Source organism: Providencia sp. CIM-Carb-044 (assembly GCF_033901115.1).
Classification (GTDB): Bacteria; Pseudomonadota; Gammaproteobacteria; order Enterobacterales; family Enterobacteriaceae; genus Providencia; species Providencia hangzhouensis.
In genome coordinates, this window is record NZ_JAXADV010000001.1 from 57,672 (window position 1) to 161,301 (window position 103,630).

Consider the following 103,630-nt stretch of genomic DNA (forward strand, 5'->3'; position numbering starts at 1 on the left):
CAGCATATGGGGTAAATCACAGCTTTTGTCTGCAATTTCATCTTGATGAAAGAACTGAGCGTTAGGAATATGTTCTTCTAAATATTGTTGGCGGCAATCATAAGGTGCGGTCGGTGGCGGAGAAGATGCATCGAGTACAATGATGTTATCATTAAATAGATGTAAATTTAACCATTGTGGGGTTACGAAATAATCGTTGTACATAAGCTATCTCCATCCTGGGCTGATAAATTATTTTAAAATTACTGAATTTGATTGGGTGCTGGCAGTGCTGAAGGGGATTGCGGTTGCCCTTGCTCAAGCGGTGTGGTTGAACGTGTATAAATGTTCATACCCGCTAAAACAATACCGCCTACAGAACCAAAAGCGCATAATGCGCAAAGTGCGATAACAACCTTTTTCATTTTCTATAGCCTGCCTAGTGATAAAAATCCAAATGATATAAGAACTCAAAGTATAACCGGATGAGTGTTGCAAACAAGTTAAAAGCTATTTTTTCTGTTGCAGAATGGGCGTTTTGCAAAAAGCTTCCCAATTTTTATGTATAATGGGTATTAATACAGTAGTTTTGCGAAGCGGTTGGCAAAAGCGTTTTTTACATATTCCGTATTGTTGTCAGTTTCGTTATCTTTCATTTTAACTTTGGTCACCTGCATAATTTATGTCCCTGTCGAATAAAACTAAAGAACAAATAACTCAGTGGTATAAAGGGTTGTCCGTACAAATTGACGGGTTTGTTTCCCGATCACCGCAGCGGCAGATGATCGCGCAAGTCGCAAAAAATTTAGCAGATGATGACGGCCGCCATTTGGTTATAGAAGCGCCTACTGGGGTGGGTAAAACGCTATCTTATTTAATACCAGGGATAGCGGTTGGTAGGGAAGAAGGTAAAACCTTAGTGGTCAGTACGGCGAATGTGGCATTACAAGACCAAATTTATAGTAAAGATTTACCCTTATTAAGCAAAATTATTCCTGATTTAAAATATACAGGGGCGTTTGGGCGTGCTCGTTATGTTTGCCCTCGTAATTTAGAAGCTATTTGTGCCGCGGAAGGCGAACAAATTGATTTAATGTTATTGGTGGAAGATAAAACAGAAATTGCGAATAGTGAAGAGCGGGCTATTTGTCAGCAACTGCGGCATGACTTTCAGAGTTTTGCATGGGATGGGCTAAGGGATCACCACAAACGTGCATTTAGTGATAGCTTATGGCGCAAAGTCAGCACAGATAAAATGAATTGTTTAGGTCGTAATTGTCAATTTTATCAGCGTTGCCCATTTTTTATTGCTAGGCGGGAAATCGAAGATGCCGATGTGGTGGTTGCTAATCATGCGTTAGTTATGGCTGCAATGGAAAGTGAATCGGTATTACCTGACCCGAAAAATTTATTATTAGTGCTTGATGAAGGCCATCATGTTCCGGATGTTGCAAGGGATGCCCTTGAAGTTGAAGGCGAAATTACGTTAGTTCAACTAGCGGCACAGCTTGATAGCTTTATTCAGCATGTTGGGCAGTACATGGGGCAATTTCGTCCGGCGAAGCCACCAAAGTTAGCTAACCCCGAACGGTTACAGCAACATGCAGAAAAATTACGTGAAACATTTCGTGATTTCTCATTATTAGCGAATGCATTATTACCAGAAACATCAAAAGAAACTGAATATTTATTTCCGCTTGGTGTATTGCCTGAAGCTATGCAACTGAGCTGTCAGGCCTTGTTTAAGCAAACTGATGCATTGCAGGGGCTGGCGGAAGCCATCTTAAATGATTTGACGGAACAAACTGCGAAGCAAGATATTGTCCGCTTACATCGCTCCATTATTGTGACTAGTAGGGCTATGGGGTACTTTGAAAATATGTCGAAGCTTTGGCGGTTGGCGGCATTAGAACAAAGTTCAGGTGCCCCTGTATCAAAATGGTTAAGTCGGCGTTATGAGAAAAACCAATCTCGCTTCTTTATGCATTGTGCAGGGATCCGAGTCAGCGAACAATTACAACATTTGTTATGGCGAAATGTTCCTCATATTGTGATTACCTCGGCAACACTGAGGTCATTGAACAGTTATTCACGTTTTATGGAACTTACTGGGTTATCCGAAAAAAGTGATGACCGCTTCGTGACATTGTCTTCTCCTTTTAACCATGTTGAGCAGGGAAAAATTATTATTCCTAAAATGGAATATGAGCCAACGATAAACACTGAAGCTGAACACTTAGCGGAAATGGCAGTATTTTTCCGTGAACAATTCACTAAAAATACTCACCGTGGAGTACTGGTTTTATTTAGTAGCCAAAGAGCGATGGAAGGTTTTCTTGAGCACGTAAAGGATTTGCGTTTGCAGCTTTTAGTTCAAGGAGATCAACCACGTTACCGGTTAGTCGAAACTCATTGCGAAAGAATTAACCAAGGGCAATCTAGTGCCTTAATTGGCTTACAATCGTTTGCTGAGGGGTTAGACCTAAAAGGGGAATATTTAACTCAGGTCCATATTCATAAAATTGCATTTCCACCAGTAACAAACCCTGTGATTATCACCGAAGGGGATTGGTTGAAATCATTGAAGCGATACCCATTTGAAGTACAAAGTTTACCTAGCGCCTCATTTAACTTGATACAGCAAGCAGGTAGGTTGATTCGTAGTCATGAGTGCTATGGTGAAATTATTATTTATGATAAACGTTTGCTAACTAAAAATTATGGTAAAAGGCTATTAAATGCATTACCTGTATTTCCTATAGAACAACCTGAGATACCTAAAAACAGTAAATAACTAAGTTAACTTATTTTATTTTTAGGTATTTGAATAACAGTTTGATTATAGTTAATGACTCGCAAATAAAATGGCCACTCTACAGTGGCCATTGGTCAATTTTAATTGACTCTATTTACGACATTACTCAATATTTGCTTCTAAGAACCAGAGGAATTTATCCATATCGCGGGAAGCTGCGGTAAACATATCCGCAGTGTCTTCGTCTTCCACCTCATCAATGGCTTTACGGATATCATTCGCGACAATAGCATAGCGGTCGGCTAACGCTTTTAAGTGGTCTTGTACACTATGGATATTAATTGGGTAAGCTTCTAACGAGGTGAAGCGGTTAACTTCTTGCGTTGTACCAATAGCAACACCTCCCAATTGAACCGCGCGCTCTGCGAATTCATCTAAATGTTCAACTAACGTGGTTCTAAAGCCATCTAGCATTTCATGGATAGCAATAAAATTACGGCCACGCATATTCCAGTGGGCTTGTTTAGTCATTAGAGAGAGATCGGTAAAATGGACCACCATAACATTAAGAATTCCAATGGTTTCCAATTTTACGCTGTCTTCCATATCATTACGTGTATATAAAAGTTCATTTGAAGATGCTTTAAATAATTTAGCTGTGCTCATGATTCATCCTCTCTTAAATATGAATTTGTTTAGTAACCTCATCTGTCAATAAATATAAAATAACCAAACTAATTTGTCATAATGTAATAAACGATTAATTTAATAGGTCTATTCGATATACTTTATTAACCGTTAATTAATTGTGGATCTTCGGTACTAATCGTTTTTGACAATAAGTGCGATAGAGATGATAAATTTTTATTTAAAGCATAAACTAGAAATAAAAATAGATTATTTCAAATTGATGAATAAAACTTTACACGAAAAAAGGTTAATAAATATCTATATATCGAATTTATTAACCTTGATTGTCTTTGTTTGCTTATAGTTTTTAGTGACTAGGACACTTTTTCGATTTTTGACTTTGGTACCGCTGTTGAGGTGGAACCAATAGAAGCACAGACAATACATAATAATGCCAACCATTGAGTCATCGTTAAGTGCTCATTTAGGAAAACAATTCCTAAAAATGCGCCCATACAAGGTTCAAGGCTCATCAATGTACCAAAAGTTCGGGCTGGTAAACGCGTTAGTGCGATCATTTCTAATGTATAAGGAAATGCGGTTGATAAAATCGCGACTGCTAGTGCAATAGGTAAAATTGAGGGGTCGAACATCACCTCGACACCTGTTTGCATTAAGCCGATAGGGAAGAAGATCATGGCAGAAATAAATGAACCTATTGCAACGGTTGCTGCACCGTAACCCGCTCCTGCACGTTGCCCGAATATAATATACAACCCCCAACAGACACCGGCTCCGAGAGCATAGAGAGCACCGAGTGTATCAATGGAATCAATATTATCGCCGATTGGAAGTAAGAATAATAACCCAACAATAACAAGGGCTATCCATAAAAAATCAATCGGACGGCGAGAAGAAAACATCGCAACGGCTAAAGGGCCAGTAAATTCTAAAGCAACAGCTATCCCTAATGGAATTCGTTCAAGAGATAGGTAAAACAAATAATTCATCGTACCTAGGGATAACCCATAAGCAAGCAATGGAACTAGCGAATTTTTTCTGAATTTTAAACGCCAAGGCTTAAAAATAACGAACAAAATAATAGTAGCAAGCAATAAACGTAAACCAGTAACACCGGGAGCGCCGATAACAGGAAATAAAGTTTTAGCTAAAGAAGCTCCGCTTTGAATAGAGGTCATTGCAAGCAGTAATAACCCTATAGGTAATAGCGGAAATGCGCTCTTTTTAGTGTCGGCAGACATAAATAAGTAAACCTCGGAAAACGTAACTTAATTGATAATAAATATTTAGAAAATAAGTATTCAGTGATGAAAAATAATTTCTTAAAGATTATCTCATAAAACAGCACGGCTTTATATTTGTTTATGGTTTAGCTATAGAGAATAAGGGGGGTAAATGTGCTTTATTGGTTGTCAACATGTTGGTTTAGTTGAATAGCAGTGCTATAAACATGAGTTAGTCTCATTTTATTATGGCGAAGAGTGAAGCTTGAGCTTCTGTATTAGGCTCGTATAATTCAGTGCTTTAACTAAAAAGTCACAATAAAAATGGAAAATGAGGAACAAATGGGAAAAATTAAAAGTATTGCAGTGTATTGTGGTTCCAGTATGGGAAAAAATGAGGTCTATCAACAAAAAGCCATTGAGTTTGCTAAAGAAATGGTTAAACGTGATATCACGTTAGTCTATGGTGGAGCGAGCGTGGGAATTATGGGGACAGTTGCTGATACCGTATTGTCATTAGGGGGAAAAGCGATTGGGGTGATCCCATCATTGCTAGAAGAACGTGAAATTTCTCATAAGAATTTAACTGAGTTGTATAAAGTTGAAACGATGCATCAGCGTAAAAGTAAAATGATTGAGCTTGCGGATGCCTTTGTCGCTTTGCCTGGCGGTTATGGCACACTTGAAGAGTACGCAGAAGTATTTACTTGGAGCCAAATTGGTTTACATGCTAAGCCATGCGCTTTATTTAATATTAATAATTATTGGCAACCATTGATTGATATGACAAATAAGATGGCAGATGAAGGTTTCCTCCATGAAAAATACCGTCATATGGCGATTGTGAATGATTCTCCCGCTGAGTTATTAGAAAGTTTTGAATCTTATGTCGCCCCACCAATTAAGACCTACGACTAGCGTTAATATTAAAATCTCAGAGAGGAATGCATGATAAGGGAAGCTATTAAAAGTGATGTAGAATCCATTTTATCGCTTTACCAAATTTTGTTTTCGGAAATGGCATTATTCGACCCTGAACGTTTACAACCAGCAGAGCAGGTTAGGGAATTTATTGAAAATGCGATTATTGACGATAAATTTTGTTTATTAGTTGCTGAATTTAACGGTGAGATTAAAGGGTTTTGTATTGCACAACAACAAGCAGCTGACCCTTATAACTGTGTTGTTCCTCGAAATTTTGGTTATATCTTTGACCTAGTTGTTGCTCCTAATTTCCGTGGTGAAAAAGCAGGGCAAAAATTACTAAATGCGATGAAAGCCTGGGCGAAAAGTCGACAACTAAGCCACTTGGAGTTGTCAGTGTTAGCGCAAAACCATAAAGCGATTAAATTTTATGAGCGAGAAGGGCTAACTGAAATCAGCCGTACTATGGGGATCACTCTTTAGTTTGGCATTTAGTCAGCCTTTCCTTTCGTGTTAATCAATTTGCTGAAAACAGCACAAGATCTAAGCGGTGTAATATGGCATAATGCGCCGCTATTTATACCTGCCATACTCTAATGACCATACATGGAGTGTATTTTGCTGCTCAAATCACTATTTTGGGTTGTTTTGCACGCTGTAGTCATAGACCCCTAATCATCGCAGGCTATTTTACACCGTTTAATTTAAGGCATAGCAGTGTTAACAACGAACAATATCACTATGCAGTTTGGCAGTAAGCCACTGTTTGAAAACATTTCAGTTAAATTTGGCACAGGCAACCGTTATGGTTTGATCGGCGCAAATGGCGCGGGTAAATCCACGTTTATGAAGATTTTAGGGGGAGATTTAACCCCTACAGCTGGAAATGTGAGCACGACTGATCCAAATGAGCGTATTGGTAAACTTCGCCAAGATCAGTTCGCATTTGAAGAATTTACCGTACTTGATACCGTGATCATGGGCCATAGCGAGCTGTGGGACGTCAAACAAGAGCGCGATAGAATCTATGCTTTACCTGAAATGAGCGAAGAAGACGGCTACCGTGTGGCTGACCTAGAAGTCGCTTATGGTGAAATGGACGGTTATAGTGCGGAAGCGCGCGCAGGTGAATTATTACTGGGTGTGGGTATTCCTGTTGAACAACACTATGGGCCGATGAGTGAAGTCGCACCAGGCTGGAAGCTGCGAGTGCTGTTGGCTCAAGCCCTATTTTCTGACCCTGATATCTTATTACTCGATGAGCCGACGAATAACTTGGATATCGATACGATTCGTTGGTTAGAGCAAGTGCTGAACGATCGTAACTGTACTATGATCATTATTTCCCATGATAGGCACTTTTTAAATACCGTATGTACCCATATGGCTGATCTAGATTACGGTGAATTGCGTTTATTCACTGGTAACTATGATGAATATATGATCGCGGCAACTCAAGCACGTGAGCGTTTACTGGCAGATAACGCGAAGAAAAAAGCACAAATTGCAGAACTGCAATCTTTTGTTAGCCGCTTTAGCGCTAACGCATCTAAATCGAAACAAGCGACTTCACGCGCACGTCAAATTGATAAAATTCAATTGGATGAAGTGAAAGCGTCTAGCCGACAAAATCCATTTATTCGTTTTGAACAAGAGAAAAAATTGTTCCGAAATGCGCTTGAATTAGAAGCTGTAACGAACGGTTATGACCAAGGGCCATTATTCAAAAACGTCAATTTATTACTGGAAGTTGGCGAAAAAATGGCTGTCATTGGTGCTAATGGTATCGGTAAAACTACATTCTTAAAAACGCTGGTGGGTGAACAGCCTGCAACAAGCGGGATGGTTAAATGGTCAGAAAACAGCAGCATTGGATACTATGCCCAAGACCACGCAGAAGATTTTGAAACGGATTTAACCGTGTTTGACTGGATGAGTCAGTGGAAAAGTGAAGGGGATGACGAGCAAGCGGTGCGCAGTATTTTAGGCCGTTTACTGTTTTCTCAAGATGACATTAAAAAGAAAGTTAAAGTGTTATCCGGTGGTGAACAAGGGCGTATGTTATTTGGTAAGTTAATGATGCAACAGCCAAATATTTTGATTATGGATGAGCCAACCAATCACTTGGATATGGAATCTATCGAGTCATTAAACTTAGCCCTCGAATTATACAAAGGTACGTTAATTTTCGTTTCTCATGACCGTGAGTTTGTTAGCTCGTTAGCGAGCCGTATTTTAGAAATCAAAGAAGATAAAGTCATTGATTTCAAAGGTACTTATGATGAATACCTGACAAGCCAAGGTGTGGTTATCTAAATAGAGTTTTTAGATTAGAAACAAAAAGCCCTCAAATTTTGAGGGCTTTTGAATGGGTGAAGTAAACTTAGTTTTTCTTCACAAACTCAGATTTCAATTTCATTTGACCGAAACCATCAATTTTACAATCGATATTGTGGTCGCCTTCGACCAAACGGATACCTTTAACGCGGGTACCAATTTTTAGCATAGAAGAGCTGCCTTTGACTTTGAGATCTTTAATAACCGTGATGGTATCACCATCAGCTAACAGGTTGCCATTGGCATCTTTTACAATCAATTCATCAATATCAGCTACAGGTTCGGCATCATTCCATTCATGCGCGCACTCAGGGCAGGTATACATATCGTTATCAGTATAGGTGTATTCAGACTGGCATTTCGGGCAAGGAGGGAATTGCATATTCATACTCTCAGTAACTTTATCAAAAGAATAAACAGTGGTGATATTTAAACCATCAAGCACCACAAAAGAGAGATAGTATAAGGTGAAAGGGCAATTAAATTATTTTTTCGGATTATTCTTAATTTTGATGTAATGAAAATAGGAAAAAGGCGAGAAAAGCCTCGCCTGAATGATGAGAAAAGCCAACTTGCCCGAAAATTTAGCAGTTAGCCTTTAGCACAGACTTCACAATGCGGGTCTTTGCTAAGTTTAAATTGGCGAAAATCCATGGTCATTGCATCAAATAGCAATACTTTTCCTGAATTAACTTTCCCATAATTAGCTAATAATTTAATGGTTTCCATCGCTTCTAGCGTACCAATGGTACCGACTAAAGGGGACATAACCCCTGCTTCCACACAAGTTAAGTTATTTTCGCCAAATAAACGGCTTAAACAGTGATAGCAAGGGGTGTTTTCTTCATAAGTGAAAACAGATAATTGCCCTTCCATGCGAATAGCAGCACCTGAAACCAGTGGTTTTTTCTGTGGTAAACACAAGCGGTTGAGCTGTTCACGAATGGCAACGTTATCTGTGCAGTCTAAGATCACATCATGATGCATAATTAATTCATCAAGTTGTGCATCATCAAGTTGTGCATTGACGGTGTCAATTTGAATATATGGGTTAATGGCAGCAAGTTGCGCTTTAGCTGAATCAACTTTCGGTGTACCAATGGTGACGTCACGGTGCAAAATTTGCCGTTGCAAGTTAGACAATGACACGGTATCGAAATCCACCAATGTCAGATGACCGACACCAGCAGCAGCAAGGTATTGAGTTGCGGCACAGCCTAAACCGCCAAGGCCAATAACCAGTACTTTGCCAGCTTTAAGTTTTTCCTGCCCATCGAAATCAAACCCACGGAGGATAATTTGGCGGTTGTACCGCAACATTTCCGGATCGCTAAGCTCTTGCACTGTTATTATTCACTTTTTAATAAATAGTTAAACATTTCGACTTCAACCATTTCACCTGCTTCAACGCGCCCACGTTCTCTTTCAAGGACAATAAAACAGTTGGCTAAACTAAATGAACTAAACACATGTGAGCCTTGGTGACCCGTCGTGGCGACTTGCAACTGCCCTTGCTCATTGGTGCTTAGAATTCCTCGTTGAAAATCTAAACGGCCCGGGCTTTTCTTCAACATGGTGGTCACTGGAACCTTGAAGCGTAGCGGAGCACGCCATTGGCTGTGCCCTGAAAGGCGGGCAATCAGCGGTTGAACCAATTGATAGAAGGTGAGTGCAGCGGAAACAGGGTTCCCCGGCAGCCCACAAAACCAAGCGTCGCTCAGCTTACCAAAAGCAAAAGGTTTTCCTGGTTTAATGGCTAACTTCCAAAAACCAATGGTGCCTAATTCATCCAAAATTTGTTTGGTATAGTCGGCTTCACCTACGGAAACACCGCCACTACTGATCACTAAATCAGCGTGTTGGTTAGCTTCGATAAAGGTTTGCTTGAGTTTTTCGGGCGAGTCCGGTATTACCCCTAAATCAAGCACTTCACAATTAAGTTTTTCCAGCATCAGACGAACGGTAAAACGGTTAGTATCATAAATTTGCCCATCTGCTAAAGGAAGGCCGACGGCTTGTAGCTCATCCCCCGTTGAAAAAACGGCAACTTTAAGGCGGCGATATACGGTGACATCAGCAATACCCAGTGAAGCAATTAAAGGTAGCTGAGCGGTCGTTAGTAAGGTGCCCGCAGGGAATACGGCACTGCCTTGGGTAATATCTTCCCCTGCTTTGCGGATATTACTACCTTGTTTAATTGGTTGGGTGAATACAATACCTTGGTCCGTTTGTTGTGTAGATTCTTGCATCACAACGGTATCCACTCCTTGTGGAATTGGTGCGCCTGTCATAATACGTACGCAGCAACCTGCTTTTAGTTCACCTTCCATCGGGTTACCCGCAAAAGATTTACCTGCTACAGGCATTGGCGTTTTACCATCCCAATCGGCGAAACGTAAGCCATAACCATCCATAGCAGAATTATCAAATGGTGGAACATTGATAGGGGAAATCAGGTCTGTCGCAATGATGCGTTGTGCAGAGGAGGTCAGTGGAATGATTTCTGTATCTGTGACGGTTTTCGTTTGAGATAGTAATTTTTCCAATGCAACATCTAGAGAAATCAAATCGTTAGTATGACACTGATCCATAAATAATGACCCTCATTATTGTTATCTGCCTTGAGGCTTTAAAATGTGTTCGTGATGCATATTATGGCAGAAATCCATTAGTGGGTGAATGAATAGAAATTGATTACAGATAGCTTTTGGTTAGATTTAACGAATAGGGAGGCATTACCACAGACAAAATTACGCATGAAATGACCTATTTTTAGATTATTTATTGCGTTAATCATTTCAAGTTTATTCGTTTATCGCCATTCAAGGTTAAAACATTGATAAAAAATGTGCTACTAATCACCTTATATAAGGTGTAAAACCTTTTAATGTATGTATTCATTTGGTGAATAAATTGCAGGGTAAAATGCAAATATTTCACAGCGATTAACGATGTTGTACTGGATTATCTCTACCTGCTGTTTTAGAGTACCGCACACCTGCATTTTATAAAAATAGTTATACCATTTGTGGAGGATCACATGTCATCTCTGAGTAAAGAGGCCGAATTAGTTCATGCCGCGCTGGAGGCTAGAGGCCTAGAAACGCCTTTACGTATCCAGCCAAAATCAGGCGACGAACGTAAGAAACTGATTGAAGGGCACATGACAGAGATCATGACGCTACTGAATTTGGATTTAACCGATGACAGTTTAGCTGATACCCCTCGTCGCATCGCAAAAATGTATGTTGATGAAATTTTTTCAGGGCTTGATTACGCAAACTTTCCAAAAATCACTTTAATTGAAAATAAAATGAAAGTGGATGAAATGGTCACTGTGCGTGATATTACGTTAACAAGTACCTGTGAGCACCATTTTGTTACGATTGATGGAAAGGCTACGGTTGCCTATATTCCAAAAGATAAAGTCATTGGTTTATCGAAAATTAATCGAATTGTGCAATTTTTCTCACAGCGTCCACAAGTGCAAGAGCGCTTAACACAGCAAATTTTGGTTGCTTTGCAAACATTATTGGGAACAACAAATGTAGCTGTTTGTATCGATGCAGTGCATTATTGCGTGAAAGCACGTGGTATTCGTGACGCGACAAGTGCAACAACAACAACGTCATTAGGCGGGTTATTTAAATCAAGCCAAAATACACGGCAAGAATTTTTACGTGCAGTGCGTCACTTATAATTTATGACAGTAACGACGCCGTCAAGTCGCATTGGCCAACTTGACGCTGTTCGTGGTATGGCGATTTTAGGTATTCTTTTAATGAATATCTTTGCTTTTGCTTTACCACAAGCGGCGTATTTAAACCCTTATTACACCAATAAAACACCCGACTCAGAGGCTTACCTCTGGGGGATTTTCAATGTCCTTTTTCAAGGCAAAGTTCTCGCTATTTTTTCAATCCTATTTGGGGCAACCCTTGCTTTATTACAACCCCGTTCTCTTCGTTGGAACCGGTGCCGTCTATTGGTTTTAGCCCTGTTTGGGGTGATTCATGGGGTTGGTTTTTGGGATGGTGATATTCTTTTGGCTTATGCATTGACGGGCTTGTTGGTAACCTATCTGCTTAATCAATATGAAGATGGTTTTTTATTGAAAATAGCACTATCAATCTATTTGATTGGGTTAGTTATCTTGCTCGTGTTGGGTAGTAGTGTAGACCCCTCCGGTTTTTGGCAAACCTCTGATGAGCAACTGGCATTTGAATATGCGATACATACCTCAGGGGGAATGGATGGCGTGCTTTATCGAGCGTCAGAGATGCTCAAAATGGTTGAAATGTTGGTTATCCAATATGGCTGGCAATTAGCGGCATTGATGGTTATTGGTGCACTGCTAATGAAAAATGGTTGGTTACGAGGGCAATTTAGCACTCAACACTACCGCAAAATAGCCTACATATTTATCTTGCCATCTATATTGGTCCAAATAGTTTCGCTATACATGCAAAGCCAATTCAATTGGAGTTATTTTTCAACATCAATCATTGGTTATATTATTAATGAGCTAGTTATTCCATTTCAATCTTTAGGATACATAGCTCTGGTATATGGCTTTTGGACGACAGTGGCAAACAGCAAAGTCGCTCTTGGCTTGCAATATGTGGGGCGGATGGCGCTGAGTAATTATATTTTGCAAACACTAATTTGTACCGTGTTGTTTTATCAATTCGGCTATTTTGGTCAATTTACGCGGGTTGAATTACTTGTCTTGGTTCCCATTATTTGGGGAGCAAATTTATTGTTTTCTTATTATTGGTTGATGTTTTTCAGGCAAGGCCCACTTGAATGGTGTTGGCGCAAATTAACGAGAAAGCTGATAGGTAGATGAGTATTCATCTACCTATCAGACTGCTGACAAACATATTATGTTTGGCGGCAAGTCGAATAGGTTATTGAAAATAAACTAGGAAAATCAATTTATTGATTTTCGGCTGATAACACAAAGCGGGAAAAACCACGCTTTTATCCCGCTTTGTCAACAACCTCATAGGTAGATGAGTATTCATCTACCTATATCTACTTCAATTTATTGACTTCATCCGGTGAAACCGCCGGATAGCCTTTAATTCCTGCTGGCATCTTAATGGGGGCTGGGATGGATTCTTGTTCACCTAAAAATTTAGGTTCCCGTTTTAAGATATATAAATCCGCCAGAGCGCCTAGCCGTGCAAACACTTCACGCACTCTCACTCTATACATCCCAGAAGGTGTCGGAACTGCTAAACATTGTGCATCAATACCTTTATGTTTGGCGATAAAGACCGCGCGTTCACAATGAAAACGCTGGGTAATAATCGTAAAATTATCGGTATCAAACACTTTTTTAGTGCGTACTACGGAGTCTAATGTCCTAAAACCTGCGAAATCGAGCACGATTTTAGAGGCTGGAACCCCTTCTTTAATTAAATCTTTACGCATGTTGATTGGCTCATTGTAATTATGAGCGCCATTATCACCACTGAGGAGCAAATATTTAACTTTTCCACTGTGGTATGCCTCTGCTGCGCCTTTAATGCGATAGGTATAATAGAGGTTATTAACTCCAGAGGCATAATATTTGGATGTGCCAAGTACCATCCCAACATCGCGTGCAGGCAATTTTTCTACATCTTCATAGATATAGGGGGCGGTATCCCAGCTTATCCAGCGATCAAGCAACATTATGGTCGTAAATGCGATCCCTGCAATAATAATAAGACCAAAAAACAGACGTTTCCTCATGTCCTAGCCTTGATAATAAAAAGTCATAATCCGAAATTGTCAGCCCCAATAGGCCTGTGTCTTTAGGCTACTTGACTTAAATTAGTGACGCAAGTCGCGTAACGTAAAGTCATGTCAATGTCTGAATACCAATCGAAGTTGACTAATATTAAGCCTAATAATTGAATTAAAATTAATCAGACATTGGATGAAAAAGATAAATCACATTCTCATTAAAGAGTGAGCGGCTTCACATCATGATAGTTTTTATAGAATGAAGCTATATATTATGAAATTTTAATTCTATATTTTATGTGTTCTGTGAAATATTGTTTCTTTGGCGGTTTTTTGTGAATAACAGTTCTCTAATCCGATAGGTGAGGAAAGTATGAAATTAACGACATTACTAGCCGCGAGCGCTGTGCTTGTTACAGCAAGTGTGGCGGCAAAAGAGTACCAAATCAATCATACCGATCAGTTAAAATCACTCAATGATGCGACTAAAAGTACTGAAGTCTGGGAAAAAGCAGAAGTATTAACCGATTTTACTTACCCATGGGAAAAGGAAGTGGCTCCCAAAACAGATTTTCGCGCTTTATGGAGTGATGACGCACTATATTTCCGTTTTATTGCAGATGATAAAGATATTCAGTTAGGTGATAACCCAGATAAAGACCAAGCGGTGTTAGATTCTGACCGAGTCGAACTCTTTTTCGCGACTAGCCCTGAATTAAAACCTTATTACACGGCTGAAATGGACCCGAAAGGGCGTACTTTCGATGCAAAAGCTAATTATTACCGTGAAGTTGACCCAAGTTGGAACTGGGAAACATTACAAACCGTGGGTGAAATAACGCCAAATGGTTATGTATTAACGGGAAAAATTGATTTAGATGAATTCACTAAACTCGATTTATGGCAAGACGCAGACAAACAGACACTAATGTGTGCCATTTTGCGTGGAGAGTTCAGCGCGGGTGAACCTAAGCAAGTGCGTAAATGGATTAGCTGGATCAAACCTGATTCCGTTAAACCTGATTTTCACATCCCATCAGCCTTCGGAACCTGTAAGTTCGTAAAATAGCATTATCGCCGGTGGCTTTTGTCACCGGTATTTTTCAATACAAACCTATTATTGTGAGAAAGATCATAACCCGCAATTAAGTGGTACGAAATTGCTGTGATTTGAATTGAAATTAAAATTCATTTAATGTATTTTTTAATGAAATTAAATTTCATGAGGGCATTTGAATGTCTCTAGCCGAAAATACTCTGAGTAACTGTCTACACAATGAATTCAATCAGGAAACGCAGCAGTTTTCACGTTTGGATACGCTATCGATGGTGAACGTCATTAACCAAGCTGATAGCACGGTTGCAGGTGCCATTCAGGCTGTGCTACCTGCGATTGCTCAAGTGGTTGACGCTGTTGCTGAGTGCTTAAAGCAAGGTGGACGTTTGTTTTACATTGGTGCGGGTACTAGCGGTAGGTTAGCCGTATTAGATAGTGCAGAATGTCCACCCACATTTGGTACTTCACCTGAAATGGTGCAATCGATTATTGCGGGTGGCCAAGATGCAATGCTAAAAGCGGTTGAAAATATTGAGGATTCAGCAGAATCAGCGATTGCTGAGCTAAAAAAACGCCAACTTTGTGCCAAAGATGTCGTGGTGGGCATTGCCGCGAGTGGACGTACACCATTTACCTTAGCGGGTATTGAATACGCTAATGAAATCGGTGCGTTAACGGTGGCTATCACCACGCGAGGAAGAGGGTTATTAAGTGACGTAGCAAAATTGGCAATTGCCCCCGATGTTGGCCCTGAAGTGTTATCGGGTTCGACTCGTATGAAAAGTGGTACTGCGCAAAAAATGATTTTAGGCATGCTAAGTACTTGTGTGATGGGGAGACTAGGCCGTATTCATACTAATTTAATGGTTGATGTTGTTGCCAGTAATATCAAATTACTGCGCCGCGCAGAACGGATTGTGAGTGAAGTCTGCGGTATTGATGAACACACCGCGGCAGGGTTATTAGCGCAAGTGGATTATCATCCACGACGCGCAATTTTAATGCATGAGCTACAAATTAATGCACAGCAAGCGACGGATATCGTTCAACAACATCCAAATACCACCTTGGATAGCATGTTAGCAATTACCGTTAAGTAATGGGATAGCATGTTGAAGAGCGGGTTTATTGGCTCAGTCAACATCAGGGGGATCATATGGCTAATAAGATAGAACATCTGGAAGTACTCGCCAGAGAAATAGAAAAATATGCGGGCGGCTTTGAGAACGTGGCAACATTAACTCATTGTATGACGCGTATCCGTTTAGTTTTAAAAGATAACAGTAAATTTGATGCTGAGTCCTTGAAACAAATTGAGGGCGTAAAAGGTGTTATTTTTAATGGTGAACAGCAACAAGTGATTGTTGGGATGGGAACCGCAGCGAAAGTTTTTTCGGTGATGAACAAACGTATGCAAGGTAGCACCTCTACGACATCAGAAAATGCAGCACCGGCGGAGAAAAAAGCGTTTTCCATTCGCCGTACGTTGAATACGTTAGCCGCTATATTTGTTCCTACTATTCCAGCGTTGATTGGTTGTGGTCTAATTATGGGGCTAATCAATATCGTCCGCTTGGTTGCTCCGGGGGTTGTCGACCAATTCCCTGAGTTATTTAAGTTATTAAAATTGATTGGTAGCGCAGTCTTTGTTTATCTTTCAATTATGATTGGGGTGAATACCGCGAAAGAGCTTGGTGCATCTACCTCAATTGGTGCGGTCATGGCTGGGTTACTTTCGATGCCGGGGTTAGCGGATATCACCTTATTTGGTTCGAAATTAGTCCCGGGTAGCGGGGGTATTTTTGCAGTGCTCATGGTGGTCGTTTTCTCTTCTAAATTTGAAGTGTGGTTTAGGAGCATTATTAAAGAAAGCTTAGACCTTATCGTGACGCCATTTGTGACCATTTTAGTCTCTGCGATGGTCGCAATTGTGGTGTTCCAACCCGCAGGACATTACTTAAACCAAATTTTGGCTCAAGGTGTTTCTGTCGCTTTATTAAATAGTGGCGGTGGTGCCGTGGCGACTGGCGGTATCTTGGGGGGAAGCTTCTTATTCTTATTACTAACGGGTTTACATCAAGGTTTGATCCCAATTCACGCTGAAATTTTACAAACTTTTGGTCTGAATTACTTGTTCCCAATTTTAGCGATGGGGGGAATGGGGCAAGTGGGTTCGTGTTTCTGGGTTTATTTAAAAACCAAAAACCAACGCTTGAAGAAAACCTTAGTCGGTGCGTTACCTGTGGGTATTTTTGGTGTCGGTGAACCGCTTTTATTTGGTGTGTCATTACCATTAGGTAAACCATTCATTGCAGGTTGCATTGGCGGAGCTGCGGGCGGGGCATTAATGGCGTTCTTCCATGTCGGGATCATCATTCCTTTTGGAACAGCAGGGTTATCATTAATTCCATTAGTGGGTGATGGCCAAATATTGGATTTCTTAATTGCTGTTGCAGGTGCATGGATTGTCGGGTTCATTGCCAGTATGATAATAGGCTTCACTGATCCAGAAAAATAATTAGAAGGAAAAGCCATGTCGACACTGACGGTAAAACTGGAAAGCTTGCAGACACGCGGTAAAGGCACAGAACAACGTATTGCCACATTTTTGCTGGATAACCGCGAAAGTCTTATCGCGATGAATGCAGCGGAATTGGCACAGGCGGCTGGGGTCAGTAGTGCATCTGTTATCCGCTTTTCACGCCAAATGGGGTACCGTGGCTATCCTGAATTTAAAGTTGATTATTTGTCTGATGAGAAGCAACACAAAGCAGAAAGTTTATACGGTAATCTGAGTCGTCACGATGATACCTCTCAGATTATCGCCAAAACAGGGCAAATGTTTATTTCGGCTATTGAAAAATCACTGGATTTACTTGAGCCCTCTGTCGTAGATACCATCGCGCAAAAAATGTTTCAGGCCAAACGTATCGTGCTGTTTGGTGTCGGGTCTTCAGCCATTGTTGCCAGTGATATTTTCCATAAATTAATTCGCATTAATAAACACGCACTGTTTAGTTATGATTTGCATGTTCAGCTAAGTTACTCGGCAAATTTGGGGCCGGAAGACCTAGCTATTGCAGTAACGGCGCGTGGAAATACTCAAGAAATCAATAGTATGCTTCGTGCTGCAAAAGAAACAGGTTGCCCGACAGTCGCACTGACACGTTTTGGTCAAGATGAAGCGATAAAGTTAGCGGACTTCTCCTTGCCTTATTTTTATGATGAGCAACATTCCCAATTAGGCATCATCACCCCCCAAGTGTTACAGATGATTACTTTCGATACATTATTTTTTAAATACCTCACGTTAGCAGATAGTGATGCAAATGAAGCATTACAAAAAGGGCGACGAGCACTGATACAAGGCAAGAGTTAATGATTGTAACGGAGTTAGCGATAGGCGCACTTATTGGGCTGATTATCAGCACAACGGGTGTCGGTGGTGGTGTGATTGTCTTACCGATACTGACCTATTTTTTTGGGCTAAATGCTCTAGCGGCAGTAGCCACTGCCAATTTCCTTTCGATGCTAATGAAGGTTTCTTCTTCTTATATGCATTTTCGATTAGGCAATATCCCCTTTAAAGGCGCTATGATTGTATTAGCGATTATGTTGCCGAGCACATTTCTCTCAAGTCTGTTTGTTACATGGTTGGGGGGATTACCGGGGTATGAAAAACAAGTCGAGTGGGGTATTAACCTGTTAGTGGCTGCTGCCATTATTTTTTCGCTATATTTATTTGTTCAGCGAATGTTTTTTGTTTCGATCATCAAGCAAGAAGCGGCAAAAGGGGATCAGCTAAAATCCATGGCTGTGCCGGCTATCCTAGCGGGTGTTGTACTTGGTGCAACTGGAGTTGGTGGTGGGGTGGTTGTTCTCCCTATGTTGCTGCGCTATATGCAACTGAATATTAAGCAAGCAATTGGTACATCGATTTTTGTAACAACCGTGTTGTCTGGTTCCTCTGCTTTAGCTTATGCGCAAGATGGCTATACGGATTTAAAACTGGCGCTGATATTGTGTGCAGGGGCATTGATTGTGATGCCATTAGCTAAATATTTACTGGTCCGTTTATCTGAACGTACTTTCCAATACATTACATTGTTATTAATTATCTGTAGTGCAGTAATGATGACAATGAATTTATTCACTTTCTAGATTTACGCGTCCTATTATTGACGGTATCAATAATAGGACTAATCTCTTACGAAAAAACGGTATTTTTATCGCTGATTAAGTTCTTTTGCCATTTCTTGGTAAATAAACTGGCGCTCATAGTTCAGGTCTTCGTCTTGTAGGGAAGAAAACTGGCTTAGTGTTATGGCCAGTAAGGCGGCAGCTATAAGTACAATGACACCGCTAGAGAGTAGTTTTGTCCGGACGGTTGCTTGGGGCGCAAGTACAAAAGCGCCACTAATAACAGCGCCGAGTACTGCTCCACCAATATGAGCAGCGTTATCAATACCTGACTGCAAACCATTGATGAGAGTTAGCGCAATCATTCCAATAATATTATATAGCGGGCGTTTTAATTGGTTGCGCTCTTCAAGAGAGAGGTTTGGGTTATTTATCCCTTTTAATAAATAAATTACGGAAGCGGCAGCTAACCCCATAATGGCTCCAGATGCGCCAATACCAACGGTAATATATACCGTGTTATCAGGTAAATATAAACTATTCCATGCATTCATTGACGCGCGGTTTGCTGCGGCGTTAATGGCTTCACTGTATTGCCAATAAGCGCTAAAAAATGCCGCGCCAATACCTGAAAATAGGTATATTGCGAGCATCCTAAATTTTCCATAGGTGCGTTCGCATTCAATCCCAATAACAAACAAGGCCAATGTATTTAAAGCAAGGTGCATACCACCTGAGTGCAATACCATACTGACTGGATAACGCCACCAATCCCCCGTTAATGAAAGTTGGTAAACATTGGCACCAAATAACAATAAGTTATTTTCTTGGGAATCGAGAGGGGCGGCATAATTGAGCTGGTAAAAATAAACAACAATATTCAGCACCGCAATAAAAAGCGTTAGGGCTATTGCCCATAGGGAAAACTTAGGTTTCTGTGGAATAGCAGCATTGAGGTCGCCAGTCATGTCAATATCCTATTAATCAGTCATGGGCGTTATCTTAAATAAGTGATTTGTTTAGCGCAATTTATCATTATCTGAGAAAACAGACATTCGTTTTTTCGGATCTATAAAAAACAAAAAAGGAGCTCTAAAGAGCCCCTTTCAATCAATACCGTTATGACAAATTAAAACGAAGTCCGTTTATAGGTACGGTACTCTGGTTTCCAGAAATTACGATCAATGGCTTCATCCAATGCGCTATCAGAGGTGACCGTTGCCACACCTTGGATCTGTGCTTCTTTTGCCACTTGTTTAGCAATAATGCGAGATACATCTTGAATATCAGACAGTAGAGGTAATAGCGCACCTTCACCATTTTTGGCTAGTGGCGAACAGCTGGCGAGAGCACGGCTGGCAGCCATTAACATGCCATCAGTGACACGTTTAGCACCAGAGGCAATCACACCAAGACCAATACCCGGGAAGATATAGGAGTTGTTACATTGTGCAATTGGGAACACTTGGTCTTTGTAAGACACTGGGCTAAATGGACTTCCTGTTGCGACTAAGGCCTTGCCATCAGTCCAATTGATAATGTCTTCAGGGCGAGCTTCGACGCGTGATGTTGGGTTAGATAACGGCATCACGATAGGACGTTCACAGTGCTTATGCATCTCTTTAATGATTTCTTCTGTGAATAACCCAGCTTGGCCAGATACACCAATCAATATGGTTGGTTTGGCATTGCGTACCACATCTAACAGTGAAATTGAGTCACTGTTAACATCCCAGTCGGTTAAATTCCCACTGTTTTGGGTTAATTTGGCTTGGAAATCGAGTAAGTTAGGTAGTTTATCGGTTAATAAACCAAAGCGGTCAACCATATAAATACGTGAACGCGCTTCTTCGTCACTCAAGCCTTCGGATTTCATCTGGGCGATGATTTGTTCTGCAATACCGCAGCCTGCTGAGCCTGCACCCAAGAAAGTCACGCGTTGGTCGCTTAGCTTACTGCCTGCGGCATGGCTGGCGGCAATTAAGCTACCTAATGCAACCGATGCGGTGCCTTGAATATCATCATTGAAACAGCATAGCTCATCACGGTAACGGGTTAATAAAGGCATCGCATTTTTCTGAGCGAAATCTTCAAATTGTAATAATACATTTGGCCAGCGGCGTTTAACTGCCTGAACAAATTCATCAAGGAACTCGTTGTATTCATCACCCGTAATACGTGGGTGACGCCATCCCATATACAGAGGGTCATTCAGACGCTGTGGGTTGTTGGTTCCTACGTCAATAACAATAGGTAAGGTATAAGCAGGGCTGATACCCCCGCACGCGGTATAGAGAGAGAGTTTCCCAATTGGGATGCCCATACCACCGATACCTTGGTCACCAAGGCCTAAAATACGTTCGCCATCAGTAACAACAATCACTTTCACATTTTGTTTGGTGGCGTTTTGTAGCATGTCGTCGATGTATTCACGATTTGGATAAGAAATAAATAAACCACGTGCACGACGATAAATGTCAGAGAAATGCTCACAAGCTTCACCCACGGTTGGGGTATAGATAATAGGCATTACTTCAGTGAGGTGAGCATCTATAAGGCGATAAAATAAGGTTTCGTTGGTGTCTTGAATATTTCGCAGATAAATGTGTTTATCAATATCTGATTTAAAATCAATTAATTGGCGGTAGGCACGTTCAACTTGTTCTTCGATGGTTTCAACTTGTTCAGGAAGTAAACCATGCAAGTTAAAATTTGCACGCTCTTCTTCGGTGAAGGCGCTTCCTTTATTCAGCAAAGGGAATTCAAGCAAAATTGGGCCAGCGTAGGGTATATAGAGAGGGCGTTTTGTTTCGTACTCATGTTCCATGAAATATCACTCTTCGGACGATTAATCAACAAAGTCAGGGTAGATCCTAAGCTAAACAGCAAATATGTACAGTAAATAATGATAAAAAAGCGTTAAAAAATTTACTGAAAAATATTGTGCATATGATAAGGAGTTTATGCGCGGAAGGGAATGAAAGCCGATAACGGCATACGCATTACGGTAGGTAGATCACGCTTAGGCAAATAATGAATGTCTCATCGTTATTTTTACGTTTTCAAACGTTAGTTTAGCTTTTCTGCGGGTTCAATTTTTTCATGTTTTTTCTTATTTTTAGTCAGTTACAGAGAGAAAAAACGGATTCAATGAAAGTTAAATTATATTTTTAAATATCATATATTGCTGCAAGTTTTAAATTTATATAAGTTAAATTTTATTTTATATTTCATTTTTCACTAAGGAGTTTTATGAATTTAATTAATGGGGTGTTAAGAAATAAGCGTATTTATATATTAATTATTATGGCATTTCTAGGAGGAATGAATCATTCAAGAGCAGACTATAACCCAATCGAAACACTAAGGAATATTGACAGCTATTTCTATGAAAACAAATATGGTTCATCAATTTTTGGTCGAGTTATAACAGATTATTTTTATTTGGTGATGAAAGAAAAAAACAAAAAAATTAATAAAGCATTGATAGACAAAATAAATTATGACCATGCATTAGAAATGCTTCAAGTATTGAAGCGAAAAGCGAAGAAACAGAGTACAGGTGAAAAAGTCTCTCATGATATGACTTATAAAGAAGCAGATGAAATACACTATCTGGTCATGTTACGTAATAAAATACCCGAAGAAGCTTGGGTTTTAGGTGTGGTATTTTCTGTATTAGATGAAAAAGAAAAAGAATTTTATTGGCAAAAAATTATGGCAGCTTCTGGAGACCGTGGCCATGAATTATCGGTAATATACAGCTTGATGAAAGTGATGTTAGAAAAGGAAAAGAAGGCCACTAAAAAACAGAAAATCATTATTAATAAATGGTATGAACGTATGAGTAAAACATTAGCTTCTGCTAAATCATAGTTTTCATTTAAATAAGTTTGAAAACTAAATGTTATATAAGTATTAAGGTGTCAATTATTATGAAATTATATTTTTGTTTAATTCTACCGTTATTATTATTTTCCTGCATTGTAAATGGCGAGAACCGCCCCGGTTTTGTCTGTGGGCAGTTTAATAAGAATATTATAGAAGTTCCTGGCGAGTATGTTTTTCCATTTGCTGAATATGAAGGGTATAGCTATTTTGACCCAAGGTTTATTGAAAATAAAAAAGGGTGTGAGGCTAATTTTAGTGTGCTGCCAATGCGAATGTCTTGGTCTGATTTGAAACCATCTAATGAGGTAAGTAATGATGTTAAAATTATAGAAGTTTATGCTGAACCATTAAAAGGAAACCCTGAAAAATATTTGAGTTATAGAAAACACGTGTATTTAGATATGGGGTACCTCAAAAGAAAGGGGGAGTTATATTATGATGAAGAGTTGGATCTTTATTTTACTGAAGTGACTGTAACAATACGAAGAAGTATTGGTCATAAAGATGATATGTATTTTAATAAAAAAGGATATTATTGGAAGGAAATTAATAATGAAGTAATTTTTTTAATTGAGTGTGAATGGTTACCAATTGATGAGAAGTATCATAAGTGTTTTCAATATTTTTTGATTCCAGAAATAGGAACTAAGGTTAAATTTTATTTTGATGCTAAAGAATTATCTAATAGCAATATAATGAGGGAAAAAATACGCATTTTTTTACTCGACCATGTTAAAAATTAGGAGATAATATGAGAACTCAAGAAATTAGAAAGGGTGATTTAAAGTTAACTCGTAGTGATGTTTCTAATGCAATTAAAATTTTATACGTAACCAAAGAACCAAAGTTGATGTATGAATATTTGGAAAGTAAAGGAGACCGATATGCTAAATTAGCTAATAGTGTGGTTAAAGGTGATTCTCTTTCAGGTGCTTTTGCGCTTAATTATTTAGATGAAGCTATTTTAGAGCATATTGGAGTGCAAGATGAGTTTATAATTGAGCGTATTCGCTATGATATGGCAATAGCTTATGTTCAAACCCTAAAAAATAGATTTGAAGATGGAAAGGATGTAATCTATGGTGATATAAATCACATAGAGGCTAAATTATTTCATAGTAGTGTATTTTCTTATTATAATCTTCCTTCTGATGCATGGACTTTAGAACCTGTATTTTTTGTGTTACCTAGAGAACAAAGAGAGAGTTATTGGCAGAGAGCTTTAAATTCTGTAGGTGATATAGAAAGTGAAATATTATTAAGTATAAATACTAAAGATATAATGTTTAGAGCATTATATGAAGCTCCAGCGCATATGCAGCCTAAAATACATAGTTGGACTAAACGAGTTCTGGATATTGATAATGTAGTAGATGGCGTGGTGGTTACAGCCAAGAAATCTTATCAAAATATTATATCTCATATAGAAGAAGATAATATGGATAGAATAAATACAATTATTTATAATACAGGAAACCCTTTAATTGATAGAGGAACAGAGCGTTTTTCATTTTGGAATTTTCCATCTGGCGATGGTAGTCGATTTTCTGTACAAACAGATTGGCGTGGGCAAACGGAATTTACACATAAAAATTTATTATCTGAATATTATCTAGAAAGACCTGATTATATATTACCAGAAACAGGCTTATTTGATTCACCATCAGTTAATTATCAACCAGATGTTGCTCATTATGACCGTATGACCGTATGACCGTATGATTGATGATTTAAGGGGAAATATGCCATCAATAAACAACAAGTCAACACCTCCAATTAAGTATCCACACAATATGGTAGATAAATCGATATTGGAAAGCACTTATCCAAAATCCGAACCGAATAGACAATTAGCACCTCGTACAACAAACCTACTTGATAGGTTTAAGGATAATGAAACACCAACAAATTATTATCTAGAACGCCCGAGTGTTGTTCTTCCGGGAACGCCAGGATTTAAAGACTTCCCTACAGATACCATAAGAAATAACCATCATTTTGAAAATATGATTGGCCAGTTAAGAGACAATATGTCATCAATGAACAATTCAATGGACTCATTTGAAGATAAATACTCAATACCCTCAATGCCAAGTATACCTGAATTTAGTTATAGTGGTTATTCTTCTGGAGGATCTTTTAGTTTTAATTAATATTTAAAAAGTCTACTTATAATAAAATAAATTATTTTAGTTATTAGTAAACGAATGGTGATTACTGATGTTTCTTTTTATGTGGGCAATGTGTTTTTTACATAATTTATTTTTAAGATTATTGGTTTCTAACTTTATGAATCACAAGGATGTATATGAATTATAAATTAATAGTTGTGCTTTCAGTTTTTCTTCTCGGTGCTTGCCAAAATCCTCAAGGAAATAATGTAAAATATAATAAAAAAAATACAACTAATTTTTGTGAAAAAAAAGGTGTTAAAACGCCACGTCTTTTCTTTATGCTACAGATGTTATACTTTTCTGAATCTAAGGATTTAATATTTGATAGAAAAAAATTAGTTATTTTCAAGGGGGGAAAAGATAATAACCCAATGTTAGAATTTTTAAAGTATCCAAAAGAAGCATTTATTAAAAAATTAAGCCATGAACAGGCAATGGATTTTTATCGTGAGAATTTAAATGAAATGGGAATGTCTTATCATGCTTGGATTTTAGCAGATGTTTTAGATATTATTAATGAGAGAAACCGAGAGGCACTATGGCAACAGTTCGTTTTTGTGATGAATAACAACGATCCTGCGAAGGAAGCTAAATTATTCATGATGCTTTGGTATGCAATGGTAAGGGAGGCTTCCAAACTACCATCAGACAAGCAAATTAAAAGCAAAAGATGGCTGGAGAAGATGAGGCGGATTTCTTTAGTCAATAAGCTAGAGAGAAAGTTAGATTTTATGTTTGAAGAAATGATTGATGATTCAAAGTTTTATAATAAAAATCGAAGGGGTTCTAATGATATCATTTAAATACAAATCTATTATTACATTAATTTTTATTTGTATAATTTTATCATGTTTAAGTCTTTTAAATAAAGGTTATGCTTTTACTGATAAAGACAATATTCAAAAGGTTAATAATTCGGATGATAAATATTTTAGTATTTTTATTTATCTAGAAAAAGAATTTTTAAATAATCAGATGAAGGCACGGGGTGAGTCATTTACCAGTGAAAAACGGAGTCGGTATCAAAAAGAAGTAAAATTAGCATATGGACGAATTATGAAAAATCGGAAAGAAAGTGATAACATTCCAATTGGTGATATTACACATCAAGAATTTATTAAAATAAAAAAAGAAGCGATGTTAAATACAGGAATTCCTTATGAAGGTTGGTTATTTAAAGATGTATTTGAAGTATTATCTATAGATAAACAGAATAAAATTATAGGGAAACTATTAAATAGCTTTTCTAATAAATCACTTAATGGTGAATCAGCGTTATTTGCTAGCATTTGGCTAGACATGAAAGAAGAAGCCGCGCAATCTGCATCGATAAAACAGCAACAAAGCCAAGCTTGGCTAGAAAAAATGCGAAAGATCCCTTTAGTTATTACACTAGAAGAGACGATAAATGAAACAGAAAAATTGTTTAATGAATTCACTTACTAGGGCATATATTAATCAAAACTAGTGAGTTCTATTATGGATGGCCACTTTGCAGGTAAATGGTTTTGTGAACAAGATTAAAGTTCTAATAGCAACTATACGGTTATTGCTGTTTATTCAAGCTCCCAGCAATAACCGTTATATTTAAATAAATATAAAATTAATCCAAATAAGCTAATTCAATATTTTGGCAACCCAATGCCTGTAATGTATTTTCGGTAACATACCAATGTTTGATAATTGCATCTTGTTTTTCAACAAACTTAGCTTGGTCGATGGCGTGAATATCTTTACCTGCAAGGTTAATCATAATTAAAGCGGCTTGTAGTGGCGGTAAACTTGGGTTGAATGCGGCATTTTCTGCGTAGCGTCCGGTAAACAGTGAGCCATCTTTTAATTGTAACGCAATTCCTGAATGGGATTGGCTATAAGGTGCATGGGATTGGTTTGCAGCCTCAATTGCTGCACTTAATAACCGGTCACGGCTTTGGTTTTTATAGCCATGGTCAACAGGGTCTAGCAGTAAAGTGGTAATATTGAGGTCAGACGGCCCAAATGAGTCGGGTAAATAGTGGTGTAGTACCGCAGGTGTGCGACCTGGTAAATTCACCATAATTTTACCACCTTCACGTAATTCATTCATAAATTGGCGGCAGTGGCCACAAGGTGTGTAATTTACAGTAATTGAGGTAATCTGCGTTTCACCTTTCATCCAAGAGTGTGTCACTGCACACTGTTCTGCATGGATCACTTGGCCCATTGATACATGGCTAAATTCCATATTGGCACCAAAATACAAGTTACCACTTGCTCCACGTGCGATTGCACCCACGTTAAAATGGGAAATAGGAGTGAGGGCATAGGCAGCAGCAAAAGGCAATAATGCAAAGGCTAACTCAGCGTCGTCTACACTTGTTTCAGCTTTAATCTGTTCAACTTGTTCCGCCGTTAACATGCCTTGAAAATCAGATTTATCAATGATAGGTCTAAGTACTGACTGTAACTTTTCTGGAAGCTCGGCCCAAGCGGCCTTAAATCTTGAATGCATGAGTTACTCTCCCTATTTTAATTGTTTTTATTCTATTCAATAATACGTAGAATTATGTGTGATAATTATCACTATTTTGGATGTAATACATGAAACATATTCTTTTGTTGTGAGATATATCTCATATTTTATCAGTGTGCGTATGAGCAAGAGGCTAATGGACTCCTCTTACTCATATGCTTTGTTTTTGGCTCAGTGAATTAAGCTTAGCTAAAAAGATGTAAAATGACAGGGAATATAAATGGGGCAATAAGTGAGGTGATAACCCCACAGGTCATTAATGCAAGGGAACTATAAGCACCTTCAATGTAATTCACTTCGGCACAGCGGGCAGTGCCTAGGGCGTGGGAAGCGGTTCCCATCGCGAGCCCTCTTGAAGCGTGGGTTCGTACACGCAGTACATCAGATAAGCTATGGCCAAACATGGCGCCTAAGATCCCAACAAACAACACGCAAGCGGCACTAATCGCAGGGATCCCACCAACAGAATCAGCGACAGCCATCGCAATAGGAGTAGTTACTGATTTAGGTAAAATAGAACCCGCGATATCTGGGGTTGCCCCCAACCATAGTGCGATGGCAGCACCGCTGAACATGGCCACTAAACTACCTGCAAAACAAATGCTTAATAAAGATTTCCACTGGGCACGAATTTGGTGCATTTGTTCGTAAAGTGGAAAAGCGAGCGCAACGACTGCGGGTTGTAGTAAATCATTGAGTATTTTGCTACCTGCAAAATAGTGCTCATAAGAGGTATTCGTGATTACTAGTAGTGCAATCAATACCGCAATAGTAATTAATAGTGGGTTTAAAATCGGTAACTTAAATGTGGTCGACAACTTACGCGCTAAATAAAACACCACAATGGTCAGCGGTAATGACCACCAAATATGTTCTAACATTATTCATTCCCCTTAGTTTTATCATTATTAATGACCGAAGAAATTGGGTCTTCGGGGGGTAAAGGAACGTCATCAGGTTGAGCCCCAACGACAGGGCGTTCCTTATGAATATAGTTGGAACTGATGGCGACAACCACCATAACGATTAAGGTACTAACTACACAGGAAACGATGATAGGAATCATTTGTTGGCTGAGTAATTCATAGTAATTCATTATGCCAACACCAATAGGAACAAACAGGATGGTCATATTTTTCAACAAAATGCTGCAACCGGGTTGTGCCCACTTCGCGGGGATAATTTGTAACGCAAGCAATATGAATAAAATTAACATGCCGACAATGCTGCCAGGGATGGAGAATGGAAGTAGTGTTGAGATAAGGTTTCCAATAATCAGGCAAAGGTAGAGTATTGCGAAAGCTCGCAAATATTGCCATCCCGTTATCAGTACCTGTTTAAATGACATGAGACTGGTCCTGTAATGTAATATCTATTCATCATACAATTAACTTTATTATTGTGCTACCGATCACAATAAAAAGCCAATAAAAAAGTGGGAAGTATTTAGCTTCCCACTTTTGATGAATAACAGACTAGAGCAAGTATGGGTTATTTAACTTGCATACCGGGTTGTGCACCACTGTCTGGGCTGAGTAAGAAGATATCTTTACCGCCAGGACCTGCTGCCATTACCATGCCTTCAGAAACACCGAAACGCATTTTACGTGGCGCGAGGTTGGCAACCATCACCGTTAAACGGCCTTCTAAAGCTTTAGGGTCTGGATAAGCGGAGCGAATACCAGAAAATACTTGGCGCGTTTCACCACCGATATCCAATTGCAATTTCAGTAGCTTGTCTGAGCCTTCAACAAAATCAGCTTGCTTGATTAATGCAATTCGCAGGTCAATTTTCGCAAAATCATCAAAAGTGATGGTTTCTTGAATTGGGTCATCGGCAAGTGGCCCCGTAAGTTGCTGTACGGGTTTGATGCTCTCTTTTGAGGCTTCAACCATCGCATCCACTTTTGCCATTTCAATGCGGTTAAACAACGCTTTAAATGGCGCAACGCTGTGGTTCAGTAATGGGGCGTTAATCGCATCCCATGATAATTCACTATTTAAGAAAGCTTCAGCACGCTTAGTAAGACCCGGCAAAACAGGTTTCAGGTACGTCATCAGAACGCGGAATAAGTTGATGCCCATCGAGCAAATATCTTGCAGTTCTTGATCTTTACCTTCTTGTTTGGCGACAACCCAAGGTGCTTTTTCATCAACATAGCGGTTTGCGATATCGGCTAATGCCATGATTTCACGGATCGCTTTGTTATATTCACGGTTGTTATAATCCTCACCGATAACTTTAGCTGCATCGATAAATTGTTGGTATAACTCTGGCTCAGCAAGGTTTGCTGATAATTTGCCATCAAAGCGTTTAGCAATAAAGCCCGCATTACGTGATGCCAAGTTAACCACTTTATTGACGATGTCGCTGTTGACGCGCTGGACGAAATCTTCCAAATTAAAATCGATGTCATCAATACGCGAAGACAGTTTTGCTGCATAGTAATAGCGCAAGCAGTCAGCATCTAAATGATCTAAATACGAACGCGCAGTAATAAATGTTCCGCGCGATTTAGACATTTTTGCCCCGTTAACCGTGACATAGCCATGAACAAACAGGTTTGTTGGTTTACGATACTGGCTACCTTCTAACATAGCAGGCCAAAACAGGCTGTGGAAATAGACGATATCTTTACCAATGAAGTGGTAAAGATCGGTTTTCGAATTTTTATTCCAAAACTCATCAAAATCAAGATCGCCGCGTTTGTCACACAGGTTTTTAAAGGAGCCCATGTAACCGATAGGCGCATCTAACCAAACATAGAAATATTTACCCGGCGCATCAGGAATTTCAAAACCGAAATAAGGCGCATCACGGGTAATATCCCATTGTTGTAGGCCTGATTCGAACCACTCTTGCATTTTGTTGGCGACTTGTTCTTGTAATGCGCCTGAGCGAGTCCACGCTTGAAGCATGTCGCTAAATGCAGGAAGATCAAAGAAAAAGTGTTCTGAATCACGCATTACAGGTGTAGCGCCAGAAATCACTGAACGTGGGTTAATCAGTTCTGTTGGGCTATAGGTTGCGCTACAGACTTCACAGTTATCACCATATTGGTCTTCGGCTTTACATTTTGGACAAGTGCCTTTAACGAAGCGATCCGGTAAGAACATGCCTTTTTCTGGGTCGAAAAGCTGTGAAATAGTACGGTTCTTAATAAAACCGTTATTTTTTAGTTTCCCGTAAATCAGCTCTGATAAAACTTTGTTTTCTTCACTGTGTGTGGAGTGGTAGTTATCATAACTAATGGCGAAACCAGCAAAATCGTTCTGATGCTCTTGGTTCACTGCCGCAATCATCTCTTCTGGCGTTACGCCAAGTTGTTGAGCTTTAAGCATGATTGGAGTTCCGTGCGCGTCATCGGCACAGATAAAGTGAACCTCTTTGCCGCGCATTCGCTGATAACGGACCCAAATATCAGCCTGAATGTGTTCCAGGATATGACCAAGATGGATTGAACCGTTAGCATAGGGTAACGCACAGGTTACCAGTAATTTATTCGCGACTTGAGACATAGTAACTTTCTTACTTCCATTATTTGAAAAGGGTCTTTGATGTTAACCGATCAAAACCATCGCTGCTAGGGGTATAAAATATTAATTGGAAATTTGTTTGAAAAAGAATTTTTACCTCTTCGTGGCTTTTCCTATCTCGATATAATAACTTTCTTCCTGTTCTCTGTTATGATTAATCTCAGTCAAAGTATATCCGCCCAATTTTCTGTAACTTATTCTAGGATATACATAGTTCAAAAATATAAATAAAGGAGCCGGGATGAACGATAAATCCCCCGAGCAGAACAAACCAGAACTGCTGACTGAACAAGTCTCCAAAGTTTTGGCTTCATTTACACACCCAACACTGCAACGTAATTTGATTTCTATCAAAGCGTTACATCATTGTGCAATGTTGGACAATGTGCTGCATGTCGAATTAGTTATGCCATTCGTTTGGAAAGGGCCGTTTCAAACTTTAATTAGCGAAAAAACTGCTGAATTAAAGCAACAAACAGGGGCTCATGCTGTTGAATGGAAACTGCGCCATGACATCACCACATTAAAACGTGCAAATGATTTGCCGGGTATTAATGGTGTTCGTAATATCTTAGCCGTCAGTTCGGGTAAAGGTGGTGTTGGTAAATCCAGTACTTCTGTGAACTTAGCGCTCGCACTGGCGCAAGAAGGGGCGAAAGTGGGGATCCTTGATGCGGATATTTACGGCCCATCAATTCCAAATATGTTAGGCACAACTTTAGAGCGCCCAACCTCCCCAGATGGTCAGCACATGGCGCCAATTATGGCGTATGGCTTGGCGACAAACTCAATCGGTTACTTAGTGACTGATGATAACGCGATGGTCTGGCGTGGCCCAATGGCAAGCAAAGCGTTGATGCAAATGTTGCAAGATACGTTATGGCCTGATTTGGATTACTTAGTTATCGATATGCCACCGGGAACAGGTGATATCCAGCTAACACTTTCTCAAAATATCCCAGTAACCGGTGCTGTTGTGGTGACGACTCCACAAGATATCGCCTTGGTCGATGCCATGAAAGGTATTGTGATGTTTAAGAAAGTCAATGTCCCAGTGCTGGGTGTTGTTGAAAATATGAGCGCACATATTTGCAGTAATTGTGGCCATGTTGAGCCAATTTTCGGTACCGGTGGTGCTGAGAAATTAGCCGAAAAATACCATACTAAATTATTGGGGCAGGTTCCTCTGCATATTTCTTTACGTGAAGACCTTGACCGTGGCCAGCCTACTGTTATGCGTGATCCTGAAGGTGAATTTGCAGATATCTACCGTGAAATTGCTTCGGGTATTTCAGCTTTGATGTATTGGGAAGGGGATAAAATCCCAACAGAGATTTCTTTCCGCGCCGTTTAATCGGTTATAGAGAAAAAAGGCTATTTAGTTTATCACTAGATAGCCTTATTTATTGTTGATACTTTTCTTTACTAAACGTGTTTTTTTAACCTTCTATTTTTCTGAATTGTTCGCGGAACATTTCTTTATTGAGTCATGTTCGCGTAGAATAGCCACATCTTTTATTTAATCAGTTTTCTTTCTACGGGCAACCCGAAAAGGTGACTATGAAATTTTTAATTTTTATTGTTGTCGTGGTGCTGATCGTTATTTATTTTTATAACCGTATCGTCGCATTGCGAGAAGCTGTTATTTCGAGTGAAACAGAAATTTCAGTTCAATTAGATCGTCGTGGAAAAGTATTTGATAGCTTATTGGCAACAGTTAAAAAATATTTAAGCCATGAAAGCGAAGTGTTCAGTAAAATTACTGAACTACGGACGCAAGCACAAACGGCGACAGGGGATAAAGCCCGTGAAGCTGAAGATGCGTTATCAAAAATGGTATCAAGTGGGGCAATTAATGTCGCGGTTGAAGCTTATCCTGAGCTAAAATCCGATGCAATTATGGCAAATTTACAAGAAGAAATCGTTTCTTCAGAAAATAAATTGTCATTTGCTAAACGTGGTTATAACCGTTCATTAGAAACTTATAATGCGTATATCGCTTCTATGCCTGCGGCACTCATTGTTGGCATTATTCCTAGCTTAAAAATTTCAAAGGAATATTGGCGTCTTGATGAAGAAACCATTAAGACTGAGGAATCACGTCGAATTAATTTTGATTAAAAGCCTTTAAACCTTTGAAGTGATAAATCATCGGGATGCCTTATGGTGTTCCGATATTTTATGAGTAGTAGATAACAGGTTACATTATGGATTTTAGAAACGTCATTCGTAAAAATAATATTCGCACACGTTTGGTGGTGATGAGCTATATTTTTTTAATGCTAATCATTGGATTACTGGCGGATATTGCAACACATCCAAATGAACAATTGGATTTGGTCGACAATGCGATGATGTTTGTGACACTTCATGAATTACCTATCGCCACTTTCATTGTTTTAGGTTTAACCTTCCTTGGGCTAATTTATATTCATTTTAGAGGCCATAAAATGATGTTAGCTGGGATGAATGCCAGAGAAATCACCCAAGAAAATGCGAATATCCCCCAAGAAAAGCAACTTTTTAATATTATTGAAGAATTAAGTTTAAGTGCCAGCTTAGGCTATATTCCTCGCTTATATATTTTAGAAACGGACGAGCCTAATGCTTTCGCAGCAGGGTGGAATAATCGTAATGCACTTGTGGGGGTGACAAGAGGCTTATTACAGACACTTAATCGGCAAGAGGTTCAAGCCGTTCTTGCTCATGAAGTTGGGCACATTATTCACGGTGATTCAAAATTAACTCTGTACGTGGGGATTTTGGCGAATGTGATTTTAACCGTGACCAATTTATTTAGTCAGATTTTTATTCGAACAGCAGGGCGCAGTCGCAATAATGCGGCGAACAAAGCGCAAATGATCCTATTAGTTCTGAATTTTGTTTTACCGTGGATAACACAAATTCTCTATTTTTATTTATCGCGTACCCGTGAATATATGGCGGATGCCGCAGCGGTTGATCTGACTTCTGATAACCAAGCGATGATCAGCGCATTGAAAAAAATATCAGGGAAGCATGAAACCCATGATTATGATGAAACGAGTACAGGCCAAGCTTACCGTAAGGCCGCTTATATTTTTAATAAGGGCGATTCTGTGTTTTCAACTCACCCTACGATTGAAAATCGCATTGCGGTATTAGAAGGAAAAAAACAGTTTTAGTGTATAAATGACATTTTGTACGCTTTGATTTACGGCATTTCCTATCTAATGGGTGTTTTTTTAGCGAACTTTGTTGAGGTATGCTGGAACAACACGCCATTACCCCCTATAATTCCGCCAACATAACATTTTGTTGTTGTGTATTTTCATTTCTAATATTTAACCAGGTTATCATTTTATGACTGACATAGCGCATCACTGTACCATTGTAGGTATATCGGGAGCCTCTGCATCTGGCAAAAGCTTAATTGCCAGCACGTTATACCGTGAATTAAGGGAACAGGTTGGTGATCATAATATCGGTGTTATTCCAGAAGATTGTTATTACAAGGACCAAGCCGATGTCCCAATGGAAGAGCGTCTTAAAGTAAATTATGACCATCCTAACTCGATGGACCACAGCTTGCTTTATGAACATCTCAAATCACTGAAAAGTGGTCAAGCAGTAGAAATTCCGCAATACGACTATGTCGCTCATACCCGTAAACAGAAAACCATCACGTTTAAACCTAAAAAAGTTATTATCATTGAAGGTATTTTATTATTAACAGATAAGCGCTTACGTGGTGAAATGGATTTTTCTATTTTTGTCGATACGCCACTTGATATTTGCTTGATGCGCCGTATTAAACGTGATGTAAATGAAAGGGGCAGAACGCTCGACTCCGTTATTGACCAATATAATAAAACGGTTCGCCCAATGTTTTTGCAATTTATTGAGCCATCAAAGCAATATGCCGATATTATAGTACCTCGCGGGGGGAAAAACCGTGTTGCGATTGATATCTTGAAAGCGAAAATTGGCGAATTCTGTCAAGATTAAACCGCGCAGAAATTAAAATAATGAAGGGGGAAACAACCATGCGTCTTTGTGACCGCGATATTATTCAATGGATGGATGATGGTAAATTAGTTATTAGCCCACGCCCACCAGTTGAACGAATCAATGGTGCAACTGCAGATGTTCGTTTAGGAAATCAATTCCGTGTTTTTCGAGGACACACGGCTGCATTTATTGACCTTAGTGGCCCTAAAGATGAGGTTAATGCCGCATTAGATCGCGTCATGAGTGATGAAATTGTGCTTGATGAAGATGAGCCCTTTTTCCTACATCCAGGTGAATTAGCACTTGCAGTGACGCTTGAGTCTGTTACGCTCCCTGATAACCTTGTCGGTTGGCTAGACGGGCGCTCTTCATTAGCGAGGTTAGGTTTGATGGTGCACGTAACAGCACATCGAATTGACCCCGGTTGGCATGGGCAAATCGTGCTAGAATTCTACAATTCAGGTAAATTACCGTTAGCGTTGCGTCCTGGCATGGTGATTGGCGCATTAAGTTTTGAGCCGTTATCTGGTAGTGCTGATCGCCCTTATAATAGCCGACAAGACGCTAAATATAAAAACCAACAAGGTGCTGTTGGTAGCCGTATCAGCGAAGACTGATAACCGGTGAACTTTGCGGAAATTGCGGCGTTTAATGGAGATTAAACAGGTAATTTCCGCCCATTTTCAGGGATAGGTGTGAGTTCATTTTTGTGGTGAGCGCAAGCGGAATTTAAGAGAGGGAAGAATGAAACGTTTTTTGACGACACTGATTATTTTACTCGTGGTAATTGTTGCAGGGTTAACCACACTTGTAATGTTGGTGAACCCGAATGATTTTCGTCATTATATTGTTGAACAGGTAGAGAAAAAAAGCGGTTATCAACTTGAATTCAACGGTGATATGCGTTGGCATGTATGGCCAACTTTAAGCATTATTACTGGCCCTGTTTCCCTTACTGCACCGAATGCCGCTAAACCCATACTAAGTGCAGATAATATGCGCTTAGATGTTGAATTATGGCCACTTATTTCCCATAAGCTTTCTGTTGAGCAAATTGTGATTGATGGTGCTGTTATCCGCAAAACACCGGATAGCGAAATCCAAACTCACCGTAATGCTCCTGTCGCGCCAGGTGGTGTGCCTACATCCTCCCCTTTACCAGAGAAAAATAGCTGGTTATTAGATATAGAAAAAATTAATATTTCCAATAGCTTAGTGATTTGGCAAACATCTAAAGATGTGTTTAACCTACGTAACATTGATTTATCACTGAAGAAAAGTGATAAAAAACAGGTCGCCGTTAAATTCAGTGGAAATCTAAATAAAAACCAACAAGAGTTTGTATTTAATTTACGTGCAGATATCGATTTATCGGATGTAAATCAAAAGATTAGTGGGCAATTAACGCAATTTGATTATAAATTGAGTGGTGTTGATTTGCCTGAAAGTGGAATTGAAGGGCAAATAACAAGTGATTTTCTATACACCAAAGGGAAAGTAGAAAGTGCCAGTTTAAGCCATTTGGTGATAACGGCTAATGAAAGTGCCCTGTCAGGCGATGCCAGTATACAATTAGCCGATACCCCCAAAATAATGGTCAATTTAGTGGCCGAAAAATTAGATTTAGATAACTTACTGGGGACTATGCCTAGCAGTACCCATATCGAATCAGAGGTGAATAATAACCGTGTTGGTGTTAAACCGGTTATTTCTGGTGCAAATCCTCAACAATATGATTTATCTGGCTTGCAGGCATTTTCCGCCAATATCAATTTAGCCATTAACCAGTTAATCTATCGTGGAATGATGGTTAGTGACGTAGTTTTTGAGGCACAAAACCAAACACCTCGTTTGACGGTTTCAAAATTACAGGGTAAGGCATTTGGTGGTGCCTTCTCATTACCAGTGACATTTAATTACAGTTCAACGCCTGCATACGTTTCCGCAAGGCCGGATTTTAAAAATATCGACCTAACACCACTATTAAAAGCCTTCAATATGCCACAAAAATTAAGTGGGGTAATTTCGTTAAATGCTACATTATCGGGTGTAGGTTATGATGACCATGCAGTAAAAAATCAATGGCAGGGGCCTGTTAATTTTGAGTTAAGAAATGCAAAATTGCAGGGGTTGAATATTCCTTTATTAATTCAGCAATCCGTTTCCAGAGTAACCAATAAAATTAATGCACCAGTGAATACGGGTAACGTCACTGAGGTTGATTCCTTCACTGTAGCAGGGAAATTAAATAAAGGTAATTTGAACATTTCCTCTATGAATGCAATGTCATCCTTAGTGAATATTAGTGGGCAAGGCCGTATAAATATCCCTAATGAAACCATTGATGTCAATTTAGGGGTTAATATTGCTAACGGCTGGGGCGGTGATTCACGTTTAGTCCAGCAATTGCAAGCAATGACTATTCCACTGCGTATTTATGGTAGTTGGAATAATTTAAAATACCAATTAGATGTGGAAAAACTACTGCGTAATGAGTTACGAACTCAAGCCAAAGAAGCCCTTGGTAATTTTTTAAAGAAAGAAGAAAATAAAGGGCTTAATGATTTATTGAATGCCCTTTAAGACAACAAAATACCCTTAAATGAGTGTTTGAGGTTGCTGACAAAGCGGGATAAAAGCGTAGTTTTTCCCGCTTTGTGTTATCAGCCGAAAATCAATAGTAGCCATTTCCTGTTTTATAGTCTTCTTTTCTGTTCTGTGTATCTGCATAGGTTCTTGAAGTTTTATCAATCGAGAATTCTCCAGATAAAAAGCTATTTTTAGCATTACCTTGTTGAAATATTGCTATTGTATTATTTATTTTACCTTCTAATTCATTAAGTACATTTTCTTTTTTACTATTGTGCTGATAAGTTGAACGTTCTAATTCATTCCTATAGTCTTGAACATTCCCTTTTAATTCTGATAGTTTGTTATTCAATTTAGTCATTGTATTTTCAGATAAGATGATCTTAGATCCTCGTCCATCTGAGGTGCCAATACTTTTTATTTTTTTTGCGATGTTTGATAAATTTTTAGATGTATCACTTCTCAAGTTTTTTATATTTTCAGTGGTGACAGTTTTTTTAGATGTGATTGGTAATCCTGTGCTAGTTGAAATATCAAAAGATCGAGTTTTTGCTATTTCACTAGGAGCTTCTTTACTAGAAAACTCTTTCATTTGGCTGACGTCTGAAAAACAGACTTTCTTTTTAGAGGCTACAGGGCATTGTTCCGCACTATTTTGAATACGGCTTGCTGTAACTGCAATTTTCCCTGATGATTTATTGGTACTTTTATTAATATTTGACGCTTGTAATGTATTTACATTTAGAGACTGACTATTTGCTCGCATAGCATGACCTTTATAAAGTTTGGGTGTATTTAATGCTATGAATTATTCAGTGTTTCAATGTTTATTTCTTTTAAAAAACGATGTGGTTTTTTTATTTACTTTATTAAATTGTTATTTTTCACTAAAAATGAGGCAAAAAAATACCGACACAGAGGTCGGCATTTTTGTATTAGCGCTAAAGGTTAGTCATCTTCAAACTCATAACCATCCCCTTCAGGGGCAGGTGGCGTGATTAACACTTTATTGACTCGGTGGCTATTGACTTCCAGTGGTTGGAAAATACAACCATTGATAGTGACTTGCTCTCCCACTTCAGGAACACGTTGTAAGTGTTCCATTAAAAGACCCGCAATCGTTTCATACTCACGTTTATCGTCTAATTCCATAGGGATAAACATGATCAGGTCTTCAAGTGGCATAAAGCCGTTGGCAATCCAAGTACCATCATCCAGTTTTTGAATGTCGTGGCGTGAGTCATTTTCTTCATCACCAACCGGCAAGTTACCTGCGATCGTTTCCATCACGTCAGTCAATGTTACGATACCTTCGATAGAACCAAACTCATCGACAACAAAGGCAAAGTGAGTATGCGCTTTACGGAATTGCTCAAGTGCCTTTAATAGCGATAACCCTTCAGGGAATATCAATGGCTGGGTAATCAGTGCTCGTAAGTTTAATGGCTGGCCTTTTAATTGCTGTTTAACCAAATCCATTACATGTACCACCCCAACAGGTTCATCACTGATCGTTTCATCAATGACAACTAAACGTGAGTGTGGGTTTTTCTCCATTAATTGCAGTAAATCTGAAGATGATTTATTAATGTCGAGATAATCCACATCATGGCGTGAAGTCATAATGCTTTCTACGTTACGTTGTGCCATACCGAGCACTCGAGCAATCATTAAACGCTCTTGTGGGTCAAAAACCGATTGATTATCAGCGATAAGATCAGAAGTATGTGGGTCTAATTCCCCACGCTCATTATTACCGCTAAGAATGCGTAATACCGCCTCTGCTGTACGTTCACGTAGTGGACGTGAGCCTTTAAGGAATTTACGTCGGTTAAATTGGGCAAATTGGTTTAGGACTTCAATCATGATAGAGAAGCCAATTGCAGCGTATAAGTAACCTTTCGGTATGGCATAGCCAAACCCTTCGGCAACTAAGCTGAAACCAATCATCAGTAAGAAGCTTAAACACAGTATGACAATGGTTGGGTGCTGGTTAACAAAGCTAGTTAACGGTTTACTTGCCCAAATCATTAATACCATAGCAATGGTTACAGCGGCAATCATTACGCCGATATGGTCAACCATGCCGACAGCGGTGATCACGGAGTCCAGTGAGAATACGGCATCAAGAACAATAATTTGTGCAACAACAGCCCAGAAATTCGATGTCTTTCTTTGAGTATTGGTGTGTTCGTCTTTCCCCTCCAGCCGCTCGTTTAGTTCCATTGTGGCTTTAAACAAGAGGAATAGACCACCCACCAACATGATTAAATCTCGAGCACTAAAAGGATGCTCAAAGAGAGTTAATATTGGTTTCGTGAGGGTAATGAGCCATGACAAGCTAAATAGAAGCACAACACGCATAATCAGGGCTAATAAAAGTCCAGTTACACGGGCTCTATCACGCAGCTTTGGCGGGAGCTTATCTGCCAGAATGGCGATGAAGACGAGGTTATCAATACCAAGAACGATTTCTAGAACGATAAGGGTAGCGAGGCCCGCCCAAATCGAAGGATCTGCGATCCATTCCATACAGTTTGTTTTACCTTCTGATATGACGGCTTATACCGACGAATGAATAATGCGGTTTGTTGAACGAAATATCAATAAAAAATCACGTTAGTTGGACATTTCTTGACAAAAATGGCCTTGTATACGTCATCGATTGCATCAATAACTACCATGCTGCCCAATCCTAGGTTAATATGTGATCCCGTTAACAGAATGTCAGCACGGTCGAGGCTGACTTGGTCCTAATCAGACAGGAGTTGTTCATGTCAAAGCAGCAGATTGGTGTTGTCGGAATGGCAGTCATGGGGCGTAACCTTGCGCTCAATATTGAAAGCCGCGGTTACTCAGTGTCTATCTTTAACCGTTCTAAAGATAAAACAGACGAAGTGATTGCCGAAAATCCAGGGAAAAAATTAGTTCCCAACTATACAATTGAAGAGTTTGTTGACTCTCTGGAAAAACCTCGCCGCATCTTGTTGATGGTTAAAGCGGGTGAAGCGACGGACAAAACCATTGCCTCGCTGACTCCTCATCTGGACAAAGGGGATATCTTAATTGACGGCGGTAATACCTTATTCACTGATACTATCCGTCGTAATCGTGAATTATCCGAGCAAGGTTTTAATTTCATCGGTACTGGTGTTTCAGGTGGTGAAGAAGGCGCACTGAAAGGCCCTTCAATTATGCCGGGCGGGCAAAAAGAAGCTTATGAATTAGTTGCGCCAATCTTAAAAGAAATCGCAGCACAGGCTGAAGGCGAACCTTGTGTGACCTATATTGGTGCAGATGGTGCGGGCCACTATGTGAAAATGGTTCACAACGGTATTGAATACGGTGATATGCAATTAATCGCAGAAGCCTATTCATTATTAAAAGGTTCTTTGAACCTGAGCAACGAAGAGTTAGCAGGTATCTTTGCTGAGTGGAACAAAGGTGAGCTGAGCAGCTATTTAATTGAAATTACAGCTGATATTTTCAAGAAAAAAGATGAAGATGGTAAATATCTCGTTGATGTGATCCTCGATGAAGCGGCTAATAAAGGTACAGGTAAATGGACTAGCCAGAGTGCGCTGGATTTAGGTATCCCTCTGACTTTAATTACTGAATCTGTATTTGCGCGTTATATTTCTTTCTTAAAAGACCAGCGCGTTGCGGCATCTAAAGTATTAACCGGTCCAACCCTAAAAGCTGTTGAAGGTGATAAAAAAGACTTTATTGAAAAAGTTCGCCGTGCACTGTATTTAGGTAAAATTGTGTCTTATGCGCAAGGCTTCCAACAACTGAAAGCAGCATCAGAAGAATATAATTGGGATTTAAACTATGGTGAAATCGCAAAAATCTTCCGTGCAGGTTGTATCATTCGTGCGCAGTTCCTGCAAAAAATTACTGATGCGTATAACCAAGATGCGAAAATTGCAAACTTACTGCTAGCGCCATATTTCAAGCAAATTGCTGACGAATATCAGCAAGCACTGCGTGATGTTGTCTGCTATGGCGTACAAAATGGTATCCCAACACCGACATTCTCAGCGGCTATCTCTTATTATGATAGCTACCGTTCAGCGGTGTTGCCTGCAAACTTAATCCAAGCCCAGCGTGACTACTTCGGTGCTCACACTTATAAACGTACGGATAAAGACGGTGTTTTCCACACTGAGTGGATGGAATAAAATTCGTTATCATTAATTTTTGATAACACAAAAGGCGCTAGGTTTAGCGCCTTTTTTGACTTTGAAGAGCCATAAAATATTTAATTTATCATTATAAGTAAATCATTAATTCGACGGTGGCTTTAGCTTTTCTATAATTTATTGCATCTAATATTTTAAAAATTAATTTTATCGAGTCTGGGCATGGTTTATGCGTAATTTTCTTATCTTATTACTTTTATTGGTATTACTTGGTCCACTAGGGATTGATTTATATTTACCTACAATACCTGATATTGCGAAGGATTTAGGTAGCAGTGAGTCGGTGATTCAATCTACAATTGCCTTGTTTATTTTAGTTTTAGGCTTAGGGCAGTTAATTTCAGGCCCATTAGTGGATAGGTATGGCCGAAAACCTATCGCGATTTTGGGCATAGTGCTGTACATCATTGGGGCAGGTGTTGCTATTGCAGCAACAACACCCGTGGTATTTATTGCCTCGCGTTTATTGCAAGGGGTTGCAGTCTGTTGTACTTCGGTAGTGGCATTTAGTTGTGTGCGTGACCGTATGAATGGCACGGAAGCGGCCCGCGCTTTTGGCTTCTTAAATGGGACATTGAATATTGTTCCTGCGTTAGCGCCATTACTTGGAGGCTTGCTGGCTGAGGCATGGGGCTGGCGGGCACCGTTTTGGTTTCTTGCTTTGTATGCATTGGTCATATTAGTGCTAATTGTGGTTTTTTTACCCGAAACACTCCCCGCTAATTTACCTAAAGTAAAAGTTATTCCGCTGAAAACTTATTGGCGAATTTTGGGGAATCCTCAATTTATTATTTTTGCCTTAGTAAACGCAGGCACGATGGGTATGGCATTAACATATGTGTCACTTGCACCAACTGTGCTGATGGGGGATGCCCAATTAAGCCCGCTCGCGTTTTCTATAGTATTTGGTGTTAATGGTTTTTGGATCATGTTTGCCAGTTATATCGCTAATTATTTTATTCATAAAATAGGGCGGCCAACCTGTTTATTGGTTGGTAGTTCAATGATGGCAGTTGGCTGTTTAGGATTATTGCTAGGTTTTGTCGTATTACCGATAGAAATACAAAGCCATTGGTTAGTCTATATGTTGCCTGTCGCTTGTGCTTGTACAGGGCTGGCCTTTATGATGGGAACGGCAACCAGTTACGCTTTAGAACCTTTTGGTAATGAAGCAGGCACCGCATCTGCCTTAGTGGGGTTTGTTCAAATGGCAGGGGGAGCAACTCTCGGACTTTGTGCAATCGGTTTGCCTATCGCACCAAAAATGTCATTAGCATTAGTTATGCTAGTTGGCTGTTTGTTTGGATTGCTTGCAAGAAAAAAGAGCTTATCTCTTGTTAAATCAATATAGAGTAGACCGTTTGAAAATTTTATTTTTCGTTATGTCGTATATAGTTATCACTAATTAATTTAGGTAATTAGTGATAACTTAGATAAAATTATGTAATATCACCATTAATCGTTGTTAGGAGTCTATTCTTCTTTATTTCAATTTCTCTAGAATGGACAATTTTATTATTAATATAAAGATTAGCTTTTATGGGGTTTAAACTTCGCTCAATATTAACATGAAATTTATTCATCATCTCTTCATTTGAACGGAAGTTATGAAGTTGGTACTGGCTTATTGTCCCATCTTCAAAAATAACCTCTAAATATGGCATTTGAGTGTCTATATTTTTATCATGGCTATAAACCATGCCATAAGAACCATATAAAGAAGGGTAGATATAGCTATCAATTACATCTTTAGGGTCATAGAACCCCATTAAGGTCACAACAGGTACTCCTTGTTTATAGGGAACTTTATAGAGGATTGTTTCATTGTTATCTTTTCGATTCCAAGTGTAGCCATCTGAAATATAACAAATTGAATCATTTTTTTTAATTAATTCAATCTTGTTGTTAACATGAAGCTCACTATTGTAATCCGCGACTGATTCTATTCTTAAAATAGCACCCTTATTACTTTCATTTGCTAATGGAATGTTGATTTTTATGGCATGATAACCATTTCCATTATGAATAATAACGTTTTTGTTTTTTTTCAATAGTGAATTTAAATCGTTAGCTGTAATATCTGAACCATTTATTGCAGTAAACTCGATGGCGTTATATTGTGATAGTTCTAAATATGCATCTACCATCTCTTTTATTTCTGGATCCCATTTTTTATATCCTGTTTTTGATTCTTCACTAAATACATGCTGATTTTCAAATCTATTTTGAATTTCAATAAAAGAATTAGGTGTATAAGCGGTGTAAACGTTGTAACGCGCATCATAAGCTTCACCTCCATTCATTCCATCATGATTTAATGTACCATTTTTATACATATTTGGAATAAAATAGTTATTATCTGAATCCCACAGCCAGGTTGAATTTTTTTTATTTGCAGCTGCATGGGAGCCGCCTTCAACTCCCCCGTGATGATCACCTAAACCAAAATTGTGACCGAATTCATGGCTGATCTCATTATTATCTGTACTATATAATGTAGCTTTACCTCTACCACCAGACCAGCCGTGAACGACTCTACCATTTTTATACATTCCGACAGAGTTATAGGCAGTTATTTGGGGAGTTAGAACAAAGGAATCAGTGTCCGGAGCAGAACTATTTACACCATAATTTGCAGTGTTAACACCATCAGCATAAAAAGATTTAGTGATCAACTCTCTCATGCTGCCACTATGGCCTCCTCCCTCATCCAGTGCATTTTCTGTAAAAACTTGGCCATCAGGCATGACTACTTTTAACAAATGGATGGGTTCGTAGCGAGAAACAATTAGTTTACTGACTGGAACCGTTTGATAATATTGGCGATTTAGTTCGAATTTATTTAGGAAAAGATGTTCATTTCTTGGTGGTGTAAGTAACCCGATATCAAAAGTATTAATGAGTAATTCATTTGGGGCACCTACATCAATGTTAGATAATGTACTTTTCTGACCTTGATAATTAAATTCAAGTTTTATTTCTGGATGGATATATTCTTTTGGGATTTTAGTAGACCATGTTTTATCTATGTATTCCAAGTTGCTAATGAAATTTTCTTTGTTATTCTGATTAATAGGGATCCATTTTTTATCTAAATCATAGACAAAAAGGACGTTTTCACCTGTTTGTAACTTTATAGTGTTTTTTCCATAATGAATGTAACTGTTATACGATGCATTAGAGCTAAACAGTATTTTCTTATTATGGAATGCATCATTTTTATTTAATGTGAAGTCACGACTCCAATTACCATCACTAGTCAATATTTTTATTGAGTCATTATTCTTTATTAGATTATTTAAATAATTTCTTTTTTTCGAAGCCTCAATGATTAATTCATTTTCATCTAAAGTTATATCAAATTTATTAGGGTATGAGTTGTTGATTTTTGATGTGTGACTAGAATAAATAGGGATGTTTTTCCATTTGCCATTTGAATTACAATGGAATAATAATACACTGTCTTTTTTTAGCTCGAAAACTTTATTTGTAGTGTGGATGAATGTTGACTCTTTAGCTTCTGATGTGAAAATAATTTTCTTAGATGCGAAATTTTTATTCTGTTTTAGTGTGAATTTTTTGATTCTATCATAATCCATTTTCATTATTTTTATGGTGGAGTTTTGTTCTAGAATTTCCTCAAAAAAATCTGCATCTACTTTTTCCCCATCGATATCTGGTAGGTTGCCAATTTCAATATCAATAATTGGAAGAGTGTTTGAGTTTACTTTTTTAGGGGGAGTGTAATATTTTATTTCTTTAATATCATGTTTTGTTAGCCAATATCCATTTTCATCACATATAAAACGAGTGGATGATTTTGAAGGTAATATAGAAGTGTTATTGCCATAATTAACTTCAATATCGTTATTGTCAGTGTTGTGTAATGTTATAGTTTTACCTTTATATTTGATGCTGTTATTTAGAATGAAAGGTGTTTTTATATTGTTATGATTAAGTTTTAAATTTATTTTGTTATTATCTAAAATTGTTTCGTGTAAGTAATTTTGATTTTTGGATATTTCAATTAATTCACTATTAGATCTCATGACAAGGTCGAAATTTACCGGTGATTTGAAATCACGAGGTAATAAATTAGTTTCTCTTATACTATTATTTGCAATTTTTGGTAGTTTAGATGGGGGAGATAGTGGTTTTTGCATGATTAAATTATGATTTTTATCATAAATATTTAATTGAATTGGATTTTCTTCTGGAATATGAGTATGCGGTTTAAACATAATTAAAGTCTTACGTTCCTTAACTAGTTTTGGCTTACTATCTCCATCTATATGGAGTTTAGATGGAATAATATTAGCTTGGGCGAAAAATACATTTCCTTTTAATTCACCATCTACATCACTAGAGTGCTGGTTGTTATTAAAGTAATGATTGGTTTTCCCATTTTCAAAAAATGAGAGATTACCGAAGGATTTGTTTATTTCTGTTATTAAATGCCAATAATCTAGAATGGAGTTAGACTTATTTATAGTATCTATATAATAATCATTGTTTCCTATTGATAAAATATGGCTTTTTAAACTGTTAATCAATAATGATGGTGAAGTCGTACTTAAGTTTTTATTTGGCATAAAATATTATCTTATCTATTTGTTGTTTCGTAGAAGCTGGTCAAATTTTTAGTTGATGGTAAGATAAAATATCTTTAAAAAAAAGATGAATTGTTTAATAGTTACTCCTAAATGATACTCTAAGTATTGGAAAGCTCACCATGAGTGAGGAAATTAATATTATTTGAACTAGTGAGGTTAAAATGAATAACTCATTACTAAAAAAGCCAATGATTACTTAGTGTGATGTATTTTGAACGCGGATACATCACCATAGAATGCGTTCTATGGTAAATATAAACGAATTAAAAGGTTTAGTACCATGAATCAAAAGCATTGGTCAAAATACGAGCTCCTTCATGAGGTTGTACAAAATCCCAATATCCATATTAAAGGTAAGCATAGTTATTATAGCGACTGCTGGGATAACGGGTTTGAGCGGTCAGTTGTGCGTTATCTACAAGGTGATGAACAAAGCCGAGATTGGCAGCTAGCATGGAATGTTGACCAACTTTATATCGGTGATTATGTCTGTATTGGTAGCGAAGCTGTGATATTAATGGGAGGGAATCATACTCACCGAATGGATTGGTTTTGCTTATATCCTTTTCTTGAATTTATTGAAGAAGCTTATGTAGGAAAAGGCGACACAGTGATTGGCGACGGAGCCTGGGTTGGCATGCGAGCCTTTATCATGCCCGGAGTTAAAATAGGTGAAGGAGCTGTAATTGCTGCTAATAGTGTAGTGGTCAAAGATGTCGAGCCTTACTCCATTGTGGGAGGGAACCCTGCAAAGCCGATTAACTACCGCTTCTCACACGATGTAATTACTGAACTATTAGCATTGAAAATCTATGATTGGTCGGAGGATAAATTTACCGCATTAAAGCGGTTTATTTGTGGATCAGATTTTGTGGCATTAAAAAATGCCAGTCAGGAATATGATCAGCGATTGATTGGTTAATTTTACTTATTGATGGGTATTCTGTGGAATACCCTTTTTTAATACAAAACTATTTTTCTTCTGTGCGAATAAACTCAACTAAAGTCGGTGCGGCTATTCTTTGATAATCTTCTGTATTTAAAATAATAGAGCGCTCTAATGTACCGGCATTAAAAGCTAGTTCCTCAAAACGTTCAAATAATAGTGGGTCAGCAATTAACTTTAAGTTAGGGTGAAAACTAAAAGGCGGAATAGCCCCGAACACACATTGAGTGAGCTCATCGACTTCCTTTGGGCTTGCTAAAGATGCGCGGGTTCCACCAATGGCTGTGGCAACCTTATTTAAATCAGCCTGTTTATCAGCAGGTAAAATTGCCAGTACGTGTTGGCGGATCCCATTTCCTTTTACATGGCATACTAGTCCTTTTGCCCCTTGCCCAAGCTGCGTGCCACGTATTTTTGCCACTTCTTCTGATTTCCCTGCTGTGGGGTGCTCCATCACACGATATTTTGCATTATTTTTATCAAGTAACTGTGTGAGTTGCATAAAAATAGAATTTTCAGACACTGTTTTTTCCCTTTAAAACCACATCAATAATAAGAAATGATAACAAGTTAATTAAGAGATACAACCGTGAAATATAGCGAGCCAAAAACATAAATTTGGGAAATATTATAAATTGCATATCAGATGCGGTTTTTAACTATATTGTTAATCTATTCTTGGGTTTTATTGTCATATCTTCTGGTGGATTAATTATTCAAAATAAAATCAATGAGTTATTTTTTCTTTTTTTTATTATGGTTGAGAATACATCTTATTAAGAATTGAGTTTGATCATTTACGCTGCATTGTATTATCGGTAATATAAAATTTTATATAACGAAAAGATAATATGACTCGTAAATTTAATTTATATCTCATTATGCCGCTTATTGCAGGGATCGCACCGTCTATTGTTGCAGCACAAGTTTCTGAGCAACTGGCTAAACCTAAGCAAGATAGAATGTTAGTCACCGCAGCGCCAAGTGATGTAACCATGGAAGCACAGGCTGGTGCTGGCTTTTTCACATCGCAAATTGATATTGGCCCATTAGGCAACCGTGAGTGGATTGATACGCCGTATTCTACAACCACGATTAGCCGCGAAATGATTAATAATCAACAAGCTAAAAGTTTGAGTGAGTTATTGAAATATGCGCCAAGTACACAAATGCAAGCCCGTGGAGGGATGGATGTAGGGCGTCCACAAAGCCGAGGCATGCAAGGTGGCGTGGTGACGAATAGCCGGATTGATGATCTGTATATGGTGTCAACAACGGCATTTCCCGTGGAAATGTTGGATAGAGTGGACATTATTAATAGCTTGACGGGAGCATTGTATGGCCCTGCAAGTCCCGCAGGGCAGTTTAATTTCACCACAAAACGCCCTGAGGATATTCAGCGTTTTTCTTTAGGTTACCAAAGCCGTAATGCCTATAGTGGCCATGCTGATTTAGGCGGTTATTTTGATGCTGATAAACGTTTTGGATATCGCCTTAATTTGTTGGATGAAGAGGGAACAGGCAGCCTTAAAGAGAGCACATTACGCCGTAAGTTAGCCTCTGTGGCGCTTGATTGGAATATTCAACCGGGTACACAGCTTCAGTTTAATGCCAGCCACTATAATTTTGTGCAAAAAGGTTATGTGGGGAGTTTTAGTTATGGCTCTGCTATCAAATTACCAAAATCACCTAATCCACAAGATAAAAATTTAGCATTGCATACCGCAGGAAATGATTTAACCACTGATACCGTTAGTACTCGATTAATTCATGATTTTAATGAGGATTGGGTACTAAAAGCGGCAATTGGTTATCAGCAAGCGGATAGGGCGATGCGTACGGTGACGAGTGCCATTCAAGATAACAATGGAACCATTAGCCGCTCATTAAGTGATTCCCCCGCATCGGGACGTTTTCGTGTGTTGAGTAATTCAGTGGTAATTAATGGTCATGTAGACACGGGCTCTATTGGTCATGATTTATCATTAGCGACGAATGGCTATGTTTGGTCGATTTATAGTGCAAAAGACAAGAGCGTGAGACGTGATTTGGGGCAAACCAATATGCACCGCCCGTCGCCAATGGAAGAGCCATCGGATGGCAAAATTCATACGGGAGGTTCACGTTATAAATCAGCTGAAAATAGCCAACAAAGTATCACTGTCGGTGACACAATCACGTTTGATTCACAATGGTCAGCCATGTTTTATCTCAGCCAAAGTTGGATTGAAAGCCGTAGCTTTGATAAACAAAACCACAAAACCAGCCAGACCAATGACCATGGCCTCAGCCCTCAAGCAGCATTGATGTATAAAATTACCCCTCAGGTGATGACTTATATTAGCTATGCTGATTCGTTAGAAGAGGGGGATACCGCGCCGATGAATCAAAACCTGAAAAATGAAGGGCAGACTTTAGACCCTTATCGTAGCAAACAATATGAATTGGGTATTAAAGCCGATGTAGCAGATTTAAACCTTAGTGCTGCGGTATTCCATTTGGAGCGGCCATTTGCCTACGCGGGGGATGACAACGTGTTCCGCAAACAAGGTGAACAAGTAAACCGAGGGCTAGAGCTCACGGCAACCGGCCATGTTTGGCAAGGGCTAAATGTCTATAGCGGCGTGACTTTCTTAGATCCAAAACTCAAAGATACCAAGTTCACGACAACGCGTGATAAACGTGTTGTTGGTGTGCCGAAAGTTCAAGCGAATATGTTAGTGGAATACAGTTTACCGACAATGCCAGAACTGGTGTACAGCGCTAATGTGCACTATACAGGAAAACGAGCTGCTAATGACACCAATACTAGTTGGGCAGGTAGCTACACAACATTGGATTTAGGAACTCGTTATAGTACAAAAATCAATCAAGTTCCAACGACGGTCAGATTATCCGTCAATAACGTAACGGATGAGCGCTATTGGGCTTCCATTTTTCCATCAGGTATCAATGGAGAAGGGAAAGGGGGAAGTGCTTTTTTAGGTTCAGGCCGTGAAGTTCGCGCAACGGTTACGTTTGATTTCTAATTATAACAGTCTAGGAGTATGCCGTTTTACGTTAAGGTGAAACGGTGTGAAAAATATGAGAAAAACCATTTTTCTGCAATCGGTCATTTTACTGTTTGGACTACTAATGAGTAGCGCAATACAGGCGAAGACAGATAACCCCGAATTGCGTATTGCAACACCGTGGCCAGCACAAAATACTATTATTATGATGCTAGGTTACGGTGAGCAAATTGTCGGCACATCGATGATCGCGAAAAAAATTCCATTATTTCGCCAAATGTTACCCAATATTGATGATGTTCCAGTGATCAGTATTAGCAATCAATTAAACCCAGAACAAATCATTTCATTACGTACGGAGTTACTGTTCATTGCTAAAGGAATGGAAGTCCCACAACGTGATTTATTAGAAAATATAGGGGTGAAAGTGGTTGAATACCCAGCGAATTCATTAAAATCGTTACAAGAAAGGGTTCAAGCCACAGCAAAAGAGCTGGGCCCTGATGCGCAAAGTAAAGCTATTGAATATCAACGCTATTTTGACCGTAATATCGTATTAGTTAATGAACGACTAAAAGGGCTCACTGATGCAGAAAAACGGACGGTATACCACAGTATGGGGAACGTGTTATTTACGTCTGGCCGCCCATCATTAAATCAAGATTGGATGGATTTAGCAGGGGCAAAAAATGTGGCTGAGACTTGGTTTTCGGATAAAAAAAATAATTCAGGTGAGGTCTTGTTGGAAAGCATTATTACTGCGAACCCTGATGTGATTGTTGCGATGAATAAAGAAGATGCCAATATCATACTCACATCTCCTCAATGGAAAGCAATTAGCGCGGTAAAAAACCAGCAGGTATATGTGAACCCAAAGGGAATGTTTTGGTGGTGCCGAGAAACGTCAGAGGAGGCATTGCAGTTTCTGTGGCTAGCACAAACACTGTACCCAGAGCGCTTTGTGGATATCGATATGAAACAAGAAACGGCTGATTTCTATCTGAAATTCTTTGGTATTTCATTGAGCGATGCGCAAATCGATAATATTTTGCACCCATAAAATAAAACTGCCAGCGAGGCTGGCAGCCTGTTATTTATTGATGGCGCTCTTTTAAACGTTTGATTATCGTGCTTAAATCTAGCTCTTGGTCTTGTAGTAAGACTAATAAGTGGTACATCAAATCCGCGGCTTCGTTAGTCAATTCAGCGCGGTCATTAACGGTTGCCGCCAGAGCGGTTTCAACACCTTCTTCACCCACTTTTTGAGCAATACGTTTAGTACCGCTAGCATATAAACGCGCGGTATAGGAGCTTTCAGGAGAAGCGGTTTTTCGCTCTTTGAGTAATGTTTCTAACTCAAATAAAAAGCCCCAGTCACTTTGTGCGGGCGCGAAGCAGCTTTGTGTACCGTTATGGCAAGTTGGGCCATCCGGCAGTGCGAGAGCCAGTAGCGTATCACTGTCACAATCAGGGTAGATATCCACCAAATTTAGAAAATGATTGGAGGTTTCGCCTTTCGTCCACAAACGTTGTTTTGTACGAGAAAAAAAAGTGACTTTACGGCTGTCTAAGGTGACTTGCAATGCTTCTGGGTTCATATACCCAAGCATTAGCACGTCACCTGAAACGGCGTGTTGTACGATAACAGGCATCAGGTTATCGACTTTTTGCCATGCAAGTTGGCTGCATTGTTCTGTGGTTAACATACTCTAATTTGAACTCCGTTTTCGGCTAGGTATTGTTTTAAGTCACCGATATTAATAATTTGTTTATGAAATACAGAAGCGGCTAAAGCACCGTCAACACCTGCGTCAGTGAAGGCATCAAGAAAATGCACTTTTTCACCTGCGCCGCCAGAGGCAATCAAGGGCACTTGGCAGACTTCACGGACTTTTTTGAGTTGTTGTAGATCATACCCTTGGCGTACACCATCTTGGTTCATCATATTTAACACAATTTCACCCGCGCCACGTTGTTGTACTTCTTTTACCCAATCAAGGGTTTTCCACGTGGTTTGTGTGGTACGTTTTTCATCGCCAGTAAATTGGTAAACGAGATATTCACCTGAGCTTTCATCGAACCAAGTGTCAATACCGACAACGATACATTGTACGCCAAAGCGTTCAGCTAACCGGCTGATTAATGTAGGGTCGGATAATGCCGGGGAGTTGATGGAAATTTTATCTGCGCCAAAAGACAGAATTTGCGCGGCATCGTCAACGCTTTTAATCCCACCTGCAACACAAAAAGGAATATCAATCACTTCGGCGACTTTGGCAACCCAGCTTTTGTCTACCACTCGGCCATCAGAAGAGGCGGTAATATCATAAAACACCAGCTCGTCTGCGCCTTCTTGGGCGTAGCGTTGTGCTAATGGAACAATATCACCGATGATTTCGTGATTACGAAATTGGACACCTTTAACCACTTGCCCATCACGGACGTCTAAGCAAGGAATTATGCGTTTTGCCAACATTTGATTGCCTCCGTAACGGTGAATTTACCTTCTAATAGTGCACGACCAACAATCACGCCAGCTGCACCAGATGGCGAAATAGCCGCGATATCATCTAGATCGCCAATTCCCCCTGATGCCTGAAAGGCAATATCAGGGAATTTTTGGCTAATTTCTTGGTATAAATTCACATTAGAACCCGCCAATGTTCCATCTTTGGAAATATCAGTACAAAGGACGTGTTTTAAGCCATAAGGGCGATATATTTCAATGGCTTGCTCTAAGGTTAAATTTGAATTCTCCTGCCAGCCGCTAATGGCAATTTCTTTTACGCCTTTGTCATTAATTCGTACATCTAACGCAAGTACAATGGCTTCCCCACCATAGGTTTCAAACCATGTTTTGACTAGCTCCGGTTTGGTCACTGCCGTTGAGCCGATGACGACACGGGTCGCTCCGGCTTCCAGTAAGGCTTTAACATCTTCTTCGGTACGAATACCACCACCAACTTGTACGGGAACACTCACGCCAGCTAATAATTTTTTGAGCAGTGGAATTTGGCGTTTTTGCGGGTCTTTCGCACCCGTTAAATCCACGAGGTGCAATAGTTTTGCCCCTTCTTTTTCATATTGCTGCAAACGTGGGAGTGGGTCATTGCCATAATCAGTTTGTTTGGCGTAATCCCCTTGATGCAATCGCACCACAGTGCCATCGATTAAATCTAATGCGGGAATGATCATGGTAATTACATCTCCAAAAAGTTTTGAATCAAACGTGAACCTGCTGCGCCAGAACGTTCTGGATGAAATTGGACACCATAGAAGTTATCGCAATTCACGGCACTGCTAAACGGATTGCCATATTGCGTTTGCGCGATGGTATTGCTGGAAATAGGCATCGAATAACTGTGTACAAAATAGAAATAGGCATTATCAGGGATATCCCTAAACAAGGGGTTTCCTGCTAAGGCTTTGACTTGATTCCAACCGCTATGAGGAACTGGAAGCCCATTGGCATCCATTTTTTGTACAGGGCTATCAATTAACCCCAGTAGTGGCACTGTAGATTGGCCTTCTTCACTAAAAGAGCCGAGTAGCTGCATGCCTAAACAGATACCTAACACCGGTTGGGTAAGTGCTTTGATTAACGGAACTAATTCACGTTCAGTGAGCTTTTCCATGGCTGCGCTAGCAGTACCAACCCCCGGCAAAAAGACTTTGTCAGCTTGTAAAATAGTATTGGTATCACGGCTCACCACAGGGTTATAGCCTAGGCGTTTCACCGCATAAGCCACGGAGGCTAAATTTGCACAGCCGGTATCAAGGATGACAACGTTCATTACAGAACCCCTTTCGAGCTAGGTAACGTATCCCCTTCAACACGAATTGCTTGGCGCAATGTGCGGCCGAAAACTTTAAACAAACTTTCGGCTTTGTGGTGATCGTTTTTCCCTTTGGTTTTCAGGTGTAATGTGCAACCCATGGCATAGGAAAGTGAGCTAAAGAAGTGCTCAATCATTTCTGTGCTTAAGTCACCGACGCGTTGGTATTTAAACTCGGCCTTGTATTCAAGGTGCGGGCGACCTGAAATATCCAGTGCACAGCGCGCTTGGCATTCATCCATTGGCAGAACGAAACCAAAACGTGCGATACCGCGTTTATCACCCAGTGCCACTTTCAATGCTTCACCTAGTGCAAGACCGGTGTCTTCAACCGTGTGGTGGTCATCGATAAATAAATCGCCATTCACTTCAATGTTTAACCGGAAACCGCCGTGAGTCGCGATTTGGTCTAACATGTGGTCAAAGAAGCCTACGCCAGTGCTAATTTTGCTGCCGCCTTCTTGGTCCAGCCACACTTCAACTTGGATATTGGTTTCTTTTGTTACACGCTTCACCAGTGCATGGCGGTTGCGTTTGGTTAATTGCTGGGTGATAGCTTCCCAGTCAAGTTCAGCTGGGTTATAACGTAACCCTTTGATACCCATATTTTTAGCTAATTGAATATCTGTTTCACGGTCACCAATCACATAGCTGTTTTCGCTGTCTAATACGTTGCTGTCTAAATAGCGCTCAACTAACTGCAATTTAGGTTTACGGCAAGAGCAGTTATCTTCGGGCTTATGTGGGCAAATTAACACTTCATCAAATTTAACGCCTTGGGACTCAAATACCTGCATCATTAAATTATGAGGGGGTTCGAAATCTGCTGTTGGAAAGCTATCGGTGCCTAAGCCGTCTTGATTGGTTATCATCACTAAACGGTAATTGGCTTTTTGCAGAGCAAGTAAGCTAGGAATAACTGCTTTTTCAAAGGCGAGTTTACTTAAACTATCAACTTGAAAGTCAGTTGGCGGCTCGGTAATTAATGTTCCATCACGGTCGATAAATAAAATTTTCTGGCTCATGAATCATTCCTAATTAGCAAAGTGCTGCAATAGCTTCAATAACACGGGTATTTTCTATTTCTGTCCCAATAGTAATACGCAGGCAATTAATGAGACCGGGTTGTTTACTTTGGTCACGTAAAATAATGCCTTGGTCCCACAGGGCTTTAAAGACTTTATTTCCATCAGTGAAACGCACCAAAATATAGTTGGTTTCACTTGGATAAACATGTTCAACCACTGATAAGTCGCGTAGCGCTTCACGAAGTGCAATACGGTTTTCTGTTACCGTTTCTACACGGCTTTTCATCGTCTCGATACCTTGGGGCTCAAGGGCTTGAGCTGCAATCATCGCAACAGGGGTTGATAAAGGATAAGGGGCGATAACCTTTAATAGCACTTCAATCACTTCAGGGGATGCTAAAGTAAAACCACAACGTAAACCTGCTAATGCAAAGGCTTTGGATAAGGTTCTTAAAATTACCAAGTTTGGGTATTGAGCTAACCAGTTTGCCACACTGTATTGTGGGCAGAACTCAATATAGGCTTCATCGACAACGACTAATGCACGGCCTGCAGCCATATCTAGCACTTCGCGTAAATCTTTATTGTCGATGATATTGCCTGTTGGGTTATTCGGGCTGCAAATATAAATCAGTTTGGTATTGGATAGATTTTCACGGATCGCGTTAACGTTTAATGCCCAGTCTGGCAACGCCATGATTTTCTTTTGTTCAACACCAAAGGTTTCTGCACTGACGCTGTACATGCCATAGGTTGGCGGGCAAAACATCACCGCATCTTTCCCCGGCTCACAAAATGCGCGGATTAACAACTCGATGGACTCATCGGCCCCACGGCAAACTAGCACTTGTTCTGGTTTAACTTTGGCATAAGCTGCATAGTTATTGATCACCGCAACCGGTTGGCATTCAGGATAACGGTTAAGGTTGCGTTCACTGAATTGGTAATCAGGTGCAATTGGGTATTCATTGGCATTGAGCCAAACGTCGCCATTTCCCCCTAAACGTCGTGCAGACATATAAGGCGTCATGGTTTTAACATTTTCACGTGCAAGACTGGCGGCATTAAATGGTTGGCTCATGACTTACTCCTGATTTTGTTTTTTTAGTTCGTTAACGCGTAAGGTAACGGCATTTTTGTGAGCGGTGAGTTGCTCTGCTTGCGCTAAAGTTTCGATGGTGTTGGCTAAGCCTAATAAGCCTTGCTGCGACAGTTTTTGCACCGTCATTCGCTTCATAAAGTCAGCGAGGCCAAGGCTTGAATAGGTTGCAGTATACCCGTAAGTGGGTAATACGTGATTTGTGCCTGAAGCGTAGTCTCCTGCAGATTCGGGTGACCAGTCTCCGACAAACACGGAACCTGCGCTAGTGATAGAATCGACTAGGTCATCGGCATTGCGTGTTTGCAGTATTAAGTGCTCAGGGCCATAACGGTTACTAATTTCAACGCATTGAGCGATGGAATCAGCAATGATGACACGGCTGGCGCTCAATGCTTCTCGAGCAATTTCTGCACGTGAAAGTTGCGCTAATTGTTTTTCTGTTTCTTCGATCACGCGTTGGGCAAAGTTTTCATCGTCAGTTAATAAAATAACTTGTGAATCAGGGCCATGTTCCGCTTGTGATAGTAAATCAGATGCGGTAAATGCTGGGTTTGCACCGTTATCAGCAATGACTAACACTTCGGAAGGTCCCGCAGGCATGTCAATAGCGGCTCCATCATGGTTTTGACTCACTTGGCGTTTTGCTTCAGTGACATAGGCATTACCAGGGCCAAAAATTTTATCAACCGCAGGAATACTTTGGGTACCAAATGCCATTGCAGCAATCGCTTGCGCACCGCCTACTTGGAAAATATCACTGATGCCACACAGTTTCGCTGCATACAAAATCTCATCGGCAATAGGTGGGGGCGAACACAAAATAATTTTGCGACAGCCTGCGATATTCGCAGGGGTTCCCAACATCATGACCGTTGATAACAGGGGAGCAGACCCCCCCGGAATATATAAACCGACCGCATCTATTGGGCGTGTGACTTGTTGGCACACGACGCCTGCCTGTGTTTCTACTGTAATCGGAGTGGGTTTTTGGGCTTCGTGAAAACGACGAATGTTACCAATGGCGGTTTTCATTGCTGTTTTGATTTCATCACCAAGACGAGCCTCTGCCGCGTTAACAGCATTTGCAGGTACACGCACTGTTTCGATTTCAGTTTTATCGAAACGACGGCTCAGTGCTTGGAGGGCAGCATCGCCCTCGTTACGGACTTGGTCAATAATTTGGCTAACCGCAGTACTAATGCTACCAGAAGCCGCTATTGCGGGGCGCATTAATAAAGCGCTTTGTTGCTCTTGGTTACAAGCCGACCAGCGAACAGGTTGGTTAAATCCCATTTTCATGACGGCTTACTCCATCATTTTTTCAATTGGCAGGACAAGAATAGAGCTTGCCCCTAAAGCTTTGAGTTTTTCCATAGTTTCCCAGAACAGCGTTTCTGAGCTTACCATGTGCATCGCCACACGGCTTTGTTCGCCTGCTAACGGTAGAATTGTTGGGCGTTCAGCACCTGGCAGCAAGGCAATGATCTCTTCCAGTGTTTCACTTGGCGCGTGCAACATGATGTATTTGGATTCACGTGCTTGGATAACACCTTGGATACGGGTCATCATGCGGTCAATAAGCTGTTGTTTTTCCGGCGACATCTCGCCATCACGTTGAATTAAACAGGCTTTAGAGCGATAAATAACTTCCACTTCTTTTAGGCCGTTTGCTTCAAGTGTTGCACCTGTAGAGACGAGGTCACAGATAGCGTCGGAAAGGCCAGCACGCGGGGCAACTTCAACTGAACCATTTAACAGGCATGATTTAAATTGAATGCCTTTTTGGTCGAAATAGCGTTTTAACAAGTGAGGGTAGGAAGTTGCAACGCGTGAGCCATTTAAGCACTCAGCACCGGTATAGTTGAAATCTAATGGGGCAGCGAGAGATAAGCGGCACCCACCGAAATCAAGACGACGCAGGGTTTTATACTGCGGGTTTTCCCCTTGAGCACGGCGGTTTAATAACTCTTCTTCAAGAACGTTTTCACCGATGATCCCTAAGTCAACGACACCGTCCATGACCAGCCCCGGAATATCGTCATCGCGAACGCGGAGTAAATCAATAGGCATATTTTCTGCATAAGCAATCAAACGTTGTTGTTGTAAATTGATTTTGATGCCACAGCGAGAAAGCAATTCTCTTGATTCTTCACTCAGACGGCCTGATTTTTGTATTGCAATACGTAAACGTGATTTATCCAACATGACTTTACCCTTATCCCTTTTAAATTTTTTTGTTTAGTAACTCTTTGTTCAAGAATAAAAAAACCCTCGGAAGATTATCTTCCGAGGGTTCTCTCAATTCGCATTTCAGCCACCGGAAGATTCGTTGAACGTCTTCCAGCACACATCGCCCGAAAGACTAGTCAGGATGATGGTGGTGATGATGGTTGCGTGAAATACGATTCATAATGTCTTCCGTTCTGTTATTTAAGTGAATGACTAAACATTCATTGTGCTAACTAAATACTCATTGGTATTCAACCTATCCGATTTCCCCCTATGAATGCAACCTTTTTTTAAAAAATAACCAATAATAATTAGTTGTTCACTTTTTATAGTGATAAATCTCTCAGAAATTGTATTCGGAAGTTTTATGGTTTTCAGCTACTCTGTGATTAATTTCAGCTGGTTGGTCGATTAAGGAGCCATTGTATGAAAAAAGTCACTGTCATCGGATTAGGGTGGGTTGGGTTACCACTCGCCCAAGCCTTATTGTCTCAAGGCATTCATGTGGTTGGAACTAAAACGACACCAGATGGTATTGAAGCCGCTCAAGCGGTTGGAATTGAGTGTTATGCATTGAAATTAACCCCAGAACTTGAATGTGATGACGACGATTTAGCGCAGTTGATGGAACAAAGTGATGCTATCGTTATCTTGCTTCCGCCCTCTAAAATTAATACCGAATACTATGTGATGGCGATTGAAACACTGGTGAATAGCGCAATAGCCTTTCAGGTGCCTAAAGTTATTTTCACGTCATCTACTGCGGTTTATGGGGAACAAAATGGTGAAATGACCGAAGACAGCCTATTGGATGGGGTGACGGATTCGGCTAAAGCCTTGGTGGCGACAGAACAGTGGTTGCATCAGTTACCGAACATATCGGTGGATATTCTGCGATTAGCGGGATTAGTCGGTGAAAAACGCCATGCAGGGCGTTTTTTAGCGGGGAAAACCGGGGTAAAGGGGGCAAACCAGCCTGTGAATATGGTGCATCAAGATGATGTGATTGCTGCCATTTTATTATTGCTCCAGCAACCGCAAGGGGGGCATATTTATAACCTCTGTGCGCCAGTCCACCCAACACGAGCCGAATTTTATACTCATGCAGCACAATCTATCGGGTTAGTTCCGCCTCAGTTTATTGAGGAAGAGAGTGCATTAGTGGGGAAAACCATTAACGGTAATAGAATTTGCCAAGAACTCGGGTTTGAATACCAGTACCCAAACCCAAGTTTGATGAATATGACCCTGTGATTATTTAATCGGGATCATGACAATTTTTTGGAACGCAGGGCGTGTGGTCAGTTGCTGGTACCAGCGTTCCAAATTGTTAAATTCGGGGCGTTCAGTGACAATTTCATGCCAAGGGTAAAATAGTGGTGCGATAGCAATGTCAGCGATACCAAATTTATCACCACTAAAATAGGCTTGGTTAGCTAATGCATTATCAGCAATGGTTAGTAACCGATTGATATTGCCATAAATAATTTTAGCTTGTTCTGGGTCTCTATCCGCTTCTGGGACACGAACAATTTTGTTCATCATCTGTTTAATGTGGTCGAATAAATTAGCACCACTCCAATCCATCCATTTATCTGCGGCAGCTCGTTCTTGTAGGTCTTGTGCGAGCAATAAGTGAGAATGATCAAACTTTTCCGTAAGGTAACGTAAAATCGCATTCGATTCCCACAGCGCAAAGTCATCATCCTGTAGAGTTGGAATTGTGCTGTTTGGATTCATTTTTATATATTCAGGTGTATCTAGCCCACCAAATGGGCCACCCACATCTTTTTGATTGTAAGCGATATTTAATTCTTCTAAGCACCAAAGTACTTTTTTGACATTGGAAGAGTTGACGCGTCCCCAAACAGTTAACATGGCAGTCTCCTAAATTTTGATTTTTTGGCATCGACCATGGTTAAGATAGATTAAATTTACTCAGAGGCAAATGTTTATTTGTTATCAGTGGCCTCAGTGAAATTAAAGTCTTATATTAGGTCTAGTTATCAAATTTTGTCACAGCGATGGGTTCTCGTTTAGTGATGTTGAGTCAATGACAGTAATTTAAATGTGTAGAATTAAGTGAAGGAATAACCGATGAGTAAGAAAATGTTGTCTTTAAAAACCCGCCGAGCTGGTATTGGGTTGAGTCTTTTGGTTGCCGTAAGTACCAGTGCTTATGCGGCGCAGACACCGGTTGCTCCTCAAGTCGATGCAAAAGCGTTTGTTTTGATGGATTATAATAGCGGCAAAATTTTAGCGTCTGGGAATCCAGATGAACGCTTAGATCCCGCAAGTTTAACAAAAATTATGACCAGCTATGTGATTGGGCAAGCGGTGAATGCGGGGAAAATTACCCCACAGGATATGGTTACGGTAGGTGAAGATGCATGGGCAACGGGAAACCCTGTTCTTAAAGGCTCTTCTTTGATGTTTTTAAAGCCAAAAGATCGTGTTTCCGTATTGGATTTAAATAAAGGGATTGTGATCCAGTCAGGGAATGATGCCAGTATTGCTCTTGCCGATTATGTTGCAGGTAGCCAAGACTCATTTGTGAGTTTAATGAATCAATACGTGCAAAAGATTGGTTTAAAGAATACCCATTTTAAAACCGTTCATGGCCTCGATTCAGAGGGGCAATATAGTACTGCACGGGATATGGCATTGTTAACCCAAGCAATGATCCGTGATGTTCCCGATGAATACGCACTGCACAAGGAAAAAGAGTTTACCTTTAATAAAATTCGTCAACCAAACCGTAACCGTCTGTTATGGAACCAAAATTTAAAAGTGGATGGCGTAAAAACTGGGCACACGAGTGGAGCAGGCCATAACCTAGTCGCCTCTGCAACAGAAGGCGATATGCGTTTGATTTCAGTTGTGTTGGGAGCGCCAAGTGACCGTGTGCGTTTTTCTGAAAGCGAAAAATTACTCACTTGGGGTTTCCGTTTCTTTGAAACTGTCACGCCAATTAAGGCAGATGCCACACTGAAAAAGCAGCGTGTCTGGTTTGGTGATACTTCAGAAGTTGATTTAGGTGTTGCCGATGATGTTTCAATTACGATTCCTAAAGGGCAATTGCAAAACTTGAAAGTGGATATTCAACTAACTAACGATTCACTTGAAGCGCCTCTTGCTAAAAACCAAGCGGTAGGAACGATTAACTTTATTCTGAATGATGAAGTCGTCGAACAGCATCCTCTAGTTGCAAAAAGTGCCGTTGAGGAAGCGGGGTTCTTCGGTCGTATTTGGGATTACATCATGAAAACGATTAGCGGCTGGTGGAGTGCCATTTTCGGTTAATAATGATTAAATGAAAATGATGTGAACAAAAAAATGCCTGCATTAGCAGGCATTTTTATAGAGACGATAGATAAACAAATGCTATTCGCAGTGAGCCAATTTAATCGCTAATCCCCCTTGGGATGTTTCACGATACTTAGCGTTAATATCTTTACCAGTTTCATACATGGTTTCAATGACTTTATCGAGGCAAACACGTGGGTCACTGACACGGCGTAATGCCATGCGTGCGGCATTTACGGCTTTAACGGAAGCAATGGCGTTACGTTCAATACAAGGTACTTGAACTTGCCCTCCAACAGGGTCGCAGGTGAGACCTAAGTTATGCTCCATGGCAATTTCTGCTGCGATACACACTTGCTCAGGGCTACCGCCCATTAATTCGGCGAGCCCCGCAGCGGCCATCGAACAAGCAACACCCACTTCGCCTTGGCAGCCCACTTCGGCGCCGGAAATTGACGCATTCATTTTATATAATGCACCAATGACACCGGAAACTAGAAAATAACGGGTATAGGAATTTTCATTCACAGGGCGAATGAATTTGTCATAGTAAGCTAATACCGCAGGAATAATGCCACAGGCTCCATTCGTTGGTGCCGTTACAACACGACCACCCGCTGCATTTTCTTCGTTAACGGCAAGCGCATACATATTGATCCAATCAATGACGGCCATTGGGTCCATATTGGTGTTATCGGTTGTTACGAGTTGACGACGTAACGCTGCTGCTCGACGTGGCACACGTAATGGGCCTGGTAGTAAACCTTCGGTTGTCACTCCCCGTTCAATACCGGATTTCATGACATCCCATACGGACGAGAGATATTGCTGAATTTCTTCTTTACTGCGTAACGCTAATTCATTCTGCATCACGAGTGCGGAAAGTGATAACCCTGTGTCTTTACAATGTTTTTGCAGGTCGGCCGCATATTTAAATGGGTAAGGGACTTGAATTGCATTTTCGTCTGACTGGCCAAAATGTTCTTCATCGACAATAAAACCACCGCCGATAGAATAGTAATTTTTGCTGTAAATAACATCATCACCACTGAATGCCGTAATACTCATTCCATTTTCATGGAGGGGGAGATTGGTTGTATGAAAATTCATCCCCCCTTCAGTAGGGAAATCAACTTCATGTTGCCCTTGTGCAAGGGAGAGCCTTTCAGTTTGCTCAACATTACGCATGAAAGCAGGAATAGCGTCAATATCAATGGTATCCGGTAAGTTACCCGCAAGACCCATAATAATCGCCATATCCGTTGCATGGCCTTTACCTGTTAAAGAGAGCGAACCATATACATCAACTGCAATTCGTGTTGTGCGAGAGAGTAATTTTTGCTGGATAAGGTCGTCAACAAACTGTTTGCCCGCTTTCATTGGGCCGACGGTATGGGAACTTGAAGGGCCGATGCCAATTTTGAAGATATCAAATACACTAATCATATTCAGTGCTTCCTTTTGTAGAAAGTCATTGAAATTAGGTAGCTTCCGTTGTTGGTCGCTACCTAGTGGCTTCAATTAGAAGAATAACTTATATGTTGCCGCAGAGATAGCGACCAGACCCATAATTACGATAAATACATTACTGATTTTACCTGAGTATTTACGCATTGCTGGTACCTTGCTAATTGCATACATTGGCATCAAGAACAGTAAGATAGCGATAACTGGGCCACCGAGGCTTTCAATAATATCCAGCACACCTGGGTTCAATGTTGCCACTAACCAAGTTGTGACTAACATGAAGATTGCAGTACCGCGGTTTAACTTGCGAACATCAATTGTTTTACCTTTTGCACGGTAAGCACGTTCAACTAGGCCATTGAAACCTTCACGAGCACCTAAATAATGACCAAGGAAGGATTTAATAATTGCAATAAAGGCAATGATTGCAGCTGCATATTTAATGAATGGCTGGTCAAAATAGCCAGACAGGTAGTCAAGAATACTGATATTTTGTGCTTTAGCTTGTGCAAGATCCGCTGAAGATAAGGTAAAGACACAGCTTATCACGAAGAACATAACTGTCAGCACCATCAGAATGTGTGCAGAAGCAAGGATCCGTGAGCATTTTTGTTCAGCTGCATCACCGTATTCTTCACGTTTTGCAACGGAGAAAGCGGAGATAATTGGCGAGTGGTTAAATGCGAATACCATCACTGGGATTGTTAGCCAAATAGTGACCCAGATGCTTTGTCCGCCGGTATTTTTTGTTGCTTCAGTGATACCTTCCCAAGTTAATGTATTTAGTACATCACCAGACCAATGTGGGATCATATACAGTGAGAATGCAACCAGCACGGCGATAAATGGAAACACTAACATACTCATGACTTTTACGATGTATTTTTCACCGAATGCCACAATCGCCATCACTCCGCCTACAAGGATCAAGGCAAGTAACCAGCGTGGTGGTGCGCCAACGCCCAATAATTCGGTTAAGAATTTATTGACGTTATTGGTGATGGAAACACCATAAACAAGAAGAATAGGGTAAATAGCAAAGAAGTAGAGTAGGGTGATCCAGTTTCCTGCTGTGCGACCAAAATGTTCTTCTACAACTTCAGTGATATCACCGTCAGGTTTTGAACCAGAAAGAACGAAGCGTGTTAACCCACGGTGAGCAAAAAATGTCATTGGGAAGGCTAATACCAGCATCAGTAAAACAGGTAATAAACCACTCATACCTGCATTGATTGGCAAAAACAATACCCCAGCACCGATAGCTGTACCATATAAACCCAGCATCCATACTGTGTCAGTTTTGCGCCAAGCACTACTATTTACTGTTTGCGAGGCCGTTTTGTCGATGGAACCAACTTTTGTTGCATCCATAATAGTCTCCGAAAATATAAGTCAAAAAAATCATTTAGCGTAACTGCAAATGCGTTACGACCTTTTAATCTTTTGGTACGAACAATTACTCAATAACAATTGTTTTCTTTTGCGTAACAATCTGATTGGAAATAAAACTAAAATTGACGGTAAATTGATTTTCAATCAGTTTTGTATTTTTATCATTAAATTTTAACTTTGGATTTTGAGTGTGTGAATTTATAGTTTACCAGAATAAAATGCCGTGATCATTATCTCAAAAGAGAAATATCCCCCAAGATTGCGAGATATAATTATATTTTATAAAAATGTTAAATAAATTTGCGTTAAGTTTGTTTTTATTAGCAATTGAATAGTGGGTGAATAAGTTAAGCTTTACTTAAATGTGAGCAGAATTAAATTCTGTTAGAAAAATATTATTATATTAATGATTAAAATTGAGCTGATTAAAATATCATCCATATCAATATAAATATTGAGCTGTACTGTAATAATAGTACAAGTAAATTGTTATAGATAACTGATAACCAATTGAAAATAAATGAAATATTTTTATCTTTTAGATTGATTTATTGCGTAACTAATTAGTTTGAAAATTGGAGGAAAGATAACTATATATTAATTATTTTACGTTTTTTTTGTGCTTATATTTGCCACTTTTTTTGCAACGAAAAAAATAATTAAAATAGGTAACAAGATATTTGTTAAGTAATTGTTTTAATAATTTTATTGATAACTTCAAAAAAGTTTTAATCATGAGAATGGAAATAAACAGAAACTTTGATTTAGCGCAATTTTTATAATGCTAAACATACTGGCATTAATTAATGCCAGTATTTGAATATACGTTGTTATGGTTGAAACCAACCTTTACGAATAAGAGAGGCAAAAATAAAACTATATAGCCGAGTGATAGGTAATTGAATTTTATACGCACCAACAGACCAGAGGATCTGGGCCAAACCGCATGCGACAATCGCCAGTATAAAGGCACCTGCCATATCTAAAGGCCAATGAACACCGAGGTAAATACGTGACCAAGCAATAACGACAGCGGGGATCATCATCACGAGGCCAACCCAAGTTCTTAGCCAGAAAAGAAATGCAAAAGCGAATGTAAAGACAATCGTGCCATGGTTACTTGGGAATGAAGGCGTGGCTTCATGCTCGGAGAAATTAGTGCCAATTCCCATGACAAATGGGCGGTCATGCGGCGCGAAATAGCCCACTAGCCATGAAATGGTTAAGCCAATGACGATAGCAATGGCTGCTTTACAAGCAAAGGCACGTTGGCGAGTCATATTTGGCTGGGCGCCCCAAAACCAACAAGCAACAGTAAATAGTGGAAATAATAGAATTAAGCGTTTCGCAATCACATTCGCTACAGCAATGGTTCCACTAGCGGTTTCTGGAGTCGCATTGATCAAATTGAATAGATCAAGGTTAAGTTGTTCCAGCACAGTTCAGTACCTCGGTCAGATGGTTAGTGAGACAGAATAGATATAAAAGGGGGAGATTAAAGTTTCTTAATGAGCAGGTAAAGTCCCTTTGTCTTATTATTGAAAGCTATATGCGACAAATTTACTTGCGGTTTAACATTTACTCAATAATTATTTAGTGCAGTAATGAGTTTAGATAAGTCAAGGGAGAAAAAGTGATGTGGTGGCAAAAAGAGATACAACTTAGCGCAAAAGCGAGAGGGTTTCATTTAGTGACAGAAGAAATTCTCAAGCAACTTCCTGAACTTAGCTTAATCAAGGTTGGTTTAGCGAATATTTTTATTCAACATACATCAGCATCTTTAACAATCAATGAAAATGCAGATTACACTGTCAGGGAAGATTTCGAGAGCTTTTTCAATCAGGCCGTTCCTGAAAATGAACCTTATTATAAGCATGATTATGAAGGAAGTGATGACATGCCTGCGCACTTAAAAAGCAGTTTATTGGGTGCAAGTTTGACTATTCCAATTACTAAAGGGCGTTTAAACATGGGGACGTGGCAGGGGATTTATTTATGTGAGCACCGAAATTATGGTGGAAAACGTAGGTTAATCATTACATTGCAAGGCGAACCCAGCCGTTAGAAACAAAAAACCCGATAGCATGAAAACAAATAGTTGGCTATCGGGCTCCTCAATATGGGGACATCAAAGAAAAGCAGTGGCACTAATTAAGACCCCGTCTAAAAAAGAAAGTTCTCACCTAGATGAAAAAAAGTACAATATTTTTATTAAATTTGGCTTAAATAGCACAAAAAGAACAAGCAAAGTGTTAACACCTATAAATAAGTGAACAACTTTGCTTGTTGAGATGAAAAACGGAAAGGGCTAATTATTTGTATAGATTCAAATTTTCTTTTGCGTAAGCTTCGAAATCTGTACATCCACCAATATGTTGCTCATCAATAAAAATTTGTGGAACGGTTTCAACAGGTTTGCCAACAGTTTTAGATAAATCTTCTTTAGAAATACCTTCAGCTTGAATATCAACGTAGCGGTAGTCAAAATCTTCACGTTCATTTTTCAGTTTTTCAGCGAGTTCTTTTGCACGAACACAGTATGGGCAGCCAGGACGACCAAAAATAACAGTATACATAGTATCTCCTTTTTATCTTGAGCTCAGATTCTAATTGCAATGCTCAATACTATGCCTACATAAGTTATGAAATAAAAGTCGAATTTTCCTGTTATACCTATAGGTATGACATATAATTCTCAGTTTGAGAAAGTGACACAATAATGAGAGGAGAAAAAGAATGAGCAATAAACCTCAGTCTAAAGGGACAATGCGTTCACTGGCGGACATGCCAAAGCCCATTATCGTGTTAGAAGGTGTGGGGATCATTCTGCTTATTATTGTTTTGTTAGCAACAAATGACTATATCACATTGCCGGAGCCTTTAATGCAGCCAGGGGCGATCGTGAGCATGATTATGGTCGGCATTGGCTGTTTGGTGCCCGCAATGGTCAATATTGTCTGGCGAGCAATTCATGGCCTGAGTTTTTTGGGCATTGATAATAAACAACCAGAAAAGAATGTATCTAAAAAGCCAGACTCTACAGATAATAAACCAGATGAATAAGTAGATTGAGCGTGGTTTTACTGGTGTTTCGCTCTACAATGTGTGAGAATTATTCGTTTTTTAGTTAGGGGAAAATGTGCCAGAACCCTAACAAATCGATATTGCACGACTATTTTGAGTTGAAGAAGGTTACTATCCATGGATTCTATTTGTTACCCTGACATCACTAAGTTACGTGAATGGTTAGACCAACTCAAAACCTCTTATTTCGAGTGTGATTCCTGCTCTGCATTACATTTACCTCATATGCAAAATATAGACGGTATTTTTGATGCAAAGCTCGATATTTTAAATAATGTTTTGGTGTTGTCTGCATTAGCTGAGCTCAAACCGACAGCGATTGTGACGTTAGTGGCGAATATCAGCCAAATTAATGCCAGCTCATTAACGGCAAAAGTTTTCCTTGAAATAAACAATGAAAACTTGCCTAAATTGATTGTTAGCCAATCATTTTCATTAGAAGCAGGAATGACGTATCGTCAATTCTGCCATTTTTTACAGCAAGCGGAAGAGCAAATTTCAGCTATTGTCTTTGAAATCTTTAGCAATAATTTGTTGTATGCAAATCAAGATGACTTTAGTGAAGATGATGACAGCTCTGAAGAAGGCTCTGAGCTTTCTCTTGATGACAAACCTTCAGTCATTCTCCACTAAGTTTTTGCTATGCATTGTGAAAAATATGCCACAGGGCAATGCCATTCATGCCAATGGCTGACACTAACTCCTGAACAGCAAATTATTGAAAAGCAGAGTCAACTACAGGCTCTTTTACCTGCTATTGATACTTCTTTATTTCAGCCTCCAGTGACAGGGCCGCAAACGGCTTTTCGCAATAAAGCCAAAATGGTCGTTAGTGGTAGTGTTGAGAAGCCAATTTTAGGTATTGTTGGGCGAGATGGGCAAGGTGTAGATTTAACGGACTGCCCGTTGTATCCAGATGCCTTTTCTGATGTGTTTAGTGCCATTATTCCTTTTATTGCAAGGGCAGGGCTGACGCCTTATAACATTGAGCGCAAACGCGGTGAATTAAAATACCTATTATTAACCCAAAGTCATTACTCTGGGAAATTCATGCTGCGGTTTGTGTTGCGCTCAGAGAAAAAAATTGAGCAGTTAAAAAAGGCACTGCCATGGCTACAAGAACAGTTGCCACTGCTTGCGGTGATCACCGCCAATATTCAACCCGTGCATATGGCAATACTTGAAGGTGAGGATGAGATTTTCTTAACGGAGCAGCGCACACTTCGTGAAGAGTTTAATCAAGTCCCTTTATTTATTCGGCCACAAGGTTTTTTCCAAACGAATCCTATAGTGGCTGCAAAATTATACCAAACCGCGAGGGAATGGGTTAAAGCGTTAGATATCGATAGCTTGTGGGATCTGTTTTGTGGCGTGGGCGGCTTTGGGCTGCACTGTGCTGAAAAAGACACTCACTTAACAGGGATAGAAATCAGTGCGCCAGCGATTGCCAGCGCACAGCAATCAGCGGATGAACTTGGATTAAAGCATGTTGAGTTTAAAGCCCTTGATTCAACGCGTTTTGCCACGGCGAATCAGGATATCCCTCAGCTTATTTTAGTCAATCCGCCACGCCGAGGAATTGGTAAAGAGTTATGCGATTTCCTTTCCCATGTGCAGCCTGAATATATTTTGTATTCTAGCTGTAATGCACAAACCATGGCGCAAGATTTACAACTGTTGGCTGGCTATCAAGTCTGTAAGGTACAGTTGTTTGATTTATTTCCTCATACGGCGCATTATGAGGTATTGACTTTATTAAAACGGTTAACTCATTGATAGATAATATAAAAAAAGCTTGGTTTTAATACCAAGCTTTCTATTAAAGTGAGATAAAACTAGCCTCTATGCTCAAATTCCAACGCTTTGCGTTCAATTAAACGCATTAGAACGGTCAAAATTGCATTGACCACTAAATAAATAATTCCCGCAGCAACAAACGCCATCACATTCCAGCTTTGACCAAAGATCAGTTGGCTATAGCCCATGACATCTAACATTGTAATCGTACTGGCAAGTGACGTACTCTTGAAAATCAGGACGACTTCATTGGAATAGGACGATAACGAACGCTTAAAGGCATAAGGCAAAATAATACGCATGGTTTGCATTTTACTCATACCAAGGGCTTGGCAAGACTGCCATTGGCCTGATGGGATGGCTTTAACTGCACCGTGGAATAACAAAGTGGAATAAGCCGCACTGTTTAAGGCCAATGCAACCATTGCACAGACCCAAGGTGTGGAAATAATCTCCCACAACATGGGATAATCTTGCAATGATTTAAATTGGCTTGGGCCGTTATAAATTAAGAAAAATTGTACCAATAACGGCGTACCAGTGAAAAGCGTGATATAGACTTTAACGGCTTGAGAAACCACAGGGGTTTTCAGCGAGAGAACTAAAGTAAATAATATCGCTAAGATAAAAGCCACAATGAGTGCGCTAAACGTTAGTGATAAGCTGGTTGGTAGCCCTGGAAGAATATCTAAAATTAAATCCATCATTTTGATTCACCTCGCTCAAAGCGAGTAGTACGCAATTCAATACGTTTTAAGATAACTTGACTGACTAACGTAATGGCAAGGTAAATCAAACCCACAATGGCGTACCATGTGAATGGCTCGTGAGTTCTATTGACGATTGTTTTTGTTTGTAGCATCAAATCATTAACACTGATGAGTGAAACTAACGCGGTATCTTTTAATAATACAAGCCATTGGTTGCCTAAGCCTGGAAGCGCATGGCGCCACATTTGCGGCATAATGAACCGAAAGAAAATAGTGCGTTTGTTTAAACCTAATGCAAAACCTGCTTCCCACTGGCCATAAGGTACTGCTTTTAAAGCTCCTCTTAATGTTTGTGATGCATAAGAGGCGTACAACAAGGCAAGGGCAATAACACCACAAACAAATGGGGTATAGTCAAATTCGCCACTATTAGCAAAGAAAATGCTGGGGTCGATTTGAATAGTGGTTTGCCAAAAACCGAGGTTTATATCGAACCCATCACCAAACAAATTGATCAGTTGTAATGTACCGAAATAAACAAACAACACGACCAATAATTCAGGCAGACCGCGGATCAAAGTAACCCAGCAAGTCCCTAAAAAGGCAATAGGTTTAAAACGGACGGACTCCCACGCAGTAAATAACATGGCGAGGATCAGCCCCAAAACCAGTGCAGAAACAGCAAGGCCGACGGTGATACCGGCGGCACTTGTTAAAAATAGAAAGTTGCTCATTAATTATATCAATTACTGTTGAAACCATTTTTTGTGGATAGCATCATAAGTGCCGTCTGCTTTAACTTCAGCTAAGGCTTTATTCATTTTATCCAACAGCTCTTTATTCCCTTTACGAACAGCAATACCTAAACCAATACCGAAATATTGTGGATCAGTCACTTTTTCACCAACAGCAGCTAAGTTTTCGTTACCTTTAGCTTTTAACCATTCGTCAGCAACTGCGGTATCACCGAAGACGGCATCGATACGGCCATTTTGTAGGTCTAAAATAGCAGATTGGTAGTTATCATAAGGAACGGTTGTCATCCCTTTATGTTGTTCCATGATGTATTTTTGGTGAGTGGTTCCGTTTTGAACACCAATTTTTTTATCTTTTAATTGGTCTACTGAGCTGATTTTTTCTTTTACAGCAATAAATTCTGCTGAGTTAGGGTAGTAAGTCTCAGTGAAATCTACTTGCTGTTGGCGCTCAGGGGTAATATCGATACCTGCCATTAATGCTTCAAAGCGACGGAATTTTAAGCTAGGAATTAAGCTGTCGAAAGATTGGTGAGTAAATGTACAAGTTGCATTCATTTTTTCACACATTGCATTGGCTAAATCAACGTCAAAGCCAACGATTTGGTTATTCTTATCGAACATTTCAAAAGGTGCGTAAGTCGCTTCTGTTGCAAAACGGATGGTTTCTTTTTCCGCAGCAGTTGCAGATAGGGTTACAGCGCCCAGCAGTGCAGCTAATATAATTTTTTTCATTGCTTAATCCTATATCTATTAATGTGACAGATAATTTGCAAATGCTTCTGTTTGAGGTGCAGTGAAATGGCTTGCATCCCCTTGTTCTACTATATGGCCGTTTTCCATATACACGACACGGCTAGCGGTTTTGCGAGCAATTTCCACTTCGTGAGTGACGATGACTTGTGTAATCCCAGTCGCAGATAGTTCACGAATAATATCAACAACTTGAGCGGTGATTTCTGGGTCAAGTGCCGCGGTTGGTTCATCAAATAATAAAACTTTTGGTTCCATCATTAGCGCTCTTGCAATCGCAACACGCTGTTGCTGACCACCCGATAAATGTAAGGGGTAGCGATCAGCAAATTGCGACAACCGTAAGCGTTCTAATAACTTAGACGCTTTTGCTTGCGCTTCTTGCTTTGATAATTTTAACACGCGGCAAGGTGCTTCAATTAAGTTGTCCATAACGCTCAGATGAGGCCACAGATTATATTGTTGAAATACCATCCCTACATTTTGACGCAGCTCACGAATCGCTTTCGCATCTGGAGCTGAAGAAAAGTCAAATTGCTGACCCACAATATTCAAGTGGCCTGAACGTGGCATTTCTAATAAATTGAGGACACGTAACAATGAGCTTTTACCAGCCCCGCTTGGCCCAAGTAATACCATAGTCTCACCAGCAGAACACTCTAGATTGATATCAAAGAGTGCCTGATGGGAACCATAGAAACAGTTGATGTTTTTTAATTGAATGCTCATGTGTACCAATAATATCTTATTTCACTACCCGCGATATTAATCCTATGAGCATATTTATGCAATAATTTCTGCATAAAAATTTGGTTTTTACGCTAAAATTATTCCGATTTAACGGTCAGTTGCTCTGCTTGCTGTTCTTTAGCGAGTTGTTTATCTCGCTCATAAGCCAGTTCGCTGATGCGTTTTGCCATTCCCTTAAAAATAAATAAATGTGCGGGCATCATGGCAAACCAATAGAGTAGGCCGCAAAAGCCAGCTGGGTGCCACCATGCTCTAACATCAATTGAACGGCGGTTCCCGCTATCATGAATAGTAAAAGTTAAGCGGCCAAGTCCTGGGGCTTTCATACCAAATAACAAGCTAAGTTGTTTATTAGGTTCAAGATTAATTACGCGCCAGCCGTCAATCTCATCACCGAGTTGGAGCTGTTCACGATCGGGGCGGCCGTACTTCACTTTATTTAACATCATATCGTCCATAATGGCGCGAGTTTTCCACAGGCCATTGGCATAGAAATAGCCGTTTTTTCCGCCGATTTGTTGCACTGTATACCAAAGCGATTCTGAACTGGCTGTTGTTCCAAGGGTTGCTCCCGCTTGTTTTGGGTAATAGCCATAGCCGGGACGCCAGCGTTTTCTGACTTCTGGGTCATAACCCCAATCTGCGTTATCAACGGCATCGGCTTCTTCTGCTAAAGTCGTTCTAACGGCATCATCAAAAGAAATTAAGGTTTGGGGGATCAGTTCTCGTAACGCTTTATCATCCGCGGGGAGGTCGTGCTGCAAGCCTTGGATTAACTCCTTAGCGATTGACGGGGGTACGGAGGTGATCAAACTGATGAAATGTACGGAGATCATACTGATGGGAATAGGAATAGGAATAAGTAAACGCCGCTTACCACTGACTTTAATAAAGCGCTTAAATAGCTCTTGGTAGCTAATAAACTCAGGGCCACCTGCATCAAAAATCCGATTCTCAGTTGTTGGTATTTTTGCCAGTTGCGTTAAATAATACAAAATATTCGATAGGGCGATAGGTGACGATTTAGAACGAACCCAACGTGGTGGCGTTAAAATCGCTAAGTTGTAGACCATATCACGCATAATTTCGAATGCGGCAGAACCAGACCCAACGATAATTGATGAGCGGATTTCGGTAACAGGAATTTGGCTTTCACGTAAAATATCACCGGTTAAACGTCGAGCAATTAGGTGTGGTGAATAGGTATGCCCATGTTGTAATGCACTGAGATAGATAACATGTTTAACACTTGAGCCTTCGAGGGCTTGTTGCACGTTGCGAGCGGCTGCACGCTCACGCTCGACTAAATTGGCTTGGTCGGCCATGCTATGAACGAGGAAATAAACAATATCGATACCTTCCATGACACCTTTTAATGTTTCGGGGTCATGAAGATCCACATAAATGCATTGGGTATCTTGCCAGCCTTGAGATAACATCCAATCAACACGACGTGCTCCTGCTGTTACGTCATATCCTTGCTCAATGAGTTTAGGGATCAGATTCTGACCAATATAACCACTAGCGCCCAACACTAAAACACGTTGTTTATCTGTCATGTTAATTTCCTGATTCACGCAAATTAACAGCTATTGTGACTGAAATTTTACCTATGTAAAGAAGGCCATGAGAATTGGCGTAATAAGACTCAGTACGAAGCCGTGAACAATAGCAGCAGGGACAATTGAAACCCCACCACTGCGTTGTAAAACAGGCAGTGTAAAATCCATTGATGTTGAACCACAAATGCCAAGAGCGGTTGAGCGGTAACGGTTAATAATAATTGGAATAAGCATGATTGCAGCAAGTTCCCTTGCTAAATCATTGAAAAAAGCAGCGCTCCCCATGACTGGGCCATAAGCATCGGTGAGGACAATCCCTGTTAATGAGTACCAGCCAAAGCCAGAAGCCAGCGCTAACCCCATTTTCACGGGAAGGTCTAGTAAGAACGCGGCTAACGCACCACCCGCTAATGCACTGACCGCCATGACAAACGCAATGGTTGTACCGCGGCGGTTGATTAAAATTTGCTTGATGCTCATGCCACTGTTACGTAGCTGGATACCGACGAGTAATAGCAGTAGCATTAATGCCAACTGGCTCCCTTTGTCGGCATAGTGCAGAAAATCAAAATGAGTTAGGCCAACGACAAATCCGAGTAGTAACACTCCGCATAACTGTAAGGATTCGAGTACCATTTTGATTCGTGAAGGTGGTTTTTCTTGTTTATGTTGCGGAATTTTCCAAGGATCAAATTTATCCAGCAATAACAGTGAGATTACATTCAATGAAAATATGCAACCAAAAAAGGTAACTGCATAAATTAAAATAGAAAATAAGTGAACACTTAAATTTTCAAGAAGTGCGAGAGTAATTCCCATTAAAAATAAAATAACATACACCATTGAATTCAAGGATTGGTGTACTCGATGGAGAATTTGCTTGTTTTTAATAGGAATAAGATAACCAAGCGTTAATGGTAGAAGAATAATTAAGAGTCCTGAATACATGGCCGCATCCTTAGAGGTTATCTCATCGACTAGCTAAATATAAACAAAGGGTTATACAATTTTATTTATTTAGGTTATTGAAGTACAAACCCGATTTAACGCCCCGTGCTAAAAGTTCTTTTTGTTATAAAATGTTTTTATTGGCTAACTAATAAAAAATAGGTCAAAAACACTAAAAATAAAAGTTTTACTATTTTATAACACTGCAATTAGATGCTCAACATAGTTTGCTATTTTGCTATGAAGAATTTTTATTTTACATACATAGTTATAGTAATAAAGAAGGTTAATCGGTAAGCTCTAAATATTGTTCTTTAGTATATCCAATTGACGGAATCACCCGATATGTAATGAAAACTAATAATATTTAGGGTGAACTAAAAATATTCCAAGGAGAGTGATATGTACCTGGAACGTGTGGAAATATACGGATTTAGAGGGATTAACCGCCTTTCATTAGAACTGAATAACAGTACAGTTTTAGTTGGCGAGAATTCATGGGGAAAGTCGAGCTTACTTGATGCACTTGACCTTCTTCTTTCTCCTGAACATATAGATTACCAATTCAGTCTTCATGATTTTCACTATCCCGCAGGGAATGATGAGTCACGTTACCGTTCATTGCAGATAGTCTTAAAATTTTGTGAACGCCGCAAAGGGCGTCATCAATCCTATCGTTTTCATAACTTAGCCTCAGTTTGGGTAGATAACGGTGATGACCTTAAACATATTTTTTATCGTGTTAGTGCAGAACTTAAAGATGATGACACGATAGTTGTCGATAAAAGCTTTTTAAATGCAGGTGGTAATAAACTTTCATTGGACAACGTCGGTAAATATATTAAAGAAATTATTCGGTTGTATCCTGTTATTCGCCTTCGTGATGCGCGTTTTTTACACTCACTTAATCCAGAAACGATTGTTTCAGGGCAAAAAGAGGTACGTGACTTATTTAATGCTCGTATTAAGGAACTCACTAGCGCATTGGTCAACAACCCTGAACGCTTAAGTGATGAAGATCTCTGTGATGGGGTTGATGCCATGCAACAGTTGCTTAGCCATTACTTCTCTGGGCAAAGCTCCCATATTATTCGTTCAGATAATTCAATGGTTAAAATAGAACCGCGTAAACGCGGTTGGAAAGCGCTTGATAATATTAACCGGTTAATTGCCAAACCAAATCAACGTAATATTCGGTTAATCATTTTAGGGATGTTTTCTTCTTTATTACAATCAAAGGGCAATATTCATTTAGATAAATACGCTCGGCCATTGATTATTGTTGAAGACCCTGAAACGCGTTTGCACCCAATTATGCTCTCCATTGCATGGGGCTTATTTAGCTTATTTTCTCTACAGAGGATCACCACGACGAATTCAGGGGAGCTACTTTCATTAGCGCCTTTGGAGGATTTATGTCGTTTGGTTCGTAATACGAATAAGGTTTCAGCTTATCGTTTAAATGAAAATGATTTGAGTGCTGAAGAATTACGTAAAATTTCTTTCCATATTCGCTTTAATCGTCCGTCAGCCTTGTTCGCTCGCTGTTGGTTATTAGTTGAAGGGGAAACTGAAATTTGGCTGATGAATGAATTCTCGCGCCAGTGTAACTATTACTTTGAAACAGAAGGAATAAAAGTTATTGCATTTGCGCAAAGTGGTTTGAAACCACTGCTAAAGTTTGCCAATAAAATGGGAATTGAATGGCATGTTTTAACTGATGGTGATGAGGCAGGGCGTAAATATGCGGCAACAGCGACGCATTATGCTAATAAAATTAATTCCTCAGATAGGGATAGGCTAACGATGCTACCCGCACCAGATATGGAACATTTCCTATATCGTGAAGGGTTTCGAAAACTTTATCATGAAATTGCTGATATTCCAGATAATGCGAAAGTTTCAACAAGGCGAGTGATTATTAAGGCGATCTCTCGTACATCGAAGCCAGATTTAGCGTTAGCAACTGTTAATCGGGCGGCTGAGTTAGGTCCAGATAGTATCCCTCTACAGTTGAAAAGTATGTTTTCTCGTGTGGCATGGTTGGCAAGGGGTAAAGCAAATTAATGGTGATATCGATAAATTTTACGGGTTGTTGATGGATTATTGAGAAATCCCACTCTTAGGTTTATCTCATGTTGAATCAATTGATAACTTAAGTGATATATAATTTGATCATTAGTTTTTAGCTGGCAACAAATTGGAAAGTCACCTCCTTTTACAAGTTGTCAGCGATCTTAGAGGGCAATGCCCTCTTTTTGTTCATAGGAAGCGAATAAACATGAAGGCAAAGCCTAAGAAAAAGTGGCCGATTTATTTGGCAATCATTATTGTTGCCCTAGTCACTGCTGGGTTTCTTTTTAATCGTGAGGAAGAAGAGGTTTTTCAAACCGTAGATGTCACTCGAGGCGATTTAGATAAACAAGTGCTGGCAACGGGAAAACTTGACGCTGTACGTAAAGTCGATGTGGGGGCTCAAGTGAGTGGGCAACTACAAACTCTGTATGTCAAAGAGGGTGATTATGTTAAAAAAGGTGATTTATTAGCCGTTATTGACCCGAAAAAAGCCCAAAATGATGTGACTGAGTCTGAAGCGATGACTCGTGAACTTGAAGCGAATCTATCATTAGTTCAAGCGGAACTTCGCCTTGCTCAACTGACTTATCAACGTCATTTAAGCCTAGCGAAACAGCAAGCCGTTTCCCAACAAGAGCTTGATAAAGCCAAAACTGATGTAGAAGTGAAAAAAGCGCAAGTTGCCACTTATCAAGCGCAAATTAAGCGTAACCAAGCCACTTTAGATTCGGCAAAAACAAATTTGAAATACACTCAAATTACGGCTCCAATGGATGGCATTGTCACCTTTATTAAAACATTACAAGGGCAGACGGTTATTGCTGCTCAGGAAGCACCAACGATTTTAACACTTGCGGATTTAGACACGATGCTAGTAAAAGCGGAAGTTTCTGAAGCCGATGTGATTTATTTGGAGCCTGGGCAAGATGCCTCGTTTACCGTCTTAGGCGCTCCAGATAAAAAATTCTCAGGGCAACTAAAAGATATTTTACCAACACCTGAAAAAATCAATGATGCCATTTTCTATTATGCGCGCTTTGAGGTACCCAATCCGCAACATTTATTGAAATTACAAATGACCGCTCAGGTCACTATTGAATTAGAGTCACGTAAAAATGTTCTGTTACTACCGCTATCTGCATTAGGCAATGAAATTTCACCACAAACCTATGAAGTGGATATCCTTCAAGGCAATAAAGTCGAGAAAAAACACGTTGAAATTGGTGGTCGAAATGATGTGTATGTGGAAATTACCAAAGGCCTAAATGAAGGTGACAAAGTGGTCATTGGCCATAGCGAGACGGAATACTAACTATGTCTGCGTTAATTGATCTTCAAGGGATCACTCGCCGCTACGGGGAAGGCGAAAACCGAGTTACAGTCTTAAAAAATGTCTCACTGCAAATTAATGCAGGTGAGATGGTAGCGATCATTGGTGCTTCTGGTTCAGGTAAATCCACGCTCATGAATATTATTGGGTGCTTAGATAAACCAACTGAAGGGAATTATTTCATTGATGGCCAAAGCGTTGCAACGTTAGATAACGATCAATTGGCAGAACTGCGCCGAGAGCATTTTGGCTTTATTTTTCAACGTTACCATTTACTGAGTCATTTAAGCGCGGAACAAAATGTTGAGGTGCCTGCGGTGTATGCAGGGGAGGGTAAAAACCAACGTCGTGAGCGAGCAGCCCAGCTATTACAGCGTCTAGGGTTAGGGGAGCGAGTTGATTATCGTCCAAGTCAGTTGTCTGGTGGGCAACAACAGCGCGTGAGTATTGCTCGCGCTCTTATGAATGGTGGGCAGATAATTCTCGCAGATGAGCCAACAGGAGCACTGGATAGCCATTCGGGGGAAGAGGTCATGAATATTTTAAAAGACCTCTGTGCCCAAGGGCATACCGTAATTATTGTCACGCATGACCCTGAAATTGCTCAACAAGCGGAACGTATTATCGAAATTAAAGATGGCGAGATTTTGAATGACTCGGGTAGCAAAGCCACGAAACGAACAAATTCATTACCAAAAGCTCCCCCACGAAAATTCTCTTTAGCTCAGGCGTATGGTCGGTTTAGTGAGGCCTTATTAATGGCTTGGCGTGCCATGGTCGTTAATAAGATGCGTACATTGCTGACTATGCTGGGGATTATCATTGGCATTGCGTCGGTGGTATCAATAATGGTGATCGGTGATGCTGCTCAAGGTATGGTCCTTAATGATATAAAATCAATCGGGACGAATACCATTTCAATTTATCCAGGGGAAGACTTTGGGTACGATGATGCAAAAAATCGTCAGTCCTTAAGAGCCTCAGATATTGATGCATTAGCAAAACAGCCTTATGTGTACGCGATTTCTGGCGAGCTCAACCACTCAACACGCTTAAGAAAAGGGAATGTTGACGCTTCGGCACAGCTCACCGGTGTTGGTCGGGATTATTTTAATGTTTATGCCTCTAAATTTTCAGAAGGTATGAGTTTCACGCAAGATATGGTGGATAAGCGCGCACAAGTGGTGGTTATTGATGCCAATACTAAGCGCCGCTTTTTCCCTAAACAAGAAAATGTTATTGGCGAAACTTTGCTCATTGGTAATATGCCTGTAACGGTTATCGGTGTGCTTGAAGAGAAAAAATCGACTTTTGGTTCGAGTAAGTCGCTATCGGTTTGGTTACCGGATACTACGGTGAATAGTAAAATTCTGAACCGTCCATACTATGAGAGCTTTGTTGTTAGGGTGAAAGATGGTTACGATGCGAAAACGGTAGAACAGCAACTGACCCGCTTACTCACGTTGCGCCATGGTAAAAAGGATATTTTCACCTATAACCTTGACACTTTTGTAAAAACAGCGGAAAAAACCACCCAGACTATGCAACTGTTTCTAACATTAGTCGCGGTTATTTCGCTGGTGGTTGGTGGTATTGGTGTGATGAATATTATGCTGGTTTCTGTTACCGAAAGGACGCGAGAAATTGGTATTCGCATGGCGGTAGGGGCTAGGACTAGCGATGTGATGCAGCAATTTCTTATCGAAGCCGTACTAGTCTGTTTAATGGGCGGGTTGATGGGGATTGGCCTATCGTATGGGATTAGTTTATTGGCTCAAATGGCACTACCAGGCTGGACTTTTTCTTTTGACCCGGTGGCATTAGTCAGTGCCTTTGTTTGTTCAACAGCCATTGGCATTATTTTTGGCTTTTTACCTGCTCGAAATGCAGCTCGCTTGAACCCAATTGATGCGTTGGCGAGGGAATAAATTGTTCGTATAAAGCTCTCCATGCACATTTATCAAAATAGTGCATGGAGCATTATTTATATATTATTTCAGTACTTTAAGTAATGCTTGCATATATCCCATCGCATAAGCCATACCTGCGTGCCATGGCGCATCACATGACATTTGTGGCGTATGGTCAGGGATTAATACACCTGTATAATTATTTTCTTTTAATATTGTTAATACCTTCAACATATCAATATCGCCCTCATCAATGAAGGTTTCATGATAGTGTGGCACTTTACCTTTAACGTTCCTAAAATGGACGTATGCCATCGCATCTTGACTTGCATATTGTTGTACTGCTTCGTAAACGTTGCCCTCAGACATTTCGGCAATGGTTCCAAGACAAAACTCTAGCGCATTTGATTTACTTGGTTTTATATCTAGTAATTTTTGATATAAGTGAGGTTGATTGACGAGCCTTGGCTGGCCTCTGACAAACTCTAGTGGAGGATCGTCTGGATGAGCAGCTAGGCGAACGCCTGCTTCTTCAGCGACAGGGATAATATGGTTTAAGAACCAGGTTAACCTTTCCCAGAGTTGCTCTGTTGTTGTTTCAGGACGATAACCAGCACTATGGTTATTGATTTTCATATTCCATGCCATATTATCCGGCATTGGTTCTAGAATGTCTTCATTGATGCCAGATAAACCAACAGTTTGAGCACCTCCTCGTGCTTTGTTTTCGATAACTCGCCCTGCGACTCCTGCCAGACTGAAATTATATCCAAAGACAGGAATACCTGCTTTCCCTACATTTCTAATAATGTTTTTGACGACTTCAAGCTGTTCTAATTTTTTAGGGCCGTCAAACAAAATATCATCCCAGTGGCAAGGGTCGAAATTTTCAATTGCATAAAATGTTAAGCCAAACTCTTGCATCCGGTCACGGATTTTTATTAGTTCATCTACTGTCCAGACATCACCAACAGCCGTTCCCCAGCCATCATTATCGCCAATTGGCTGGTCGCTACGTGAAAATCGTTCATTACTGTTAAAGTAGTCGACCATATGAACAACGATATGAGTTGCTCCACATTGTTTTGCAAAAGCATAATGTTCATCATTAAGCATATGTCGATATAAACCAAATCCTAGTTTCATAATTATTAACCTTTTAATTTGAAAATTTCTTAGTTAGTGAGATTTAGTGGTTTTACATATAATGCGACACTGATTGCGCCAACAATACCGATTCCACCTGCCACAAAAAATGCGATGCTATACATTCCAGACCATTCAATGATATAGCCTGTAATAATAGGGCCTAAAATTCCGGCAACATTTGCCATTGCGTGTACAAATCCACCAACCGCACCAATATTATTTTTTGCAACGGTATCTTGTAGAATTGCCCAATAGGTTGTAGCAGATAAATATAAGAAAAATATTCCGAATGCCATGAGTGCTACGGCACTTTCAACACGAGTAACATTACCGACAAGAAAGACAAGGATTGCCGATATTCCTAGACAACTAACCAACACGATTTTTCTGGAGAATAATGGTTTATTTGTTTTCTTTAAAACAAAGTCACAAAGTATTCCCCCTAGAGCCATTCCAATAGCACCTAATAGCCAAGGTATAATACTTACTATACTCATATCTTTTATACTGAGATTTTGAACATTAGATAAGTAACTTGGAAACCATGATAAAAAGAAAAATAAAATATAATTCAAACTGAAGAATGCAAGAGTTGTTGCTAATATAGTCGGACTCTTTATATAAAAAGATAATGGTTTAGATATAGTATTTGTGGTTTTTGATTCTACATTATTATCGTCAGATAAAATATATTCTAATTCTTCTTTTGATATTTTTTTATGTTGTTCCGGTTTATCTTTAGCTATTTTTAACCACCCAATTAGCCATATAAAGCCTATTGCAGCAAGTATAAAAAATGCAACACGCCAACCAGTTGTAATTATTAATATTCCCATTATAGGGCCAGCAATAGCTCCACCTATTGGATTACCAGCAGTTGCTATACCTATAGCAGTAGCAACTTCTTTTTTAGGGAACCAGTTATTAACCATTTTATTGAGTGTTGCTGCAAAGGGGCCTTCAGCTGCACCAAATAAAGTTCGGATAATAAGCATAGAGATAAAACCAACAGTTACCCCGATCATGCCGCAAAAGATAGACCAAAGAGCCATACTTACGGCAAAAACCTTTTTGGGACCATATTTATCTGATGCGTATCCGCCAATGAAATTAAATAAAGCATATCCAATAGAAAAACTACTGAAAAGTATACCCATTTCACTTGGTGTTAAGTTTAAATCTTTAGAAAAAACAGGAGCTGCAATAGCAAATGCAGAGCGATCCATATAGTTTATCATTCCTCCAAGAGAAATAAATAAAACTAAATTCCATCTTATTTTTTTAAACATAAATCACCTTTGATATAATGATATGTTTATTATTAAATTTAATAAGACATATCTATTTTTATGTTTATCACATGACGCCAAATTTATTATATGCTTCTACAGCACCCATTCCATTTGCTATTTCTTTTTGTACTTTATTCTCCATTTTTTGTTTTTCAAATGCATTTGCAATAACGTAAGACTCTACATTTTTAGGAATAATTAATACGCCTTCTTCATCGGCAACAATTAAATCACCTGGTTCAATTAAAATATTATTGATTTTGATTGGAACTCGATAATCTAATACTTTACCTCTTATTTTTTGATCTTGAGCATAACTACCTAATGAAAATACAGGGAAATCAAGTTCTAGTATTTCTCTCTTATCTCTTGAATAGCCATAAATAATAGCGCCCGCAGCGTTAAGTTTTTTAGCTCTTGTCGACATTAATCCACCCCACAGGGCGTAATTATGCGAAGAACCGGAAGCGATATAAACTTCACCTTCCTTTAAGCTATCTAGTGCTTCAAACATAATACCGAAATCTTTATTTCCTAATGGCCCATTAGATGTAACGTCAGGCGGTAACATGTAATCAGCTTCTAGTACAGGCATTGCTCGACCTACAATCTTCATATCCTCAGATAAAGGTTTGAGTATAGGAGGTAAGAACTGATGGTGTAATCCTATTTCATCTAAAATATCCCCTAGAAGAGCTACGGGTAATTCCTTTTTAATCTTGTCAAACAAATCATTATCTTTATTCATTTCATATTCCTATGTATCTAAGGTCTTAATCTTACTGTTTGGCTGTAAACCTGTCATACAGGCTAACAGTCTAGCCTTAATATTAAAAGAGGGTTAATATAGGTTTTGTGATACGACTCTAGTTTTATTATTGTTTTAATCACAGGAAGATTATTTTTTTGATTTTAAATCAAATGGATATTGCTAATTTTGGGGGTTAGATTGCATCCTTTAATTGAAAAACAAACACTTTCAGAACAAGTTAGAAGCTATGTTCTATCTTTAATATCTCAATCAAACCTAAATCCAGGTGATGAAATACCGAGTGAAAAAGAGATTATTGAACGTTTAGGGGTGAGCAGGGGGGTAGTTAGAGAGGCTTTTCAAAGCCTTTCTATATTAGGTATTTTAGATATTAGTAGTGGCAAAAAACCTAAAATACAAAAAATTAACTCAAACCCGTTAGAAACTATTTTTAACCATGCCATTGTGACTCAGCAGGTTAATTATCAGCAAATCTTAGGCCTTCGACGTGCGATTGAAGTTGATTCTGCAGTGTTGGCTGCAATGCATGGAAATAAAAATGATTATATCAAGTTAAGAAAAATTGCAGATAAAATGAGGAAGTCCTTGTTGAGTTCTAATGATTGGGATTTGTTCATCGAAAGTGATATTGATTTTCACTTAACATTAGCTGAAATGTCACAAAATCCGTTATATGCATTGATGCTAAAAGCATTAAGAGGCGCATTAGGTGGTTCTATTTCAGCTGGTTTATTAAACCAAAACAACCATGATGAACATAAAAAGATCATTGATATTCATTTTGATATTTTAGAGTCAATTGAAAAACAAGACTTTGTGGCAACTGGGTTAAAGATGGATACTCACTTTAAGTTAACCATGGATAGTTTTTAGATCAGCCACCCATAATAATTTTTCTTAGTGAGATTTTTGAGTGGCGAAGGATAAGCTAAATTCCTTCGCTCTACTTTCTGTGTAACTCAGTTTTAAGGTCAATTATCAATATGTGAATCATCTGCTTGTAAATAATTTGATTTAGGGATAGTCCCATTTTTCGGAACCAAGTTCCTCAATTAAATTCTGCTAATTAAATGCGTTATTTTTAACTCCTTCATTTCCCGATAATATTTTTTTCAGTCTGTATATTCCCTCGTTTCTTAAAATATTTCATAATAAAAAACTGTCTGAAAAGATAAATTCTACTTGCGAATTGGTATCGATCATGGATATGATTTGCCTTGTAGAATAAATGAAACCTAGTTCCATATAATGGAACTTATAATAAAGCCAGTAAAAAACTAAGCAAAGACAACCACACAGCAGGTGCGATATGGCGAATAAAGCAGGTGAAGATTATTCTTTGGCTCGGGTACCCCAAAGTGCTCGTAGGCCGTTCTATGAAGTGTTAATTCTACGAATTGGCGCACTAGCTTGTGTTTCACAAGTTATGTTAGGTGCGGCTCTTGGGTATGGGTTAACTTTTTGGCAGGCGTTTTGGGCAACGATGCTTGGATCTGTAATTTTACAGGTTGTCAGCTGGGGGCTTGGAGCGGCTGCGTGCCGCGAAGGAATGTCAATCAGCCTACTGTCTCGGTGGGCGGGTTTTGGTAAGTTAGGCTCAGCACTCATTGGTGGCGCAATTGCTATCTCCTTAATGGGCTGGTTTGGCGTCCAAAATGGTTTCTTTGCGGATGGAATGTATAAAGCGACTAATGTGCTAACACCAGGGACTTGGTCACTTATTACAGGTATTGCGGTGACGGTTATAACAGTATATGGGTATCGATTTTTATCTATTACTGCCAATATCTCAACGCCGCTATTTTTATTCGCGTTAGTTGGGCGACATATAATTTATTATCAGGTCAAGATATTGGTACGCTTATTAATGACACTGAACCCGCCGGGCCATTAATGACTATGCCTGCGGCCATCACAATGGTTGCTGGTGGTTTTATTATTGCAGCAGTGACAACACCCGATATCAGCCGTTTCATGAAAGGGCCTAAAGATGTGTTTTGGATGACGCTTATCGGCACATTTTTTGGTGAGTTACTGGTCAATATGATAGCGGTACTAATGGCGCTGTCATTACGTACAAGCCAAGTATTTGATTTAATGATGGCGCTGACAGGCCTATTAGGTGCATCGATTGTTATCTTCTCAACAATAAAAATGAATGATATCAATTTGTATTCATCATCGTTAGGTTTTTCAACACTGTTAAATGCCATATTTAATAAGCGTTTTGACCGTCGTTATTTAACGTGGGTGATTGGTATCTTTGGCACAATCGCTTCAATGTTAGGGATCTTAGATAACTTTATCGGTTTCTTAATTTACTTAGGAATAGCCATTCCTCCTGTCGCAGGGATTATGGTTGTTGACTATTACTTGTTAAAACGTGATCGCAAAGAACTAGATATCACTCGAGAGCAAGGCATATTACCACCGAGTTGTGAAGCATATAACCCAGTAACACTCGTGGTGTGGGTGATCGCAGTACTGGTTGGCTGGGGGACATCAGAGTTAGGTCCGCTGCATGCAGACTACGGTATCCCAGCGCTTAACTCTTTGATTACTGGTGCAGTTGCTTATTGGATAGGCATGCGCTGGCAGGCGAAAGCGAGAGGTGTTGAAACGGTACACTTTCGCAAAGTCTCTCATTTAGATTAAGGATTAAACAATGTCAGGTACAAAAGTTAAAGTTGCTCTGGCTCAGTTTGATTCAGAACTTGCCAATAAAACCAATAATTTACAACGCATGGCACAGTTGTGCCAACAAGCCGCAGATTCAGGGGCAAAACTGATTTGTTTCCCTGAGCTGGCGACAACGGGTTACCGTGGTGACTTACTGACCACTAAGTTGTGGGATTTAAGCGATTCCATCGGAAGTGAAACTTATACGCTATTTAGCGAACTTGCTACTCGTTTAAATATCACTATTGTTAGCGGTTTTGTTGAGCGCGGTGAATATTTAGGCGATATCTATAACTCTGTCGGTGTTTGGAACCCGGGGTGTGAGGGTATTAGTGGTGTTTTTCGTAAAGTTCATGCTTTCGGCATAGAAAAACAATGGTTTGGACGAGGTGATAGTTTCCCTGTGTTTGAAACGCCGATCGGTAAAATCGGTATCATGATTTGCTATGACATGGGTTTTCCAGAAGTCGCACGAATTTTAACATTACAAGGCGCGGAATTGTTATTAGCCCCTTCAGCTTGGTGTGTTCAAGACCGAGATGTGTGGGATATTAATAGCGCCTGTCGAGCACTAGAAAATGGAACTCACTTACTTGCAGTGAACCGTTGGGGTCATGAAGAAGATCTGCATTTATTTGGTGGTAGCAAGGTTTTAGGTCCTCGCGGCCAAGTACTTTGTGAAGCGAGCTGTGAGGGCGAAGAGCTATTAATCGGTGAGGTTGATTTTTTAAACCAAGCCCATACACGTTTAAAAGTGCCTTATCTGAGAGACAGAAAGCCACAAAGCTACAGTGTATTAACCCAAGGTTTAGGGTCATGAGTATTTTATCTAGCGTGGTTGATGTTTACCAATTGTTCTTACGTTCAGGTAATGAACTGACGGTGACAACGTTGGTTAATGAATTAGGTATGCCAAAAAGCTCGGCCTCCCGTCTTTTAAAGCAAATGGCTGAACTCGGATTGCTGGAAAAGAAAAACAATGCACCGATATATCGACCTGGTTTGCTGATTATGGAATTAGCTCATCGGGCTAGGGGGATGAACCCGCTAATCGATATGATGCTTGAAGCACTTGATGAACTTGCGAAAGATAGCGGGTTTACCAGTTATGTCTCAGCACTTGATGATGATATGGTTCGTGTTGTTCATGCACGTTTTGGTAATAGCATGCTGCAAGTGATCACTCAACCGGGTACCCGCTTACCCATACTGGGAACGTCAACGGGGCGTGCACTATTAGCAAGGTTACCGCTAAATGAGCGGTCAAAAATTATCGACCGTGAGCCAAAAGAAGAACGGGGTAAATTAGTTGAGCGTTTGGACTTAGTGGCAGATCGTGGCTGGGAATTTTCGATGGATGAATCCGTTGCCGGAGTCGCTTCCATATCCAGCACGGTGTTCGACCCTGCACAAAATACGTTATATGCCTTGTGTTTAAGTTTGCCTGCTGCACAAATGAATGATGAGGTTATGGTGCAGTTATCTAAGAGCCTTTGTCATAAAGCCGCTTATCTTGGGTGTATGGTGGGTGACCCATATTGGTTGCAAAAAAGCATGAATAAGTCATGAGCTTATTTCATGTTATAAAAGCAAAAAGTAGTAAGTAGTTGAAGTAAGTAGTTGAAGTAAACAGTAAATTATAAATATTTAATATTGTTAGCATTTTAAGTGCGTGAATACGCCTTCATCAGGAAAAATGGAACCTCTATTACGTGAGATTCCATCTAGAGTGAAATGAGATTAACTCGCTATTCTATGCGAGTTAATCTCAAAGTAGCTCTTTACTCTCATAAAAAATAATTAAAATTAAAGGAAGTACAATGAGTCTAAAACAAACTCTTTGCGTATATGATCTAATCGATTGCGCTAGTGTTAAAGGTGAAGACATTGTTGCATTGTTCCAAGATTTCCCACACATTGAAGTCATGTCTAAAACGGTTAAGGATCACAAAGGACAAAGTGACTTTGTTCGCATTCTTATTCCAGGAACACAAGGTAAATCACAGCATAAAGATGCGCCAACACTGGGAATCATCGGGCGTTTAGGTGGAATTGGTGCTAGGCCTTCTCGAATAGGTGTTGTGTCTGATGCAGATGGTGCGATTGCCGCACTTGCAGCAGCGCTTAAACTGGCACAAATGCATGAAAAGGGTGACCAGTTACTCGGTGATGTCGTGGTCACGACCCATATTTGCCCAAATGCGCCAACACGTCCGCATACACCTGTTGATTTTATGGACTCGCCCCTTGAAGATGCCACGATGAATCAACATGAGGCGATCCCTGAAGCGGATGCTATTTTGTCCGTAGATACCACGAAGGGAAATCGTTTACTCAATCATAAAGGGTATGCACTGTCTCCAACAGTAAAAAATGGTTATATTTTACCTGTGTCAGAGGATTTAATTCGTTTGATGGAATGGAGTAGTGGCCAAAAAGCGGTGACATTTCCATTATCAATTCAAGACATCACGCCATATGGTAATGGCCTACATCATATCAACAGTATATTACAACCTGCGGTATCAACATCTGCACCAGTGGTTGGTGTCGCTATTTGCTCAGAAACGGTAGTACCAGGTTGCTCTACAGGGGCCAGCCATGAGGTTGATATTGCGGCTACTGTAAAATTTATGATAGAAGTGGCTAAAGCATTCACAGGAAAACAATGTGTGTTTTATGATGTTGAACAATATGATTTATTGACGTCATTGTATGGTGATATGTCACACCTGCAAACAGCAGGTAATAATGCAGCAAAAAAATGATTAATTTATAAATAGTCACAGTTAATTATTAGCGTTGTCAGTGTTATTAAAATAATTAACTGTGCTCTATTGGTGAGCTATAAATTCGATTCTGTTGTGTTGTCTGGAATATCCTCATTTTCAATAGGAACAATGAGGTCTGCATGATTACCTTTTGGGCCAATAGTCACACTAAATTGAACTTTCTGGCCTGCTTTTAGTGTCCTGTAACCGTCCATTTGGATACAGGAATAATGAGCAAAAATATCTTCTCCGCCATCAGCCGGGCAAATAAAACCAAAGCCTTTTGCGTTATTGAACCACTTAACGATACCCGTCTCCATATTTTATCCTTCAAATTTACCAGTATTTGCATTTAGAACGATGTATAAAAATCACATACAAAATAAGTATAAATACGATGTTATTTGTTCGTAAAATATACTGTAATAAATTACCTTCTAAGGTCAAGAGGTGCGGTTCAGGAATTGCTGGAAAGTGTTAAGAATTCGCTAATCAATAGCGCTCATTTTCTATAATATTTGATATGGCTCACAGATTGCTAACCATGGAAGCAAAGGTGATTCCCATGATACACTGTCGTTTGATGCAATATAGACAAAAAAACAGCATAGTAACTAAATGGTATAGTTTTATGATGTTATCAATATGATTGATAGAAATCGTTGATAATAAAGACTATGCTTAAATTGAAGTTAAACACTGAGCAAGAAAGTAATGAGTGATTTTCTGGGCACATTTAAAACTGACGTCATTTTTAAAGATGAAATAGAACAAACCTTACAGCCACCATCGATGTATAAGGTGCTATTAAATAATGACGATTACACCCCGATGGATTTTGTTGTCGAAGTGTTACAAAAATACTTTTCTTTTGATGAAGAACGCGCTACACAGATAATGTTAGATGTCCATATTCAAGGAAAGGGAGTTTGTGGAATTTTTACTGCAGAGGTTGCTGAAACGAAAGCGGCGCAAGTCAATACTTTTGCTCGTGAACATGAGTACCCTTTGCTTTGCACTATAGAGAAAGTCTAATTTGGCTTAATATCAATTTTGGGAGGTGCTTATGCTCAATCAAGAACTGGAGCTTAGTTTAAACGTAGCTTTTACGAAAGCGAAAGACAGTCGCCATGAGTTTATGACTGTAGAGCACCTATTGCTAGCGTTATTGAGTAATATCTCTGCTCGCGAAGCTTTAGATGCTTGTAAGGTTGATCTTGTTGCATTACGTCAAGAACTTGAACACTTCATCGCGCAAACTACACCTTTGTTACCCGAAAATGATAGCAGAGACACCCAGCCTACGTTGAGTTTTCAGCGTGTATTACAGCGCGCTGTTTTTCATGTGCAATCATCTGGGCGTAACGAAGTCAGCGGTGCAAACGTATTGGTCGCGATTTTTAGTGAGCAAGAGTCCCAAGCTGCGTACTTATTACGCAAGCATGATGTAAGCCGTTTAGATGTAGTTAATTATATTTCTCATGGCACGATAAAAGGCGAAGAGTCGTCATCAGAACAAGATATCTCCTCTAATAGTGTGCAAAACGAAGAGCAGCCGGTCCCAGAAGACCATATGGACAACTTTACGACCAACTTGAACCAGCAGGCCAAGAAAGGGAATATCGACCCTCTGGTTGGACGTCAGGCTGAATTAGAGCGTACGATTCAAGTATTGTGCCGCCGTCGTAAAAATAATCCACTATTAGTCGGTGAGTCAGGTGTCGGTAAAACCGCGATTGCTGAAGGGCTAGCATGGCGTATTGAGCAAGATGATGTACCTGACGTAATGAAAGGCTGCACAATTTTTTCATTAGATATTGGTTCATTATTGGCTGGAACCAAATACCGTGGTGACTTTGAGAAACGTTTCAAAGCATTATTAAAAATGCTGGAAAAAGATCCGAAGAGCATTTTATTTATTGATGAAATTCACACTATCATCGGTGCAGGAGCCGCGTCTGGTGGGCAAGTTGACGCAGCGAACTTAATTAAACCGTTGCTATCAAGTGGTCGAATTCGTGTTATTGGTTCAACAACATACCAAGAATTTGGCAGTATTTTTGAGAAAGATAGAGCGTTGGCTCGTCGTTTCCAGAAAATTGATATTGTAGAACCAACTCCCGAAGAAACAATTCGTATTATCAATGGGTTGAAGCCTAAGTATGAAGCTCATCATGATGTTCGTTATACCGCAAAAGCGATCCAAGCGGCGGTGGATTTATCCATTAAATATATCACCGACAGGCATTTGCCAGATAAAGCCATTGACGTGATTGATGAAGCCGGGGCGCGAACGCGACTAGTTGCACCAAGTAAGCGTAAAAAAACCATTGGTGTGCCTGAAATTGAAACAGTTGTGGCGCGTATCGCCCGTATTCCTGAAAAAACGGTTTCCTCAAGCGATAAAGATAAACTCAAGACACTCGACTCTCGTTTGAAAATGTTAGTGTTTGGGCAAGACAAAGCGATAGATTCATTGTCTGAGGCAATCAAAATGAATCGGGCAGGTTTAGGGTTAGAAAATAAACCTGTGGGTTCTTTCTTATTTGCCGGTCCAACAGGGGTGGGTAAAACCGAAGTGACTGTCCAGTTAGCGAAAGCGTTGGATATCAAATTGCTGCGATTTGATATGTCTGAATATATGGAGCGTCACACGGTTAGCCGCTTAATTGGTGCGCCTCCTGGCTATGTCGGCTTTGACCAAGGTGGTTTACTGACCGATGCGGTTATCAAACATCCGCATTCAGTGGTGCTGTTAGATGAAATCGAAAAAGCGCATCCAGATGTGTTTAATATTCTTTTACAGGTAATGGACCACGGAACGTTAACAGACAATAACGGTCGTAAGGCGGATTTCCGTAATGTTGTTGTGGTAATGACAACCAACGCTGGGGTGCAAGAAACTCAGCGTCGTTCTATTGGTTTTGCTGAGCAAGATAATAGCACTGATGCGATGTCTGAAATCAAAAAGGCGTTCTCACCAGAATTTCGCAACCGCCTTGATGGTATCATTTGGTTTAACTCATTAACTCCAGAAATTATTACGCAAGTCGTTGATAAATTTATTGTGGAATTACAAGTTCAGCTTGATGAAAAGGGTGTATCAATTGAAGTTAGCGCCGCGGCTCGCCGCTGGTTGTGTGAAAAAGGTTATGATAAAGCGATGGGTGCCCGACCTATGGCTCGCACCATTCAGGATAACCTGAAAAAACCATTAGCAAACGAGTTGTTATTTGGTTCACTAACCAATGGTGGCTCTGTAAGTATCGGGCTTGATGAAAAAAGTAACACACTGACATACAGCTTCAGTAGCGTGCACAAGGCCTCTCCGGAGGATGCGGTATTCTGACGAATAGACCACAGGTGTATCAATGCACCTGTGGTTGTCAGGCCTTGCCTGAAGAGAATATCAACGGCTACGGAAAATGATTCGGCCTTTGCTCAGGTCATAAGGTGTTAACTCTACAGTTACCTTGTCGCCTGTCAGGATGCGGATATAGTTTTTACGCATTTTTCCAGAAATATGAGCAGTCACCACGTGACCGTTTTCCAGTTCAACACGGAACATTGTGTTTGGCAGGGTATCTAAAACTGTGCCCTGCATTTCAATATTGTCTTCTTTGGCCATCTAATCCTCTAAGTTTAATAACCGTGATTTTTAACGGGCAAGATAATGCCCAAAAACCCGCACTAAGTAAAGAAGTGTCGCATTTTAACGCGATCTTTATTTTTAAGTGAAGGAATAAAATTAATGTAAAACCAAAATTCATTAATCGAAAATTGGCGGTATTTCAATCGATTGCGGTATCCAGCAGGCGGGGTCAATCGCTTTGTCACGCCACCGATAAAGAATATGTAAAAAATCCCTACGGGATATCTCTTTTGCGCCCATTGAGGCGGTATGGTGGTTAAGTACCTGACAATCAAAAAGCTGCCCATTATAGCGCAAAAAATGAAAATAGAATGTAATAAAAGCAAATTTGGATGCATCATTCATTCTACTGAACATAGATTCCCCACAAAATAGGTGCCCCATGTTCACGCCATACAGGCCTCCAACGAGTTTATCGCCATACCAAGCTTCAATGGAATGCGCCATACCCGCTTGGTGTAGCGCTAAATACCCAGCTTGAACTTCGGGTAAAATCCATGTGCCTTCTTGGCGTACAGAACAAGCTTCAATAACTTGCTTGAATGCATGGTTAACAGTAATGCGATAAGTCTGCTTTTTTAAAACTTTTTTCATTGACCGGCTAATATGGAGTTCACCAACCATGAGTACTGCTCTAGGGTCCGGAGACCACCATAAAGGCATCTCTCCAGGATTAAACCAAGGAAAGATACCATCATAATAGGCAGCTTGCAGCCTTTTTGATGAAAGATCTCCGCCAATCGCTAATAAGCCATTGGGCTCCCGCATGGCTTCAGACACGGGAGGGAATAAATAGGAGTCATCATCTAATTGGTACATATACGCCTCAGAGCGGTTGCTGTGCCCAGTGGCGCTGGCGGAACTGATAATACTGGCCTTGCATACCTAACAGCGCTTGATGGGTACCTTGTTCGATGATTTTACCATTATCCATCACACAGATGTTATCCATTTCCTCTAAGCCCTGCATACGGTGAGTAATGACAATTAACGTCTTATCGGCACATTTTTCTTTTAACAGTGCTAAAATTTGCTGTTCAGTTTGTGCATCAAGCCCTTCCGTTGGTTCATCCATTAGAATTAATGGTGTGTTATGTAATAAAGCACGGGCAATACCTAAGCGGCGTTGTTCCCCTCCAGAAAGTTGTCGGCCGCCTTCACCCATCCACGCATTAAGCTTTAATTCGTTTTCTAATAAATTGCCTAGACCAACTTGCTGCAATACTTCGCTTAATTCGATATCCGTCGCTTGTTCATTGGCGAGTAATAGATTATTGCGCAATGTATCACTAAAGACATGAACCCGTTGTGGTACTACAGACATCATATTACGTAACGATTTTTCGCTAAATTCGTTAATAGGCGTACCATTTAAGTAGATGGTTCCGCTATCAACATCCCAAGCACGGGTTAATAACTGCAGAAGAGTGGATTTACCACAACCTGTTTTACCTAATAAAGCAAGGTGTTGGCCTTTATTTAATGTTAAAGACACATTTTGAAGAACGGCAAATGGCTGTTCTGGATAGGTAAATGAAATATTATCGACAGTCAGATTTTCCAATGTTGCGATTGAAGGGCTTTCACTTGGGAAAGTTACCTCTGGTTTTGCGGTCATTAATTGGGAAACGCGAGTAGCAGATGCAATCACTTGACCCATATGTTGGAAGGCAACAGCAACAGGGCCTAATGCTTCGAAAGCCGCTAGCGCACAGAATACAAATAAAGCAATCAGTGCTCCCGGTTTTGTATCGCCCCCTACATGGTCGGCAGCCATCCAAAGAAGCAGTGTTGCTGTAACACCAGAGGCAAATAAAATAATGGCTTGAGATAATCCAGTGAGTGCCGCTTGCTGTTGTTGACGCACTTGCCACTTATTTTCGATATTAAGCAAGTTTTGGCGAAAACGTTCAGTGGCGCCAAATAATGTTAACTCAGCTTGCCCTTGCAGTGCGGAGGTTAAAATAGTGCGATAACTTCCACGTAATTCGGTTAGCTCACGGCCAATGGGTTTTCCTGCACGATAAAATATAAATGGCATTGTAAATAGCAAGAACAGCATGATGCCACCCAGTGTCCAAGCAAGACGAGGGTCGAGATAACTTAAACCAAAAATAAGGACAAAGGTAACAAAAAATGCAGTAATGATCGGCGATAAAACACGTAAATAGAGGTGATCTAGTGTCTCTACGTCAGCGACCAGACGATTGAGTAACTCCCCTTGACGAAAACGACTGATACCACCCGGCGAAAGGGGCAATACTTTACTAAAAGCAAAAACCCGTAAATGAGCAAGTACTTTAAAAGTAGCATCGTGGCTAACTAGGCGTTCTCCATAGCGGCCAGCGGTACGAAAAATAGCGGCACCACGGACACCCGCAGCGGGTAACATGTAATTAAAATAGTAAAGACCCGGAAAACCAGCAATGGCGGTTCCGGCTAAAAACCAACCAGAAAGGGTAAGTAAGCCAATACTTGCCAGTAAGGTCACAATCGCCAAGATAATGCCTAATGTAATTAAAAACCAATGGCGGCGGTAAAGGGCTAAGAAAGGTAATAAAATTTTCATTATCAAAGCTCCTCACTGCGATGGGCAAGTAACTGGGCAAAAGCGCCTTCTGACTGGCTTAACTGTGTGTAATTACCTTGTTGAATGATTTGCCCGTTAGCCATTACCCAAATTTGGTCATAATCAAGGGTTTCTTCCAGTAAATGGGTGACTAAAAGGGTCGTTTGCTGACTTGATAGCTGGTTAAGTGTTTGCATAACACGTTGTTCGCTGTGGGAGTCTAAGCTCGCAGCAGGCTCATCTAGAAGGAGCATACGGGAGGGTTTCAACAGGGTTCGTGCAACGGCAACTCGCTGAGCTTGCCCGACCGAAAGGCGAGCGGCATAGTCACCCAGCTTGGTATTTAGGCCATCAGGCAAATGGGCTAAGAATTCGGAAACATATGCATTATCAATCGCCTGTTGAATTTCCGCTTCTGTAGCATTTGGCTTGCCTAAACAGATGTTTTCAACCAGTGTTTGCTCTGGAAGGTGAGGGTTTTGCCCAACCCAACCGAGTAACTCACGCCATTTATCAGGGCATAATTCACGAAGTTCAACACCATTTATGGTGATGGAACCGCGATAAGGCAAAAAGCCTAACAATAAATTCAGTAATGAGCTTTTTCCCGCACCACTTTGACCAACAATTGCAATACGTTGTTGTGGCTCAATATTGAAATCTAATGGCCCAGCAAGGCGCACACCATCATGGGATAAAATTTCTAATTGTTTAGCCTGAATATAGATAGCCTCATCACTCAGTGTTTGGGTTCCTTGTTGAGCTTTTTGTTCGCCCTCACTGTTTAATAGTGTTTCGAGTGTTTCAGCGGCACCAACAGCTTGCGCTTTGGCGTGGTAGTATGTGCCAAGGTCACGTAATGGTTGGAAAAACTCTGGTGAAAGTATTAGGGCAAGAAAACCCGCAAATAGCGTGACAGGTAAACCATAGCTACCGAAGTTCATTTCACCCAGGTAGGAAAAACCAAAATAGACAGCAACAACAGCAATAGAAATCGATGCAAAAAATTCAAGTACGCCAGAAGACAGAAATGCCATCCTCAATACTTCCATCGTTCTGGAACGAAAATCTTCTGTTGATTCACGAATTTGCTTAATCTCTGCTTTTTCACGAAAAAATAACCGTAAGGTATCAAGGCCTCGTAGTCTATCGAGAAAACTCCCGCTTAAACGACCTAAGGCAATAAAGTTACGACGGTTAGCATCCGCAGCGCCTAATCCGACTAATGCCATAAAGATAGGAATCAGCGGGGCAGTGACGAATAAAATAAGTGCTGCAGCCCAGTTAAAGGGGAAAATAGCAATCAGGATCATAATGGGGATGATCCCAGCTAAATACATTTGAGGAAGATAGCGCGAATAGTAGTCTTGCATATCTTCAATTTGTTCAAGAATAATTGTAGCCCAGCTACCCGCTGGCTTACCTTTAACCCACACAGGGCCGAGTTCTTGAAGTTTATCGAGTACCATGGTACGTATTTCTTGGCGCACCACTTGGCCACAACGAAAGCCAACGCGTTCTCGTACATAAGTGACAATTGCGCGTAAGATAAAAACGCAAATCAGAAGAACAAAAGGGGTTAATAGCTGTTCTCGAGGAACGTTATCCATAATTAATGCTTGTAAGATAACAGCTAAGAACCAGGCTTGAGCAATAATCATTAATCCGCTCAAAATGCCTAGTAACATAGAGATCCGCAACCAGCGCTTGGCAGGGGCACTGTGTTGTTTTAACCAACGTACCAATTCAGTCTGTCTTGATTTATCCATAATGATTTAGTTAGCAGGTGTAGTTTTAATGTCATTGAGTATAGTTAGGAAATATCACCCTAACGTTGTTTTTACCATGCGTGATATTGCAGTTGACCTGTTTTAAACCGCATGAGAACGATAAATTTTGATCTGGTAACGCAATTGGTGATTATAAGAAAATCTGCGTTTTTGATCTTACCCACAAATTCGAGTATTAGAGTACATCATAACAGCTTCACCACGATATGTTACCTAATAAAAGTGGGTTATTTAAAGTGAGTTGTGCTTTGTTATTAAATTGTTTTATAAAGGTAAATTTAATATTTCAGTAAATTTTTAGATGTAATGATATTGGGATATTACTGTATTTCTACGTAATAAAAAGGTGGCTTAACAAGGAAATGTTAAGCCATCGGCATTTTTCACTACAATTAGAATGTGGGGTCTATCATTAACCATTCTTTGGGTTTTAATCTATAGTTTCCTTTTAATAAATTATCCCAAGCCTGATCTTTTTCTTTCATGGTATTAAATGAGCGAGTTTGCGTATCCATTAACTCCCAGGTTTGTTCCGTTTGTTGCCATATATTGCAATCAATACTAGAACTACTTGGATAGGAATAGCACATAACCACATCATCTTGATTGTTTTGGTTAACATCGGCCATAAAGCCCACACACGGGTATGGGTCGTATTGTGAGGTACAATACCAAGCACTGCTAAGGTTTTCCCCGAGGTCGAACCAACTCTCCGGTATTGCAGGGCTATTTTGAGCTTGAATTAATACTGATTTTAGCGATCTGCGCTGTTCTTCTTCATAAGGGCTGGTTTGGAATAGTTTTTGATATTCAGGGTTATTATTGAGTTTTTCAAAAGCTTGTTGCCCTTTCTCACCTAATTGTTTTAAGTCATAAGCAAGCGAGCTATTGACTTTGATTTTGCCATTTTCAATCCCCGCAAGAATACTGTTCAGTGTGATGCGTTTAAAATCAGCAATAGGGCTGTTAATGACCAATATAATGGCAATTAGAGACAAAATTCCCGCTTTATTGATAGGGCCTAAATAGGACATCCAGGCTGATTTTTTATAGATAATTGCGATGCTATAAGCAAAAACCAATACAAATAGGAATAGGGCAATAGTAAAGGCGTATAGGCGCTCAACACTCCAACTATACTGGTTAACTCGTACTAAAATTCCATAGAGCGAAAGCACTGAAAATGCATTAAGTAACATAATGCTAATTAAGACAAAACCGTTGAGACCCGCACGGAATTGATATTGGGTTGTGCCATCGCCATACACGAAATTGATAAAAATAAGGTTTAAAATTAAAAACCACAGCATTACTGCGGAGCCTAAGCCAGCAGAGGTCAAACCTGAAAAGTAGGAAACAACGAAACCGCCTAAGAAAATAACAGCAACAATATTCAAGAGCGGTAAGAAAAAACGCGCAATAAAGCTAACAAAATTACTGAGTTGTACATTCAGTGCTGTGCGTAAAAAAGCTAAACTCACGTTGAACCCAAGGGCAAAGCTCACCCAATAGATAACGTCGTTATCAAGAGCTTCACTCAAAAAAGTTAGGTTAACAATGCCAAATAAAAAACTGGCTATTTTTACGATTAATGTTAGCAACCCACCGATTATAGAAGCGAGAATACCCAGAAAGGTATTTTTAATATATAGCCCCATTAAGCAACCGTAATCAATTTTCCATGTTCTTGTGGTTTGCCACGATTGCATCCAAGGAAGTATAAAAAAGAGCAGGACGGTGAGGGTGATAAAGGCGAAGAATGGGTCTGTATCTGCAGGATTTAGAAAGTCTTGGGCATGCCAGTAATTGAGCCAGACAATTAACCCAATAATGACCGCAATGTTGAGATAAAAAATAGCGGATCTTGCATTGGTAATTAGGTAACTGATTGCTGAAGGAACAAAAATGGCGAGCAAAATAGGCAGATATAGGGTGGTGGCGCTTAGTTGGCTTTCTAGGCGGATAGAGTAATCAGTAGTGGCTGTGATGACGATGCCTTGAATCACGGCAAGTATGACAATAATAAAATAAGAATAACCGCGAATGGCATCACGTTCTAATTGTTGCCCCATACCTACACCTTATATTAATTAATGTTATGTAAAAACAGTATAGGCAGTATTAAAAAAGTACAATATAAACTTGGTCTTAAAAATATATGCAAAACCAATAGTTAGGATGTGGGGTATAAGTAATAAAAAAGGCTTCAATTGAGGAAAAATTGAAGCCTATCTAAATTACAATCACTTATTGATTATTTTGATGCTAAGCCATCAAGATAACGTTCTGCATCTAAGGCTGCCATACAACCTGTGCCCGCAGAGGTAATTGCTTGGCGGTATATATGGTCCATGACATCACCAGCCGCGAACACACCTTCAACAGAAGTTTGAGTTGCATTGCCTTGGGTGCCAGATTGCACTTTAATATAACCGTTGTCTAAATCTAATTGGCCTTCAAAAATAGCTGTATTTGGGCTGTGGCCGATGGCAATAAATGCCCCCATAACAGGGATATCTTCTGTTGCATGTGTTTTAGTACATTCTAAGCGCACACCCGTCACGCCCATATCATCACCTAATACTTCATTTAATGTGCGGTCGGTATGCAGAATAATATTACCGTTCTCAACTTTATCCATTAAACGATTAATCAGGATTTTTTCTGCACGGAAACTATCACGACGATGAATTAAATGAACTTCTGAAGCAATATTAGAAAGGTACAATGCTTCTTCTACCGCAGTGTTTCCGCCACCAACGACAGCGACTTTTTGGTTACGATAGAAGAAACCGTCACAGGTTGCACAAGCTGAAACGCCACGGCCTTTGAACGCTTCTTCTGAAGGTAGGCCGATATAACGAGCGGAAGCCCCTGTTGCAATAATTAATGCATCGCAGGTATATTCATTTTCATCGCCAATTAAACGGAAAGGACGTTGTTTTAAGTCCACTTTTTGGATATGGTCAGATATGATTTCGGTGTCAAATTTTGACGCGTGCTCATGCATGCGTTCCATAAGCCCTGGACCGGTTAAACCTTCTGGGTCACCAGGCCAGTTTTCAACTTCAGTTGTGGTGGTCAATTGACCGCCTTTTTCCACCCCAGTAATCAATGCTGGGTTTAAGTTTGCACGTGCAGCATAGACAGCCGCAGTATAGCCCGCAGGGCCAGAACCAAGAATGATTAACTTGCGATGTGTTGTTGTGCTCATGAATTCCTCTTTAATCTAAAAAGCATTTATCAGATTGTAGGAGAAATAAGAGGTTAACAAAAGTGGTTTAAGTGCGACTTAGTTTCATTTGGCTTATTTCATCAATAGGTAATACCGACAAAATGTAAAAAAATATGACAAAAAGTTGCTTGTGTCACGCATCACAATTTTTAGGAATTATCTTGAATTAAGGCTGCGAAACGTTTTACTGGAAAAAAAAGCGAAATCTTGTACTGATTTTTATTCATTTGCTTTGACAATCGGCTGCGCATTTGCGAAAACATCAGTGTAAGAGTTAATTATCTAGCTGATCAATGGAAATGGCGCATTTTTGTTCTTGCTGGAAAATTAACTTTACACTACTTACAAATTTAAAATACAAGTAAACATTGTGGGTGATAATTACATTCACACTAACTTCAGCATTATGAATAAAATTTGCTCCTGAACACGAATTCCTAAATAAAAAAGGTGGTGGCTAAGGTGCTTATTTTTAGATGTAGAAAATAACAATTAGAGAAAGAGAGATAAAGAGATGATTGACAATAAAAAGCGTCCTGGCAAAGACCTTGACCGTATCGACAGGAATATATTAAACGAACTACAAAAAGACGGGCGAATTTCTAACGTAGAGTTATCTAAACGAGTTGGTTTATCTCCAACACCTTGTTTAGAGCGTGTACGTCGCCTTGAGAGACAAGGATTTATCTCTGGCTATACTGCGTTATTAAATCCACACTACTTAGATGCATCATTGCTCGTGTTTGTTGAAATCACACTTAACCGTGGTGCTGCGGATGTATTTGAGCAATTCAATACAGCAGTTCAAAAACTGGAAGAAATTCAGGAATGCCACTTGGTTTCTGGTGACTTTGACTACCTGTTGAAAACGCGTGTGCCAGATATGTCCGCATATCGTAAACTGTTAGGTGAAACTCTGTTACGTTTACCAGGCGTAAACGACACTCGCACCTATGTAGTTATGGAAGAAGTTAAACAAAGCAACCGCTTAGTGATCAAAACTCGCTAATTAGTGCTTTTTAACCTCGCTTCAGCACAGCATTTCAGCTTTGTTGCCGCACTGCAGTTTCAACGCTGAGTTTACTCAGCGTTGTTCCGTTTTTCTCACCTCATTTGTTGCTTTATAAAAACGTAATATTTTGCTGTTTCACAGCTTCAACTGGCTGCTATCCATGCCTTTCTACTTTGTTTTACGTAAATTACTTAGCAACTGATAAGTTTTATTTCCAATTTATTGATTCTAAAGCTATAAATATTTAGGATTTTTGACGAGAAATAGAAATTGAATCATCATACATTAGATGGAATACTGCACCTTAGTGCTTTTGTGAAGCCTTGATATCTCTTAGTCGCTGTAAAACAGGCAGAGTCAGGCGTTTAATGGTAGAATAAACCTAGGTTAGTCAAGAACATCAGTTAGCAAAGAAATAATAATGAGCCAAGAATATACAGAAGATAAACATATCAAATTTAAAAAACTAAGTAGCGGAAGACGGCTATTAGAGGTTATTTTGCTCGCAATATGCTTGAGCGCACTCTTCTTAATGGTGGCTTTATTGAGCTTCAGCCCTTCAGATCCAAGCTGGTCACAGACCACTTGGAATGCCCCAGTGAAGAATTTAGGGGGTAGTGTAGGTTCATGGAGTGCAGATATTCTTTTCTCTGCTTTTGGTATTCTTGCATTTGCCATTCCTGCACTATTACTCCTAGGCTGCTGGGCGATTTTCCAATATGAAAGTCGGCGCCGATATATTGATTTTTTCTCTTTATCGTTAAGATTAATAGGTGGTTTAGCACTTATTTTATCTTCTTGTGGACTTGCGGCTCTCAATTTTGACGACTTACCTAATTTCGCCTCTGGTGGTGTGATTGGCAGTGTATTTAGTAATGCAATTATGCCGTGGTTCAATTCATTAGGTGCTACGTTAGCATTGCTGTTTTTATGGGCGATAAGCTTTACGCTGTTTACGGGATGGTCATGGCTTACAATCGCAGAAAAAATTGGTGCAGCGGTACTTCTCCCTATTACTTTGCTAACAAATCGAGCGAGGGGAGACGATTTAGATAACTATGATTACGACGTTGAAGAAACTGAAGGAGCTTTACAGCGTGCGCAAGAAGCTGAGCACAGAGCCAATGACAGCCTAGAAAATATTGATGCGGATGATGTTTTGTTTTCCGCACCCACTGTGGCTGAATTAGTCACTGAAGTCGCTCCAACAACGGAAAAAAATACGGGTGAAGCGGTTGTTACTACAGAAAACCCAATTCCTTCAGTGAATCAAAACACATCAGAGCAAGATTCGGTACCTGCTTTCTCTGCAGTGGATGAGCCGAGCACATATCATTTTGAAGTACCAGAAGATTACCAGCCTAAGCTCGGTGCAAGTTTTGATTCAACATCAGATACCGTTAATGAGCCGTTAGTTCAAGCGTCACCGTATGTTGCACCAGAAGAACCGATGTTAAGTGTTCAGCATAATCAACAAATAGAACAACAAAAACAAGACAATACCGCTTATCAAGACTATTCGGATAAACAAGAAACACCTGTTAATCAAGCTGCGTTTGAAGCTCAAGCAACATCAGTGCTCCCACTTGACTCTTCAAGTACAACAGAAAGTTTTATTCCATCATCAGTTACTGAAAGGGTCTCTAATCCAGCTGCATTAGCGGCTGCGGGTATTTCAGTCGCTGCACTGGAGCGCCATGCTCAGGTTAAACAAAATATGGAGCCGGAGCTTCCACGGCCAAATCCTGTTCGTTTACCGACTCGTCGTGAGTTATATGGTATTCGCATTCCATCGTTACGTGATGCGGAACTACAGCGGCGTGAAGAAGAGGCTTCTAAACGTGAACAAATATATCAGCAGTGGTCTACGAGTGAGTCTGACCAACCTGAAACTGATGATGAGGCACAACAAGACGAATTATTACGAGCGCAGTTCTTAGAACAGCAACGTGAACGTTATGGTGAAGTTGATGAAACTGATTATGATGTACCGCTTAATAGCCTGCACTCGCATGATGAGCAATTACAAAATGAGCCAATGACTGAAAATAGAGTCAGCGCATTTACGCAGCCAGAAATTGAACACCGTTGGGCGTCAGCTTCACAACAATCCAATAATACGCATACAATTCCAGAGCCTGATGAGGCCGTGCCAGTCGTGGATAATGGCTATCAACCTCAGTTTACACAAGAGCAAGAAGACTTTGAGCCCAAAATTGATTTAAGAAAAGAGTTCTCTGTGCTGGATAGTTTTACCCCTGTTGATGATTTGGTTGACAACGAGCCAGCTGACCCATTATTTATGCCATCATTTAGCGCGACTTCTGTTACAGCAGGTACCCCACAAAATAATATCGCTGAAGGGCTTGCTAGCTCACCATCAGTAACACAAACTTTTGGGCAGCCA

At 39.9% G+C, this 103,630-nt stretch carries 94 protein-coding genes and 1 other annotated feature (1 of these 95 running past the window's edge); of the genes, 47 read left to right on the forward strand and 47 right to left on the reverse strand.

Annotated features, from left to right (window positions below):
- Nucleotides 1-204, reverse strand: partial view of a 3-mercaptopyruvate sulfurtransferase gene (sseA, locus tag SJ312_RS00250; protein ID WP_319866663.1) — the start only. 636 nt of this gene lie to the left of the window's left edge; 204 of the gene's 840 nt are visible here — the first part of the coding sequence; the start codon lies at nt 202-204; its stop codon lies off the left edge, out of view.
- Nucleotides 205-242: 38 nt separating this feature from the next.
- Nucleotides 243-404 (reverse strand): hypothetical protein, encoded by a 162-nt coding sequence (locus SJ312_RS00255; RefSeq protein WP_004256593.1) that lies wholly within the window; start codon nt 402-404, stop codon nt 243-245.
- A gap of 257 nt (nt 405-661) precedes the next feature.
- On the opposite strand from SJ312_RS00255, the gene dinG reads away from it, so the two are divergent.
- The gene (dinG, locus tag SJ312_RS00260; protein ID WP_319866664.1) at nt 662-2,773 is read left to right on the forward strand and encodes an ATP-dependent DNA helicase DinG; all 2,112 of its coding nucleotides are present in this window, start codon (nt 662-664) and stop codon (nt 2,771-2,773) included.
- A gap of 123 nt (nt 2,774-2,896) precedes the next feature.
- Here the strand turns inward: dinG and dps are convergent, their stop codons facing one another.
- Nucleotides 2,897-3,400: a DNA starvation/stationary phase protection protein Dps gene (gene dps / locus SJ312_RS00265; protein ID WP_004256573.1), complete on the reverse strand. Its 504-nt coding sequence runs from the start codon at nt 3,398-3,400 to the stop codon at nt 2,897-2,899.
- A 338-nt stretch (nt 3,401-3,738) separates the two neighbouring features.
- Entirely contained in the window at nt 3,739-4,626 is an 888-nt protein-coding gene (gene rhtA / locus SJ312_RS00270; protein ID WP_004256572.1) for a threonine/homoserine exporter RhtA, read from the reverse strand.
- A gap of 324 nt (nt 4,627-4,950) precedes the next feature.
- On the opposite strand from rhtA, the gene SJ312_RS00275 reads away from it, so the two are divergent.
- From SJ312_RS00275 to SJ312_RS00285, 3 genes are all read left to right on the forward strand, one after another.
- Nucleotides 4,951-5,526 carry a TIGR00730 family Rossman fold protein gene (locus tag SJ312_RS00275; RefSeq protein WP_096864124.1) on the forward strand — a complete coding sequence of 192 codons (576 nt, stop codon included), beginning with the start codon at nt 4,951-4,953 and terminating at the stop codon, nt 5,524-5,526.
- A 30-nt stretch (nt 5,527-5,556) separates the two neighbouring features.
- Complete coding sequence (locus SJ312_RS00280; protein WP_319866665.1) at nt 5,557-6,015, forward strand: GNAT family N-acetyltransferase; 459 nt, start codon at nt 5,557-5,559, stop codon at nt 6,013-6,015.
- 234 nt (nt 6,016-6,249) lie between these two features.
- On the forward strand, nt 6,250-7,848 hold the full coding sequence (locus SJ312_RS00285) for an ABC-F family ATPase (RefSeq protein ID WP_036957930.1): 1,599 nt from the start codon (nt 6,250-6,252) through the stop codon (nt 7,846-7,848).
- A 67-nt stretch (nt 7,849-7,915) separates the two neighbouring features.
- On the opposite strand, the gene SJ312_RS00290 is transcribed toward SJ312_RS00285, so the two are convergent.
- The 3 genes from SJ312_RS00290 to moeA all read right to left on the reverse strand — a co-directional run bounded on the left by SJ312_RS00290 (nt 7,916) and on the right by moeA (nt 10,460).
- Nucleotides 7,916-8,251 carry a zinc ribbon domain-containing protein YjdM gene (locus SJ312_RS00290; RefSeq protein WP_272574706.1) on the reverse strand — a complete coding sequence of 112 codons (336 nt, stop codon included), beginning with the start codon at nt 8,249-8,251 and terminating at the stop codon, nt 7,916-7,918.
- 209 nt (nt 8,252-8,460) lie between these two features.
- Nucleotides 8,461-9,213 (reverse strand): molybdopterin-synthase adenylyltransferase MoeB, encoded by a 753-nt coding sequence (gene moeB, locus SJ312_RS00295; RefSeq protein ID WP_004256563.1) that lies wholly within the window; start codon nt 9,211-9,213, stop codon nt 8,461-8,463.
- A 5-nt stretch (nt 9,214-9,218) separates the two neighbouring features.
- A complete protein-coding gene (gene moeA, locus SJ312_RS00300; protein WP_094962436.1) occupies nt 9,219-10,460 on the reverse strand; it encodes a molybdopterin molybdotransferase MoeA in 1,242 nt (413 codons plus the stop codon).
- Between the two features lie 449 nt (nt 10,461-10,909).
- Here moeA and folE point away from each other — a divergent pair, with 449 nt between their 5' ends.
- A complete protein-coding gene (gene folE, locus SJ312_RS00305) occupies nt 10,910-11,569 on the forward strand; it encodes a GTP cyclohydrolase I FolE (protein ID WP_004256561.1) in 660 nt (219 codons plus the stop codon).
- Between the two features lie 3 nt (nt 11,570-11,572).
- The gene (yeiB, locus tag SJ312_RS00310) at nt 11,573-12,718 is read left to right on the forward strand and encodes a DUF418 domain-containing protein YeiB (RefSeq protein WP_165879245.1); all 1,146 of its coding nucleotides are present in this window, start codon (nt 11,573-11,575) and stop codon (nt 12,716-12,718) included.
- A 188-nt stretch (nt 12,719-12,906) separates the two neighbouring features.
- On the opposite strand, the gene sanA is transcribed toward yeiB, so the two are convergent.
- Nucleotides 12,907-13,611: an outer membrane permeability protein SanA gene (gene sanA, locus SJ312_RS00315; protein ID WP_094962438.1), complete on the reverse strand. Its 705-nt coding sequence runs from the start codon at nt 13,609-13,611 to the stop codon at nt 12,907-12,909.
- A 367-nt stretch (nt 13,612-13,978) separates the two neighbouring features.
- Here sanA and SJ312_RS00320 point away from each other — a divergent pair, with 367 nt between their 5' ends.
- The 5 genes from SJ312_RS00320 (at nt 13,979) to SJ312_RS00340 (ending at nt 18,823) form a co-directional block, all read left to right on the forward strand.
- Nucleotides 13,979-14,674: a sugar-binding protein gene (locus SJ312_RS00320; RefSeq protein ID WP_094962439.1), complete on the forward strand. Its 696-nt coding sequence runs from the start codon at nt 13,979-13,981 to the stop codon at nt 14,672-14,674.
- A 167-nt stretch (nt 14,675-14,841) separates the two neighbouring features.
- A complete protein-coding gene (gene murQ, locus SJ312_RS00325; protein ID WP_004256554.1) occupies nt 14,842-15,762 on the forward strand; it encodes an N-acetylmuramic acid 6-phosphate etherase in 921 nt (306 codons plus the stop codon).
- Nucleotides 15,763-15,818: 56 nt separating this feature from the next.
- Nucleotides 15,819-17,180 carry a PTS transporter subunit EIIC gene (locus SJ312_RS00330; RefSeq protein ID WP_004256550.1) on the forward strand — a complete coding sequence of 454 codons (1,362 nt, stop codon included), beginning with the start codon at nt 15,819-15,821 and terminating at the stop codon, nt 17,178-17,180.
- 15 nt (nt 17,181-17,195) lie between these two features.
- Nucleotides 17,196-18,041, forward strand: a complete 846-nt coding sequence (locus tag SJ312_RS00335) for a MurR/RpiR family transcriptional regulator (protein ID WP_272574705.1) — start codon at nt 17,196-17,198, stop codon at nt 18,039-18,041.
- Nucleotides 18,041-18,823 carry a sulfite exporter TauE/SafE family protein gene (locus SJ312_RS00340; RefSeq protein WP_004256546.1) on the forward strand — a complete coding sequence of 261 codons (783 nt, stop codon included), beginning with the start codon at nt 18,041-18,043 and terminating at the stop codon, nt 18,821-18,823. Before SJ312_RS00335 ends, SJ312_RS00340 begins: the two co-directional genes overlap by 1 nt.
- Before the next feature lie 65 nt (nt 18,824-18,888).
- Here SJ312_RS00340 and SJ312_RS00345 read toward each other — a convergent pair whose 3' ends face one another.
- Both SJ312_RS00345 and SJ312_RS00350 read right to left on the reverse strand, forming a co-directional pair.
- Entirely contained in the window at nt 18,889-19,770 is an 882-nt protein-coding gene (locus SJ312_RS00345; RefSeq protein WP_094962442.1) for a rhomboid family intramembrane serine protease, read from the reverse strand.
- A 161-nt stretch (nt 19,771-19,931) separates the two neighbouring features.
- Nucleotides 19,932-21,629, reverse strand: coding sequence for an NAD-dependent malic enzyme (locus SJ312_RS00350; RefSeq protein WP_110591369.1), 1,698 nt, complete (start codon nt 21,627-21,629; stop codon nt 19,932-19,934).
- Between the two features lie 425 nt (nt 21,630-22,054).
- Between SJ312_RS00350 and SJ312_RS00355 the strand changes: the two genes are divergently transcribed.
- The 6 genes from SJ312_RS00355 (at nt 22,055) to SJ312_RS00380 (ending at nt 26,313) form a co-directional block, all read left to right on the forward strand.
- The gene (locus SJ312_RS00355) at nt 22,055-22,678 is read left to right on the forward strand and encodes a hypothetical protein (protein ID WP_272574703.1); all 624 of its coding nucleotides are present in this window, start codon (nt 22,055-22,057) and stop codon (nt 22,676-22,678) included.
- A 59-nt stretch (nt 22,679-22,737) separates the two neighbouring features.
- The gene (locus SJ312_RS00360; protein ID WP_272574702.1) at nt 22,738-23,436 is read left to right on the forward strand and encodes a hypothetical protein; all 699 of its coding nucleotides are present in this window, start codon (nt 22,738-22,740) and stop codon (nt 23,434-23,436) included.
- An 8-nt stretch (nt 23,437-23,444) separates the two neighbouring features.
- The gene (locus tag SJ312_RS00365) at nt 23,445-24,407 is read left to right on the forward strand and encodes a serine protease (RefSeq protein ID WP_272574701.1); all 963 of its coding nucleotides are present in this window, start codon (nt 23,445-23,447) and stop codon (nt 24,405-24,407) included.
- Nucleotides 24,408-24,435: 28 nt separating this feature from the next.
- Nucleotides 24,436-24,846 (forward strand): hypothetical protein, encoded by a 411-nt coding sequence (locus SJ312_RS00370; RefSeq protein ID WP_187710125.1) that lies wholly within the window; start codon nt 24,436-24,438, stop codon nt 24,844-24,846.
- A gap of 155 nt (nt 24,847-25,001) precedes the next feature.
- Nucleotides 25,002-25,670, forward strand: a complete 669-nt coding sequence (locus tag SJ312_RS00375; RefSeq protein ID WP_187710126.1) for a hypothetical protein — start codon at nt 25,002-25,004, stop codon at nt 25,668-25,670.
- Complete coding sequence (locus tag SJ312_RS00380; RefSeq protein ID WP_319866673.1) at nt 25,657-26,313, forward strand: hypothetical protein; 657 nt, start codon at nt 25,657-25,659, stop codon at nt 26,311-26,313. The genes SJ312_RS00375 and SJ312_RS00380 overlap by 14 nt, the downstream gene beginning before the upstream one ends.
- Nucleotides 26,314-26,470: 157 nt before the next feature.
- Here the strand turns inward: SJ312_RS00380 and cdd are convergent, their stop codons facing one another.
- The 4 genes from cdd to metG all read right to left on the reverse strand — a co-directional run bounded on the left by cdd (nt 26,471) and on the right by metG (nt 30,898).
- Complete coding sequence (cdd, locus tag SJ312_RS00385) at nt 26,471-27,358, reverse strand: cytidine deaminase (RefSeq protein ID WP_096864137.1); 888 nt, start codon at nt 27,356-27,358, stop codon at nt 26,471-26,473.
- Nucleotides 27,359-27,564: 206 nt separating this feature from the next.
- Entirely contained in the window at nt 27,565-28,260 is a 696-nt protein-coding gene (locus SJ312_RS00390) for a CidB/LrgB family autolysis modulator (protein ID WP_319866676.1), read from the reverse strand.
- Entirely contained in the window at nt 28,260-28,727 is a 468-nt protein-coding gene (locus SJ312_RS00395) for a CidA/LrgA family protein (protein WP_096864138.1), read from the reverse strand. The genes SJ312_RS00390 and SJ312_RS00395 overlap by 1 nt, the downstream gene beginning before the upstream one ends.
- Nucleotides 28,728-28,870: 143 nt before the next feature.
- Entirely contained in the window at nt 28,871-30,898 is a 2,028-nt protein-coding gene (gene metG / locus SJ312_RS00400; protein ID WP_094960636.1) for a methionine--tRNA ligase, read from the reverse strand.
- 259 nt (nt 30,899-31,157) lie between these two features.
- Between metG and apbC the strand changes: the two genes are divergently transcribed.
- The 6 genes from apbC (at nt 31,158) to asmA (ending at nt 37,489) form a co-directional block, all read left to right on the forward strand.
- Nucleotides 31,158-32,270, forward strand: coding sequence for an iron-sulfur cluster carrier protein ApbC (apbC, locus tag SJ312_RS00405; protein WP_004256506.1), 1,113 nt, complete (start codon nt 31,158-31,160; stop codon nt 32,268-32,270).
- Between the two features lie 206 nt (nt 32,271-32,476).
- Nucleotides 32,477-33,037 carry a LemA family protein gene (locus tag SJ312_RS00410; RefSeq protein ID WP_272574700.1) on the forward strand — a complete coding sequence of 187 codons (561 nt, stop codon included), beginning with the start codon at nt 32,477-32,479 and terminating at the stop codon, nt 33,035-33,037.
- An 86-nt stretch (nt 33,038-33,123) separates the two neighbouring features.
- Nucleotides 33,124-34,080, forward strand: coding sequence for a zinc metalloprotease HtpX (htpX, locus tag SJ312_RS00415; protein ID WP_319866677.1), 957 nt, complete (start codon nt 33,124-33,126; stop codon nt 34,078-34,080).
- Between the two features lie 178 nt (nt 34,081-34,258).
- Nucleotides 34,259-34,903, forward strand: coding sequence for a uridine kinase (udk, locus tag SJ312_RS00420; RefSeq protein WP_004256495.1), 645 nt, complete (start codon nt 34,259-34,261; stop codon nt 34,901-34,903).
- A 38-nt stretch (nt 34,904-34,941) separates the two neighbouring features.
- The gene (gene dcd / locus SJ312_RS00425) at nt 34,942-35,523 is read left to right on the forward strand and encodes a dCTP deaminase (protein WP_004909269.1); all 582 of its coding nucleotides are present in this window, start codon (nt 34,942-34,944) and stop codon (nt 35,521-35,523) included.
- A gap of 127 nt (nt 35,524-35,650) precedes the next feature.
- Complete coding sequence (gene asmA, locus SJ312_RS00430) at nt 35,651-37,489, forward strand: outer membrane assembly protein AsmA (protein WP_319866678.1); 1,839 nt, start codon at nt 35,651-35,653, stop codon at nt 37,487-37,489.
- Nucleotides 37,490-37,580: 91 nt separating this feature from the next.
- Here the strand turns inward: asmA and SJ312_RS00435 are convergent, their stop codons facing one another.
- Nucleotides 37,581-38,261: a hypothetical protein gene (locus tag SJ312_RS00435; RefSeq protein WP_165879257.1), complete on the reverse strand. Its 681-nt coding sequence runs from the start codon at nt 38,259-38,261 to the stop codon at nt 37,581-37,583.
- Nucleotides 38,262-38,443: 182 nt separating this feature from the next.
- Nucleotides 38,444-40,027: a TerC family protein gene (locus SJ312_RS00440; protein ID WP_004256484.1), complete on the reverse strand. Its 1,584-nt coding sequence runs from the start codon at nt 40,025-40,027 to the stop codon at nt 38,444-38,446.
- A 242-nt stretch (nt 40,028-40,269) separates the two neighbouring features.
- Between SJ312_RS00440 and gndA the strand changes: the two genes are divergently transcribed.
- Entirely contained in the window at nt 40,270-41,676 is a 1,407-nt protein-coding gene (gene gndA / locus SJ312_RS00445) for an NADP-dependent phosphogluconate dehydrogenase (protein WP_004256481.1), read from the forward strand.
- 190 nt (nt 41,677-41,866) lie between these two features.
- Entirely contained in the window at nt 41,867-43,048 is a 1,182-nt protein-coding gene (locus SJ312_RS00450; RefSeq protein ID WP_319866680.1) for a multidrug effflux MFS transporter, read from the forward strand.
- Nucleotides 43,049-43,136: 88 nt separating this feature from the next.
- Here the strand turns inward: SJ312_RS00450 and SJ312_RS00455 are convergent, their stop codons facing one another.
- The gene (locus tag SJ312_RS00455) at nt 43,137-46,289 is read right to left on the reverse strand and encodes a M66 family metalloprotease (protein ID WP_319866681.1); all 3,153 of its coding nucleotides are present in this window, start codon (nt 46,287-46,289) and stop codon (nt 43,137-43,139) included.
- Between the two features lie 301 nt (nt 46,290-46,590).
- Between SJ312_RS00455 and SJ312_RS00460 the strand changes: the two genes are divergently transcribed.
- On the forward strand, nt 46,591-47,232 hold the full coding sequence (locus tag SJ312_RS00460; RefSeq protein ID WP_110591381.1) for a CatB-related O-acetyltransferase: 642 nt from the start codon (nt 46,591-46,593) through the stop codon (nt 47,230-47,232).
- Nucleotides 47,233-47,281: 49 nt separating this feature from the next.
- Here the strand turns inward: SJ312_RS00460 and SJ312_RS00465 are convergent, their stop codons facing one another.
- A complete protein-coding gene (locus tag SJ312_RS00465; RefSeq protein ID WP_110592564.1) occupies nt 47,282-47,758 on the reverse strand; it encodes a YbaK/prolyl-tRNA synthetase associated domain-containing protein in 477 nt (158 codons plus the stop codon).
- Nucleotides 47,759-48,107: 349 nt separating this feature from the next.
- Between SJ312_RS00465 and SJ312_RS00470 the strand changes: the two genes are divergently transcribed.
- Together SJ312_RS00470 and SJ312_RS00475 are read left to right on the forward strand one after the other, a co-directional pair.
- On the forward strand, nt 48,108-50,285 hold the full coding sequence (locus SJ312_RS00470; protein WP_413776457.1) for a TonB-dependent receptor: 2,178 nt from the start codon (nt 48,108-48,110) through the stop codon (nt 50,283-50,285).
- Nucleotides 50,286-50,352: 67 nt separating this feature from the next.
- Nucleotides 50,353-51,327, forward strand: a complete 975-nt coding sequence (locus SJ312_RS00475) for an ABC transporter substrate-binding protein (protein WP_413776467.1) — start codon at nt 50,353-50,355, stop codon at nt 51,325-51,327.
- A gap of 34 nt (nt 51,328-51,361) precedes the next feature.
- Here SJ312_RS00475 and hisIE read toward each other — a convergent pair whose 3' ends face one another.
- Genes hisIE through hisG form a run of 8 tightly spaced genes read right to left on the reverse strand, consistent with a single transcriptional unit; the run spans nt 51,362 to nt 58,438 of the window.
- Entirely contained in the window at nt 51,362-51,973 is a 612-nt protein-coding gene (gene hisIE, locus SJ312_RS00480; RefSeq protein WP_004256466.1) for a bifunctional phosphoribosyl-AMP cyclohydrolase/phosphoribosyl-ATP diphosphatase HisIE, read from the reverse strand.
- Complete coding sequence (gene hisF, locus SJ312_RS00485) at nt 51,967-52,743, reverse strand: imidazole glycerol phosphate synthase subunit HisF (RefSeq protein ID WP_094960647.1); 777 nt, start codon at nt 52,741-52,743, stop codon at nt 51,967-51,969. Before hisF ends, hisIE begins: the two co-directional genes overlap by 7 nt.
- Complete coding sequence (gene hisA / locus SJ312_RS00490) at nt 52,725-53,462, reverse strand: 1-(5-phosphoribosyl)-5-[(5-phosphoribosylamino)methylideneamino]imidazole-4-carboxamide isomerase (RefSeq protein WP_319866683.1); 738 nt, start codon at nt 53,460-53,462, stop codon at nt 52,725-52,727. The genes hisF and hisA overlap by 19 nt, the downstream gene beginning before the upstream one ends.
- A gap of 5 nt (nt 53,463-53,467) precedes the next feature.
- Entirely contained in the window at nt 53,468-54,061 is a 594-nt protein-coding gene (gene hisH, locus SJ312_RS00495) for an imidazole glycerol phosphate synthase subunit HisH (RefSeq protein ID WP_004256463.1), read from the reverse strand.
- Nucleotides 54,061-55,128: a bifunctional histidinol-phosphatase/imidazoleglycerol-phosphate dehydratase HisB gene (gene hisB, locus SJ312_RS00500; protein WP_153673640.1), complete on the reverse strand. Its 1,068-nt coding sequence runs from the start codon at nt 55,126-55,128 to the stop codon at nt 54,061-54,063. Before hisB ends, hisH begins: the two co-directional genes overlap by 1 nt.
- 13 nt (nt 55,129-55,141) lie before the next feature.
- Nucleotides 55,142-56,212 (reverse strand): histidinol-phosphate transaminase, encoded by a 1,071-nt coding sequence (gene hisC / locus SJ312_RS00505; RefSeq protein ID WP_004256456.1) that lies wholly within the window; start codon nt 56,210-56,212, stop codon nt 55,142-55,144.
- A 3-nt stretch (nt 56,213-56,215) separates the two neighbouring features.
- Complete coding sequence (gene hisD, locus SJ312_RS00510; RefSeq protein ID WP_110591385.1) at nt 56,216-57,532, reverse strand: histidinol dehydrogenase; 1,317 nt, start codon at nt 57,530-57,532, stop codon at nt 56,216-56,218.
- A gap of 6 nt (nt 57,533-57,538) precedes the next feature.
- Nucleotides 57,539-58,438, reverse strand: coding sequence for an ATP phosphoribosyltransferase (gene hisG, locus SJ312_RS00515; RefSeq protein WP_004256451.1), 900 nt, complete (start codon nt 58,436-58,438; stop codon nt 57,539-57,541).
- Between the two features lie 54 nt (nt 58,439-58,492).
- Nucleotides 58,493-58,620, reverse strand: a sequence feature (His leader region).
- 268 nt (nt 58,621-58,888) lie between these two features.
- On the opposite strand from hisG, the gene SJ312_RS00520 reads away from it, so the two are divergent.
- On the forward strand, nt 58,889-59,716 hold the full coding sequence (locus tag SJ312_RS00520; protein WP_112307694.1) for an SDR family oxidoreductase: 828 nt from the start codon (nt 58,889-58,891) through the stop codon (nt 59,714-59,716).
- On the opposite strand, the gene SJ312_RS00525 is transcribed toward SJ312_RS00520, so the two are convergent.
- A complete protein-coding gene (locus SJ312_RS00525) occupies nt 59,717-60,340 on the reverse strand; it encodes a glutathione S-transferase family protein (RefSeq protein WP_004256447.1) in 624 nt (207 codons plus the stop codon). It lies immediately after the preceding gene.
- Between the two features lie 219 nt (nt 60,341-60,559).
- On the opposite strand from SJ312_RS00525, the gene SJ312_RS00530 reads away from it, so the two are divergent.
- The gene (locus tag SJ312_RS00530) at nt 60,560-61,765 is read left to right on the forward strand and encodes a serine hydrolase (protein ID WP_004256445.1); all 1,206 of its coding nucleotides are present in this window, start codon (nt 60,560-60,562) and stop codon (nt 61,763-61,765) included.
- 81 nt (nt 61,766-61,846) lie between these two features.
- On the opposite strand, the gene SJ312_RS00535 is transcribed toward SJ312_RS00530, so the two are convergent.
- The 3 genes from SJ312_RS00535 to ybjG form a co-directional block, all read right to left on the reverse strand.
- Nucleotides 61,847-63,214: an L-serine ammonia-lyase gene (locus SJ312_RS00535; protein WP_094960654.1), complete on the reverse strand. Its 1,368-nt coding sequence runs from the start codon at nt 63,212-63,214 to the stop codon at nt 61,847-61,849.
- A 75-nt stretch (nt 63,215-63,289) separates the two neighbouring features.
- Nucleotides 63,290-64,606 carry a serine/threonine transporter gene (locus SJ312_RS00540; protein WP_004256437.1) on the reverse strand — a complete coding sequence of 439 codons (1,317 nt, stop codon included), beginning with the start codon at nt 64,604-64,606 and terminating at the stop codon, nt 63,290-63,292.
- Nucleotides 64,607-65,457: 851 nt separating this feature from the next.
- Complete coding sequence (ybjG, locus tag SJ312_RS00545) at nt 65,458-66,066, reverse strand: undecaprenyl-diphosphate phosphatase (protein ID WP_004256430.1); 609 nt, start codon at nt 66,064-66,066, stop codon at nt 65,458-65,460.
- 197 nt (nt 66,067-66,263) lie between these two features.
- Here ybjG and SJ312_RS00550 point away from each other — a divergent pair, with 197 nt between their 5' ends.
- Nucleotides 66,264-66,692, forward strand: coding sequence for a secondary thiamine-phosphate synthase enzyme YjbQ (locus SJ312_RS00550; protein WP_110591387.1), 429 nt, complete (start codon nt 66,264-66,266; stop codon nt 66,690-66,692).
- Between the two features lie 247 nt (nt 66,693-66,939).
- Here SJ312_RS00550 and SJ312_RS00555 read toward each other — a convergent pair whose 3' ends face one another.
- Complete coding sequence (locus SJ312_RS00555) at nt 66,940-67,203, reverse strand: GrxA family glutaredoxin (RefSeq protein WP_004256424.1); 264 nt, start codon at nt 67,201-67,203, stop codon at nt 66,940-66,942.
- Between the two features lie 160 nt (nt 67,204-67,363).
- Between SJ312_RS00555 and SJ312_RS00560 the strand changes: the two genes are divergently transcribed.
- From SJ312_RS00560 to rlmC, 3 genes are all read left to right on the forward strand, one after another.
- Complete coding sequence (locus tag SJ312_RS00560) at nt 67,364-67,690, forward strand: YbjC family protein (protein WP_004256421.1); 327 nt, start codon at nt 67,364-67,366, stop codon at nt 67,688-67,690.
- Nucleotides 67,691-67,828: 138 nt separating this feature from the next.
- Nucleotides 67,829-68,344, forward strand: coding sequence for a YbjN domain-containing protein (locus SJ312_RS00565; protein WP_096864157.1), 516 nt, complete (start codon nt 67,829-67,831; stop codon nt 68,342-68,344).
- 9 nt (nt 68,345-68,353) lie between these two features.
- Nucleotides 68,354-69,487 carry a 23S rRNA (uracil(747)-C(5))-methyltransferase RlmC gene (gene rlmC, locus SJ312_RS00570; protein ID WP_110591388.1) on the forward strand — a complete coding sequence of 378 codons (1,134 nt, stop codon included), beginning with the start codon at nt 68,354-68,356 and terminating at the stop codon, nt 69,485-69,487.
- 59 nt (nt 69,488-69,546) lie between these two features.
- Here rlmC and artM read toward each other — a convergent pair whose 3' ends face one another.
- From artM to SJ312_RS00600, 6 genes are all read right to left on the reverse strand, one after another.
- Nucleotides 69,547-70,215 carry an arginine ABC transporter permease ArtM gene (artM, locus tag SJ312_RS00575; RefSeq protein WP_110591389.1) on the reverse strand — a complete coding sequence of 223 codons (669 nt, stop codon included), beginning with the start codon at nt 70,213-70,215 and terminating at the stop codon, nt 69,547-69,549.
- Nucleotides 70,212-70,952, reverse strand: coding sequence for an arginine ABC transporter permease ArtQ (gene artQ / locus SJ312_RS00580; protein ID WP_004256406.1), 741 nt, complete (start codon nt 70,950-70,952; stop codon nt 70,212-70,214). The genes artM and artQ overlap by 4 nt, the downstream gene beginning before the upstream one ends.
- A 12-nt stretch (nt 70,953-70,964) precedes the next feature.
- On the reverse strand, nt 70,965-71,708 hold the full coding sequence (artJ, locus tag SJ312_RS00585) for an arginine ABC transporter substrate-binding protein (protein ID WP_004256405.1): 744 nt from the start codon (nt 71,706-71,708) through the stop codon (nt 70,965-70,967).
- Nucleotides 71,709-71,726: 18 nt separating this feature from the next.
- Nucleotides 71,727-72,455: an arginine ABC transporter ATP-binding protein ArtP gene (gene artP / locus SJ312_RS00590; RefSeq protein WP_004256404.1), complete on the reverse strand. Its 729-nt coding sequence runs from the start codon at nt 72,453-72,455 to the stop codon at nt 71,727-71,729.
- Between the two features lie 98 nt (nt 72,456-72,553).
- Nucleotides 72,554-74,035 (reverse strand): DUF2867 domain-containing protein, encoded by a 1,482-nt coding sequence (locus tag SJ312_RS00595; protein ID WP_004256403.1) that lies wholly within the window; start codon nt 74,033-74,035, stop codon nt 72,554-72,556.
- Nucleotides 74,036-74,086: 51 nt separating this feature from the next.
- On the reverse strand, nt 74,087-74,986 hold the full coding sequence (locus SJ312_RS00600) for a lysine exporter LysO family protein (RefSeq protein ID WP_004256402.1): 900 nt from the start codon (nt 74,984-74,986) through the stop codon (nt 74,087-74,089).
- A 402-nt stretch (nt 74,987-75,388) separates the two neighbouring features.
- On the opposite strand from SJ312_RS00600, the gene SJ312_RS00605 reads away from it, so the two are divergent.
- From SJ312_RS00605 to macB, 3 genes are all read left to right on the forward strand, one after another.
- Complete coding sequence (locus tag SJ312_RS00605) at nt 75,389-77,053, forward strand: DUF2813 domain-containing protein (RefSeq protein ID WP_094960662.1); 1,665 nt, start codon at nt 75,389-75,391, stop codon at nt 77,051-77,053.
- Between the two features lie 214 nt (nt 77,054-77,267).
- A complete protein-coding gene (macA, locus tag SJ312_RS00610) occupies nt 77,268-78,374 on the forward strand; it encodes a macrolide transporter subunit MacA (RefSeq protein WP_094960663.1) in 1,107 nt (368 codons plus the stop codon).
- Between the two features lie 2 nt (nt 78,375-78,376).
- The gene (gene macB / locus SJ312_RS00615) at nt 78,377-80,320 is read left to right on the forward strand and encodes a macrolide ABC transporter ATP-binding protein/permease MacB (RefSeq protein WP_110591391.1); all 1,944 of its coding nucleotides are present in this window, start codon (nt 78,377-78,379) and stop codon (nt 80,318-80,320) included.
- 63 nt (nt 80,321-80,383) lie between these two features.
- Here the strand turns inward: macB and SJ312_RS00620 are convergent, their stop codons facing one another.
- The 3 genes from SJ312_RS00620 to SJ312_RS00630 form a co-directional block, all read right to left on the reverse strand.
- Nucleotides 80,384-81,448 carry a mannonate dehydratase gene (locus SJ312_RS00620; protein WP_004256393.1) on the reverse strand — a complete coding sequence of 355 codons (1,065 nt, stop codon included), beginning with the start codon at nt 81,446-81,448 and terminating at the stop codon, nt 80,384-80,386.
- Nucleotides 81,449-81,477: 29 nt separating this feature from the next.
- A complete protein-coding gene (locus tag SJ312_RS00625; RefSeq protein ID WP_094960665.1) occupies nt 81,478-82,740 on the reverse strand; it encodes an MFS transporter in 1,263 nt (420 codons plus the stop codon).
- A gap of 67 nt (nt 82,741-82,807) precedes the next feature.
- A complete protein-coding gene (locus tag SJ312_RS00630) occupies nt 82,808-83,491 on the reverse strand; it encodes an RraA family protein (RefSeq protein WP_112307803.1) in 684 nt (227 codons plus the stop codon).
- A 201-nt stretch (nt 83,492-83,692) separates the two neighbouring features.
- On the opposite strand from SJ312_RS00630, the gene SJ312_RS00635 reads away from it, so the two are divergent.
- The 6 genes from SJ312_RS00635 (at nt 83,693) to SJ312_RS00660 (ending at nt 88,962) form a co-directional block, all read left to right on the forward strand.
- Nucleotides 83,693-84,388, forward strand: coding sequence for a FadR/GntR family transcriptional regulator (locus SJ312_RS00635; RefSeq protein ID WP_036957917.1), 696 nt, complete (start codon nt 83,693-83,695; stop codon nt 84,386-84,388).
- A gap of 436 nt (nt 84,389-84,824) precedes the next feature.
- Nucleotides 84,825-85,409, forward strand: coding sequence for a hypothetical protein (locus SJ312_RS00640; protein ID WP_319866691.1), 585 nt, complete (start codon nt 84,825-84,827; stop codon nt 85,407-85,409).
- Nucleotides 85,367-86,170, forward strand: a complete 804-nt coding sequence (locus SJ312_RS00645; RefSeq protein WP_319866928.1) for a cytosine permease — start codon at nt 85,367-85,369, stop codon at nt 86,168-86,170. Before SJ312_RS00640 ends, SJ312_RS00645 begins: the two co-directional genes overlap by 43 nt.
- 10 nt (nt 86,171-86,180) lie before the next feature.
- Nucleotides 86,181-87,014 (forward strand): nitrilase-related carbon-nitrogen hydrolase, encoded by an 834-nt coding sequence (locus SJ312_RS00650; RefSeq protein ID WP_319866693.1) that lies wholly within the window; start codon nt 86,181-86,183, stop codon nt 87,012-87,014.
- Nucleotides 87,011-87,763, forward strand: coding sequence for an IclR family transcriptional regulator (locus SJ312_RS00655; protein WP_004256362.1), 753 nt, complete (start codon nt 87,011-87,013; stop codon nt 87,761-87,763). The genes SJ312_RS00650 and SJ312_RS00655 overlap by 4 nt, the downstream gene beginning before the upstream one ends.
- 251 nt (nt 87,764-88,014) lie before the next feature.
- The gene (locus tag SJ312_RS00660) at nt 88,015-88,962 is read left to right on the forward strand and encodes a DUF1177 domain-containing protein (RefSeq protein WP_110591393.1); all 948 of its coding nucleotides are present in this window, start codon (nt 88,015-88,017) and stop codon (nt 88,960-88,962) included.
- 77 nt (nt 88,963-89,039) lie between these two features.
- On the opposite strand, the gene cspD is transcribed toward SJ312_RS00660, so the two are convergent.
- Nucleotides 89,040-89,285 carry a cold shock domain-containing protein CspD gene (gene cspD / locus SJ312_RS00665; RefSeq protein WP_110591394.1) on the reverse strand — a complete coding sequence of 82 codons (246 nt, stop codon included), beginning with the start codon at nt 89,283-89,285 and terminating at the stop codon, nt 89,040-89,042.
- 394 nt (nt 89,286-89,679) lie between these two features.
- Here cspD and clpS point away from each other — a divergent pair, with 394 nt between their 5' ends.
- Nucleotides 89,680-90,000, forward strand: coding sequence for an ATP-dependent Clp protease adapter ClpS (gene clpS, locus SJ312_RS00670; protein ID WP_004256357.1), 321 nt, complete (start codon nt 89,680-89,682; stop codon nt 89,998-90,000).
- Nucleotides 90,001-90,031: 31 nt separating this feature from the next.
- Complete coding sequence (clpA, locus tag SJ312_RS00675) at nt 90,032-92,314, forward strand: ATP-dependent Clp protease ATP-binding subunit ClpA (protein WP_004256354.1); 2,283 nt, start codon at nt 90,032-90,034, stop codon at nt 92,312-92,314.
- 60 nt (nt 92,315-92,374) lie between these two features.
- Here the strand turns inward: clpA and infA are convergent, their stop codons facing one another.
- The 6 genes from infA to trxB form a co-directional block, all read right to left on the reverse strand.
- Complete coding sequence (gene infA, locus SJ312_RS00680) at nt 92,375-92,593, reverse strand: translation initiation factor IF-1 (protein WP_004244560.1); 219 nt, start codon at nt 92,591-92,593, stop codon at nt 92,375-92,377.
- A gap of 141 nt (nt 92,594-92,734) precedes the next feature.
- Entirely contained in the window at nt 92,735-93,436 is a 702-nt protein-coding gene (gene aat / locus SJ312_RS00685; RefSeq protein ID WP_004256353.1) for a leucyl/phenylalanyl-tRNA--protein transferase, read from the reverse strand.
- Between the two features lie 7 nt (nt 93,437-93,443).
- Nucleotides 93,444-95,186, reverse strand: coding sequence for a heme ABC transporter ATP-binding protein/permease CydC (cydC, locus tag SJ312_RS00690; protein ID WP_110591395.1), 1,743 nt, complete (start codon nt 95,184-95,186; stop codon nt 93,444-93,446).
- Nucleotides 95,187-95,188: 2 nt separating this feature from the next.
- Nucleotides 95,189-96,955 carry a heme ABC transporter permease/ATP-binding protein CydD gene (cydD, locus tag SJ312_RS00695; RefSeq protein ID WP_153673636.1) on the reverse strand — a complete coding sequence of 589 codons (1,767 nt, stop codon included), beginning with the start codon at nt 96,953-96,955 and terminating at the stop codon, nt 95,189-95,191.
- Between the two features lie 413 nt (nt 96,956-97,368).
- Nucleotides 97,369-99,048 carry a DUF4153 domain-containing protein gene (locus tag SJ312_RS00700; protein WP_153673635.1) on the reverse strand — a complete coding sequence of 560 codons (1,680 nt, stop codon included), beginning with the start codon at nt 99,046-99,048 and terminating at the stop codon, nt 97,369-97,371.
- A gap of 182 nt (nt 99,049-99,230) precedes the next feature.
- Nucleotides 99,231-100,190, reverse strand: coding sequence for a thioredoxin-disulfide reductase (trxB, locus tag SJ312_RS00705; RefSeq protein WP_004256339.1), 960 nt, complete (start codon nt 100,188-100,190; stop codon nt 99,231-99,233).
- A 535-nt stretch (nt 100,191-100,725) separates the two neighbouring features.
- Between trxB and lrp the strand changes: the two genes are divergently transcribed.
- Both lrp and SJ312_RS00715 read left to right on the forward strand, forming a co-directional pair.
- Nucleotides 100,726-101,220 carry a leucine-responsive transcriptional regulator Lrp gene (gene lrp, locus SJ312_RS00710; protein WP_004256338.1) on the forward strand — a complete coding sequence of 165 codons (495 nt, stop codon included), beginning with the start codon at nt 100,726-100,728 and terminating at the stop codon, nt 101,218-101,220.
- 424 nt (nt 101,221-101,644) lie between these two features.
- Nucleotides 101,645-103,630 (forward strand): DNA translocase FtsK 4TM domain-containing protein (locus SJ312_RS00715; protein ID WP_319866695.1); only part of this gene is annotated, 1,986 nt, incomplete at its 3' end.

Coding starts and splice junctions, on each gene's coding strand:
- SJ312_RS00255 (WP_004256593.1), bottom strand. CDS start 404: ATGAAAAAGGTTGTTATCGCACTTTGCGCATTATGCGCTTTTGGTTCT.
- dinG (WP_319866664.1), top strand. CDS start 662: ATGTCCCTGTCGAATAAAACTAAAGAACAAATAACTCAGTGGTATAAA.
- dps (WP_004256573.1), bottom strand. CDS start 3,400: ATGAGCACAGCTAAATTATTTAAAGCATCTTCAAATGAACTTTTATAT.
- rhtA (WP_004256572.1), bottom strand. CDS start 4,626: ATGTCTGCCGACACTAAAAAGAGCGCATTTCCGCTATTACCTATAGGG.
- SJ312_RS00275 (WP_096864124.1), top strand. CDS start 4,951: ATGGGAAAAATTAAAAGTATTGCAGTGTATTGTGGTTCCAGTATGGGA.
- SJ312_RS00280 (WP_319866665.1), top strand. CDS start 5,557: ATGATAAGGGAAGCTATTAAAAGTGATGTAGAATCCATTTTATCGCTT.
- SJ312_RS00290 (WP_272574706.1), bottom strand. CDS start 8,251: ATGCAATTCCCTCCTTGCCCGAAATGCCAGTCTGAATACACCTATACT.
- moeA (WP_094962436.1), bottom strand. CDS start 10,460: ATGGATCAGTGTCATACTAACGATTTGATTTCTCTAGATGTTGCATTG.
- folE (WP_004256561.1), top strand. CDS start 10,910: ATGTCATCTCTGAGTAAAGAGGCCGAATTAGTTCATGCCGCGCTGGAG.
- yeiB (WP_165879245.1), top strand. CDS start 11,573: ATGACAGTAACGACGCCGTCAAGTCGCATTGGCCAACTTGACGCTGTT.
- sanA (WP_094962438.1), bottom strand. CDS start 13,611: ATGAGGAAACGTCTGTTTTTTGGTCTTATTATTATTGCAGGGATCGCA.
- SJ312_RS00320 (WP_094962439.1), top strand. CDS start 13,979: ATGAAATTAACGACATTACTAGCCGCGAGCGCTGTGCTTGTTACAGCA.
- murQ (WP_004256554.1), top strand. CDS start 14,842: ATGTCTCTAGCCGAAAATACTCTGAGTAACTGTCTACACAATGAATTC.
- SJ312_RS00330 (WP_004256550.1), top strand. CDS start 15,819: ATGGCTAATAAGATAGAACATCTGGAAGTACTCGCCAGAGAAATAGAA.
- SJ312_RS00335 (WP_272574705.1), top strand. CDS start 17,196: ATGTCGACACTGACGGTAAAACTGGAAAGCTTGCAGACACGCGGTAAA.
- SJ312_RS00340 (WP_004256546.1), top strand. CDS start 18,041: ATGATTGTAACGGAGTTAGCGATAGGCGCACTTATTGGGCTGATTATC.
- SJ312_RS00345 (WP_094962442.1), bottom strand. CDS start 19,770: ATGACTGGCGACCTCAATGCTGCTATTCCACAGAAACCTAAGTTTTCC.
- SJ312_RS00350 (WP_110591369.1), bottom strand. CDS start 21,629: ATGGAACATGAGTACGAAACAAAACGCCCTCTCTATATACCCTACGCT.
- SJ312_RS00355 (WP_272574703.1), top strand. CDS start 22,055: ATGAATTTAATTAATGGGGTGTTAAGAAATAAGCGTATTTATATATTA.
- SJ312_RS00360 (WP_272574702.1), top strand. CDS start 22,738: ATGAAATTATATTTTTGTTTAATTCTACCGTTATTATTATTTTCCTGC.
- SJ312_RS00365 (WP_272574701.1), top strand. CDS start 23,445: ATGAGAACTCAAGAAATTAGAAAGGGTGATTTAAAGTTAACTCGTAGT.
- SJ312_RS00370 (WP_187710125.1), top strand. CDS start 24,436: ATGCCATCAATAAACAACAAGTCAACACCTCCAATTAAGTATCCACAC.
- SJ312_RS00375 (WP_187710126.1), top strand. CDS start 25,002: ATGAATTATAAATTAATAGTTGTGCTTTCAGTTTTTCTTCTCGGTGCT.
- SJ312_RS00380 (WP_319866673.1), top strand. CDS start 25,657: ATGATATCATTTAAATACAAATCTATTATTACATTAATTTTTATTTGT.
- cdd (WP_096864137.1), bottom strand. CDS start 27,358: ATGCATTCAAGATTTAAGGCCGCTTGGGCCGAGCTTCCAGAAAAGTTA.
- SJ312_RS00390 (WP_319866676.1), bottom strand. CDS start 28,260: ATGTTAGAACATATTTGGTGGTCATTACCGCTGACCATTGTGGTGTTT.
- SJ312_RS00395 (WP_096864138.1), bottom strand. CDS start 28,727: ATGTCATTTAAACAGGTACTGATAACGGGATGGCAATATTTGCGAGCT.
- metG (WP_094960636.1), bottom strand. CDS start 30,898: ATGTCTCAAGTCGCGAATAAATTACTGGTAACCTGTGCGTTACCCTAT.
- apbC (WP_004256506.1), top strand. CDS start 31,158: ATGAACGATAAATCCCCCGAGCAGAACAAACCAGAACTGCTGACTGAA.
- SJ312_RS00410 (WP_272574700.1), top strand. CDS start 32,477: ATGAAATTTTTAATTTTTATTGTTGTCGTGGTGCTGATCGTTATTTAT.
- htpX (WP_319866677.1), top strand. CDS start 33,124: ATGGATTTTAGAAACGTCATTCGTAAAAATAATATTCGCACACGTTTG.
- udk (WP_004256495.1), top strand. CDS start 34,259: ATGACTGACATAGCGCATCACTGTACCATTGTAGGTATATCGGGAGCC.
- dcd (WP_004909269.1), top strand. CDS start 34,942: ATGCGTCTTTGTGACCGCGATATTATTCAATGGATGGATGATGGTAAA.
- asmA (WP_319866678.1), top strand. CDS start 35,651: ATGAAACGTTTTTTGACGACACTGATTATTTTACTCGTGGTAATTGTT.
- SJ312_RS00435 (WP_165879257.1), bottom strand. CDS start 38,261: ATGCGAGCAAATAGTCAGTCTCTAAATGTAAATACATTACAAGCGTCA.
- SJ312_RS00440 (WP_004256484.1), bottom strand. CDS start 40,027: ATGGAATGGATCGCAGATCCTTCGATTTGGGCGGGCCTCGCTACCCTT.
- gndA (WP_004256481.1), top strand. CDS start 40,270: ATGTCAAAGCAGCAGATTGGTGTTGTCGGAATGGCAGTCATGGGGCGT.
- SJ312_RS00450 (WP_319866680.1), top strand. CDS start 41,867: ATGCGTAATTTTCTTATCTTATTACTTTTATTGGTATTACTTGGTCCA.
- SJ312_RS00455 (WP_319866681.1), bottom strand. CDS start 46,289: ATGCCAAATAAAAACTTAAGTACGACTTCACCATCATTATTGATTAAC.
- SJ312_RS00460 (WP_110591381.1), top strand. CDS start 46,591: ATGAATCAAAAGCATTGGTCAAAATACGAGCTCCTTCATGAGGTTGTA.
- SJ312_RS00465 (WP_110592564.1), bottom strand. CDS start 47,758: ATGCAACTCACACAGTTACTTGATAAAAATAATGCAAAATATCGTGTG.
- SJ312_RS00470 (WP_413776457.1), top strand. CDS start 48,108: ATGACTCGTAAATTTAATTTATATCTCATTATGCCGCTTATTGCAGGG.
- hisIE (WP_004256466.1), bottom strand. CDS start 51,973: ATGTTAACCACAGAACAATGCAGCCAACTTGCATGGCAAAAAGTCGAT.
- hisF (WP_094960647.1), bottom strand. CDS start 52,743: ATGTTGGCAAAACGCATAATTCCTTGCTTAGACGTCCGTGATGGGCAA.
- hisA (WP_319866683.1), bottom strand. CDS start 53,462: ATGATCATTCCCGCATTAGATTTAATCGATGGCACTGTGGTGCGATTG.
- hisH (WP_004256463.1), bottom strand. CDS start 54,061: ATGAACGTTGTCATCCTTGATACCGGCTGTGCAAATTTAGCCTCCGTG.
- hisB (WP_153673640.1), bottom strand. CDS start 55,128: ATGAGCCAGAAAATTTTATTTATCGACCGTGATGGAACATTAATTACC.
- hisC (WP_004256456.1), bottom strand. CDS start 56,212: ATGAGCCAACCATTTAATGCCGCCAGTCTTGCACGTGAAAATGTTAAA.
- hisD (WP_110591385.1), bottom strand. CDS start 57,532: ATGAAAATGGGATTTAACCAACCTGTTCGCTGGTCGGCTTGTAACCAA.
- hisG (WP_004256451.1), bottom strand. CDS start 58,438: ATGTTGGATAAATCACGTTTACGTATTGCAATACAAAAATCAGGCCGT.
- SJ312_RS00520 (WP_112307694.1), top strand. CDS start 58,889: ATGAAAAAAGTCACTGTCATCGGATTAGGGTGGGTTGGGTTACCACTC.
- SJ312_RS00525 (WP_004256447.1), bottom strand. CDS start 60,340: ATGTTAACTGTTTGGGGACGCGTCAACTCTTCCAATGTCAAAAAAGTA.
- SJ312_RS00530 (WP_004256445.1), top strand. CDS start 60,560: ATGAGTAAGAAAATGTTGTCTTTAAAAACCCGCCGAGCTGGTATTGGG.
- SJ312_RS00535 (WP_094960654.1), bottom strand. CDS start 63,214: ATGATTAGTGTATTTGATATCTTCAAAATTGGCATCGGCCCTTCAAGT.
- SJ312_RS00540 (WP_004256437.1), bottom strand. CDS start 64,606: ATGGATGCAACAAAAGTTGGTTCCATCGACAAAACGGCCTCGCAAACA.
- SJ312_RS00550 (WP_110591387.1), top strand. CDS start 66,264: ATGTGGTGGCAAAAAGAGATACAACTTAGCGCAAAAGCGAGAGGGTTT.
- SJ312_RS00555 (WP_004256424.1), bottom strand. CDS start 67,203: ATGTATACTGTTATTTTTGGTCGTCCTGGCTGCCCATACTGTGTTCGT.
- SJ312_RS00560 (WP_004256421.1), top strand. CDS start 67,364: ATGAGCAATAAACCTCAGTCTAAAGGGACAATGCGTTCACTGGCGGAC.
- SJ312_RS00565 (WP_096864157.1), top strand. CDS start 67,829: ATGGATTCTATTTGTTACCCTGACATCACTAAGTTACGTGAATGGTTA.
- rlmC (WP_110591388.1), top strand. CDS start 68,354: ATGCATTGTGAAAAATATGCCACAGGGCAATGCCATTCATGCCAATGG.
- artM (WP_110591389.1), bottom strand. CDS start 70,215: ATGATGGATTTAATTTTAGATATTCTTCCAGGGCTACCAACCAGCTTA.
- artQ (WP_004256406.1), bottom strand. CDS start 70,952: ATGAGCAACTTTCTATTTTTAACAAGTGCCGCCGGTATCACCGTCGGC.
- artJ (WP_004256405.1), bottom strand. CDS start 71,708: ATGAAAAAAATTATATTAGCTGCACTGCTGGGCGCTGTAACCCTATCT.
- artP (WP_004256404.1), bottom strand. CDS start 72,455: ATGAGCATTCAATTAAAAAACATCAACTGTTTCTATGGTTCCCATCAG.
- SJ312_RS00595 (WP_004256403.1), bottom strand. CDS start 74,035: ATGACAGATAAACAACGTGTTTTAGTGTTGGGCGCTAGTGGTTATATT.
- SJ312_RS00600 (WP_004256402.1), bottom strand. CDS start 74,986: ATGTATTCAGGACTCTTAATTATTCTTCTACCATTAACGCTTGGTTAT.
- SJ312_RS00605 (WP_094960662.1), top strand. CDS start 75,389: ATGTACCTGGAACGTGTGGAAATATACGGATTTAGAGGGATTAACCGC.
- macA (WP_094960663.1), top strand. CDS start 77,268: ATGAAGGCAAAGCCTAAGAAAAAGTGGCCGATTTATTTGGCAATCATT.
- macB (WP_110591391.1), top strand. CDS start 78,377: ATGTCTGCGTTAATTGATCTTCAAGGGATCACTCGCCGCTACGGGGAA.
- SJ312_RS00620 (WP_004256393.1), bottom strand. CDS start 81,448: ATGAAACTAGGATTTGGTTTATATCGACATATGCTTAATGATGAACAT.
- SJ312_RS00625 (WP_094960665.1), bottom strand. CDS start 82,740: ATGTTTAAAAAAATAAGATGGAATTTAGTTTTATTTATTTCTCTTGGA.
- SJ312_RS00630 (WP_112307803.1), bottom strand. CDS start 83,491: ATGAATAAAGATAATGATTTGTTTGACAAGATTAAAAAGGAATTACCC.
- SJ312_RS00640 (WP_319866691.1), top strand. CDS start 84,825: ATGGCGAATAAAGCAGGTGAAGATTATTCTTTGGCTCGGGTACCCCAA.
- SJ312_RS00650 (WP_319866693.1), top strand. CDS start 86,181: ATGTCAGGTACAAAAGTTAAAGTTGCTCTGGCTCAGTTTGATTCAGAA.
- SJ312_RS00655 (WP_004256362.1), top strand. CDS start 87,011: ATGAGTATTTTATCTAGCGTGGTTGATGTTTACCAATTGTTCTTACGT.
- SJ312_RS00660 (WP_110591393.1), top strand. CDS start 88,015: ATGAGTCTAAAACAAACTCTTTGCGTATATGATCTAATCGATTGCGCT.
- cspD (WP_110591394.1), bottom strand. CDS start 89,285: ATGGAGACGGGTATCGTTAAGTGGTTCAATAACGCAAAAGGCTTTGGT.
- clpS (WP_004256357.1), top strand. CDS start 89,680: ATGAGTGATTTTCTGGGCACATTTAAAACTGACGTCATTTTTAAAGAT.
- clpA (WP_004256354.1), top strand. CDS start 90,032: ATGCTCAATCAAGAACTGGAGCTTAGTTTAAACGTAGCTTTTACGAAA.
- infA (WP_004244560.1), bottom strand. CDS start 92,593: ATGGCCAAAGAAGACAATATTGAAATGCAGGGCACAGTTTTAGATACC.
- aat (WP_004256353.1), bottom strand. CDS start 93,436: ATGTACCAATTAGATGATGACTCCTATTTATTCCCTCCCGTGTCTGAA.
- cydC (WP_110591395.1), bottom strand. CDS start 95,186: ATGAAAATTTTATTACCTTTCTTAGCCCTTTACCGCCGCCATTGGTTT.
- cydD (WP_153673636.1), bottom strand. CDS start 96,955: ATGGATAAATCAAGACAGACTGAATTGGTACGTTGGTTAAAACAACAC.
- SJ312_RS00700 (WP_153673635.1), bottom strand. CDS start 99,048: ATGGGGCAACAATTAGAACGTGATGCCATTCGCGGTTATTCTTATTTT.
- trxB (WP_004256339.1), bottom strand. CDS start 100,190: ATGAGCACAACAACACATCGCAAGTTAATCATTCTTGGTTCTGGCCCT.
- lrp (WP_004256338.1), top strand. CDS start 100,726: ATGATTGACAATAAAAAGCGTCCTGGCAAAGACCTTGACCGTATCGAC.